Here is a 115,343-nt window from a genome sequence, read left to right on the forward strand (position 1 = left end):
AAGCAAGGCCGGCGGATACAATTCGCGCAGCACATCAAGGCAACGCAAATGCCGCTCGCCATTGGGGTGCAGGCGCAGACCCGCTTCGGCCACGGGGACGTGATGACGGATCGCGGTCATGGTGTCCTGCAAGGCACGGCGCCCCCGGGCGTGCATGTGCACATCGCCGCTGGCCACGGCTGGAATCTGCAACTCAGCCGCCAGAGCCAACAATGCCGCGAGCCGCTGTTGATCGTTCTGCCCGCGATGCAGTTGCACCGTGAGCCACAGGCAGTCCCCGAAGGTTTGTTTCAGCCAGCGCCCTTCTTCCCGGTCATCCACTGAATCCGGCACCCACAACACCAGCAAACCCGGCAGCGCTTCGGCGAAGTCTTCGCGCAGCACCTGATACTGGCCTTTCTGCGTACGCCGCCGAGCCTGGGTGATCAAGCCGCACAAGGCCTGATAACCGGCAAGGTTTTCCACCAGCAGCACCAGTTTCGGGCCGTTGTCGATGCGGATCTCGCTGCCGATGATCAACGGCAACTCAACGGACTTCGCCGCTTGCCAAGCACGGACGGTTCCGGCCAGGGTACATTCGTCGGTGATCGCCAGCGCCTGATAGCCGTGCTTTTTCGCCCGCTGAAACAGTTCCAGCGCGCTCGAGGCTCCGCGCTGGAAACTGAAGTTCGACAGGCAATGCAGTTCGGCGTAATCGGCACTCATGCGAACCAGCCTTGCAGCCACAGCGGACCGCCCTCACCCACCGCCCGCCAGGCCCAGCCCTGCTGACCGGCGCGGTTCTGGATCAGGTAGTAATCACGCCGCACGTCGCCACCGTCCCACCAACCGGATTCGATGCGCTCCGGCCCCATGAGAATCCGCGCCGAACCTTCCGGCACGCTTTGCGGTTCGTTGAGCAGCCAGCCAGGACGCTGCACGCTGGGCAACCCCGTGCAAAGGTGTTTATCGGCAGCGTTCTGCCACGCGCACTCAGGGCGATGATCGGCCTGAAAGCGCAGCCCCTGCACCGCATCATCACCCAGCCGTGCGCGCAGACGTTCGCGCAATTGCTCCCAGGGCAAGGTCTGCTGCGGGCGGTCGTCGAACAGCTCCTGATACTGCGGAACGAAACTCGGCAGGTCTTCGGCGCGCAAGCGAAAACCACGCACCGGTGCTTCGACCTGGACTTGTTCCAGCCGGCCACGGGCCAGTTCAAACAGCATTGCCGCGTCACGTTCGGCACTGAGCAGGCCGACCTTGATCACTGTGTCCGGCAGCCCGGCGTGTTCCAGAAGCAAATCGAAGCGCTGCACACCGCTGTCGCGCCCGCAGAGGAACGCCGACAAATCGCCGGTCAAGCGCCGTAGCGGGAACAGCAAGGCTTGATGGGATTGCACGTCGAAATTCAGTTCGATGCGGATATCGAAACGGTCGGGCGGCAGATAGAACGCCAGCGCCAGAGGGCGTGCGCCGAACAGTGTATCCAAGTGCTTGAGCATCTGCGCTTCGAAACGCCGGGCCAGTGCCTGGCGTGGCAGGCTTTGCACCTGACTGAGATTGCGCAGGCCCATGCGCGACAACGCCGTGGCGACATTCGGCTCCAGCCCGACGCGGTCGACCGGCAATTGCCCAAGATGATGCTGCAAGGCCTCGCTGTCCGGCACCACCAGGCCATCGTAGGCATTGGCCAGCACTCGCGCAGCCACCGGGTTCGGCGCGGCGACGATGCGATGACGAAAGCCCAGGTCTTTCAACTCCTGGCGCAGGCGAGCTTCAAATTGCGGCCAGGTACCGAACAGGCCCAGGCTCGATTCGATCTCGAACACCACGGTACGCGGATAATGCACGCTGACTTGCGCGCTGAAACGATAGGCCCATGCGGCGAGAAACTGCTGCCAGTGCTCAACCTCGGCCACCTCATAATCGGCGGTGGCAAAGCCTTTGCTCATGGCTTGCGCGGCGGTCATCGACATGCCGGGGCGCAGGCCGAGTTTGCGTGCCGCCGGATTTACCGCTTGCAGCACCCGCCGCTGGGCCGGGCCGCTGAGCAGGACCAGCGGCTCTTCAGGGTCGGGCCGCTGACGCAGCACGGCGTCGAGGGCCAATTGCGGAAACAGGATACATACCCAGCGCATGACAATCAGTGCCCCACGGCAAAGGCAATCGGCGTAGCACGCGCCAGGCCGCCACGGCATTTGAGTACGCGTAGCTGCGCCGGTTTGGCATCGATGGCTATGCGTAACGCTGCCGGTGACGGGTTGACCGCTTCGCTCAACGGGCGCCAGGCAAAGGCCAGGGTCTGGCCGGTTTCCGCCGCTACCTGCAAACGCCGCAAGGCTCGGTCATCGGCCTTGTTCGGCCAGCACAGCACCGCGCCGCAACTGCCCGAGCGCAGGCATTGCTCCGCCGCCCACAAGGCATCGCGCTCGCTGGCCTGAATCACCGACAACTGGCGCAGATCGACTCCGGCATTGGCCCAGGCCTGCGGGTACGGCACGAACGGCGGCGCCACCAGCACGATGCGCTCACCCGCCGCGGACAATCGCGCCAGGGTTGGCCAGACCAGCTGCAGCTCGCCGACACCGGGGCCGGCGAGGAGGATTTCGCTCAGCGCCGCTTCCGGCCAGCCGCCGCTGGGCAGCGCTGCGTCCAGTCCCGCATGCCCGGTCGGCTGCGGACTCGCCGCCGGTGGCGCAGGCCGGCCGCGCCAGACCTGGCCGCCATTGAACAGCGTATCCAGTGCAACGACGGCGCCCATCAGCCTTGCCTCACCAGACCACAGAACACGCCTTCGATGGCCAGGTCCTGATCATCACGCACGACAATCGGCTGATACGCCGGGTTGCGTGGTAGCAGGCGCACTTCATCCCCGACCCGCTCGAAGCGCTTGATGGTGACTTCACCGTCCAGACGCGCAACGACGATCTGGCCGTTGAGCGCCTCGGGGTTGCGCCGTACGCCGACCAGATCGCCGTCGAGGATGCCGTCTTCGATCATCGAGTCACCCTGCACCCGCAGCATGTAATCAGGGGTGCGGGAGAACAGCGCCGGGTCGAGCAGCAAACGGTTATGGATATCGGCATCGGCGCCAATCGGTGCGCCGGCAGCCACGCGACCGAGTACGGGAATCTCCAGCAGCTCCGGACGCGGTGGCTGACCGAGCAGGCGAATGCCCCGGGCCTGATGCGGATTGACCTCAATGAAACCGGCTTCGGTGAGCGCCAGCACATGCTTGCGCGCCACGCTGCGCGAGGCAAAACCAAAAGCCTCGCTGATTTCAGCGAGGCTTGGGGGCTGACCGTGCTCGGCGATGCGATCGCGGATAAAGGTCAGAATGGCGGTACGGCGGGGAGTGAGGTTCGTCATGGAGTACATTTGTACTCCTGTAGGAATTTACTGACAAGAACCGCCAGTCGGCGTAGGAGCTGCCGAAGGCTGCGATCTTTTGATCTTGCTTTTCTGATCGTTCCCACGCTCTGCGTGGGAATGCCTCAAGGGACGCTCCGCGTCCAGTGACGCGGAGCGTCACGGGCTGCATTCCCACGCTGAGCGTGGGAACGATCATCGGATAAGGTCAGGAATCCAGTTGCGCCAGGTACTCCCACGGGTAAATCCCGCGTTGATGCCCGTCGCTGAACACCAGTTGCACACCATAACCCTGCGGATTGACCTCGATCAGGCGCACGCGATCATCTACCAGCGGCGTCACGCCGCGCAGGCGAAACGCGCGGCATTGCGAGCACGGGCATTGCCGGCGCAGATCGGCATGCCTGAGCAGCGATTCGCGCCCGCCCGGCCAGCTCAGGCGCAACGTGCGCGCACTCTGCGAGTTGCCCACCGCCAGCGGATTCATTGCAATTGACTCAGAGCGATGCGCACGGCTTTGCGCACTTCCGGGTCGCCGTCGTCCTGCGCTGCCTGCAACGCGGCCACGGCGCCGCGATCGTTCAATTCACCGAGGGCCAGCGCGGCTTCCTTGCGCAGATTGCTGATGCGGTGGCCGAGGGTGTCGATCAGCGCATCCAGCGCCGGGACGAAGCGCAGGCGGCCGAGGCTGCGGGTGGCGCGCAGGCGCACTTGCCAATAGTCATCGCTCAGCGCTTCGACCAAGGCCGGGCCGGCGTCGCTGTGGCCAACCTTGCCCAGCGTGGTCGCAGCTTCTTCGCGCACTTGCCAGGCAGGGTCGCGCAACGCCTGGCGCAACGCCGGCAGCACTTCGGCGTCGCTGGCCAGACCGAGCGCACCGGTCGCGGCGCGGCGCACTTCGGTGTCCGGGTCTTCGCTTGCCAGGCGCGCCAGGGCTGGCAGCGCGTCGAGCTGTTTGAGCCAGCCGAGCACGCCAACCGCTTCGCGACGGACATTGGCATCGGCATCCTCCAGCGCTGCGACGGCGGCCGGCGCGGCCTCGCCGAAGCGCAATTCGCGTAACGCCCGAAATGCGGCGATGCGCACACTGACATCGGCATGGGCGGTCCACGGCAGAATTACCCCTCCCGCTTGCGCAGTCTTGAGCAGACTCAGGCTTTGCGCAGCCGCCGATTGCACGGCGGGCGCCGGATCCGTCAGCGCTTCGCACAAGGCTTGCACGACCACTTCATCCTCCCACGCTTCGAGCAATCGTGCGGCTTCAGCGCGGACGTCCTCGGCGGGATCCTGACGAAGTCGATCAACCAGCCAGAGCAAACCATCCGGTTCCTCCAGATCAGCCAGATCAATCAGGGCAATGCGCCGCACGCCAGCGTCTTCAGCCGTCAGGCGCGGTTGCAGGGCGAGGATGTCTTCGTTGTCGGTCACAGCAAAAATAGAGGTCATAGGGCAAATCGCGGCAAAGGGTTTTCAGGAGGCAGGCCGAGCGGATTGAGGCGCGGCAGCGGTCGGTCGTTGTCGTGGCGCAGCAGGTCGAGGCAGTGGCGCTTGAGGCGAGCGAATTCCGGGCTGGTCACCAGCTCGCTGGTGCGCGGACGCGGAAAGTCCAGAGGCAAGTCTTCGATGATTCGCCCCGGTCGCGCGCTCATCACCAGCAAGCGGTCGGCGAGAAACAGCGCCTCGTCAATGTCGTGGGTGACGAAAACCACCGTGGTGCGGATGCGCGTCCAGATGTCCAGCAGCAGTTCCTGCATGTTCAGACGGGTCAGCGCATCCAGCGCGCCGAACGGCTCGTCCATCAGCAACAGACGCGGGCGATTGACCAGCACCCGGGCGATCTCGACACGTTGCTGCATGCCCCCGGAGAGCTGATCCGGCCAGCGCTCGGCAAAGCCTTCGAGGCCGACCAGTTTGAGGATGTCATCAGCAGCGCGATGTCGCTCAGCCTTGCCCACGCCGCGCATCTTCAGGCCGAAGGCAACGTTGTCGCGCACGGTGCGCCACGGGAACAGCGTGTGATGCTGGAACACCATGCCGCGCTGCGGTGACGGCCCGGCCACTTCGCTGCCGTCGACTTTCAGGCTGCCGGTACTGGCAATCAAGTGTCCGGCCAGAGCGCCGAGCAAGGTCGACTTGCCGCAACCGGACGGGCCGAGGATGCACACGAACTGGCCGGGTTCGATCTGGCAATCGAGACCCTGCACCGCTTCGAAGGCTTCGCCGCCCTGGCCGAGGACGATGGACAACTGGCGGATGTCGATCCGCCCTTCCGGAGTTTGCATCACGCTCATCAGGCTTTGCCTCGCGGTCGATGCCAGGGCGTGAACAAGCCGCCCAGGCGTTTGATCAGCCAACTGCTGCCCATGCCCAACACCCCGATCAGGAGCATGCCGACGACGATGTCGGCGTAGTTCTGAATGGTGTAGGACTCCCAGGTGTAGTAACCGATGCCGAACTGGCCGGAGATCATTTCCGCCGTCACCAGACAGAACCACGAAGTGCCCATGCCGATCGCCAGGCCAGTGATGATGCTCGGCGCAGCGCCCGGCAGAATCACTTCCAGCAGGATCGCCCGGCGCCCGGCCCCAAGGCTTTTCGCCGAGGCGATCAGGCGCGGATCGACGCCTTCGACGCCGTGCACGGTGTTGAGCAGGATCGGGAACAACGCGCCAGTGAAGGTGATGAAAACCATCGACAATTCCGAGGACGGAAACATCAGGATCGCCAGCGGAATCCACGCGACGGCGGGGATCGGACGCAGCACTTCCAGTGGCGGCAGCAGGATGTCTTCGGCCCATTTCGACCGGCCGATGGCCAGGCCCAGAGCTATGCCGATCAGCAGTGCCGCAAGATAACCGGCGAAGACGCGGCCGAGGCTGCTGCTCAAGTGCTGCCAGAGTTTGCCCGAGTCGCCCAGGCCCAGCGCGGCTTCGATTACCGCCAGTGGCGTCGGCACGTTGGCGAAGGTCACCAGGCCGAGGTTCCAGTGATGACTGGCGGCGAGTTGCCAGAAGAGCAGGCAGAGCAGCAGGGAGCTGGTCCTCGGAATCCAGCGCAAACAGGATCGATACACATTAATTTCCATAAACCGAGTCCCTTGTGGGAGCGAGCCTGCTCGCGAAAGCGGTGGGCCAGACCTGTATCAGTCACTGGCCTGACGCCTTCGCGAGCAGGCTCGCTCCCACATTTATGATTGAGGTGTTCAGGGTTAGCGCGCAGCAACAACCTGCGCAGTGGCATCGCTGAAGTCGAACACCTTGCCACCCTGCCCCGCAGCGTATTGCTGGGCCTGGCCCTTGAGCAGAAATGCGCTGAGGCGGCCCTTGGCGTCGCTGGCAAACCACGCCTGTTCAGCGAGCAACTTGATCCCGCTGTCACTGGCCTGCGCATAAACCGCACGAATGTTCTTGCCCTCCTGCTTCAACCCTGCCAGCGCGGTGAACGCCGCTTCAGCCGAGCCATAACGGCGGACTTTTTCCTCGCCACGCACCCAGATTTCCGCGACATGGCTGACGTCGGTGATGGCTTTGCCCGTCGCCGCATCCACACCCGGCAATGGCGTCTGCGCGTAGTTGGCCAGTTGCGCGGTGTAATCGAGGTTCGAAGCCTTGAACGCGGCGCGGATGTACTGGTCGTCGATGAAGCTGTTCAGGTCGAGCCCGCGATCGGCTTTTTTCAGCAGCTTCAGGGTATCGATGGCGGTACCGACGGCCTGGCGATATTCAGGCTTCCAGCTCAGGTCACGGGTCTGTACGCCGAGCGGGCCATGGAACAGGTAGTTGACCTCGGCATCGACGCCGGTGACTTTGGCGATCAGTTCGCTGTACTTCTCCGGTTCGGTGGCGAGCAGTTGGTTGGCTTCGATGCTGGCGCGCAGGTAGGCGACGACGATTTCCGGATACTTTTTGGCGTAGGCCTGATCCACCAGTGCGCCATGGAAAGTCGGCGCGTTGGCCTGAGCGCCGTCGTAGATCTTGCGGGCGAAACCACGGCTCGGGAACAGCTCGGCGAAGGGCACGAAATCGGCGTGGGCGTCGATCTTGCCGGCCTGCAATGCCGAGCCGGCGACTTCCGGTGGCTGGGCGATGATGTTGACATCCTTGAGCGGGTCCCAGCCCTGCTCTGCCACGGCGCGCAGCAACATGCCGTGAGCCGTCGAGGCGAACGGCACCGAAATGGTCTTGCCCTTGAGTTCGCTGAGGCTCTGCACCGACGAAGCGCTCGGCACGACAATGCCGTTGCCGCTGCCCTTGATGCTGCCCGACAGCACGCTGATGAACAGGCTGTGCTTGCCCGCCGTTTCGAACGCCACACCGTTGAACGCACCGGGGAAATCGGCCATGGCACCGAAATCGAGCTTGCCGGCGACCATCTCATTGGTCAGCGGCGCGCCACTGGTGAAATTCTTCCACTGCACGTCGTACTTGGCGTCTTTGTAGGCGCCATCGTGGGGCAGGTATTTTTCCAGCAGACCGAGTTCACGGATCAACAGGCCACCGGCGGCGCAGTTGATGGTGGTGTCCTGAGTGCCGATGGCGATGCGGATGGTTTCGGCCGAGGCCGACAAGGTGAATGAAGCCAGGACCAGCCCAGCGAGTGCTGCACGCAACATGAGTGTTTCCCCTCGAATCATTGGTTTGAAGTTCGTCTCCGCCGCGATCGGGGCGCGGTGGGAAACGAGGGGTGTTTTGCATTCAGCGTCCGGGGTTCACCGGATGGCTATTGGATAATCACAATTGCAACGTGGGAGCGAGCCTGCTCGCGAAGGCGGCGGGTCAGTCACCATCATTGTTGAATGAACGATTGCTTTCGCGAGCAGGCTCGCTCCCACAATGGATTTGGGGTCAACGCAACAAATAGGGGATGTCGACCTTCACCGCCCCCGTCGGGCAATCCTTCTCGCACGGCATGCAGTACCAGCATTCATCGAAAGCCATGTAGGCCTTTTGCGTGGCCGGATTGATCGCCAGCAGGTCCATCGGGCAGACGTCGACACACACGGTGCAGCCCTTTTCGGCGATGCATTTGTCCTCGTCGACCGTGACCGGCGCGTTGGAGCGGAAGAAGATTTCCTGAGCTTGGTAAGCCATGGTTCGGACTCTCTGAAAAATGATGTCTCAAGCGGCGAAGGCGCCGACCCGCAGGCGGTCGTAAGCCTGCATTTCCTCGGCGTCGAGCGGGATGATGTAGGGCTCGACGGCCTTCTTGAAACTGCTCATCTTGCCGTCCTCGCCCTTCTTCAGATGGCAGTGGCAGAACCAATCGACGTCGTTGCGTTGCGGATGATCGACGCGATAGTGGTACAGGCCCCAGCGGCTTTCAGCGCGGAACAACGAAGCGCGGGCGGCCATTTCGGCACAGTCGCGGATCACGCTGGTTTCCATCGCTCGCATCAGTTCGTGAGCGTTGTTGGCTTTCATCTGCTCGAGATCGCGCTCGATGTCGCTGAAGCGTTGCAGGCCGATCTGCATTTTTTTGGTCACTTTCGGCGGTTGCAGGTAGTCGTTGACGAAGCGCCGCAGCTTGTATTCGACCTGCGCCGGCGGCAGACCGTCCTGGCGATCGAGCGGCGCGTAGACCCGGGCTTTCTCCTTGGCGATCTGCTCGCTGTCCAGTGCGGAAAACTCGCGGCCGGCAACAAAGTCCGCGGCGTTGTGCCCGGCGAACCAGCCGTAAGTGAACGCGCCAAGCATGTAATTGTGCGGCACCGCAGCCATGTCGCCGGCCGAGTACAAGCCCTTGACCGAAGTCTCGGCACGCTCGTTGACCCACACGCCTGACGCCGAGTGGCCGCTGCAAAAACCGATTTCCGAAATGTGCATTTCAACCATCTGCGTGCGGTAGTCAGTGCCGCGATTGGCGTGGAACTGGCCACGGCTCGGGCGCTCGTTGCTGTGCAGGATTTCCTCGATGTTCTGGATGGTTTCCTCGGCCAGGTGATCGAGTTTGAGGAACACCGGGCCGTTGCCGCTTTCCAGTTCCTGGTGAAATTCCCACATCATCTGCCCGCTCCAGTAGTCGCACTCGATGAAGCGTTCGCCCTTGTTGTTGGCGGTGTAGCCACCCAGCGGGCCGGTGACGTACGCGCAAGCCGGGCCGTTGTAATCCTTGATCAGCGGGTTGATCTGAAAGCACTCAAGGTTGGCCAGTTCGGCGCCTGCGTGATAGGCCATCGCGTAGCCGTCGCCCGCATTGGTCGGGTTTTCGTAGGTGCCCATCAGGTAGCCCGACGACGGCAGACCGAGGCGCCCGGCCGCGCCGCAGGCGAGAATCACCGCTTTGGCCTTGATCACATGGAAGTCGGCGGTGCGACAATCGAAGCCCATCACGCCGTTGACCGCGCCCTCCTCGTCGGTCAGCAAACGCGTGCAGACCAGGCGATTGGTGATGCTCACCCGCGCACGTTTCAACTGCCGATACAGGACTTTCTTGATGTCGTGCCCTTCTGGCATCGGCAGCACATAGGCGCCCATGTGGTGGACCTTTTTCACCGCGTAGTCACCGGTTTCGTCCTTCTCGAACTTCACGCCCCAGCGGTCGAGTTGTTCGATGGTTTCAAAACTGTGCGTCGCATAGGCGTAGACCGCCGCCTGATTGACGATGCCGTCGTTGGCGATGGTGATTTCCTTGGTGTACTGCTCTGGCGTCGAGTGGCCGGGGATGATCGCGTTGTTCAGGCCGTCCATGCCCATGCTGATCGCGCCGCTGCGTTTGACGTTGGCCTTGTCGACCAGCAACACGCGCAAATCGCGGTTCTTCTCCTTGGCCTTGATCGCTGCCATCGGCCCGGCCGTACCGCCGCCAATCACGACGATGTCGTATTCCTGTTCTAGAACGTTGCGGGTCATGCCTGCTCCCCTTTTTGCCGGTCGATCCGCAGGCGGTACTGGAACGCATCGCCACGGTAATAAAGGTGTTCGAAGTCCAGCGGCTGGCCTTGGGCGTCATGGGTCAGGCGCTCGATGCGCATGATCGGCGAGCCCGCTTCGACGCTGAGTGCCTGGGTCAGGTCGCTGTCGGCCAGCACCGCGTCGATGGCCAGATCGGCGTGGCCGAGGGCGATGCCGCAGTCGTTTTCCAGAATGAGAAAGATGTCACGAGTGACCAGGTCGGCCTTCTCCAGCCGTTCGCCGACCGCTTTGGGCAGGTAGGTGATTTCCAGCGAGATCGGCTCGCGGTTGATCAGGCGCACGCGTTTGATCTGCGCGACGATTTCACCTTCGGCCACCTGCAGACGCTCGGCCACGCGCTTGTCGGCCGGAATGAATTTGAAACTGCGCAGGCGGTTGATCACCTCGTAGCCGCGCCCGGTCATCGACTCGGCGAGGCCTTGCAGGCTACTGACGTTCTGAAAGGTTTTCGGCTTGGCGACGAAGGTGCCCTTGCCATGGATCTTGAAGATCAGACCTTCCTTTTGTAGATCGCCCAAGGCTTGGCGCACGGTGATGCGGCTGACTTTGAACAGCGCACCCAGTTCGCTTTCGGAAGGCATCTGACTGTCTTGCGGGTATTCACCGTCGAGAATCCGCGCACGGAGCACGTCGCGCAGTTGGGTGTGCAGCGGAACGCTACTGAGGGAGAGAACGTTGTCGGGCATCGTGGGATCACTTGTTATAACGAGTTATGACGTGATCTTAGAGACGTTATGACGAGGTTGAGAAATATCGTTTGGGCATAACCTTAGATGCGTGTTGCGCCGGGAGACCTGTGGGATCATGAGCTATTCAGCGTTTGAGGATCTCGTCCATTACCCAGTCGGTCTTGACGGCCTGCTCGGCCACGGCGGGATGCTGTGAATCACCCCGAATATGCGCATTCATCCCCAGCACGTGATGCCACTGAATATGCTCGTGATGAGCGATCTCCAGGCTGATCTGCTCATCGGCATCCAGCTGCACCGGATGCTCGTCAAACACCGAAAACCCGATGCGCCCTGTGCTGCCGATAATCTCGACCCGATCTTCACGCCGGTCCGCAACAAAGTTCCAGCAGCCCATGCCCAGCGCTCCGGAAGCGAACCGCCAGGTGGCGCTGACCGCATCTTCCGCCGCATACAGACCCGCCTGACGCGCGGTGAAACCGGCGACTTCAACGATGTCGCCAAGCAGATACTGAAACAGGTCCAGGCCATGGCTGGCCAGGTCGGCAAAGTAGCCGCCGCCCGCCACCGCCGGGTCGGTGCGCCAATTATCGCGACCCTCAAGATCAGCCGGCGACGGCGCTTTGGTCAGCGTCCAGCTCAGATGGCGGACATCGCCGATGCGACCCTCCTCCAGCCATTGCCGCACCTGAGCGAAGCGCGGCAGCGAGCGGCGGTAATAGGAGACGAACAAGTGCAGACCGGCAGCGGCAAACGCTTGCTGCATCTCGCGGCTTTGCCCGGCGTTGAGTGCCATGGGCTTTTCCACGCAGCAATGCTTGCCGGCGGCGGCGACTTTCAGGCTGTAGGCGTGGTGGCTGTCGGGCGGTGTGGCGATGTACACCGCGTCCACTTCGGGATCGTTGATCAGCGCATCGACATCGGTATAGACGCGGCTGATGCCGTGGCGCGCGGCGTAGTCGGTCACCGCTTCGAGGCGTCGGCCCATCACTGCGACCAGTGCCGAACCGGGCGCCTTGTAAAAGGCCGGTCCGCTCTTGCGTTCAGCGACACTGCCGCAACCGATCATGCCCCAGCGCACCACGTTCATATGCAGTCCTCAGCCGATGCGCAGCGCGCGCAGATCAAGGCGTCCGTCCTTGAGCGGCGGGCACCAGTAGTAGCCGCCGGTGATTGGCCGGCTGATCTGGTACAAGCCATCGGCAATACCGTCCTCCAGGCCGCTCATGCGCCGCAGCTGTGCTTCGAAAGCATCCAGCGAAAAACCGAAAGCGAGGAACATCAAACCGGCGCGATCGCCTTCAATCCACGGCATCGAGCGGCGCACGACGAACGCTTCCGGCGCGAAGCTCTCTTGCGCGGTGCGTTTGACGTGGGCGGAGATCGGCGCGTCGTCGATTTCTTCGTTATCGCTCAAGCGCCGTCCCATGATGTCGTCCTTGGCCCCTGCAGACAGGCGATGAAAACCCTTGAGGTCGTGCTGCCACTGCTGGATCGCGGCGAAGCTGCCACCGACCAGCCCGTCCGCGCCACTGCTCAGCAGCGCGGCGGCGACAGCGGCGTCATCGTGGGGGTTTTCCGTGCCGTCCTCGTACCCGGTAAGGTCGTGGCCGTCCATATGACGGAAGGCTTCCTGCATCTCGACCAGACGCAAGGCCGGGGCCAGCGCGGCTTCGATAGCGTTGCAGCGGTTGAGCAGCTCACCCCGGTCGACACCGTGCAACCAGATCCACAGGGCATGCTGAGTCGACGGGTTATTCACGCCAACGCCGGTCAGCGCCGGGAAGCTGCGCAGGCCAGCGATTTCGACATTCAGCGCCTTGGTCAACGACTCACCAAAGCCAACCACCGCCGACTTGCCATCCACCAGCATCAGCAGGCTGTCGATCGCTTGCGGCAAGGCTTCAACCGACGCCAGGGCGAAAAACAGATGACGTGCTTGCGCAGGAACAGGGGTAGCGAGAATGCCCGGCTGGTAGTAACTCATGTGAACTCCTTGAAAAAGTGCGCGGAGTTTACCTGTAGCCGGATCGTTTGTGTGGGTGGCGAGAGCGTCGTCGTTCAGCGTTCACCGCCTTCGATCAATGCCTTCAAAGCCAGCGCATTGGCCGTGGCGGCGCCGCTGGCGGTGTTGTCGAAGATGCACCAGATGTCTCTGCCGTCAGCCTTCGCGCGCCGCAGGTTCTGAGCAAGCTGTTGCAGATAGGCCGCTTCATAAGCGCTGTGATAAATCCGTGGCGAGCCGTGCAGGCGCCAATACTGCAGGCCTTGCCAGCCACCCGGCGCGGTGTCGCTGCTGATCCGCGAGGGATCGACCACCGCCTGGGCAATCTGCAGCTCCATCAGCATTGCCTCAGCCTCAGTCCACGATTCGTGTCGCGGCTCCAGCACTACACTGCCCGTGAACCGCTCGCGCAGGGCATGAAAAAACGCCTCGGGCACCGGCGCATCGAAGGCAAGTTTCGGTGGCAGTTGCACCAGCAGGCAGCCGAGTCGATCACCCAAGCCCTGGCACTGGCCGAGAAACTCATCGAGCGCGGCCGCGCTGTCCGCCAGCCGCTGTTCATGGGTGATGAGCTTCGGCACTTTCACTGCGAAGCGAAAGTCCGGCGCTACCGAGTCGGCCCAGCGTTCGTAGGTCTGACGCCGATGCGGGCGATAGAACGAGCTATTGATTTCCACACAGTTGAAGCGCGCGGCGTAGCGTTGCAGGTGCGTGCCTTCGGCGGGGAATACCGGCCAATGCTCGCGCCCGAGACTCCAGCCGGCGCAGCCGATGAATATCGCTGGCTCGTTCAAGCGCCCACCGTCATTTCTTGCCCGGCAACACGGCGCCCAGTACCTGCTTGGCGGTCTGCACGATCACCCCGGCTTCGTCCGGGTCGCCCTTGACCAGGGTCGTGGCGAATTTCTTCGCTTGCTCAAGCTTGATGTGCGGCGGCAACGGCGGCACGTTCGGGTCGGTCTTGAACTCGATCAGCACCGGCACTTCCGAGGCGAGCGCTTGCTCCCATGCAGCTGCGACCTCCTCCTCGCGATCAACGAAAATGCCCTTGAGGCCAATGGAGATCGCGAACAGGTGATACGGCACGTCCGGGATGCTCTGCGACGCTTCGAACTTGGGATCGCCCTCCATCACCCGCTGCTCCCAGGTGACTTGATTGAGGTCTTCGTTGTTGAACACCGCGCAGATCCATTTCGGGCTCTGCCATTGCCGCCAGTATTTGGCGACGGTGATCAGCTCGGCCATGTTGTTCATCTGCATCGCGCCGTCGCCGACCAGGGCAATGACCGGGCGTTCAGGGTAAGCAAATTTCGCCGCGATCGCATACGGCACCGCCGCGCCCATCGAGGCCAGGCCACCGGACAACGAGCATTTCATGCCGCGACGGATTTTCAGGTCACGGGCGAACCAGTTGGCGCAAGAGCCGGAATCGCTGGTGATAATGGCTTGCTCGGGCAAACGCGGTGACAACTCGTAGACCACTCGTTGCGGGTTGACCGGATCGGCTTTGGCCATGGCGCGTTTTTCCAGGGTCTTCTCCCAACTGCTGCGCCAGCCTTCGATCTTCTTGCGCCACTTGTTCGAGGTTTTCTGTTCCAGCAAGGGCAGCAACGCGGCAAGGGTTTCCGCTGAATCACCGACCAGATTGACCTCCATCGGATAACGCAGGCTGAGCATGTCCGGCTGCAAGTCGATCTGCACCCCGCGCGCCTGGCCTTCCTTGGGCAGAAACTCGGAATACGGGAAGCCCGAACCGATCATCAGCAAGGTGTCGCACTCGCTCATCAGCTTGTAGCTGGGCTCGGTGCCGAGCAGGCCGATGCTGCCGGTGACCCACTGCAAGTCATCGGGGAGTGCCGCTTTGCCCAGCAAGGCTTTAGCGACACCGGCACCGAGTTTTTCTGCCACGGCGATGACCAGGTCGGTCGCCTCCAGCGCGCCGGCACCGACCAGAATCGCAACTTTCTCGCCACTGTTGAGAACCTCGGCGGCGCGTTGCAGATCGGCTGCATAAGGAACGACTTTCGGCTTGCTGTAGCCGACGCCGGAATGCGCGGTGCCATGGGCGCGCGCCGGTTGTTCGTAAGGCAGATCCTGCAAGTCATTGGGCAGAATCAGCGCGGTGACGCGGCGCTCGCCGACCGCAGTGCGCACCGCGCGATCAAGCAGATGGCGCACTTGCGACGGCGCCGAAGCCTGCTGCACAAACGCACCGGCGACATCCTTGAACATCGACACCAGATCCAGTTCCTGCTGGTAGTGACTGCCCAGCGCCGTGCACGCCTGCTGACCGACAATGGCCAGCACCGGCATGTGGTCCATGCGCGCATCGTAGAGGCCGGTGATCAGGTGCGAAGCGCCAGGGCCGGAGGTGGCGATGCACACGCCCAGCTCGCCGGTGAACTTGGCGTGGGCCGAGGCCATGAACGCGGCCATTTCCTCGTGCCGCGCCTGGACAAATTCGATCTTGCCCTTGGCCCGGCTCATGGCGCCGAACACGCCGTTGATGCCATCCCCCGGATAACCAAAAATTCGCGTGACGCCCCATTCGCTGAGCCGCTCAACCAGAAAATCACCTACTGTCATCGTCATCTTGACCCTCGCCATTTACCGCTGCATGGACATGTAAGGGTCTGGACAGCTCGCTGCGCGATGAAGTTTCGCTGGATTGTCCGGGCATGGCTCAGGCGCCGTGTTTGCGCGGCAATGATTTTTTGAGGCGTGCGCCCTGCTCTGTGGTCGATTGAGAAATGATCGAAGGAGGATGGGCCATGACTGATGTGCAAACCCTGCTGCTTCAACGCAATGACTGGGTGCCGAACAATCCGCGTCTGCCGGTGCTGATCTACCGCAGCGCGATTGCCGTTGAAGGCGACGATCCGGCGGCGCGCTTCGAGCAGACCTTCGGCGCCAATGGCTGGCCGGCGCAGTGGCGCTACGGCATTTATGACTATCACCACTATCACACTGAAGGCCACGAAGTGCTTGGCGTGGCGGCCGGTCAGGCGCGGTTGATGTTGGGCGGGCCTGATGGGCAAGTCGTCGACGTCTACGCCGGGGATGTGCTGTTGCTGCCGGCGGGAACCGGGCACTGTAATCTCGAATCGAGCTCGGATTTTCTGGTGGTCGGTGCTTATCCGCCGGGGCAGCAGGCGGATATTTGCCGGGCCGCGCCGAGTGATGCGCAGTTGGCGCGGATTGCGGGGCTGGCGTTTCCTGAGACAGATCCGGTGCAGGGAGTCGGGGGTGCGGTTGGGCAGTATTGGAGCCGTTAGGCGCGGCGACACTGCCGACGCTTTCGCGAGCAGGTTCGCTCCCACGGGAGATTTGTGCCTGACTCCGAACCTGTTGGAGCTGGCTTGCCAGCGATTAAGGTGGGTCAGCCAATATTGATGCTGGATGTGCCGCCGTCATCGCTGGCAAGCCAGCTCCCACAAGGTAGTGTTCTCAATCCTTTCGAGATACGGTGTCTACCTGTTCTCTCCCAGCATCGACGAGGTCCGTTTCATGAGCAATGCGTCTTACGTTCCGCCCAAGGTCTGGAAACACGAAGCTCCTTCCGGCGGCCATTTCGCCAGCATCAACCGGCCGATCGCCGGGCCGACCCACGATAAGGAACTGCCGGTCGGCAAGCATCCGCTGCAACTGTATTCGCTGGCCACGCCCAACGGTGTCAAAGTCACCATCATGCTCGAAGAGTTGCTCGCACTCGGCCACAGCGAGGCTGAATACGACGCGTGGCTGATCCGCATTGGCGAGGGCGATCAGTTCTCCAGCGGCTTTGTAGAGGTCAACCCGAACTCGAAAATCCCGGCGCTGCTGGATCGCAGCGTCGAGCCGCCGATCCGGGTGTTCGAGTCCGGCTCGATCCTGCTGTATCTCGCGGAAAAGTTCGGCGCCTTGCTGCCCAAGGATCCGGCTGGTCGCACCGAAACCCTCAACTGGCTGTTCTGGCAAATGGGCTCGGCGCCGTACCTGGGCGGCGGTTTCGGGCACTTCTACGCGTATGCGCCGGAGAAGCTCGAATACCCGATCAACCGCTTCACCATGGAAGCCAAACGGCAGCTGGATGTGCTCAACCGCCGTCTCGCTGATAACGCCTATCTGGCCGGCGACGATTACACCATCGCCGACATTGCCGTGTGGCCCTGGTACGGGCAACTGGTGCGCAACAACGTTTACTCGGCGGCGGAGTTTCTCGCGGCACACGAGTACAGCCATGTGCAGCGCTGGGCCGAAGAAATCGCCAAGCGGCCAGCGGTCATGCGTGGGCAGCGAGTGAATCGCACCTGGGGTGATGAAGACAGTCAGGTGCCGGAGCGGCATGGGGCGAAGGATCTGGACTGATTTCAAAAAAACCGCATAACCCTGTGGGAGCGAGCCTGCTCGCGAAAGCGTCGTGTCAGACAACGCATCTGTGGAATGACACACCGCCTTCGCGAGCAGGCTCGCTCCCACATTTGTTTGCGCAAGCGCTCAAATCCAATTGTGAAAAAATCATTAACTAACTGACTCGTACGGGTTTATTCCCCCGGAAACTTCCGACATACTAATGCGAATAATTCTTACATGCACTCGCATTAGTTTCGTTTGGGTAAATCTTGGGGAAGCAGATAGATGTCGTTTCACACCATTCACCGCCGCTCGAACCTTTCACCTAACCTCCTCGCAATCGCCATCGGCATGGCCAGCATCGCTCCTGCGTTGGCTGAAGAAACCGCAGCCACTGCGCCCGCCAATGGCCCGCTGGAACTGCAAGCGACCGAAATCGGCGCCACGCAGATGAGCAGCACCACCGAAGACACGCAGTCCTACACCACCGGCCCGATGCAGACCGCGACCAAGCTGTCGCTGACCATGCGCGAAACGCCGCAGGCGGTGACGGTGATCACTCGCCAGCGCATGGACGACCAGAACATGACCAGCGTCAACGACGTGGTGCGTGGCACGCCGGGGCTGTTTCTCAGCGAGGCCAGCGGCCCGGGGCGGCAGACTTACAAGGCGCGCGGTTTCGACATCGACAACATCATGTACGACGGCCTGCCCAGCTCGTATTCGCCGTACACCCTGGCGGTGCAACCGAACCTGGCGATGTTTGATCGCGTGGAAATCGTCCGTGGCGCGACCGGCCTGGTCACTGGTGCCGGCAACCCGTCGGCGGCGATCAACATGGTGCGCAAACGCCCGACCGCTGATCAGCGCGTGACCCTCACCGGCGCCGCCGGCAGCTGGGATGACTACCGTGGCGAGGTCGATGCCTCCAGCCCGCTGAACGACAGCGGCACCCTGCGTGGCCGGGTGGTGACGTCGTATCAGGGCGCCGACAGTTTCCGCGACAAGGAAGAAAACGATCACGGCCTGTTCTACGCCATCGGTGAAGCCGACCTGAGCGACAGCACCACGGCGACCCTCGGTTTCTCCCGACAGAACGATCAGACCAACTATTTCTGGGGCGGCCTGCCGATCGGCGAAAACGGCCACCACCTCGACCTGCCCCGCTCCACTTACCCTGGCACCGATTGGGAAAACCGCAAGTTGCAGGTCGACACCGTATTCGGTGAAGTCGAACACCGTTTCGACAACGACTGGAAACTGCATGTTGGCGGTTCCACTTCGACAACCGAAGGCGAATTCTCCGGGACGTATTTGTCGCGCTACGACGGCCCGCTGGAAACCACCGCCTACCAATCGCACCACACCGACAAGCAACGCGCCTTCGACGGTTTCGCCAGCGGTCCGTTCGAAGCCTTCGGCCGCACCCACGAATTGGTAGTCGGCGCCAGCAATCGGGTGTACGACGCCACCACCAAGGAATACGCGCCCTACGACACCGGCCTGCCGATCGCCGCGCCCAAGCCTGACTTCGTCCGTAGCGGCAAGTCGCGCAACGTCACCACCCAGGACGCGGTTTACCTGACCACGCGCTTGAGCCTGGCCGATCCGCTGACGCTGATCCTCGGCAGTCGTCTGGACTGGTATGACTACGACGATCGCAGTGCCGACGGTGACTTCAAGGTCACGCGCAACCTGACCCGTTACGCCGGCCTGATCTACAAACTCGACGACCATCACTCGGTCTACGCGAGCTACACCGACATCTTCACCCCGCAAACCCAGAAGGACCTCGGCGGCAAAGTGCTTGAGCCGATCGTCGGTGAAAACTACGAAGTCGGTATCAAGGGCGAATATTTCGACGGCGCGCTGAACGGCAGCGTGGCAGTGTTCCAGATGGACCAGACCAACCGCGCCACTCAGGCAGCGACCCAGCTAGGCTGCCCGGAACTGACCTGCTACGAAACCTCCGGCAAGGTTCGCGCCCAAGGCGTGGACATGGAACTGCAAGGTGCGCTGACCGAGCAATGGCAAGTCGGCGCCGGCTACACCTACACCCGCGCCCACTACATCAAGGACGAAAACCCGGCCAACAATAACCAGAAATTCGACACCGACATGCCCGAGCACCTGTTCAAGGTCTCCACCGTGTATCGCTTCAAAGGCCCGCTGGAAAAACTGCGCGTGGGCGGCAACGTCTACTGGCAGAGCCGCATGTACAACGACATCGCTCTGGCCAACGGCGGCAGCTATCGCCTCGAACAGGGCGGCTACGCGGTCACCGACCTGATGGCCGGTTATGAAGTCAACAAGCACCTCGACCTGCAGGTCAACGCCAACAACATCTTTGACCGCAAGTACTATTCCTCGATCGGCACCGACGTGACCTGGGGCTCGACCGATAACTACGGCACCCCGCGCAGCTACATGATGACGGCCAAGTACAAGTTCTGAGGCGATAGCGCTCAGCAAGCACCACACAGGGCGCCGGGAGTTGTCCCGGCGCCCTTTTTTGCAGGTTCATTAGGCATGTCCAACGTTTACCGATAGTCTCTTGCGACACTTTCGCGAAGCGCCTGCCATGCCCCAGACAGATTTCTCCTCCGACCTCCAGGCTATCGGCAGCATTGACGCTGTGCCGGTGATCCTGAGCATGGTCAAGCACATGACCGGCATGCGCTTCGCCGCCGTAGCGCGGGTCACCGAGAGCAAGTGGATCGCCTGCGCCGTGGATGATTCGATTGACTTCGGCCTGTTGCCCGGCGGCGAACTGGTGCTGGAATCGACGATTTGTCATGAGATCCGTCAGCACCATCAGCCGGTGATCTTCGGCCATGCCAGCCAGCACCCGCTGTTCTCCACGCACCACACGCCGAAAACCTACGGTCTGGAAAGCTACATCTCCATTCCGATCATCAAGGCCGATGGCGAATTCTTCGGCACGCTGTGCGCCATTGATTCGGTGCCGGCGAACCTTGACGACCCGGCCATCGAAAAGACCCTCACCCTCTTCGCCCAACTGATTGCGATGAGCCTGGATACCCAAGGCCATTTGCACGCGACCAAAACCGCGCTGGCCGATGCCAACGAAATGGGCCGTCTGCGCGAGCAGTTCATCGCCGTTCTGGGCCATGACTTGCGCACGCCACTCAGTGCCATCCGCATGAGTGCCGATCTGCTGGACAGCAAAGTCGAGGACAAGCGCTCGCGCACGCTGCTGTCGGCGATTCGCACCAGCTCGGTGCGCATGGGCGTGCTGATCGAAAACATCCTCGACTTCGCTCGGGGTCGGCTCGGCAGTGGCATCCCGGTACAGCGCAAACTGGTCGATGACTTGCAGCAAACGCTGCGCCAGACCCTGGAAGAAATCCAGGTGGCCTACCCGCAGGCGAAGTTTATCGATTCGCTGGAGGTGCCGGCCGGGGTCTATTGCGACCCGCTGCGGATCAGCCAGTTGTTGTCGAATCTGCTGGGCAACGCCGTGACCCACGGCTCCACCGCCGAACCGATCGTGCTCAAAGCCTTTGCCGAGGGCGACGAAATCGTTATTTCGTTGACCAATCAGGGCACGCCGATCCCGCCTGCGCTGATGCCGCTGCTGTTCGAACCGTTTTCCCGTTCCGAAGCAGGCCAGCGTCATGAAGGGTTGGGACTGGGCTTGTACATTGCCGGGCAGATTGCCAATGCGCACAACGGCACCTTGAGCGTGACGTCCGACCGTGAAACGGGCACCTGTTTTGTCGCGCGCTTCCCTGCCCGCTTCAAGTGGGTCTGAGCGCCGCTCTAAGTATTCAGTGGCGTCTGCGGCGTGTCCGAGTTGAGCTGGCGGCGGCGGAACTGCCCCGGTGGCTGGCCATGAATCTGGCGAAACCGCCGGGAGAAATAGGCCTCATCGGCGAACCCGCACAACCGCGCCACTTCGCCCACCGAGCGCGTACTGTTGAGGAGGAAGTTGCGCGCCGCGTGCATGCGCCGCTCCAGCACCAGCTCGGTGAAGGTCTTGCCGATCTCTTTGCGCAGCCAGTGCGTCAGGTAGGTCGGTGACAGATAGGTCGCAGCGGCGACTTTGATCAGGTTGAGATCAGGATCGGCGATGTTCTTCCGCAAATACTCGAACATGCGGCTCAAGGCGTCGCGACGACTGTTCTCGGCGGCATTCTCTTCCGCCAGGCGCTTGAGCGGCTCGGCGTAGAGAAAACACACGCTGCCGATCATCTGCAGCAACAAGCCCTTGAGCATTTCCCGCGTGCCGAACTGACGGTTCTCATCGAGTGCGCGCATCTGTTCGATCAGGCCGCAGACCTGAGCGAAATCCTCATCACCCAAAATGAAATCCAGATGTTCCTGAAAGCGGAACGGCGACAGCTCCGGCGCGAGCAGGATTGACACCTCTTCCAGATCCATCGGGTCGCATTGCAGATGCGGCAAGAGAAACGTCTGGGAAAAATTGATGACGATGAAATTGCTGTCTGCGGGATGCGGAATCACGTGCACGCGGTGCGGCAGGATGAACGCCAGAGTGTTGCGCGGGAATGGCCGCTGGACGCTGCCGATGTGCTGCACGGTGTCGCCACCGAGATTGATCTGGATCTGGAAGTACTCGTGCCGGTGAGGCGCGGTTTCGGCGCGACGACCCTTTTTGTCGCGAATGTAGAAATCGGTCAATTCGCTGCGTTGCTGCATGACGTAAGTCGGGATACGGCTGGGTGAAGACATGGGCAGAAGGTCCTCCGGGCAGTGAGGTGACGCCTGTCATCTTGCAGGGTTGAGCGGTGGTCGGCAATCAGTCATACGATGACGACGGCGCCTGGAGTTTTTTCTGCCGATGGAGTGGCAATGCGCCTGTCCAAAAGCAGAAATAGCCGAAGCTCAACACAAAGTGATTAATTTCAGAAGCTTAGAAAATATTCCTGATCTGAATTATTAAAACTTAACGTATTTATTTTTTTGGACAGGTTCGCCAAACGGGCTTTTGTGAAGAAAAAACGTTCTAACCCATCGGTTGATTTAGAACCGTTGTACGACCACTGTAATGACCAACGCAGCCCAACCTCTTTCAAAAACAATCAAAGGTGCGCACGTCATGATCCTGCTATTTCCCCTCGCCGCCCCGCCCGACCTCCCATTGAAAATCAATCGCACAAAGACGTTCCTGCACGTCTGAAACCCGCGCTGCAACCCGTTCGCTTGCATTGCCCCACACGTTGCGGGCAACGGCATCGGCTGCTCGAAAAATCTCGACTCTTCTAACAATAACGAGGTCTCCGCATGTCCAACTCCCATTCCTCCAGTGCCACGGTGCCGCCGGTGATAGCCGGCGCACGCGATGCCGTTAAGGCGCAGCGTCTGCCTACCCGGCGGCGCTGGTTCATGCTGTCGCTGCTGCTGATCGCGACGATCATCAATTACATCGACCGGGTGAACATCTCGATCGCCGCGCCGTTCATGGCCAAGGACCTGGGCCTGGACAAGATCGAGATGGGCCTGATTTTTTCCGCGTTCGCCTGGACCTATGCCTTGGCGCTGGTGCCGGCCGGATTCATTGCCGATCGGTTTGGCTCGCGCTTCACCTACGGCGTTTCGCTGATCAGCTGGTCGACCGTCACCGTTTGCCAGGGTTTCGCCACGGGGTTTGCCTCGCTGTTCGGCCTGCGCCTGGCGGTCGGCGCCATGGAAGCCCCGGCTTTTCCGGCCAACAGCCGCGCGGTGACGGTGTGGTTCCCGGCGCGGGAACGCGGGATGGCCAGCAGCATTTACGTGTGCGGCCAGTACCTCGGCACGGCGCTGTTCACCGGCGCGCTGCTGTGGCTGGCGACCACCTTTGACTGGCGCCACGTGTTCTACAGCACCGGCGCACTCGGCATCGTCTTCGGTGTGCTGTGGCTGTACCTGTATCGCGATCCGCTGAACTGCAAGAAGGTCAGCCAGGAAGAATTGAAGTACATCGAAACCGGCGGCGGTCTGGTCAAGAGCAGCCAGGAGCGCACCCGCTTCAACTGGCGGCAGATTGCCGAGCTGTTCAGCTATCGGCAGATCTGAGCGATCTGCATCGGCAAGTTCGCCAGCACCTCGGCGCTGTACTTCTTCCTCACCTGGTTCCCGACCTACCTGATCGAAGAACGCAAACTGACCATGATCAAGGCCGGGATCTTCGCCGTGCTGCCCTTCGTCGGTGCCACGGTGGGGATTCTGCTGGCCGGCATCGTTTCCGACCTGCTGATCCGTCGCGGCTACTCGATGTCGTTTGCGCGCAAGTTGCCGCTGGTGGTCGGTTCGATGCTGGGCATGTCGATCGTGCTGGTGAATTTCACTGACTCCAACCTGATCTGCATCGCCGTGCTGACCATCGCGTTCTTCGCCCAAGGCATCGCGTCCTCGTCGTGGGCGGCGGTATCGGAAGTGGCGCCAAAAGAGCTGATCGGCCTCACCGGCGGCATTACCAGCCTGGCGGCGAACATCGGCGGCATCGTCACGCCGATCGTGATCGGCGCCATCGTCCACGCCACCGGCACCTTCGCCTATGCCTTCTGGTTTATTGGCGGCGTCGCGCTGATCGGCACCCTCTCCTATTCGTTACTGCTCGGACGCCTGTATCGCATCGAGCTGAAGGTGCGCTGAGGCAAGAACCCGGATTTGTCCAAACGCAGGCGGCTTTCGTCCAACTTCACCGACGCCAGCCGCCGTACGCTGCCCTTTCAAACAGGATGACCCGCAGGATGAACATGACTGAATACGTCTTTACCCCGGATCTGCCCGTGACCTTGCCGGTACTCGGCACCGAGCAGCGCTTCCCCGTTGGCCGGGTGTTCTGTGTCGGCCGCAACTACCCATGGCCGGACACTCAAGGCCAGTCGCGCCAGCCGCCAGTGTTTTTCATGAAACCGCCGAGCTGCGTGGTCGATGCCGTCGGCGACATCGCCTTCCCGACAGTGTGCGAGGACTTCGTTCACGAAATCGAACTGGTCGTCGCCATCGGTGAAGGCGGCGCCAATATCCCCGAGGATCAAGCGCTCGCCTACGTGTGGGGCTACGCCGCCGGCCTCGACCTGACCCGCCGCGATGTGCAACGCGCAGCCAAGAGCAACGGCCTGCCGTGGGAAGGCGCCAAGGTGTTCGACGGCGCCGCGCCGATGACTGCCGTCGTCCCGGTGAGCCGCAGCGGCCATCCCGAGGGCGAATTGTGGCTGAACGTCAACGGCGAAGAACGCCAGCGCGACAACCTCGACAGCCAGATCTGGTCGGTCAGTGAAGTGATCGCCCGCATCTCGCAATCCGTGGCCCTGCGCGCCGGCGACCTGATCATGACCGGCAGCCCCGCCGGCGTTGACAACCTGCAACCGGGCGATGTGATCAACGCTGGCATTGACGGCATAGGCCAATTGCAAATGCGCGTCGACCCACGGCCCTGATTCCAGCGGATTGAGAAAAAGGAGAACAACAATATGACGACCTCTTTGAAAGTCGCGCTGGTGACCGGTGCCGGCAGTGGCATCGGCCGCGCTGTGGCGCTGGGCCTGATGGCCGATGGTTTCACCCTCGTGCTCGCCGGACGCCGGCCCGAGCCCTTGCAAGCGTTGGCCGAACTGGCGCAGAGCCAGGGTTATCAAGCCTTGGCGGTGCCCACCGACGTGCGTGATCCGGCCAGTGTCGACGTGCTGTTCGCGACCATTGCCGAGGTCTACGGGCGCCTCGATGTGGTCTTCAACAACGCCGGCGTCAACGCCCCCGCCGTGCCGCTGGATGAACTGACCTTCGAGCAGTGGCGCAACGTGATCGACACCAACCTCAACGGTGTCTTTCTCTGCGCTCGCGGCGCGTTCGGGCTGATGCGCAAACAACAGCCGCAGGGCGGACGAATCATCAACAACGGTTCGATTTCCGCACACACACCGCGCCCGTTCAGCAGCGCCTACACCGCGAGCAAACACGCCGTGCTCGGCCTGACCAAATCCCTGGCGCTGGACGGCCGCGAATTCAACATTGCCTGCAGCCAGATCGACATCGGCAATGCCCTGACGGAAATGTCGGTGCGCATGACCAAAGGCGTGCGCCAGGCCAATGGCAGCATCGCCGTCGAGCCGATGGTCGACGTCAAACACGTCGCCGATGCAGTGCGCTACATCGCCGGCCTGCCGCTGTCAGCCAACGTCCTGAACATGACCGTCATGGCCAGCGCCATGCCGTTTGCCGGCCGCGGTTGAGCCGGCCTTTTTATTGCGTAACGAGGTAGCCATGAAGCCAGAAATCCTGCAACTGAGCCCGATCCTGATCCCGGAAATCAACGCGCGTCTGGACGAACTGTTCACCGTACGCCGCTACTTCCAGCAAGCGGACAAACCCGCCTACATAAACGACCACGGCGCCAACATTCGTGGCGTGATCACCGGCGGTCACACCGGCATCAGCCAGGCGCTGATGGCGCAACTGCCGAACCTGGAAGTCGTCGCGGTCAACGGCGTCGGCACCGACGCCGTTGACCTGGCCTACGCCCGCGACCGCGGCATCCGCGTCACCGCCACCATCGGCGCCCTCACCGAAGACGTCGCCGACCTCGCCATCGGCCTGCTCATCTCGGTCTGTCGCGGTTTGTGCACCAGCGACCGCTACGTGCGCTCCGGCCAATGGCCACAAAGCCCGACCCCCCTCGCCCCGCTGCCCTTGGCCCGACAAGTCTCCGGCATGCGCATCGGCATCGTCGGCATGGGCCGCGTCGGCCGCGCCATCGCCACCCGCGCCGCCGCCTTCGGCTGCCCGATCAGCTACACCGACTTGCAACCGATGAGCGACGTCCCCCACACCTTCGTCGCCGACCTCAAACAACTGGCCCGCGACAGCGACGCCCTGATCCTCGCCGCCGCAGCGGACAAGGGCGAAGCGATCATCGACGCGCCAGTGCTGCAAGCGCTGGGCAAGGACGGTTACCTGGTCAACGTCGCCCGGGGCAAACTGGTGAATGAGGCGGATCTGGTGGCCGCGCTTTCAGCTGGTGAAATTGCCGGGGCTGGGCTGGATGTGTTTGTCGATGAACCGAATGTGCCCGAAGCGTTGTTTGCTAATGAACAAGTGGTGCTGCAACCGCATCGGGCCAGCGCAACATTGCAGACTCGCACGCGGATGGGGGAAATGGTGGTGGCGAGTCTGGTTGATACGTTTGCGGGGAAAGTGCCGGTTGGGTGTGTGACCGGGTGAACGGGTTCCGGAGCGCTGTTCGTGATCGCGGCACACACCGCCTTCGCGAGCAGGCTCACTCCTACAGGTTTGATTGCGTACATTCAGTGAGAAATTGGGCGTCTGTCAGGCCGCCTTCGCTGGCAAGCCAGCTCCCACAGGTTTTTGTGGCGTGAACAGGAATTGGTCAACACCCAACGTCCAAGGCAGGCTTGCTCTCAACAGAAAAGCAAAAGCGAAGGCCAGATCAAAAGATCGCAGCCTTAGGCAGCTCCTACAGTTGGATCGCGTTCCGCTCAAGAACAGGTCGACTGTCAGGCCGCCTTCGCGAGCAGGCTCGCTCCCACAGAAAAGCAAAAGCAAACCAAGCAGGCCGTCCCGCCACCCAACACGATGAGCGCAAGCTCGAGTAGCTTTTGATCCTGGAGCCCGTCGGCAGGCTGAGTGGAGGGATTGATCCGGGGGTGGGAGCGCAGCGACCGTCTGGCGCAGCCAGACACAGCGGAAGGAGGTGCAGCGGAGCAAACCGGAGCCGCTGCGCCCGGATCGATCCCGGAGCGAAGGAACCCCGAGCCCCAGCGAGCGGGCCGAACGTCAGGGCGAAGACCTTTTGGTTCCTTTTGGGGCGTTTGCCAAAAGGGACTCGCCGTAAGGGCGAAACCGCCAGCCGCAACACCACCAAAAAAGGATATACACCCAAAAACCCCAAAGCATGGTCGGCCCAAAGGCCGCCAAGTCCCCAAAAAAAGCCCCACAACCGAAAACCAGTGTGGGGCGAAAAAATTGGTTGGTTGCGGCCAACCAAAGGAGCTCTGTCAAAACCCGTCAAGCGCTCAGATCAAATACACTCCTGAGCCGCCCGCTCAAAACTCGAAGGCAACAAATTCGACGCCAGCAAATGCCGTTCATAAATGAACACCTTGCCGCCCTTCCCCGCCTTGTACGCCTCCAGCACGTTATCCGCCGACACCTTGCTCGGTACCACGATCCGATAACTGCGCTGACTCTGCGAAACCGTCGGATTCAACGCACTGCCCTGCAACTTCGGCACCACGCAATCGGCGTACTGCGCCGGCGTCTTGCTGGTCTGCAAGGTCAAGGTCGGATCGTTCGGCGCCGAAGCGCAACCGGCGAGCAACAGGGAAACAAAAGCCATGGCTGGCACGAATAAAGGACGCATGGGGTAAATCCTGAAAATAAGGTTCGGTTCAACCGGCAACGGTTCGACTTCACGGCGCCGCCGTTGCCATTTACGTTTTAAGAATCAGCTCGACGCCACCAGGGCCTTGAGCGACACATCGAATTGCTTCAGCGCATTGAGTTGCAGGTCACGCTGCTGATTGATCTGCGCGGCGATCTGCGGCGCCGCCTGGTTGTGCACCCAGACCGAAGGCAACTCTTGCTCAATCGCCCCCTCGGCCTTGCCGATGTACTGCAGATCGGCGTCGTAGAACCGTGCGGAAAAACGCGCTTCGACCAGACTGTTGCGCTGAGTCAGCAAGCGGTTGAAGGTGTCGAGCTTGACCACCACGTCCGGATGGGCCTGAACCAGCGCATCGAGGTTGTCGTAGACGGTCACCGAGACGAACTGCTGTTGCAGCGAACTCATCAGCCAGTCGAGGGCCAGTTCCGGGTCGGAGCTGCCGACAAACGCGTCGCGGATTCGCGAGTCCAGTGCGTCTTTCGCACCGTTCAGCGCCATGTCGTGGTAGCGCTCCAGGTATTGCAGGTTCTGCAAAGTGTTTTCGCTCAACAACACACCCACGGTCTGCGTGTGCTGCAACGCCGAGGCGCTGGCAGCGATGGGTTGCAGGTGACACGACCGGGCGTCGTTTGCGTAAGCCGGTGCGGTAACTACCCCGCCCATCAGCAGGGCGATCATTGCCAGTCGAGTCAGAATGTTCATCGCGCAATTTCCTTGAGCTGCGTCTTCGATGGAGGCGATTTTCCGCCGATCGCTGGCAAAGCAGAACTTGCGTTTCTTGATGGTCACTATTACTTCCAGCAATAGTTGCGTGCCACGCAGACTGATGCACACTGGACCTGCCAACAAAATGATGAGGGTCTCGCCTTGAGAACGTTCGATCTGATCCGTGACGCCGTACTGCCCGAATATCGCGAGCGCGTGGCCGAATACCTGATGCAATACGAAAGCGTCCTGCTGGACAAAAACAGCCGCGATGCGCAAGTGATCCGCGACACTGCCCAGCAATTGCGCGGTTACCTGCGCGGGCTCAACACCACGCGAGTGCTGGGCATGGCCTATTGGGAAGAGCTCGATCGCCGCGTGGTAGACACCTGGCTAAGCCCGCAAGAGTGACCGCTGGAGCGCCGGTGGTCCGCCCGGCAACGCGCCCCCTGCGAAAAACCTGACCAAACGCTTACAATCGCAGGCCTATTGCCATACAGACAGGCCTGCCCGGAAATGCCGCTCGACCCGCCAACGATGCTGACCATCACGATCGCCCTCGCAGCCGCTGCCGCGCTGTACCTGGCAGTCGAGTGGCGCAGCATCCGTGAGCCTTCGCTACTGTTCTGGAGCGCCGGTTTCGCCACCATCACCATCGGTTCCACCCTGGCGCTGCTGCGCAGCAGCGGTTTTCTGCTGCTCGGCATCTGGTTCGCCAACGGCTTGCTGGTGACCGCGCATTTCTTTTTCCTGCTCGGCGTGGCGCGCTTCACCCAGACCCGACTGTCGCCGGCGTGGTACCTGATTTTCGCGACGTGGCTGATCATGTTGATGTTGCCGGACGGCCCGCTGTGGTCCAAGGCCATGCTGGTGGCCAACTCGCTGCTGGTGGCGATCCTGACACTCAAGGCCAGTTCGCTGCTGCGCCCGCACGGCAAGTCGTTGAGCGTTGGTGCGGTGCAATTGCGCTATGTGCTGCTCGGTCACGGTATCTTTTATGTGGCCAAGGCCCTGACCGTAGTGATCCCCGGCACCCTTATCGATCTGGCGGCGTTTCGTGGCGAGATCATTCAGATCTCGCTGGTCGAAGGCGCGATGGCGATCATGTTGATCGCCCTGTCGATGACCGGCACCGAGCGTTATCGCCGGGAAAAGCAGATCGCCCGCCTCGCCGAGCGCGATCCGCTCACGGCCCTCTACAACCGCCGCGCCCTGGAAAAGCGCACGCCTCGCCTGCTGGCCGGCGTATCCGCGCAAAGGCCGGGTGCATTGCTGTTGATCGATATCGACAACTTCAAACTGGTCAACGACCAGTACGGGCATATTGCCGGTGATCGCTTGCTGATCGCCTTGAGCGAGATGATCCGCGCCCAGCTGCCGCCCCATGCGTTGACGGCGCGGCTGGGTGGCGATGAGTTTCTGATGCTGCTCAACAACGCCTCAGCCGAAGCTATCCTTGAACTGGGCAATGCCTTGCGCGAACAGTTTCTGGCCCTCGCGTCGCACACCTATCCCACGTCCGCTGCGGTGACTTTGAGCATCGGCGCCACACTGTTCGACAAACCGCCGGCCAGTCTGGCGGCGCTGATCGAACTTGGCGACGCCGCGCTCTATGAGTCCAAACGCGGCGGCCGCAACCGCTTGCGCCTGTCCGGCCTCGCCACTCCAGGATGAAACCCGCCATGTCCAGCCACGACACCCCGCTGCAAGACCTCGCCGCCCCCGAAGGCGTTTGTTACGGCTGCGGCGGCCGCAATCCGCAAGGCCTGCACGTGAAAAGTCGTTGGGATGAGGACGGCAACCACGTCATCGCCGAGCATCTGCCCGAAGCGCAATATTGCGGCTGGCCGGATCTGGTTTACGGCGGGCTGATTGCCATGCTCGTCGACTGTCACTCCAACTGGACCGCCATGGCCTGGCACTACCGCGCAGAAAACCGCGAAGCCGGCAGCCTGCCGCGCATCGACTGCGTCACCGGTAACCTCGGGATCAAGTTCATCAAGCCAACGCCGATGGGCGTACCGCTGCTCTTGCGCGCACGGGTCGAAGGTGAAGTCGGGCGCAAGACCCGGGTGATTTGCGAGGTGTATGCAGGGGAAGTGCTGACAGCGGTGGGTGATTCGGTATTTGTGCGGGTGGATACGGGGCAGTTGGCGGATGCAGCGCATGGCCGCTGAGCTTGGCTCGATCTGTAGGAGCTGCCGAAGGCTGCGATCTTTTGATCTTGCTTTGGTCAAAAAAAATCAAAGTCAAAAGATCGCAGCCTTCGGCAGCTCCTACATTTGGATCGCCTGCTCTCAATGCGACAAGGTTGTCCCATTCGCCCGCGCCGCATGCAGCTTTTTATAGCTTTCGATCAAGCGCAAATGCCGGTCCAGCCCTTCCAGCTTCATGCTCGTTGGCGTCAAACCGTAAAAACGCACACTGCCATTCACCGAACCAATCGCCGCATCCATACGCTCGTCACCAAACATCCGGCGGAAATTGGCTTCGTAATCCTCAAGCTCCAGGTCCTCATCCAGCTCCATCTCCAGCACCACATTGACCGCTTGATAGAACAAGCCACGCTCAACGGTGTTGTCGTTGTATTGCAGGAATGCCTCAACCAGATCCTTGGCCTCGTCAAACTTCTGCAGCGCGAGGTAGATCAGCAGGCGCAGTTCCAGAATCGTCAGCTTGCCCCATGGTGTGTTGTCATCGAACTCGATGCCGATCAGCGTGGTGATATCGGTGTAGTCGTCCTGCTCGCTGCGTTCCAGGCCCTGGACCAGATTGCGCAAGCCAACCTTACTGAGGTTGTGCAGATTGAGGATGTCGGCGCGAAATTGCAGGGCTTTGTTGGTGTTGTCCCAGATCAGGTCTTCGACCGGGTAGATCTCCGAGTAATCCGGCACGAGGATGCGGCAGGCGTTGGCGCCGATGTGCTCGTAGACCGCCATGTAGACTTCCTTGCCCATGTCTTCGAGGATGCCGAACAGGGTCGCGGCTTCTTCGGCGTTGGAGTTTTCGCCTTGGCCTGAAAAGTCCCACTCGACGAATTCGAAATCTGGCTTGGCGCTGAAGAAGCGCCACGACACCACACCGCTGGAATCGATGAAGTGCTCGACGAAGTTGTTCGGTTCGGTCACTGCCTGTCCCGAGAACGTCGGCTGCGGCAAGTCGTTGAGGCCTTCAAAGCTGCGGCCCTGGAGCAGTTCGGTCAGGCTGCGTTCCAGCGCGACTTCCAGGCTCGGGTGCGCGCCGAACGAGGCGAAGACGCCGCCAGTGCGCGGGTTCATCAGGGTCACGCACATCACCGGGAATTCACCGCCCAGCGAGGCGTCCTTGACCAGCACCGGGAAGCCCTGCTCTTCCAGGCCCTTGATGCCGGCGAGGATGCTCGGGTATTTCTCCAGTACCTCTTGCGGTACGTCCGGCAGGGCCATTTCGCCTTCGAGAATTTCGCGTTTGACTGCGCGCTCGAAAATTTCCGACAGGCACTGCACCTGCGCTTCGGCCAAGGTGTTGCCAGCGCTCATGCCGTTGCTCAGGTAGAGGTTTTCGATCAGGTTGGACGGGAAGTACACCACTTCACCGTCCGACTGACGCACGAACGGCAGCGAGCAGATGCCGCGCTGGGTGTTGCCGGAGTTGGTGTCGTACAGGTGCGAACCGCGCAGCTCGCCGTCGCGGTTGTAAATGCCGAGGGTGTAGTCGTCGAGAATCTCGCTTGGCAACTCGTCCTGCGGACCCGGCTTGAACCATTTCTCGTCCGGATAATGGACGAATTCGGCGTTGGCGATGTCTTCGCCCCAGAACTGATCGTTGTAGAAGAAGTTGCAGTTCAGGCGCTCGATGAACTCGCCCAGCGCCGAGGCGAGTGCGCCTTCCTTGGTCGCGCCCTTGCCGTTGGTGAAGCACATCGGCGAATGCGCATCGCGAATGTGCAGCGACCAGACGTTGGGCACGATGTTGCGCCACGAAGCGATTTCGATCTTCATGCCGAGGTCGGCGAGGATCTTCGACATGTTGGCGATGGTCTGTTCCAGCGGCAGGTCCTTGCCGGCAATGTAAGTGCCCGCCTGGGAGTCGGACTGCGGCATCAACAAGGCCTGGGCATCGGCGTCGAGGTTGTCGACTTCTTCGATGATGAACTCGGGGCCGGTCTGCACCACTTTCTTCACGGTGCAGCGGTCGATGGAACGCAGGATGCCCTGGCGATCCTTCTCCGAAATATCGGCGGGCAATTCGACCTGAATCTTGAAGATCTGGTTGTAGCGGTTTTCCGGGTCGACGATGTTGTTCTGCGACAGGCGAATGTTCTCTGTCGGGATGTTGCGCGTGTCGCAGTACAGCTTGACGAAGTAAGCCGCGCACAAGGCCGACGACGCCAGGAAGTAGTCGAACGGCCCCGGTGCCGAGCCATCGCCCTTGTAGCGAATGGGCTGATCGGCGATCACCGTGAAGTCGTCGAACTTGGCTTCAAGTCGAAGGTTGTCGAGAAAGTTGACCTTGATTTCCATGCGGGATTACCAGAATACGGCTAAACGAATGGCGGCCATTATCCGGTTTTTGTGCGGGAAGTCTCGCCCTTTCGGGATTCGCCGCTGGCCGGCGGTTCTGGAAATTCCAACGGATTCGCTACACTTTGAAAAAATCCAGGCGATACCAATAACAACAATCTGAACATTGTGCGCTCGCCATTGTTCTAGATTCAGAAGACACCGGATCAAGGACGAGCACATGGCCGTTACTCTCCCTGCGCAGCCAATCCCGACCCCGCAACGCGCCGTGACCCGGCGCCTGGCCATCGCCGTTGGCGCACTGTTTGTTGCGGGTGTCATCGCCGCGATCAGCACCTTGCTTGGCATCGCCAATACCCTTGACGCGAAGGATCTGGAACAGAACCAGTTCTATTCCGTGCGCGCCGTGGAAAACCGCATCACCGCGTCGAAAAACTACATCACCAGTTACGCCTACTGGACCCGCGCCTATGAAGCCTTGAGCGGGCCGATCGACGTCAACTGGGCCTACACCGAACAGAACATGGGCAAGACTCTGTTCACCAGCGACGGCTACGACGGCGTGTTCGTCCTTGATCGCAATCGCACCAAGTACGCGGTGATTCGCGGGCAGATGGTTGAAACCGACGTATCCAGCGTACTGCAAGCGCCCGCCTCGGCGTTGGTCGAGCAGGTGCTGAGCCAGCCTGATCTGACCAAGCCGATCAGCAGTTATTCATTGTTCGAAGGCTGGCCGGCGTTGATCACCGCTGCCGCGATCATTCCCAACGACGAGCGCCCGCTGGATGAACTGAGAAACACCTCGGTGCTGGTGTTCGTCGACAAGCTGACCCCGACCAAACTGCGCAAAATCGGCAGCGGTTATGGCCTGACGAACCTGACCCTGGTCCCGGACGACACCATTGAAAAAGGCCATCCAAGCGTGCCGCTCGACAGCACCGGGTACAGCCTGGTCGCCGACCTGCAACGGCCCGGTCAGCAATTGTTGTGGACGCTGGCGCCGCCGCTCGGCGCGACGTTTCTGGTGCTGATGCTGCTGACGGCATACTTTTTCCGCCACGCCCTGCGCTCTTCGCAATACGTCGACAACAGTATCCATGCCATGCAGGCCTCGAATCAGGCACTCGAGAAAGCCAATCATGCCCTCGAAGCCAGTGAAGAACGCTTTCGCGCCGTGGCCGAAGCGGCGTCGGACTGGATCTGGGAAGTTGATGATCAGTTGGCGCTGACCTATCTGTCGGCGCGCTTCAGCGAAGTCACCGGCTACCCGCAAGCCCTGTGGCTGGGCCAGGACATCGGCGAATTACTGACTTGCGACACCACGCCACTGGAGCTATGGCTGCGCAAACTCAGCGAAGAAAACAGCGCCGGCGATTTGCGCTGCACTTATCGCGATCACTCCGGGCAGCCGCGCCACTGCCGGCTCTCGGCGCGGCCGATTTTCGACAAGGACAGCCTCGTCGGCTATCGCGGCACTGCCAGCGATATCACCGACGAAGTCGCCGCCCATGCGCAGATCCAGCACCTGTCGATGCATGACGCCCTGACCGGTCTGCCCAACCGCAACAAACTGGCGCGCTATCTGGATGAAGTGCTGATATTGAAAGAACACTCGCCACCGCTGTCGCTGCTGATGATCGATCTGGACAACTTCAAACCGATCAACGATTCCCTCGGCCATCCTGCCGGTGACGCGGTGCTCCAGGAAGTCGCCACGCGTCTGCGCGAATGCACCCGCGAGCACGACCTCGTCGCCCGCCTCGGTGGTGATGAATTCGTCGTGGTGCTCAATGGCATGGACAGCCATAACGAGATCGACAAATTCTGCACACGGCTGATCGGCAGCCTGCATCAGCCGATCCTCTACGAACAGCATCCGCTGTATATCGGCGCCAGTGTCGGCATCGCCCTGAGTCGTCGGCACGGTTTCGTCGCCAGCGATCTGATCCGCTACGCCGACATCGCGCTGTATCAGGCCAAGTCCGACGGCAAGAACACCTGGTGCTATTTCGAAGCGCACATGAGCGATCAGATCCAGACGCGTCGGCAAATGGAAGATGACTTGCGCCATGCGCTCAAGCACAACGAATTTGTCCTGCACTATCAGCCGCGCTACAAGGTCGACGGCAAACACATCGTTTCGGTGGAAGCGCTGGTGCGCTGGCAGCATCCGACCCAGGGCTTGGTCGGGCCGGACCTGTTCATTCCGCTGGCCGAGCAGACCGACCTGATCGTCCCGCTGGGGCGCTGGGTGCTGCGCGAAGCCTGCGAAACCGCGCTGGAATGGCCCCATGACATTCTGCTGTCGGTCAACCTCTCGCCTGCCCAGTTCGCCCTCAGCGATGTCGTCGAGGATGTTCGTGAAGTGCTGGTGGATACGCGTTTCCCGGCCAGCCGTCTGGAGCTGGAGATCACCGAGAACGTGATGCTCAACGACACCGATGGCGCGCTGACCACCATGAATCAGCTCAAGGAGCTCGGCGTACGCCTGAACATGGACGACTTCGGCACCGGCTATTCGTCGCTCGGTTATCTGCGCGCCTATCCGTTCGACGGGATCAAGATCGACAAACGCTTCATCGCCTCGATCAGCAGCGGCACCAACGACCGTGCCGTGGTGCAGGCGATCATTGGCTTGGGCAAGGCCATGGGGCTGACGGTGACGGCCGAAGGCGTCGAGACCGAGGAGCAACTGGCGATTCTCGGCAAGGATCAATGCAACGAGGTGCAGGGTTATTTCATGAGTCGGCCGATCGACAAGGCGGCTTTTGCTGATCTGCTACGAGCTTCGCGACTGTCGCTGGTGAGCAAAAAAGGTCGGGTGACGTGAATCTCAGCCATCGCTGGCAACGCGCACTTTGCCGCTGAACACGCGGAAACCGAAGGTGTTGTAGGCCAGCGTGATGGGGATCAGCACGGCGAATCCGACCAGCATGAAGATCTGGCTGGTGGGGCTTGAGGCTGCTTCGCTCAAAGTCAGATCCGGCGGAATGATGAAGGGAAATAGCGCGACCAGCATCACCGCGAAAGCCAGCACAAAAACGCCCAGCGCGGCGAACAGTGGGATGAAGTCGAAGCGGCTGTGAAAGCCTTTGCTGAATATACATCCTAGAGCACAGAGGATGACCCCTGCCGGCAACCACAGCCGAATATCGGCAAGCCGCCGGGCGTATTGCGGTTGCAACGTCGCCGTCCATGCAATCAGCACCAGTAATAACGCCACGGTGACAAGGGACAGCGCGCGGGCCTGGCGGGCCGAGTGCTGCTGCAATTCATCAAGGGTGCGCCAGTACAGCCAGCACGTCCCCAGCCAGACGTACCCGAGCACTAGCACCAGACCACAAAACACGGGGAACGGACTTAGCCAATCGCGGCCATCGCCAATGTACTGACCGCCCTGATGCGCAACGCCTTGCACGAGGGTGCCGAGCACCATGCCCTGGACAAACCCGGTCAGCAGCGAAGCCAGCGCCAAAACGCCGTCGACGATGCGCTTGCGTCGCTCGTTCGGTGCGTAATCGCGAAACTCCAGCGCCATGGCCCGCGCGATCAAGGCGAGGAACATCACGATAAAAGGCACGTACAAGGCCGGCAGCAAGATCGCGTACGCCAGCGGAAACAACGCCAGCAGCCCGCCGCCGCCGAGCACCAGCCAGGTTTCGTTGGCGTCCCACACCGGCAGAATCGACACCGCCATCACCCTGCGCTGCTTGCTGCAAGCCGTGCGCCCCATGAGCATGCCGACGCCCAGATCGGTGCCGTCGAGCAGCACGTAGTTCATCACCGAGAACGCCAATGCGGCAGCGCACAACAGCGTCAGCCAGTCGGTGTCCATGTGTGCGCCTCCTCAGTGCCCGGTTTCGTCGGCAAGGGTGGGCTGCGGCCCCGGTTGATCCTGCTGCGGCGGCTCGCGCAACAGGCGCAGCAACACCCACAGACCGATGCCGAAGATCAGCAGATAAAACAGCAGAATCAACCAGGTCGAGCCGACGACTTGAGCCCTGGACACCGATGACAGACTGTCCGCCGTGCGCATTAATCCGTAAACGGTAAACGGCTGTCGCCCCACTTCGGTGACGACCCAGCCGCTGAGCATCGCCAGGAATCCGGCCGGCGCCAGCAGCACGCACGCGCCCAGCCAGCGGCGCGCCGTGTACAGGCGATTACGTCGGCGCAGGATCAGGCTGACCACACCCTGCCCAAGCATCAACAGCCCCAACCCGACCATCAGCCGGAACGCGAAAAACACCGGCGCCACGGGCGGGATGTCCTCAGGCGGGAACTCATCAAGCGCGGCGATGGTGCTGCTCAGGTCATGCTGCAAATACAGCGAGCCGATTCGCGGAATGGCGATTTCCCAATGGTTGCGGCGCTCTTGCATATCCGGCCATGCGAACAGCCGTAGCGGCTCCCCTGCCCCCGGCGTCGGGCGAGTCCATGAAGCTTCGATTGCCGCGACTTTCTGCGGCTGGGCGTGCAAACTGTGCCGGCCATGCAGGTCCCCGACAACGATCTGCACCGGCATCAGCAGCGCAATCACCCACAGCGCCATTGAAAATTGCAGGCGAGCACGCGGGTTTTCCCGGGCCTTGCGCAATTGCCAGGCGCTGATCCCGGCAATCAGCGTCGCGCTGCCGATGAAAACGGCGAGCAGCATGTGCGCCAAGCGATAGGGAAACGAAGGATTGAAGATGATTGCCCACCAGTCCTCGGCGAGGAAACGCCCGTCCGCGCCAATCGAATAGCCGGCGGGGGTTTGCATCCATGAGTTGGCGGAAAGAATCCAGAACGCGCTGATCAGCGAGCCCACCGCCACCGCACATGTGGCAAAAAAGTGCAGACGCGGGCCGACCTTTTTCAGGCCGAACAGCATGATGCCGAGAAATCCGGCTTCAATGAAAAACGCCGCCATCACCTCATAGAACATCAGCGGACCAAGGACATCGCCGGCCTGCACCGACAGCCGCGACCAGTTGAGGCCGAACTGATACTCCAGAATCAATCCCGACGCCGTGCCCACTGCGACATTCAGCGCAAACACTTTGAGCCAGTAGCGATAGACATCCAGATAAACCTGACGCCCGGTTCTCAACCACAACGCTTCCAGCACCATGAGGAAATTCGCCAGACCGATGCTGAACGCCGCCAGCACGATGTGGAAGCTGATCGTGATTGCGAACTGGGCGCGGGCCGCCATTAGGGCCGAATCGACAGCCTCCATCCATCAGCCGCTGTAGAACACAGCAAGCTTGTTGCCTTCAGGATCGCGCAGATAGGCCACGTAAAAGTCCGGCGTATAGGCTTCGCGCGTGCCCGGCGGTCCTTCATTGCTGCCGCCACTGTCGAGCCCGGCCTTGTGCACCTGATCGACCTTGTGCCGCGAGTCGGCGCGAAATGCCGGCATCATGCCGTTGCCGGGTGTCGCCGGCTCACCATTGAACGGTTGCGAGATGTGCACACTCCCGGGCCCGTTGGACTTGTCGGCGCAATCGGGCAAGTAGAAACAGTAGTGTTCTTCGCGATCATGCCGGTAGCCAAGCGGCGTCAGGATCGCCTTGTAAAAAGCCGCCGAACGCTCGACATCGTTGGCGCCGATAAACAGATAACTGAGCATGGGATGTCCTCCGATGGCAGCTGTCAGCGCTGTGGCTGTTCCTCGTTCAGGGTAAAAACATTGCCAGCGTCGCGCACCAACTGGCGCCATTCGGCACTGGTGATCAGGCCTTGCTCCTCCATCTGATCCGCAGCCTTGAGCAACTCGTCATATTGCTGTTCCGGATCCAGATCGCCCTCGGCCTGCTCCGCCATCCTGCGCCATGCCGCCAGTGATGCCTTCTTTTGCTGATCGAACATACGGGTATCTCCTGAGGGACTTACCCGGTAGAAAAATCAGCGCGACAGAGGTTCAGGGCAGACGACGGATGGACGGTTTCAAGGGGAATTCTTTTGTAGGAGTGAGCCTGCTCGCGATAGCGGTATATCGGTCAAATTACATTTGAATGTTCCTCCGTCATCGCGAGCAGGCTCACTCCCACAGAAAAGCAAAATCAAAAGATCGCAGCCTTCGGCAGCTCCTACAGTTGCATCGCGTACCACCTCAAGAACAGGTCGGCTGTCAGGCCGCCTTCGCGAGCAGGCTCGCTCCCACAAAAGCAAAAGCAAAGCAGCGCAGCTGCCCGCGGCGCAGCCGGCCCACTCAACAATGAGCGCAAGCTCGAGTGCGTTTGATCTTGCTTTTGATCCACCGGCGACGTCGGAAGGCTGAGTGGAGGGATTGATCCGGGCGTGGGAGCGCAGCGACCGTTCGACGAAGTCGAACACAGCGGAAGGAGGTGCAGCGAAGCAAACCGTAGCCGCTGCGCCCGGATCAGTCCCGTAGCGAAGGAACCCGAGCCTGCGAGGGCCGAACGTAGGAGCAAGCCTTTTGGGTTACCTTTTTGGCGTCTGAAAAAGGTGACTCGCCGTAAGGGCGAAACCGCCAGCCGCAACACCGCAAAAAACGGATATTCACCCAAACCAACCAAAGCCTGGTCGGCCCAAAGGCCGCCAAGCCCCAAAAAACCCGCAAATGTCAAAACCGCTCAGCCACCCGCTTATACGGATAATCCGGCTCGCGGTACTTGCCCGGCTTCTGCCGTTTCGGCAACTCGACCTTGTCGCGCTTGACCTCCTCATAGGGGATGCGACTGAGCAGATCAGTGATGATGTTCAGCCGCGCACGACGTTTGTCGTTGGAATCGGCCACCATCCACGGCGCCCAATCGGTGTCGGTATGCTTGAACATCTCGTCCCGCGCCCGTGAGTAGTCATACCAGCGACTGTAGGATTTCAGATCCATTGGTGTCAGTTTCCAGATCTTGCGCCCGTCATTGATTCGCGCTTCGAGCCGGCGGGTCTGTTCCTCCGGACTGACCTCAAGCCAGTACTTGAGCAGGATCACCCCCGAATCAACGATGGCGTTCTCCACCCAAGGAATCGACTTGAGAAACTTGTCGGCCTGCTCCTCGGTGCAAAAGCCCATGACCCGTTCGACACCGGCGCGGTTGTACCAACTGCGGTCGAAAATCACCACCTCGCCGCCCGCCGGCAGATGCGGCAGGTAGCGCTGCACATGCATCTGGCTCTTTTCGCGATCGGTTGGCGCCGGCAGTGCCATCACCCGGAAAACCCGTGGGCTGACGCGTTCGGTGATCGCCTTGATCACCCCGCCCTTGCCTGCACCGTCGCGCCCTTCGAAAACAATACACACCTTGACACCTTTGGCGATGACCCACTCCTGCAGCTTGACCAGTTCAATGTGCAGCTTGCGCAGCTGTTCCAGATAGTCCTTGTTTTTCAAGCGTGGACGTTCGATTGCCTTTGCAGGTTTCTTCTTGTCTTTCGCCATGAACCTGTCCTCGCGCTTCAACAGCCCGCTGAATTTGTTTATTGACCCGAAGGGCCTGAACCGTGAGGTTAGTTCACGCCCGGTTGTTTGCCATTGCCGGGCAAAAAAGCCATGTCGCCATGTGTTTCCTGAGATTGTTCCGACGTCGCACTGTTCATTGCCCGATCCCTGTTTGCTGGAGTTTTTTCGATGCCGTCGTCCAAATCATTGCCCACTGCCCTGCTCGGTCTGGCCCTGGCCTGCCCAGTGATGGCCGAGACCCAAGGTCTGGAGCTGGGGCAAGTGCTGATTTCGGCAGATGAGCGCAGTGGCAGCGATGCAGCGGTCGAAGAAGCGCGGGAACGCCTTGAGCAGGTTCCCGGCGGCGCCAACGTGGTCGACATGCGCAAACCGATTCAGGGCCGCGTTGCCAGCAATCAGGATGTGCTGGCCTATCAGCCGGGGGTGTATGCCCAGTCGGCGGGCAACGAAGGCGTGAAGATTTCCATCCGTGGTTCAGGCATCAACCGCGCACCCGGCGCCCATGCGTCGGGGCTGTACACGATGCTGGATGGCTTGCCCCTCACCGGCCCCGGCGGCACGCCGTATGAATTGCTTGAGCCGATGTGGGTCGACCATGTCGAAGTGCTGCGCGGCGCCAACGGTTTCGATCGCGGCGCGCTGGCGCTGGGCGGCGCTATCGATTACGTCAGCCACACCGGTTACACCGCGCCGAAACTGCAAGTGCGTTACGCCACCGGCAGCCATGGCTATCAGCAGCGCCAGGTCAGCTCCGGGCAAGTGCTTGGCGATTTCGATTACTACGTGTCGCTGACCGATGCCAATGCCGACGGCTATCAGGACCACACCGCCAGCGAGAGCAAAGGCCTGATCGCCAACTTCGGCTACCGCTTCAACCCGAATCTGGAAACCCGCTTCTATTTCCGCTATCGCGAGACTGACAACGACCTCGCCGGTCGCGTGACCAAGCATTCCATCGAACACAGCCCACGGGCAGCCAACCCGGCGTATGTGGCCCGCGATGACAGCCGCAAGCAGCCCGGCAGTACCTTCATCGGCAACAAAACCACGTTCTACCTCGACGACGATTCGAGCATCCAGACCGGCTTCGTCTACCACGACTACCCGATGGATCTGCGCGAAGGCCCCAACAGGCTGAAGGTGGCATATTCCGACGTCAGCGGCACCTTCGACTACAAACGCCGCGACACCCTGTTCGGCATGGAAAGCCGCAGCAATGTCGGCCTGCGCGTGACCAAGCACCTGCCCAACGACGGCGCCAGCGAGTTCGTGCGCATCCCGAGTGGCAACACCGCCAGCTACGCCCCGGGCACGCGGATGCGCAACTTCACTTACCAGGGTTCGGACACCGTCCTGCATTTCGGCAATGACCTGGAAATTGCCGACGACCTCTGGCTGACCACCGGCCTCGCCGCGATCTACACCCGCCGCGAAAGCGCCGTGACCTATCCGCAGGGCGGCGGCAAAACCAGTCTCAGCGACTGGGACTATGCACCGCGCATCGGCCTGCGCTATCAGATCACCCCCGACGTGCAAGTGTTCGGCAACCTAAGCCGCTCCGTCGAAGCACCGCACCCGTGGTCGCTGATCTACAGCTCCAACGTGCGCTTCCCTGCCGGCAACGGCGCCGCCACCGGCACCCAGCGCGACCCGATCGAACTGCAAAACCAGACCGCAACCACTCTGGAACTCGGTGGCCGTGGCGACAGCAAACTGGGCGCATGGAGCCTGGCCTGGTACTACGCGCAAGTTCGTCACGAACTGCTCTCGGTGCTGCCGGACGCCAACGCCGTCACGCCCTACGAACTCAACGCCAGCCCGACCGTGCACCAGGGCATCGAGGCCAGCCTCAACAGCAAACTCTGGACCTCCGCCGACGGCCGCCAGTTGAGCTTGCGCCAGGCCTACACCTTCAGCGACTTCCACTACCGCGACGACGAACGCTTCGGCGACAACCGCCTGCCAGGCCTGCCGATGCATTATTACCAGGGCGAACTGCGTTACGACTGGCCGCAGGGCTTCTTCGCCGCCGTGAATACGCAACTGGTGTCCAAAGTTGCCGTGGACTACGCCAACAGCTACTACGCCGACCCGTACGCCCTGTTCGGCGCCACGCTGGGCTACAACGCGCCGAAGGGCGACTGGCAAGGCTGGGTCGACATGCGCAACCTGACCGGCAAGCGTTATGCGGCAACGGTCACGCCGGGGTATGACGACAAAGGTCTGGATGCCGCGCGGTCGACCCCGGGTGAAGGGATGGGGGTTTATGTTGGGGTTTCGTGGAGTTTGTTGTGAGGCCTGTTGGCTGTAGACGGACAACTCCAGCCAATCTGCACTACGCTGGCTAGCGATATGAGACAGCTTGCGGAAGGTTCGCTCAATGACAGTCTGCTGCCCTGATTGTGGGTTCACCACCGATAACCTTCCGCCCACGCATAAATGCCCTGAGTGCGGAGAGTTTTCCCACGATTGGTTGATTTACGACTGGGAAGAATTTGTTGCGATCAAACGTCGGCACATCAAGTACAACGTCGCGATTCTTGGGGGATTGCTGATCAATGTGCTTCTGGCCCTCGCGCTTCAGTCCAGCAATGCTTTCCAGTGGTTTCTGACGCTATTGGCGATACCGGCGATAATCAGCTGCCTTCGTTGTCGCAGACGATTACGGGCGAGGTCAGCGTATAAAGGCCACGAAGTTGGAGTTTTTTTTCCGTGGTTTAGCGGGTTGGGTGGTCTTTAATGGCTGTGCAATAAGGAGCTCTTGCCAGCTCGACGTCCTCTTGCAGTACGAATCCGAAACGCAACAAGCGGTAGCAAGCCCTTCAAGGAAGATGTAGATGCGCGAACGCAAAGCAGCACGATTATTGGTCATAAGTCCCTCGCAAGAAGTTCTGCTTTTCAGATTCATCCATGAAAACGGCGCCTTGGCCGGCAGAAATTACTGGGCAACCCCAGGCGGCGGCCTTGAGGCCGGTGAGACATTCCATGACGCTGCAATACGTGAGTTGCGTGAGGAAACCGGTATTGAGGTCCTCACGGTTGACGGACCTGTAGCGCACCGTGATTTTTCCATGCTATTACCCAGCGGCGAAACTGTACTCGCGGTCGAACAATATTTCGTCGCGCATACGCCAAGCGAGCGGCTATCCAGAGCTGGCTGGACTCAGGAAGAAACCGAGGTCATGGCCGATCATCGTTGGTGGTCCGCTGAATCGCTACGAGGCACCGACGATCAGATATGGCCCGAGAGGCTGGATGAAATGCTGGTGAATGCAGGCATCTTCGAGTCGGTCAGGTAATCATCGCTCTCCACTGAAAATAACGGACTGACCTCATGGATACTTCCCAAGAAAACCCATTGGAAACATCGCTCCGACTCGCCGCGGACGAACCCGCGCATCGCCCTGAGTTCTATCGAACCCTCCTGGACTCGACCGTCTACATCCTCGGCACCGCCGGTGCGGCGCAAGGCCATGTCAATCTCGAAGCCGGCAGCAACATCAGCATCGCTCATTGGCAGAAGCCCGATGGCACGCCGGTCATTCCGTTCTTCTCCTCACTGCCAACGCTGCAACAATCCATCGACAGCGAGCAGAGCTATGTGGAGATACCCGCCCGATCATTGTTCGAAATCACGCTGGGCGCGCTGCTCTTTCTCAACCCTAAGTCACCGTACGGTAAAGAATTCCTCCCGGATGAAGTGCAACGCCTGCTCTCAGGCGAAATCGGCCGGCCCGCCACGCAGCGTACCGTGGAAAAAGAAACCAACGTCTTGCTTGGACAGCCTTCGGACTACCCATCGACGATGGTCCATTCGCTCTCGCAATTGCTGGCCAAACACGCCAATGTGAAACGCGCATTCCTGGCGCTGATGCACGACCCCTCGATTGATGAAAAACCGCACTTGATCGTCGGCATCGAAGCGGATGGCGATATCGAACAGGTCATGCGCGAAGCCGGCAATGTCGCTGCGGACACAGCCCCCGATGGCGGACCAGTTGATTTTTGCCGCGTGCTGACGGGACAAGCCGGGCTGAGTGATTACTTCCTCAGGGAGACCAAACCGTTCTACGAACGCAAGTCACCGAGCAGGCTGCGTTCGTTATTTGGCTTTGGTTGACACGCCTGCATGCCGCTTGATCAGCAGGCCAGTGGTCGATTCTGATGAGCGTAACCTTGGATTCTCTCAACCCGCCCTCATAACAGTGGGTATCCCCACATCGTCTCGAGAGGAAGCACACACCATGACCACTCAAACCGAAACTGCCATTCTCGCCGGCGGCTGCTTCTGGGGCATGCAGGATCTGTTGCGCCGCTATCCGGGTGTGCTGAAAACCCGCGTCGGCTATACCGGCGGCGATGTGCCGAATGCGACCTATCGCAACCACGGCAACCACGCCGAAGCCATCGAGATTGAATTCGATCCGGCGGTAATCAGCTACCGGCAGATCCTCGAGTTCTTCTTCCAGATCCACGACCCGAGCACGCCCAACCGTCAAGGCAACGATCTTGGCCCGAGCTACCGGTCGGCGATCTACTACCTCAACGACGAGCAGCGTGCCGTCGCCGAAGACACCGCTGCCGATGTCGACGCCTCGAAGCTGTGGCCGGGCCGTGTGGTAACCGAAATCGAACCGGCCGGGCCGTTCTGGGAAGCGGAACCCGAGCATCAGGATTACCTGGAGCGGATTCCGAATGGCTACACTTGCCATTTCATCCGGCCTAACTGGAAACTGCCGAAGCGCGGTTGAAGAAACTGCTGGCGGGGTTCAATGCCCCGCCACCACCGAAGCTTCTACAGAGCGCGGGCCCGACTTGAAACCGTGGGCCCGGGCACCCCAGGCAATGGCGAAGGCGATAGCGACCAGTGCCAGCATGGCCCACGGAAATGAGGCAACGCCCCACTGATCGAGCAGCACGCCGCCGACGACACCGCTGCCAGCGATCGCGCTGTTCCACGCCACTACATTCAACGACAAGGCGACATCCGCTCCGTTGCCCGCCGCGTCAGCCAGCGCCGTTTGCAACAGCGTCGCCGCGCCGCCGAACGTCAAACCCCATACCGCCACGCCGAGATAAATCACCTCTGGGTTGCGTCCGCCAAAACCCAGCGCCACGCAGACCGCGGCAAAGGTCGCCAAACTCAGCAGAACAGTCGAGCGCAGCAGCGGCTCGACCAGCTTCGCCGTCAGCCATATCCCGACCAGCGCGGCGATGCCGAAGATCAACAACACCACATCTACCCGCTCGGCCATGCCCGCCGGCGCCACGAACGGAGCGATATAGGTGTAGAGAATGTTGTGCGCCAGCATCCAGCTGATCACCACTGCAAGCACAGGACGCACGCCCGGGGTAGTCAAGACTTTGCTCAGCGATAGGCGTTGATGGGCCGGCTGCGGCGGGTAGTCGGGCACTTTCACCAGCACCCAGACGATCAGTACCAAGGTCAGCGCCGACATCAGGCCGAATGTAGTGCGCCAACCGACCAGCCCACCGAGCCACGTACCCAGAGGCACGCCCAGCGACAGCGCAATCGGTGTGCCGACCATCGCCAGTGCCAACGCCTTGCCCTGCTGTTCGGGCTCAACCATGCGTCGCGCATAGCCGGCCAACAGACTCCATGCCAAACCCGCTGCAACCCCGGCGAAGAACCGCGCGACCAGCGTAACGCCGTAGTGCGACGACAGCGCGGTAATCGAATTGAACAGCAGGAAACCGACAATCGTCAGCAGCAGCACGTTGCGGCGCCGCCAGCCCCGGGTGGCGATGGTCATCGGGATCACCGCCAGTACGGAACCCAATGCGTACGCGGTAACCATTTGCCCGGCCATGGACGGCGAAATCGCCAGGCCTTCACTGATCAACGGCAACAGGCCCGCCGGCAGGGTTTCGGTGACGATGCAGATGAAGCCAGTCATGGCCAGCGCCAGCAAAGCGCCGATGGGCAGACCTTTTGGCGTAGCCGTTAACGTGATTGAAGGTGTCACTGGAAGCTCCTCGAAAAACCGACTCAGATTTAAGTACCGATCGATCTAGATCCTGAGGGTGCATGCGCAGCGTTGTCAACAATTTCTGTATCGACTAGTCTTTATATTAAATCAATGAGGAGTCAGGTCATGGCGAGAACCGGTCGCCCCCGTCAGTTTGATCGCGACGACGCCGTCGATCAGGCTTTGCAACTGTTCTGGCAACACGGCTACGACGCGACATCGCTGGCCCAATTGAAGGCAGGCCTGGGTGGCGGTATCTCTGCACCTAGCTTCTACGCCGCGTTCGGTTCCAAGGAAGCGTTGTTCGATGAATGCGTGCAGCGTTATTTAACCACCTATGCGCAAGTCACCGAGTGCCTGTGGGACGACAGCCTGCCACCACGCCAGGCGATCGAGACCGCTTTGCGCCAGTCGGCACGCATGCAGTGCGACGACACACACCCCAAGGGCTGCATGGTTACCCTCGGCGTCATGAGCGCACCGAGCCCGGAAACCGCCCATGTGGCGCAAGCCCTGACCCACTCAAGGCAGCGCACCCGTGCCGGCATTCAAGCCTGCGTCGAACGCGCTGTGAATGCCGACGAGCTGGCCAGCGGCACAAGTGCGGCGGCGATGGCGACGGTATTCGACAGTTTCCTGCAGGGCATATCCATCCTCGCCAGAGACAACACCGCGCTGGATAACATTGATGCTGCTATCACTCAGGTCATGCAAACCTGGGACATTGCCGTCACGCGTAAGGCGGATTGATCAAATCACAAATGCACCGGTGCCACCGGCGCCGAACCCGGCTCCGGCACATCGACATTGACCTTCAGTGCAATCAGCAGCGCGGCCAGCAACATCAGAATTCCAGCCGCTACAAACACACCATGGATACCGCTGAAACTGAACACCGAACCGCCGGCGGCGGCGCCTGCGGCAATCGCCGACTGCACGGACGCCACAACCATGCCGCCTGCGCTTTCGGCCTGATCGGGTATCGAGCGCGCCACCCAGTTCGACCATGCGACCGGCACGCCACCAAAGGCCATCCCCCACAGCGCCAAGAGCAACGCCTGCCCGGTGACCGACGCCGGTAACCCGACCAACGCCAGAGCAGCAACGCCCACCAACACTGGCATCAGCACCAACGTTGCCCTTGGATTGCGCTGCAACAGCCAGCCGGCGAACAGCGTGCCGGCAAAGTTCGCCACGCCGAAACCAAGGAGCATCAGTGCCAGCATCTGCGGGCCGACGCCGGTGGTGCTTTCCAGAAATGGCCTGATATAGGTGAACAACGCGAAATGGCCGGTATGCACCAATACACAGCCGAACATGCCGACGGCAATGCCCGGTCGCAGCAACACCTCAAGCACCGTACGCAGGCGTGACGGACGATGCGGCGCCAGACTGGGTAGCGTGAACATCTGAAAGACCAGCGTCACCACGCCCACCGCTGCTGCTGCGAAAAACGCACTGCGCCAGCCAAACTGGCCGCCGAGATAGCTGCCCAACGGCACCGCCACCACGGTACCCACGGCGATCCCGCTGAAGATGATCGACAGCGCACGCGGCAGCAGCGCCGCCGGCACCAGGCGCATCGCCACGGCCGCCGCCATGCTCCAGAATCCGCCCAGAGCTATGCCCAAAAGGATGCGCATGATCAGCAACACTGCGAGGCTGGACGACAACGCCACCAGCAGATTCGAGGCGATCATCAGTGCCGAGAAACCGAGCAAGACCAGCCGCCGATCAAGGCTGCGCGTCAACCCAGGTACGAGCAATCCTGCAAACAGCGCGACCACCGCGGTCACCGTCACCGCTTGCCCGGCCAGCGCTTCGCTGACGCCAAAATCGAGCGCCATCGGCGTCAGCAGGCTGGCCGGCAGATATTCCGCCGTGAGCAGACCAAACACACCCATCGCCAGTGAAAACACCGCCATCCACGCAGGCACCAGCGGCTCCCCGTCAGTTCGCCCATCACCTACACGTTCATTCATTTCAAGACTCCCTCGGACATTTCGAGAGGGCAGTCTATTGGCGGCAAACCGGATGATCTATGATGCGCAGTCTTGAACTTTTGATCGAAACCCCGAACATGAGCAGCACCGATCCCTTTGCACTGTCATCAGACCTGATCACTGAATTGCTGCGCAGCATGCGTCTGCGTGGCGTGCAATATCGGCGGATCCACGCTGGTCCGCCGTATGGCCTGGGTTTCACCGACAAGCCCGGCCATGCGTATTTCCATTTCGTTGCCGCCGGATCGACAGTGTTGCGACTGGAGGACGGCAGCTTGTATGAATTGTCGGCAGGCAATGCGGTATTCATTGCCCATGGTGCTGCGCACCAGTTGCTGTCTCATGCAGGCGCCGAGGTGCAGGACATTGACAGCGCCGTCGCCGCACCGCTCGGCGACACGGTCTGCGCGGTGCAGGTCGGACACAGCGCCGATTTGCCCGATAGCGCCCTGCTCTTTAGTGGCTGTATGGAGTTCGAACTCGGCAGCCTGCAAGGCCTCGGTCGGCTGATGCCGGGTCTTATGCTGATCGACGCCGGTGGCCAGCGCTATCCGGGACTCATGCCGATTCTCGCGACCATGGAACGCGAAGTCAGCGCAGCGCGCATTGGCTTTGCCGGCATTCTCGCGCGCCTTGCGGACGTAGTGGCAGCAATGATTGTTCGCGGCTGGGTCGAATGCGCTTGCGGCAATGCCTCCGGTCTCGTCGCCGCCCTGCGCGACCCTCGCCTGGCGCAGGCCTTGCTGGCCCTGCACCAACAACCGGGGCGCGACTGGAGCGTCGCCGAACTCGCAACGCTGTGCAACACCTCACGCTCGGTCTTCGCCGAACGCTTCCAGACCACCCTCGGCACCCCGCCGCTGCGCTACGCCACCGAACTGCGCATGCGCCTGGCCAGTCAGTGGCTGACGCTGGAAAGACTGCCAATCGAAGAAGTGGCGCAGCGCTTGGGCTACACCTCCCAAGCGGCGTTCAGTCGTGCGTTCAAGCGGATAACGGGAAGCTCACCGGGAGCGAGTCGGCGCCAGCGCGCACTATAAGAATTGCATTAACAGAGCGGCAATGAATCCGAGCCGCCCTCACCGCTGGATTTTGTCCAGCCCCGCGCCCACCCGCTCAGCAGCCTGCAAATCCCCACGCGCCTCCAACTCCTGCGCCACTTGCCGCAACTGCTCAACCGTCAATCCCACATTCAGACTGATCTTCAAATGCGACTCCAGTTGCGACTCCACCCCAGCCATTGCCGCCAGCGCACCGACAGTCGCCAGTTCCCGATCCGTCCATGCCAGGTTGTCGCGGGCGAAGATGTCACCGAACAAGTGCACTTTCAGGAACTGATCGATCGCCGGGGCGAATTCGAAAAGGGGGCCGGACACTGGCGCACCGACCAGACGAGTCTGATTGTCGGTGCCGAGTTCAGTGAGCGCATATCCCGACGGAACCGGACCCGGCTCGCGTCCCGGCACGTCTTCGATGCCCCGAGCAGCGCGTTCCTGCAAAACCTTCATCAGCAATGACAAGGCGTTGAGGCTGCGCGGGAAGCCCGCGTAGGCGTACAGCTGCACCAGAATTTCCTTGGTCTCGCTGATGCTCAGCCCTGCATCGAGACCACGATTGAGTGCGTGGTGCAAACGCGGCATGTCGCCGATTGCAGCGTTGGCGGCAATCGGGGCGATCGCCAGTTGTCTAAGCGTCAGAGGCTGTTCTTTCATGATCGGTTTCTCCGGTGATCGGGAAGGATTGGCGCAGAGAGGATTGACGCAGGCTGCACTGGCGAGGACCGCGCAGCCGAGGGCGACGATGCGCAGAAGACGCCCTTGATTTAACGATTTCTGGTTCATCAATGACTCTCCTCACTCATGCAGAGTGAACGTCACCCGCACATCGCCGCGCCCCAAGACTTCGGCCAAGTCCTGCGGGCGTTCGATGCGGCCAAGACGCGAATAGCGGTAGGACGAATCGAAGGTTTTGTAGAAGACCACCAACGTATCGTCGCCATACAAAAGGAAATCGCCGTTGTGGATCGTGCTCGGCCGGAAGGGCTGGGTGGGCAATGGCGGCTGCACGGTGGCGTATTTTTCATTGCCGTGCAGGTCGGTCATTTCCAGGCTCAGCGGCAATCGCGTGAGCAATTGCCGCGTACTCGGGTTGTCATCCAGAGCAATGGCAAAACGCTGTTCTCCGACGGTCATCCACATCCTGCTGGCCTCCATAGCGGTCGGTGCAGACAGAGCAACGGGCAGCCATGCCATCAGTACGAATCCCTTCCAGCCGTTGGCAAAAAACCGCATCGCTTTGCTCCGTCGCGTTGAAAGTTACTTCAGGTTGCTCTTGAAGAACTGCGTCAGCTTGGCAAAAGGAATCAGCTCGACCCGGTCGTACAGATCGACATGGCCGGCATTCGGCACGATCACCAGTTCTTTCGGCTGCCCCGCCAACCGGAACGCCTCTTCGCTGAACTCACGGGAGTGCGCGTCGGCACCGGCAATAAACAACATCGGGCGCGGCGAGATGCTCTCGATATCGACGAACGGATAGAAGTTCATGAACTTGGTGTTGCTGCTCAGCGTCGGCCGCGTGGTCTGTTGCGGCGTCGAGCTGGCCGGGGTGAATTCGCCGCGTGGGGTGCGGTAGAAATCGAAGAATTCACGCTGGATCGGATGGGTGTCGGCCTTCAGTTCGAGCACGGTGCCGCCGGTGTATTCGACCTTGCCGCCAGTAAACTCGGCGTAACGCTGCTCGGCCGCTTGCGCAATGATCTGCTTGCGCTGCGCAAGGCTTTGCGAGTGCTTGAGGCCATCACGGTTGGCTGCGCCCATGTCGTACATGCTGACCGTGGCGATGGCTTTCATGCGTGGGTCGATTTTCGCCGCGCTGATCACGAAGCTGCCGCTGCCGCAGATGCCCAACACGCCGATGCGCTCGCGGTCGATGAATGGCCGTGTGCCGAGGTAATCGACGGCCGCGCTGAAGTCTTCGGCATACATGTCCGGCAACACCGCGTTGCGCGGCGCGCCCTCGCTTTCGCCCCAGAACGACAGATCCAGCGACAGGGTGACAAAGCCCTGCTCCGCCAGTTTCTGTGCGTACAGATTGGAGCTCTGCTCCTTTACCGCGCCCATCGGATGACCAACGATAATCGCCGCGCTGCGCGCTGCCGGGTCGAGTCCTTTAGGGACAAACAGGTTGCCGACCACGGTGAGTTGATATTGATTTTTGAAGCTGACCTTTTGCACGGTCACCTTGTCGCTCTTGAAGAAATTGTCGGCACCGCGGGACATGTCAGCTCCGAATGCAGTAAATGAACTCAGGAGAAACCCGAGCAGTATGAACAGTCGTTTCATGGGGGCGTCCTTGATCGAGAAGCCAGGCGTGGCCGGGATGAAGGTATTGTTGCGCACGCTCGAGACTTTGATTAGCTAATGAGTGCTTAATGCGGTTATAAACACTGCTAATCAATAAATCTGAGCATTGCCCCATGGCCAAACCCAATTTCAACGACCTGCTCGCCTTCGTCACCGTGGCCCGCACAGGCAGTTTCACCCGCGCGGCGGTGCAACTGGGCGTGACGCAATCGGCGGTGAGCCAGGTAGTCTCGGCGCTGGAAGCGCGTCTGAAAATTCGCCTGCTGACCCGCACCACACGCAGCGTGTCACTGACGGCGGCCGGCGAACGTTTGCTGCACACCGTGGGTCATCGTTTCGATGAGATCGAAGCCGAACTGGACGCGCTGACCGAGTTGCGCGACAAGCCTGCCGGTACGGTGCGCATCACCTGCGGCGACAACATCATCAAGACCACTCTGCTGCCCAAGCTGACGCCACTATTGCTTCAATACCCGGACATCAAGGTCGAGTTCGATATCAACTACGGTTTCCGCGACATCGTTGCCGACCGCTTCGATGCCGGCGTGCGTTTCAGCGATACCGTCGCCCAGGACATGATCGCCGTACCGATCGGCCCGCCGCTGCGCATGGCCGTGGTCGCTTCGCCCGGCTACTTTGCCCGGCATCCCGCCCCGCAACATCCGCGCGAGCTGGCGGCGCACCGCTGCATCGACATTCGCTTTCCGACCTACGACGGTGTCGATGCCTGGGAATTCGAGCGTCAGGGCAAAAAGCTGAAAGTGCGGGTCGACGGCCAACTGGTGTTCAACTCCACCGTGCACATCGCCGACGCCGCTGTGAACGGTCTAGGGATTGCCTACCTGCCTGAAGACGAGTTCGGTGCGCATCTGGCTGAAGGGCGTTTGGTCAGAGTGCTGGAGGACTGGTGCGAACCGTTCGGTGGCTTCCACCTCTACTACCCCAGCCGCCGCCAACCATCGCCGGCGTTTTCACTGGTGGTGGATGCGTTGCGCGTGGATCCAGCCCCGTGGTAGGAGCGGGCCTGCTCGCGATAGCGTCGGCACATCCAACAGGGTAAGTGCCTGATCCAGCGCTTTCGCGAGCAGGCTCGCTCCCACAGGTTTTTGCGTCAGCTCCCGGAAATCATCGATTCACAAATCCATTGTGGGAGCGAGCCTGCTCGCGAAGGCGTCAGACCAGGCACATCATCTCTGCATGCCAGCCCCGCGACCCCCTCACAACTTCGACACGTCCCCGGTCGCCTCGGCAATCGTCGCCAACGTTTCCTCCATGCTGGCGATGTCTTCTTGCAGCTTTTGAAACACCAGATCCAACGACTCGGGGGCGTCCACGGTCTGATGGCCACGCAGCGACTCGACGCTAGCGCTCTCCACGTGCTGGAGAATGTCGACACTTTCTCGCAGTGCCAACAGCTGATCGAAGATAGCGGCAATCTGCGCCTGGCTGCGGGTGCTCATTATTTCCACCCGAGCCTGGCAATGATTTCACGGCGATACGGCGTGTCGATCTGCGCCGGCACCTGTTCGATATAGTCGCGCGCTTGTTCGTGCGCCGCGCCGCTCAACCCGGCCAGATAAGAAACTGCGTCGTCGACATTCGGCACCAGGCCTTCAATGTTCTTGAATCTGCCGGGCAGCGCCGTCCAGATCACCGCATCGAGTTGCCGAGGAATTGCCCATTCAGCAAGCACGCCCATCGCCGAGGTACCGACGGTGAAACTGCCGATGCCATCCTCCCTGCCCTCCGGCACGCCTTCTCGAACACGCAGGAGTTCGCGGGCCTGATCGAGATCGGTCACGTCCAGGACCGACCACAGCACTTTGCACGGCGGCGCGTTCGCGCTTATGGCTGTAGTCAACTCGCCAGTGTCACTGACGCGAACGAAGTCGATCGGTACCTGCGGCCCGTCGGCAAACCACTCGCTCGCCAGCGGCAAGCCGTCCGGTTTCCAGATCAGTGAGCCCCATCCCAGACATGCAATGACCATAAATCAGACCCTTCTGAAGAAACGATGAACACAGAAAAGAACAGCCTGCTCAGCCTTTGGTTTTTCGCGGGTCGGCTGCGCGCGGAAAGGTGCGTTCTTCCTGGATCGTCCCGTCCTCTTTATGGATTTTCAGCGAGGCGGTTTTGTCCTGCAGATAGTCGCTGGCAATCTGCGTGATCTCGGCTTTGGTCGACGCCGTTTTCGACGCACGCTGCGCGCCCTCTTTGACCAGTTCCCAGCGCTGCTGGTTTTTGTTGATGTGGTAGTTATCCATTCCTTCACCTCTGACGTGAATATGTGACCGGTAATGGATTGACCTTGGCCGGTTCAGAGAGTTTGAAAGAATTGAGCCCGACTCAATACGCGAACTCATGCCCCAACTCGCTCTCCATCCACGCCAGAAAACGCCTGACCCGTGGGAAGCTCGAATGCGCTTTGGGGAATACCAGATGGTGCGCAGCCACCGCAGCACTCAGAGATTCAGGCGCTACTTCAACCAGCGTGCCCGCCGCCAGATACTTCTGCGCCAGCAATGTGCTTTCCAGGGCGAAACCCAAGCCATGACTCGCGGCTTCCAGCGACATGTATGAACGATCGAAGCTCAATGCATAAGGCCGTTCCGGACGCGCCAGACCATGCTGGGCAAACCATTGCGGCCATTTGAGCAGGGTGGCTTCCGACAAAATCAGATCGCACTCCAGCAGATCCGCCGCGCCGCGTACCGGGCGTTGCGCGAGCAGTTTCGGTGAGGTCAGCACCGCGAACGTCTCGTTCCTGACCGTGCGCACCTCATAACTGGGCCAGTTCGGCAGACCGTGGCGGATATCGACGTCGATCTTGTCGCGACTGAAGTGCAGCGATTCATAGGAGCACGACAGGTTGATCTGTATGTCAGGGTGACTGGCGCGAAACGCTTCCAGGCGCGGCATCAGCCAGAGCAGACCGAAGCTTGGCGACGAGTGCAAGCGCAGGCAATCGAGGCTGACATCGCTGGCCGCACGCTCGGTGGCGACGGCGAGACTGTGCAAAATCCCGGAGACTTCCTTGAGGTACTGCTCGCCGACCGGCGTCAGCGAGACGCCCCGAGCAGCGCGAACGAATAATTGCCGGCCGATCATCCCTTCCAGTTTCGCCAGTTGATGGCTGACTGCCGAGGGGGTCAGGTCCAGCACTTCTGCTGCCCTGGCGACGTTGCCGAAGCGCGCGGTTTGTTCGAAGGCCTGAATTGCTTTCAGCGGTGGCAGGATGATCGATGCCTCAGTGTCAGAGCGCATGGGGACTCCGTGGTGATTTCTTGTGATGTACGGACCGGTTTCATTCAAGCATTTGCGAAACGGCCTGACGAGTGCTGAATTTTTTTCAGCATTGAGTGACTTCCGCGTTATTGCTAACGCTCGCCCCGAAGGACAAGCTGAGTCATCGGTTACTTACACACCGACCCAATAAAAACAATTCGAGGGAATCCTCCATGCTTCTTCAAGGCAAAGTCGCAATCATTACCGGTGCCGCATCTGCCCGTGGCATTGGCCGCGCTACCGCCAGCACATTTGCGCAACACGGCGCTCGCGTGGTCATCCTCGATCTGGATGCATCCGCAGCACGTGACGCCGCCGCAGCACTGGGCGAAGGTCATCTGGGCCTGGCGGCCAACGTGGCCGACGAAGCGCAGGTTCAGCAAGCCGTCGCCGCCATCATCGGGCACTTCGGGCGCATCGATATTCTCGTCAACAACGCCGGCATCACCCAGCCACTGAAGACTCTGGATATTCGCCCTTCGGACTACGACAAGGTGCTGGACGTCAGCCTGCGCGGCACTTTGCTCATGTCCCAGGCGGTGATTCCGCTGATGCGCCAACAGTCTTCCGGCAGCATCGTCTGCATGTCGTCTGTGTCGGCCCAGCGCGGCGGCGGCATCTTCGGCGGCCCGCATTACAGCGCGGCCAAGGCCGGTGTGCTGGGGTTGGGCAAGGCCATGGCGCGGGAATTGGGGCCGGACAATATCCGCGTCAACTCCATCGCTCCCGGCCTGATTCACACCGACATCACCGGCGGCCTGATGCAGGATGAACGCCGCCACGCCATCATCGAAGGCATTCCGCTGGGGCGCCTGGGTCAAGCGCAGGACGTCGCCAACGCCGCGCTGTTTCTGGCCAGCGACCTGTCCGCTTATCTGACCGGCATCACCCTCGATGTGAACGGCGGCATGCTGATTCACTGAGTAACTCTGGGCGGGCCTGCGTGGCCCGTGCGGTTCTGGATCGATGACGCAGCCGGGCCTGATGGCCTGGCGGTCAATAAAAACAAGAGATCAGACCATCATGACTACCCTGTCGCTCGAAGCGGTTTCGACCGTGCGTTCTTCTGCCTATCGCAAAACGGCATGGCGGCTGATGCCGTTCCTGATGCTGTGCTACCTGTGCGCCTATCTGGACCGGGTCAACGTCGGTTTCGCCAAGCTGCAAATGATGAACGATCTGGCCCTCAGCGAAACGGTCTACGGACTGGGCGCCGGGGTGTTTTTCATCGGCTATTTCCTTTGCGAAGTGCCCAGCAACATCATCCTGCACAAGGTCGGCGCGCGAGTGTGGATTGCGCGGATCATGATCACTTGGGGCATCGTCTCGGCCCTGTTCGCCTTCGTCGAAACCGCCTGGCAGTTCTACGCGCTGCGCTTTCTGCTGGGGATCGCCGAAGCCGGTCTGGCGCCGGGTCTGCTGCTCTACCTCACCTACTGGTTTCCGTCCTATCGGCGGGCGCGCATGACCGTGTTGTGGTTTATCGCCATTCCGCTGTCAGGCATGGTCGGTGGCCCGCTGTCGGGCTGGATCATGAACCACTTTGCCGGTGTGCACGGCTGGGCCGGCTGGCAGTGGATGTTCGTTCTCGAGGCGGTGCCCACCGTGGTCGTCGGCCTGCTGGTGCTGAGTTATCTGAAGGACGGCGTGCATCAGGCAACCTGGCTCAATGACGAGGAAAAAGCCTTGATCACTCGCGAGCTGGCCGAAGACGACCAGCAAAAGGTCACCCATGCCTCGATCGGCGAGTTCATCCGTGATCGGCGCTTGTGGTTGCTGGCGGCGATCTACTTCTGTGTGGTCATGGGCCAATACGCGATCACCTTCTGGCTGCCGACACTGGTGCGTAATGCAGGGGTTTCCGACCCGCTGCACATCGGTTTCCTGACCAGCCTGCCCTATCTGTGCGCCATCGCCGCGATGCTGCTGGTCGGCCGCAGTGGCGACAAACATCGCGAGCGCCGCTGGCACCTGATCGTGCCGATGATCGCCGGTGCGATCGGCTTGAGCCTGGCAGCGCTGATGGGCGGCAATCCGACCTTGTCGATCCTCAGCCTGTGCCTGGCCGCCTCCGGCATTCTCTCCGCCACCTCGTTGTTCTGGATGCTGCCCACCACGCTGCTTGGCGGGGTGTCTGCGGCGGCCGGCATCGCCGCGGTCAACAGCTTCGCCAACCTTGCCGGGTTCTGCTCGCCTTATCTGATCGGCTGGATCACCACCCTGACCGGTTCCAGTGCCATCGGCATGTACCTCATCACCGGCGTGCTGTTCCTCGGCGCGAGCCTGGTCCTGCGTATTCCCGCCGCTTTGGTCAATCGTTGAGTCAACGGAGTTTCATCATGACGACTAATCTTGCACACGCTGCATCGCTGAGCCTGACCCAGCGCGCGCACAACATTCGCCGCCATGCACTGCGCATGGGCCAGGTTCAGGGCCAGGGCTATGTGGGCCAGGCCCTCGGCGCGGCTGACCTGCTGGCGGTGTCTTACTTTCATGCGATGAACCATCGCCCGACAGATCCCGAATGGGAGCAGCGCGATCGCTTCTATCTCTCCATCGGCCACTACGCCATCGCGCTGTACGCAGCGCTGATCGAAGCCGAGATCATTCCGCTCGACGAGCTGGAAACCTACGGTTCGGATGACAGCCGCCTGCCGATGTCGGGCATGGCCGCCTATACCCCGGGGATGGAAATCACCGGCGGCTCGCTGGGTCAGGGCCTGGGTATCGCGGTCGGTGCCTGCCTGGGCCTCAAGCGCAAAGGCTCGGCCTCGTTCGTTTACAACCTGCTGTCCGATGGCGAACTCAATGAAGGCTCGACCTGGGAAGCGGTGATGTCGGCTTCGCACTGGCAGCTCGACAATCTGATCGCCATCGTCGACGTCAACAACCAGCAGGCCGACGGTTACTCCAGCGAGATTCTCTCGTTCGAACCCATCGTCGATCGCTGGCAAGCCTTTGGCTGGTTCACCCAGCGCGTCGACGGCAATGACCTCGACGCCCTGGTCGCTGCATTCGATGCCGCGCGCAATCACCCCGGCGGGCAACCGCGCGTGATCATCTGCGACACGAAAATGGGCAAAGGCGTGCCGTTTCTGGAGAACCGGGAAAAGACCCACTTCATTCGCGTCGAAGAGCACGAATGGGACCTGGCACTGAGCAACCTTGAAGAAGGAAAAGACCAATGAGCAACGCCGCCAACACTGCGCCTTCGACTGCTACTGGCGCGCCGGTGAAAAAGCGCCTGACCACCTCGGCGATGATTGCCTCGATTGCCTCCGAGGGCCAGGCGACCCGCTCGGCACCGTTCGGCCATGCGCTCGCAGCGCTGGCAGACCAGCGCGCGGACATCGTCGGTCTCTCGGCTGACCTGTCCAAGTACACCGACCTGCACATTTTCGCCAAGGCGCACCCGGAGCGTTTCTATCAGATGGGCATGGCCGAACAGTTGCTGATGAGCGCGGCCGCCGGCATGGCGCGTGAGGGTTTCGTGCCCTTCGCCACCACCTACGCGGTGTTCGCATCGCGGCGTGCTTACGACTTCATCTGCATGGCCATCGCCGAGGAAAACCTCAACGTCAAAATCGTCTGCGGTTTGCCCGGCCTCACCACGGGTTACGGGCCGAGCCATCAGGCCACCGATGATCTGGCTATTTTCCGCGCCATGCCCAATCTGATGATCGTCGACCCTTGCGATGCGCTGGAAATCGAACAGGCCGTGCCCGCCATCGCCGCTCACCAAGGCCCGGTCTATATGCGTTTGCTGCGCGGCAATGTGCCGTTGGTGCTGGACGAGTACGGTTATAAATTCGAGATCGGCAAGGCCAAGACCCTGCGCACGGGCAACGACGTGCTGATCATCTCCACCGGGCTGATGACCATGCGCTCGCTGGAAGCGGCCAAGCAATTGCAGGCCGACGGCATTGATGTGGCCGTGCTGCACGTGCCGACCATCAAGCCGCTGGATGAACAAACCATTCTCGCCGAAGCGCGCAAATCCGGGCGTCTGGTGGTCACAGCCGAGAACAGCTCGATCATCGGCGGTTTGGGTGAGGCGGTTGCCGGGTTGTTGTTGCGCAATGGCGTGACGCCCACCTTCAGACAGATCGCGTTGCCCGACGCCTTCCTCGACGCCGGCGCCCTGCCGACGCTGCATGATCGCTACGGCATCTCGACGCCGGCTGTGTGCGCGCAGATCAAAGCCTGGCTGTAACTTCACCGAGGGCGGCGCCTCCATCCGAGGCGCTCGTTCATTCGCAACCAGGAGGCAGAACGTGAAAGCACATGAACTGCTGGATCCCGACTTCAAAAGCTTTTTAACCCCCGGCGCTGAAGACTGGACATTGGAAACGCTGCCCGCGATCAGGGAGCGTGTCCATGCGACATTCAAATCCCGAGAACAAGCGCGCGGTGAAAGCCTATGGATAAAGTCCCACGACGGTGAGGATTTGCGCCTGTGTCTTTACCGGCCCGCCGCCGCAGCACCGGACGGTAATTTTGCGGTGATCCTGTACATCCACGGTGGAGGCTTCGTCCTTGGTTGCCCCGAAATGGCCGATGACTATCTGGCTAACCTCGCCGAAGCACTTCAGGCGATCATCGTCGCTGTCGATTACCGTCTCGCGCCAGAGCACCCCTTCCCTATTCCCCTGGAAGATTGCTACACCGCCCTCGGCTGGGTTTTCGCCCACCGGCAAACGCTCAACATCGACGCCGACAACGTGATCGTCATGGGCCACAGTGCCGGCGCCGGGCTGGCAGCAGCGCTGGCCATTGTGGCGCGGGATCGCGGCGAGTATTCCATCGCCAGCCAGGTGCTGGTTTATCCGATGCTCGATTACCGTTCGGGCAGCGCAGCCTCGCCTCAGCAGAACAGCACGACCGGAGTGATTGGCTGGCCGGCGCAAGCCAACCAATTCTGTTGGGAGTGCCTGCGCACTGACCAAGCGCTGGATGATCTGCCAATCGGCTGGTTTTCGCCGGCCCTGCAAGACGATCTGCGTGACTTGCCCCCGACGTTTCTGGCCGTCGGGGCGCTGGATCTGTTTCTGGAAGAGGACGTTGCATTTGCCCTGCGCCTGTCCCGCGCCGGGGTTGCCGTCGAACTGCATGTCTACCCTGGGGCGCCACATATGTTTGATCAATGCCCCGGTAGCGTTAGCGATCAGTCTGCACTGGATATCGTCCGATCACTTCGGCGATCGATAGCTAGCGCATTAACTGCTGAGGGGTAGAAAGAACCGCTGAAACGGTACAACAGGATTTCTTATACAAAGCCTTTCTCCCCTTCTACGCTTTTTGATTAACACCTTCGCAGACAGGCAGCTGCGGAGGATGGCCTGCGCTTTGAGAAATTCAATATCGCTTAGCCATCACCCTCGGCGATTCCGTCCGGACCTTTTCCAGCGTTCCTTTGGATAATGTCGAAAACGACACATTTTGTTGCACCCAAAAAGCGCTTGGATCCAACGTCCCGACAAACGGTAACGACCTGATTAGAACAGCTTTTCAAAGAGATAAACGTGGGCAAATGGCCCATTCATACACTCGTCAAAAATCAGGCAGCCCCATCTGACACTCCCTATCTATGGTTTTAAAACCATCCGTGGACGTCCGCCCCACCCATTTACAGGGAGTAGTAATGGACAACATCGTCATTGCCGACAAAGCCAATTCTCAGCTCACTGCCCAGAACTGGGGCAATGTTCAGCTCAGTCAGCCTTCAGTTGTACAAATGCCGGTTCGGCCCGATCAACTGGCGTCGACCAGTCGCAGCGGTCAGGATTTGATCGTCAATCTGAAGTCTGGCGAGCAAATCAAAATCTCCAATTTCTTTGTCACCAGCCCTGACGGCGTGCCCAATGACATTGTCTTTCAGGGTGACGACGCGACGCTGTGGCAGGCGCGCTACAGCGCCGAGCCGTTCAACGGCTTTACCTTTGACGAAATCAATTCGCTGGACGAGCTGATCGCTGGCGTCGGTGTGGTGGATGGCGCAACGCCGGCCTGGGCGATTGCCGGGCTTGGCCTGTTGGGCGCGGGTGGTGCGGCGGCCGCTGCGGGCGGAAGTGGCGGCGGCGGCGGCGGAGGTGGTGGCGGTGGAGACGCGACGCCTCCTGCGCCCGCGACCGGATTAACCTTGTCGGCCGATGGCCGGGTGCTGAGTGGTTTTGGCGAAGCTGGCAGTGTCGTTCAGGTACGCGATGCAGCCGGCAACATTTTGGGTTCCGGAACCGTTGGCGCCGATGGCAGTTTCCAGGTCGACCTGGGTACGCCACAGAACAATGGCCAGCCGCTCGACGTCACGCTCACCGACCCTGCGGGCAACGTTTCGACGCCGGGTACGGTCACTGCGCCGGATACCACCGCGCCCACCGCGCCAGGCAATCTCAGCGTGAGCGCCGATGGCACGCAACTCGGCGGCACCGGTGAAGTCGGCTCGACCATCCAGGTGCGCGCCGCCGATGGCAGCCTGCTCGGCAGCGCCGTGGTTGCAGCCGATGGCACCTTCAGCGTCGCCCTCAGCCCCGCGCAAACCGGCGGTCAGCCGCTGACAGTGAATGCCACCGATGCCGCAGGCAACACCTCGACCGGCGCAACGATCAGCGCGCCGGAGATCGTCGAACCGACGACGCCAGGCAATCTTGGTTTGAGCAGCGACGGCAGCCAACTGACCGGCACCGCCCGGGCCGGCACCACGATCGAAGTCCGCGCCGCCAATGGCGAATTGCTCGGGCGCGCGGCGGTGGCCGCTGACGGCACTTTCCTGCTGACGCTGATTCGTGCGCAGGCCAACGGTGAAACCCTCAGTGTCGTGGCAGTCAACAGCGCCGGTGCGCAATCGCCGGCCGTCACCTTCAATGCGCCGGACATCACTGGCCCCGCCGCTGCAACAGATCTAGCCGTGAGCAGCGATGGCCTCTCGGTGACCGGCCGTGGCGAACCCGGCAGCACAGTCAGCGTCACCAATGCGCAAGGTACGCTGCTGGGGACAGCGCAGGTGGCAGCCGATGGCTCGTTCACCGTCCAACTCAACGCCGCGCAAATCGATGGTGAGGCGCTGAGCGTGCTGGTCACCGACGCCGCCGGCAACCCGTCGCCAGCAACGACCGTTATCGCCCTGGACCTCGATGGCCTGACTCAGCCAAGCGACGTTGTCCTGAGTGTGGACGGCCTGCTGATGAAAGGACGCGGCCAGGTCGGTTCAACGATCACGGTTCGCGATGCGAACGGCAATGTACTCGGCTCGGCAGTCGTTGCTGCGGATGGCACGTTCACGGTGCAATTGAGCAGCCCGCAAAACAATGGCGAAGCGTTGCAGATCAGTGCCAGCGATGCGGCTGGCAATACCTCTGCCCCATTAAGCTATGTAACGCCTGACACGCAAGGCCCGGCGCCGCTGACGGGCGTTACGCTCGACGGCCAAGGGCAGACGCTGACCGGCACAGGCGAAATCGGCGCTTCGATTACCGTGCGCGATCCGGCCGGCAACATCATCGGCACCGGTACCGTGGGTGCCGATGGCAACTTCACGGTAAACCTCTCGACTCCACAGACCGATGCGCAACAGCTGCAAGTGATCCAGACCGACGCGGACGGCAATCCTTCGGCGCCGGTCAACGTGATCGCACCCGATCTGACCACGCCGGTTGCCGTGACCGATGTAAGCATTTCCGCCAATGGTGCCGTGGTCTCCGGCGCGGGTCAGATCGGCGCCACCGTTACTGTCACTGACACCAATGGGACCGTGCTGGGAACAGCTGTCGTCGGCAGCAACGGCCGGTTCGAAGTCACCTTGTCCTCGCCACAAACCAATGGCCAGAACCTCAGCGTTGTGCAGACCGATGGCTCGCCTTCAGGCTCGCCGGCAGTTCCAGTTGAAGCGCCGGATATCCAGGCCCCCACTGCCCCTTCCAATCTGTCGCTGAATACAGGCGGCACTGAACTGAGCGGCACCGGCGAACCCGGTGCCACGGTGTCGGTCAAGGATTCGGCGGGCAATGTGTTGGGCACCGCGATCGTCGACGGCACCGGCGCCTTTACAGTGCCGCTGAACAGCCCGCAGATCGAAGGCCAGCAACTGCAAGTCAGCCAATCGGATGGCGTGAACGTTTCGCCCAACACGCCGCTGACCGCAGCGGACACCACCGCGCCGCTGGCACCAGACAACGTCGTTCTGGCCAACAATGGCGTGACATTGACCGGCACCGGGCAAGCCGGCAGCACCGTAACCGTCAGCGCACCGGACGGCACGGTGCTCGGCACTACGGTGGTCGCCAGCGACGGCAATTTCAGCGTCAACCTGAGTCCTGCTCAGCTCGACGGTCAGGTTTTGAGCGTGATCCAGACCGATGCGAGCGCCCTGCCCTCGCCGGCCACGCCGGTCACCGCACCGGACATCACCGCACCGCCTGCACCGACCGGGCTGATCGTCGATCCTTCAGGTGCCACCGTCACCGGCACCACGCAGCCCAATAACACGGTGCAGGTGCTGGATGCCGACGGCAACGTCATCGGCACCGCGACCGCTGACGGCACGGGCGCCTTCACGGTCAACCTCGATACGGCGCAGACCAATGGCGAAGCCTTGCAAGTCGTGGTGTCGGACGGCGCCAACAGTTCGTTGCCAGGCACCGTTGCCGCGCCGGACAGCACGCCGCCGACGCCGGTCAGCGATCTCGCGCTCAACCCGGCCGGCACGCAGGTGTCCGGACTTGCCGAACCGGGCACCACGGTCACCGTCAGCATTGCCGGCGGTGGCGCTGTGCTGGGCACCGCGACGGCTGATGCGGATGGCCGCTTTGTCGTGACCCTCAGCCCACCGGCCGAGCCTGGCGGCAATCTGGAAGTCATCAGCACGGATGGCGGCGGTAATGATTCGCCCGTCGTGCCGCTGGCAGGACTGGACGGTACCCAGGTCGCGACACCGACCGATCTGGCCTTGAGTGCCGACGGATTCACCCTGACCGGCGCCGGAACGCCCGGTTGCACCGTGACGGTGACCAGCAGCAGCGGCGCTGTGCTCGGCTCCGGGCTGATCAACAGCTTCGGCCGCTTCACCCTGTTGCTCAATAGCAAACAGATCAACGCGCAAGTTCTCCAGGTGACGGCCACCAGTCCCGACGGTGACGTGTCGATTCCGGGCACGGTGACGGCGGTCGATGGCACGGCGCCGGACGCTGTGACCGATCTGGCGCTGAGTGCCAACGGCACGACACTCACTGGACGCGGAGAGGCCGGGGCGACGGTCACTGTCACCGACGCCACAGGTACCGTGCTCGGTACTGCACTGGTCGCCAGCAATGGCACGTTCAGCCTGACGCTGACGCCGGCACAACTTAATGGCCAGGCGCTTACCGCGATCCAGAGCGACGCCGCCGGCAACCTTTCGCAACCCGCCGGCATCATTGCCAGCGATCTGCAACCGCCAGCCGCAGCGACTGGCGTTACGATCAATGACGTCGGCACCGTGGTCAAAGGCCAGGGCGAAGCCGGCAGCACCGTGACCGTGCGCGATGCCGCCGGCAATGTTCTGGCCACCGGCGTAGTCGATCAGAGCGGTAACTTCCAGGTCACCCTGCCCAACGCGCAGAACACCGGCGAAACCCTGGAGGTCACTCTGACCGACGCAAATGGCAACGCCTCGACTTCCACTGGCGTGATCACCATCGACGGCACCCCGCCCGCCGCTGTGCAGAATCCACTGATCAGCGCCGATGGCAGCACCCTCAGCGGCACAGGTGAGGCTGGCGCAACAGTCAATGTCACCACCGCCAACGGCACCCTGCTGGGCAGCGCCGTGGTGGGCGCGGACGGCTCGTTCAGCGTCACCCTGGCGCCAGCGCCGACCAATGGTGAAGCGCTCGCGATCAATCAGACCGACCCTGCCGGCAATGTTTCACCGTCGACCAGCGTCACCGCACCCGACATCAGCCCGCCGGCGGCACTGACCCAAGTCGCGGTGAATGCCGACGGCGTCATCGTTACCGGCCACGGCGAACCCGGCGCCACCGTGTCTGTACGCAGCGCCGACGGCACCTTGCTCGGCACCGCGCAGGTCGGCAGTGGCGGCGCGTTCACGGTCACCCTCAACGCAGCACAACTGAATGCCGAAGTGCTGACCGTCACTCAGGAAGATCCGCCGGGCAACGTATCGGCGGCGGTTGAAGTCATCGCCGCGGATTTGACCGCGCCGGCGATTCCGAGCGCATTGACCCTCAATGCTGCTGGCGTGCAACTGGCCGGTAACGCCGAGGCCGGCAGTACCGTGACCGTGCGCGACAGCCAGGGCAACCTCCTCGGCACCACCACGGCGGCCGCGAACGGCACTTTCCAGATTACCCTCAACAGCCCGCAAACCAATGGCCAGTCGCTGAACGTGACAGCCATCGACGCGGCAGGCAATCCGTCAGCCCCGGCAATCGTCAATGCGGTCGATAGCACGGCGCCGTTGGTAGCGAGCGATCTGGCGGTCAGCGCCAATGGTGCCACCCTGACCGGCATCGGCGAGATCGGCGCCAGCGTGGAAGTTCGCGATGCCGGCGGTGTTTTGCTGGGTACTGCGACCGTTGCCAGCAACGGCAATTTCAGCGTCACGTTGTCCCCGGCGGCGGTGGCTGGATCGAATCTTTCCGTGGTGCAGATCGATGCTGCCGGCAACACCGGACCGGCAGCGCCGGTGACTGCACCGGGCAATCTGGCGGAAAGTGCACCGACCAATCTGGCCCTCAGCGCCGACGGTCTGACCCTCACCGGCTCGGCCACCGCCGGCAGCACCGTGAGCATTCGCAATGCCTCGGGCGTGTTACTCGGCAGCGCGCTGGTGGCGGCCAATGGCACTTTCAGCGTTACCCTCAACGCCGCGCAACTCAACGGCGAACCGCTGTCTGCCGTGGCAACCTCGAGCACCGGCATTAATTCGTCGCCGACCGATTACACCGCTGCCGATATCGCCGCGCCAACGCCGCTCAGCGAACTGAGTCTGGCACCGAACGGCACGGCCCTGACCGGGCGCGGTGAAGCCGGCGCCACAGTGACCGTGCTCGGCACCGGCGGAGTGGTTCTCGGCAGCGCCGTGGTGGCGGCCAATGGCACGTTCAGCGTCACCCTCAGTCCGGCGCAGACTTCGGGGCAGACCCTGAGCCTGAGCCAGGCCGACGCCGCCGGCAACGAATCCAACAGCGTCAACCTGATCGCCCCGGATCTGATCGCGCCCAATGCGCCGGCGGCGCTGGTGGCAAGTGCTGACGGCACCCTGCTGTCGGGTACCGGTGAGGCCGGCACCACGGCCAACGTGTACAACGCCGCCGGAGCGCTGGTCGGGACCGGCACCGTGAGCATCGACGGCACGTTTGCGATCACCCTGACCACGCCGCAAGCCAATGGCCAGACGCTGACCGTGTCGCTGACGGATGCGGCGGGCAACACCTCGGCAGCCACGCCGTTCACTTCGGTCGACAGCACACCGCCAGCGGCCGTTTCGCAACTGAGCATTGGCGGCGACGGCGCAAGCCTGACCGGGCGCGGCGAACCCGGCGCGCAAGTCCGGGTCATCGACAGCGACGGCAACGTGCTTGGCACCGCCGTGGTCAGCGCGACCGGTACCTTCACCCTGCCACTGAACCCGGCGTTGACCAACGCCGAAGTGATCACCGTGGTCCAGGCCGACGCGGCGGGCAACGACTCGCCTGCGGTGAGCCTGACGACACCGGACTTCACCCCGCCTGATCCACTGGACAACGTCGATATCAACTCGTCCGGCGCGCTGGTCATCGGTACAGGCGAACCCGGCGCGACCGTGACCGTGCGCGATGCCAACGGTACTTTGCTCGGCACCAGCGTGGTACTCGGCGACGGCACCTTCAGCGTCACCCTCAATCCTCCGCAGATCAATGAACAGATCCTCAGCGTGCAGCAGGCCGATCCACCCGGCAACGTCAGCGCCCCGGTGACGGTCACCGCACCGGATCTGACCCCGCCAGCGACGCCGGCCGATCTGCAACTGAATGCCGATGGCGACACCCTCACCGGGACCGGCGAAGTCGGCGCCATTGTCCGCGTGACATCCGCAGACGGTACCGAGCTGGGCACCGGCACCGTGGGCAGCGATGGCCGTTTCCAGATCACCGTGACTCCGGTGCAGACCAATGGCCAAGCGCTGTTCGTGGTGTTGGCGGATGCAGCCGGCAATGCCTCGCCTGCCGGCACGCTGAGCGCACCGGACAGCACGCCTCCTGCCGCACTGACCGATGTCGAGATCGACGCCAGCGGCAGCCTCATCACCGGCTCCGGTGCGGCGGGCTCGCAGGTAGTCGTCACCAACGCAGTGGGCACCATCGTTGGCACCGGCACCGTCGCGGCCGATGGCAGTTTCAGCGTCACCCTCGACCAGCCTCTGCTCAACGGTGAAGCCTTATCGGTGATCCAGCGTGATGCGGCGGGCAACCCTTCGCCGATCGTGCCCGTCACTGCGCCGGACATCACCCTGCCCGCTGCGCCCACCGACCTCGTTCTTACGCCTGATGGCCTGACACTGACCGGCAGCGGTGAAGCCGGCGCCACGGTGCGCGTGCTCAGCGCGACTGGCACGGTACTGGGCTCGGCAACCGTGACCGACAATGGCTCGTTCAGCGTGACCCTCAATCCGCCGCAGGTGAATGGCGAGCTGTTGAGCGTCAATCAGACCGATCTGGCGTCCAACACATCGCCGACAGCGCCCGTGCAAGCGGGCGATATCACCGATCCACTGGAGGTGGCCGACCTCAATGTCAGCCAGGACGGCTTGACCGTGACCGGTACTGGCGAGCCCGGAGCGACCGTCACCGTGCGAGACGGCGCGGTGGTGCTCGGCACGGCGACGGTGGCGGCAGATGGCAGTTTCAGCGTCACGTTGTCGGCTGCGCAACTCGATGGTCGCGCGCTCTCGGTAGTGCAAGCCGACGCACAAAACAACGAGTCCCAGCCCGTTCTGGTCGACGCGCCGGACAGCACTGCACCTATCGCACCAACGGTGACATCGCTGACCGGCGCTGGCACCTTGCTCGCCGGGACCGCCGAAGCCGGCAGCACCGTGACTGTGCTGTCCGCCACCGGCACCGTGCTCGGCACAGCGGTGGCATTGGGCGACGGCACCTACACCGTCACGCTGAATCCGGCCCAGGCCAACGGTCAGTTGTTGTCGGTGATCGCGACGGACGAAGCGCAGAACGCATCGCCAGTGCTGCTCTACCCGGCGGCAGATACCACGGCTCCGGATGCCGTCACCGGTCTGACCATCAGCGGCGATCTGAGCCAGCTCGCCGGTCGTGGCGAAGCCGGTGCGAGTGTCGAAGTAACCGATGCGCTAGGCAATATCGTCGGCACCGGCACAGTGACCGCCAACGGCACGTTCCTGATCGATCTGGACCCCGGCATCACCGCCGGCCAGGTGCTGACAGTGAATCAAACAGACGTCGCGACTAATGTGTCCGCAGACGCCGACCTGACTGTTCCGGCAGTGCCAGCCCCGGCTGCGCCGGACAATCTTGTACTGACAGCCGACGGCGTGACGCTGACCGGCACGGCGGCGATCGGCACCACCATCAATGTCTACGCGCCGGACAACAGCCTGATCGGCACCGGCGTCACTGGCCCGGATGGCACGTTCAGCGTGTTGCTGACGCCTGCGCAAACCAACGGAGAAAGTCTTGAGGTCACCGCCAACACTGCGCTGGGTGGCGCCTCGCTGCCGACTGAAATCACCGCAGGCGACACCTCGGCGCCGGCGGCACTCAGCGATCTTGCAGTCAATGCCAGCGGCACATTGGTCACCGGTCGCGGCGAAGTCGGCGCATCGGTGACCATCACCGGCGCTGGCGGCGTCGTGCTGGGCAATGCGACGATTGGCGCCAATGGCACCTTCAGCGCACAGCTCAATACGCCGCAGGTCAACGGTCAGGTGCTCAATGCGACACAGACCGATGCGGCCAACAACACCTCATCCGGGCTTAACGTAACGGCGCCCGATATCACTCCCCCGACCGCTCCGACGGCGCTGGTCATTAGCGGTGCCGGTCTGGTGCTCGGCGGGCTCGGTGAAGCCGGCGCCACCGTCACTGTTCGCGGTGCGGGTGGCACGGTGCTGGGCACGGCGACGGTGGCGGGCAATGGCTCGTTCTCGGTGACCTTGTCATCGGCGCAACTCAACGGCCAGCAACTGAGCGTCACGCAGAGTGATGCGGCGGGCAACGTTTCGCCGGTTACCAACCTCAGCGTCGCCGATACCACTGCGCCAGCGCCGCTGAGCAATGTCAGCCTGAACGGCACCGGCCTGGCTGTCAGCGGCACGGGTGAAGCCGGCGCGACCGTCAGCGTGACCAACGCAGCCGGTACCGTCCTCGGCACCGCCGTGGTCAATGCTGGCGGCACCTTCACCGTGCAACTGTCCAGCGCGCAACTGAACGGCCAACAGCTCAATGTCCAACAGACCGACCCGACGGGCAATCTGTCGCAGGTCTTCAATCTGACGGCCCCTGACGTGCAGGCGCCGATCGCGGCCAGCGGTCTGACGCTCGCTGCCAACGGTCTGACCCTCAGCGGTACGGGCGAAGCCGGTGCGACGGTCAACGTCTACGGCCCGGGCGGTGCGCTGATCGGCACCACCACCGTGGGCAGTGGCGGCACGTTCAGCTTCAACCTGAACACCGCACAACTCGACGGGCAGCTGTTGACCGTGCGTCTGGTCGACCCGGCCGGTAATCTGTCGCCCAATGCCAGCCTGACAGCGCCAGACATTACCGCTCCCGGCGCGCCGACCGGCGTCAGCGTCAATGGCAGCGGCACCGTACTCACTGGTGTCGGTGTGCCCGGTTCGACCATCAGCGTGCGAGGCGTCGGCGGCGTGGTGCTCGGAACCGCGACGGTCGCCGCTAACGGCAGTTTCTCGGTGACATTGGCCTCGGCGCAGATCAACAGCCAGGTGCTCAGCGTCACCCAGGCGGATCCGAGCGGCAACGTATCGGCTGCGGCGACCGCGACGGCGCCAGACCTGACACCGCCCGCTGCCGCCACGGCGCTGCTGGTCGGCGCCGACGGCCTGACCGTCACCGGTACCGGCGAAGTCGGCGCAACCGTGACCATCAAGTCGGCCAGCGGCGCCGTTCTCGGCACCGGCACGGTCAACAACCTCGGCGTGTTTACCGTCACCCTGAGCAGTGCGCAGATCAACGGTGAAAACCTCACCGTCAACCTCAGCGACGCACGCGGCAACGTTTCGGTGGCCGCCAACGTCATTGCGCCGGACGTCGACGTCAACGCGCCAGTGATCGCCAGCGATAACCTCGCCGTCGGCACCGTCACGCTGGCCCCGGTCACCGCCTCGCAGACCTTCAACGACTCGTTCACCACGCTGCTGGCCGGATTCTCGAAAACCTTCACTTTCACCGTCGCCGGCGGCACGCGTCTTGATCCGACCCTGACGCTGACCACCAGCAGTCTGATTTCGCTGATCGATGGCGTGGTCTATACCCTGCAAGTCAAGGATGCCAGCGGCAACTGGGTGACTCTGGATGTCAACGGCAGCAGCGGCCTGCTGGATCTGATTGCCCTGACCGGTCAGGGTGTGCGGGTCGACATCGGTAACCTGCTGTCAGGCGATTATCGACTGACGGTTTCGAGCACCGGCATCGGCGTGCTGACCACGGTCAATACCCAGCTGCAACTGGACGTCAGCAGCCTGACCCAGTTCAACGGCATTGCCGGGCCAGCGGTGACTGGCAACGTCATCACCAACGTCGGCGTCGATGGCACGGCCGATCAGACCGGCCCGGACAACGGCGCGCAGTTGCAGATCTTCAAGAACGGCGCCTGGGTCAGCGCCGGTGCCGGCACCACGGTGCAAGGGTTGTACGGCACGCTGACCATCGACGCCAACGGCAACTACAGCTACAAACCGAACGGCAGCGTCGGCAGCGTCGGCAAAGTCGACGTGTTCAACTATCAACTGGTGCACCCGAACGGCTTGAGCGACACCGCCAATCTGTACGTGCGCATCGACAGCCCGCAAGCCAGCGAAGTGTGGAATGACGCCAACCTCGGCAGCCCGGCGCTGGTGGTGGATGCCACAGCGGACATCGCCTCGACCGACGTCACCCTGATCAACCGCGAAGTGACCACCAACTCCGCCCTCGGCACCTTCAATGTGCTGCTGGGCGGCGGCAGCGGTAACTACAACACCGTGGTCGCGGCCGATACCGTCAGTGACCTGACCGTGGTGGTCAATTCGAGCAACCTGTTGGCGCTGCTCGGTTCGATGACGGTGGGCCTGTACAAACTCAACACGGCGACCAACCAGTACGTGCTGGTCAAGAGTTACGGCGGCAACGCGCTGGTCAATCTCGGCGGCGGCAACTACGGGATCAAGTTCGACGACCAGACCGCCGGCAGTTATCAGGTGCGGGTGGCAGTGGGCGGCCTCGGCCTGCTGACCAGCGTCAACACCAGCCTGATCAACGTCGCGACCTACAACAATCAGTTTGTGGTCGGCAGCTACACGCCGGTATCGGGCAATCTGCTCACCGACACCGCTGGCGGCGGCGCCGATGTGTTGGGCTCGGTGTACACCTTGCTCAGCGTGCTGGTCGCCGGCAGTTACGTAGCGCCGGGGTACAACGGCGTCTCGCTGGTCGGTAACTACGGCACCCTGGTGGTCCAGGCCAACGGCAACTACACCTACACGCTCAAGGCCGGGCTGACCGATGCGGTGATCGGCCAGGAAGACACCTTCACCTACCAACTTACCCACCCCAACGGCACCGTGGATACCGCGACGCTGACCATCGACCTGAACAAGGCCGGCGCATTTGCCAGCACCGCGTTCTCGGCCCTGGCCAGTGATGACCTCGGTCTGGCCCATGCCACTGGCAGCGACTTGATCCAGGGCACCGAGGGCAACGACACCCTCGACGGCTCGCACGGTGGCGCCGTGACCCTGCAAGGTGGCGGTGGCGACGACACGCTGATCATCGCCGATCAGCAATTCACCTCGGTGGACGGCGGCAGCGGCACCGACACCCTGCTCTGGGCCGGTGGCGACGTGTCGATCAACCTCGGCGATCTGCAGAGCAAGATCCACAACGTCGAGATCCTCGATCTCAACCATTCCAGTGCGGTTGCGCTGACACTGAATCTCAGCGATCTGCTGGCGATCACGTCCTCGGACAACAACACCCTGCTGATCAAGGGTGACGACAGGGACAGCGTGCACATGACCGATGGCTGGGTCGCCGATGGCACGCAACAGGCCGACGGCATCGACTATGTTCAATACACGGCACAGGAGGATCCGAGCCACCACTTGTGGGTACAGAACGGCATTCAAGTGGTTTGAAACAAGACATCAAACGTTGGTCTCTCAACAGTAAGGGAAGTCTGTGGAGTCAGTTTTTCGCCAGAAATGGCCGGTGGTCCTGTTGACCATCGGCCTCTACCCCGCTTTCACCGTCGGCGTTCGCGCCGACGACAACCTCGACAGCAGCTTGCGCAGCATCAGCCCGTCGCAACTGCAACAACCGGCAGGCAATGAAAGCCGTCAGCGCCCTGCCCCTGCTCTGAAAGCGTCCGCCGATGCGGACGCGTTGGGGCTGGAACAAGCGGTCAGGCTCGCCGTGGACTGGCACCCACGCATCGGCGAGGCCATCGGCACCCTGTTCCAGCAAGGCGAAGGGGTCAACGTCGCCGAATCCGGCTATTACCCGCAGGTCACCGGCGGCATCAAGGGTGGTTACACCAGCGGTTACGGCAGCGATGCCGGCAGCCAGTCGGTGAACATTTCCCTGAAACAGATGCTGTATGACTTCGGCAAGGTTTCCAGTTCGGTCGACGCCGCCCGCGCCCGGGTGGCGCGCAGTCAGGCCGGGATTCTGCTGGCGATCGACGACATCGCCCGCGACACCGCCAGGGCCTACATCGAGGTGCAGCGTTATCAGCGTCTGCTCGAGGTTGCCCGCGAGCAGATTCAGGGCATCGGCGGCATCGTCGACCTGGCCAAGCAACGCAGCGACATGGGCGCCAGCACCCGCTCCGATATGGTCCAGGCGCAGTCCCGCGCAGAAGGCGCGACGGCGACGTTGCAGGAATTCAAGGCGCAATACGCACGCTGGCAAGCGACGCTGACCAGCTTGCTTGGACGGCGCACGCCGCCGGCGGTCAGCGACGCCGCCGCGCCTACGCTAACCCAGGCCTGCGACGCCTCGCAGATCTCCGACACCCTGCCCGCCGTTCTCCAAGCCGCCGCGCAACGCACCCAGGCACAGGCCGAGCTGGCCCAGGCCAAAGCCGAGGCCTACCCGACCCTGTCGCTGCAACCGTCGGTCAACCAATACCTGGACGACCACTACGACGATCAGAACTCGCGCGCTGATCGCACCCAGGCGGGGATCTTCCTCAACCTCGAAGTGCCGATCTATCAGGGCGGCGCGATCAGTGCGCGCAGCCGCGCCGCCGGGCATGCGCTGACCGCAGCGGATTCGGCCGAAGACTCCGCCCGTCTGCAAGCGCGCCAGGGTCTGGCCGAAGCCCAGGCGCAAACCTCGGGTCTGAACCGGCGGCTGCGCTCGCTGGAATTTCGCCAGACCAGCATCACCGAGGCGCGCATGTTGTATGGCCGCCAGTACCTGGAACTGGGCACGCGACCGCTGCTCGACCTGCTTAACGCCGAGCAGGAAATCCATCAGTCGCGCTTCGATCTGGTCAACACCCAGGCTGATCTGCAACGCCTGCAGATCGACTGCTTCTACAACAGCGGTGCGATTCGCCGGGTCTTCGGCATCGACCACAGCGCCATCCAGAATGTCGAGATCCTGCCATGACCGATGCCAGCATCACTGTTCCCGAACCCGCTGCTGCCGAAGCTCGCGAAGATTATTCACCGTGGCTGGAAGCGGTGCTCAAGGTCGCCCGCCACTATCGCCTCGACGTCTCGCCGGAAAGCGTGCGCCTGGCCTCGGTGCACAGCGAAGGCCGCGTCGAAGAAGTGGTTCGGCACATGGCGCGTCAGGCCGGTTTGAGCGTGAAATTCGCGGTATTCGACAACAAGAGCCTGAGCCGCCGGCGTACGCCGCTGGTGGTGCAACTGCGCGACGGTCAGGTCGGCGTGCTTGAAAGCATCGGCGAAACCGGCGAGCTGGGCATCTGCTTCAGTGGCGATCAAGGTTTGCAGAGTCGCATGGAGGCTGGCGGGCTCACCGAGCAGGCGCTGCGCACGGTGATTCTGCGTCCGACGCAACCAGTGGCGGACGTGCGCACCAACGATTACATCAAGCCCTACGACGAGCACTGGTTCCGCCGCATCGTCCTCACCGATCTGCGGCCTTACAGCCAAGTGATGATCGCCTCGCTGGTGGCCAACCTGCTGGGCATGGCCGGGGTACTGTTTTCCATGCAAGTGTACGACCGGGTGATTCCGGCCGAGTCGCTGCCGACCCTGTACGTGTTGTTCGGCGGGGTGATGCTGGCGCTGCTGTTCGATTTCGTCATGCGCATTCTGCGTCTGCGCATCACCGATGTACTGGGCAAGCGCGCCGACTTGCGCGTCTCCGATCTGGTCTTTGGCCACGCCTTGCGTCTGCGCAATTCCGCGCGGCCGAAATCCACCGGTTCATTCATTTCGCAATTGCGCGAGCTGGAGCAGATCCGCGACCTGATCACCTCCAGCACTGCCACGGCACTGGCGGACATGCCGTTTTTCCTGCTGTTCCTGCTGGTGTTCTATTTGATCGGCGGGCCACTGGTGCTGATCCCGCTGGTGGCGCTGGTGTTCATGTTGCTGCCCGGGATCATTGCGCAACCGCGTCTGGCCCGACTCGCCAATGCCTCGATGCGTGAAGCGGCGCTGCGCAACGCCATGCTGGTAGAAAGTATTCAGGGCCTCGACGACATCAAGGCATTGCAGGCCGAGCAGCGTTTCCAGCAACAGTGGAACCAGTACAACGCCGCCTCCGCAGACAGCAGCCTGCGCCTGCGCACCTTGACCAACAGCCTGGTGGCGTGGACGCAGAACGTGCAGGGCGGAGTGTTCGCAGTGGTCATCGTGTTCGGCGCGCCGATGGTGATTGCCGGCGACCTGACCACCGGCAGTCTGGTCGCGGCGTCGATTCTGTCGTCGCGGATGATGGGGCCGATGGCGCAACTGACCCACGTGCTCACCCGATGGCAGCAGGCCAAGGTCGCGCTCGAAGGTTTGAACCGGATCATGCAGATGCCGGTGGATCATCCCGAAGGCAGTCAGCGCGTGCACCTGCCGGCAATTCGCGGCGACTACCGCCTGCGTCAGGCCAGTTTTCGCTACAGCGAGGAATCGACCCCGGCGCTCAACAACATCGATTTAAGCATCCGCCCCGGCGAACGCATCGCCCTGCTCGGCCGCAACGGCGCTGGCAAGTCGACGTTGCTGCAAGCACTGGGCGGCGCGATGGATCTGAGCAGCGGTGAAACCACTCTGGACGGCATCGCCCTGGCGCATCTGGATCCGGCCGACCTGCGCCGCGATGTCGGCCTGCTGTCGCAACAGGCGCGACTGTTTCATGGCACCTTGCGCGACAACATCACCCTCGGCGCCGGTCAGGCCAGCGATCAGGAAATCATCGCCGCGCTGACTGTCACTGGCGCGCTGGATTTCGTTCGGCAGCTGCCCAAAGGCATGGATCATCTGGTACTTGAGGGCGGCCTGGGTTTGTCCGGCGGTCAGCGTCAGAGCCTGTTGCTGTCGCGCTTGTTGATCCGTCAGCCACAAGTGCTGTTGCTCGACGAACCGACGGCCGCGCTCGATGACGTCACCGAGCGTTTGTTGCTGGAAAAACTCGCGACCTGGACCCAGGGCCGAACGCTGGTGGTCGCCACGCACCGGGTCAGTGTGTTGCAACTGGTCGAGCGGATCATCGTGCTCGACAACGGACGGATCGTCATCGATGACCATCGCGACGCGGCATTGGCGCGGCTGCGCGCACCGGGCAAAGGAGTGGCGGTATGAAGCCGATGATGACCGACGTGCCGGACCCGATGTCCTACCTCGATGGCCGCGATGAGCGCGCACTTGCCGGTGGCGCAAAGGTGATCTGGGGTTGCGCGCTGATGCTCGCCTGCTTCATTGCCTGGGCCGCGTGGTTCGAGATCGTCGAAGTCTCGACCGGCACCGGCAAAGTGGTGCCCAGCTCGCGCGAGCAGGTGATTCAGTCGATGGAGGGCGGCATTCTCGAGCAGCTCAATGTCAGCGAAGGTGCTTTGGTCGAGCGCGGGCAGATCCTCGCGCAATTGGACCCGGTGAAGAACCAGTCCAACGTCGGCGAAAGCGCGGCCAAGTACCGCGCGGCGCTGGCCAGCGTCAACCGCTTGCAGGCCGAAGTCAGCGAAAAGCCCCTGACGTTCGAAGCATCGCTGCAGGAGTTTCCCGATCTGATCCGCGCCGAAACCGAGCTCTACCAGACCCGGCGCAAAGGTCTGGCGGAAACCCTCGACGGTATTCAGAGCTCGCTGAAACTGGTGCGCAGCGAACTCGCGATCACTGAAAATCTGGCGAAGATCGGCGCCTCGAGCCGGGTCGAAGTGCTGCGCCTGACCCGTCAGCGTTCGGAGCTGGAATTGAAAGCCACCGAAGCCCGCTCCGATTACATGGTCCGCGCCCGCGAAGACCTGGCCAAGGCCAACGCCGAAGCGCAGATGCTCGAAGCGGTGATCCGTGGTCGCACCGATTCACTGTCGCGCCTGACCCTGCGCTCGCCGGTGCGCGGCATCGTCAAGGATATCGAGGTCAGCACGATTGGCGGCGTCATTGCGCCTAACGGCCAGGTCATGCAGATCGTGCCGCTCGATGAACAACTGCTGATCGAGACGCGCATCTCGCCGCGCGACATCGCCTTCATTCACCCGGGCCAGGCGGCGAAAGTGAAAATCACCGCCTATGACTATTCGATCTACGGCAGCCTCGACGGCGAAGTGGTGACGATCTCGCCGGACACGATTCAGGACGAAGCCAAGCCGGAGATCTTCTACTACCGCGTGTTCATCCGTACCGCTTCGGATGAACTGCGCAACAAGGCCGGCAAACGCTTCGCCATCGTGCCCGGGATGATCGCCACGGTGGACATCCGTACCGGCGAAAAAACCGTGCTCGACTACCTGATCAAACCGCTCAACCGCGCCCGCGAAGCGATGCGCGAACGCTGATCAGCGGCTGGCCAGTTTGGTCGCCGGTGGCGCTGTCGGGGTGATGCTGGCCTGATAGCGCGACCACTCGCGATTGATCTCCGCGTACGGCAAAAAAATGCTTACGCGCGGTTGATCGAGCAAGTCTTTACGTTTGAGGCGGCTGACATCGTCACGGGTGAGAAACGCCACGTTGATGCCAACCACTTTGCCATCGGCGGAAAACACCGGCCCGCCGGACATGCCTTTGGCCAGCGCGCCATTATGGGTGCCGTAGAGCACGTTGCCCTCTTTGACGTCGAGGCGAACCATCGCCGGCAGCGCCTGGCCGGTGCCCTTGACCGACATGTACAGCGAATTGAAGCCCACCGAAGTCAGCTCCTCGCCCGGCTTGTAGCCGCGCCACGCCGGCACGCTATTGGCCTTGTGACGGAAGAACTGCACATCTGCCTGCCCCTGGAAAACCGTGCCCGACAAGTAAGGAATGTGCTTCACCGTCACGGCGAAGTCTTCATTCCATTGCACAGCCGAACCCATCAGCACGTAAGGCAAAGGCGCGCCGGAGTGAACGACAAAGGCTTGGTCTAAAACAGGATCCTGAACAAAAGCGACTGGCATTCCATTGCACCCGCTGAGCAGCAACGACGCTGCGACAAGTGACTTGAGGGGGCGCATTTTCGGTACATCTTGAAGTGAGGAAAGGTGCTGCAATATGTCATTGCGCCATCACCTTAAGCAATAGGCTCAGCCTACCGCTTGTCGGCGTGCGATATAGTGAGTTAATGATTGGATCCAAGCAATATCCAGGCAATGCACGCAATCTACAGCGAATGAACGCAAATGATCGCGATTGTCTTCAACCAGGCCGGGTGATCCCATGCTGACGAAGCTTGCGGTACAGCGTATTGCGGCTGATCCCCAGACGACGGGCAACTCGCGCGACATGCCAGTGTTCAGCTTCGATCATGCTGAGCAGAGTTTGCCGTTCGGATACGCCCAGTGGATCGTCAACAGGTTGGTCGTCACTTGCGGGCAGTAACTCGTGCACGTCCTCCAGCGTGACCCGGCCTTCCACTGCCAACGCCACTAACGTACGCAAACAGGTGCGCAGTTGCCGGACGTTGCCCGGCCAGGGCTGCGCCAGCAAGCGTTCTCGAACTCCCGCTTGCAGCCGCACAGTGGCGCCCGCCGCTTCTTCGCGCAGCAGCAGGTCAAGCAGACGGCCCTTGTCGGAACGCTCGCGCAGCGGCGGCAGTTCCACGGCGAAACCGCCAATGCGATAGAACAGGTCCTCGCGCAGGCGTCCGTCGGCCACGCAGGCTGGCAGATTCTGGTGACTGGCGCTGATCAGGCGTACATCAAGCGGTCGCGGCGTTGCGCTGCCCAGCGGCACAACCTGGCGCTCTTCGAGCACGCGCAGCAGACGGGTCTGTAGCGCGAGGGGCATGTCGCCGATTTCGTCGAGAAACAGAATGCCGCCATGGGCCTGCTCAAGCTTGCCGACCATGCCGTCCTTGCGCGCGCCGGTGAAGCTGCCGCCGCGATAGCCGAACAGCTCGCTTTCAATCAGCGTCTCTGGGATCGCCGCGCAGTTGATCGCGACAAACGGCTGGCCGGCGCGCGAGCTGGCGCGATGCAGCGCTGCCGCAAAGGCCTCCTTGCCGGTGCCGGTTTCACCCTGCAGAAACACCGGCACGTCACGCTCCAGTACACGCAACGCGCGAGCGAATCCGCGTTGCAGGCGCGGGTCTTCCAGGCACACGCGCTCATCCTTGATTGGCGGGACAGGCGCAAGGGTCAACGGCGCGGAGCGGATCGGTTCGCGCAACTGGCCGTAGAACAAGCGCCCGTCGGCCAAGCGCATCGGCCAGCAGACGTGCGCCTGAGCACTGGCCTGATCGAGCAACTGCTCCATCGGCGTTTCCAGCAACATGGTCAACGACTGCCCGACCATTTGCTCGCGGCTCAGGCCCAACAGATCCAGCGCCGCCGCATTCACCGAACAGATCCGCGCACTCTCGTCGAAGCTGAGCAGGCCTTCACCCAGCAGCCCGACAAACCCGGCGTCGGGATGAAACCGCAGCAAATAGCGTTGCGGATCGTGGCCGAGGAAAAAACAGCTCTCGATCAACCTGGCCGACAGATTGGTCAGGGCCATGGCCTTGAAGCGTTGCTCAAGGCTGCTTTCCTCGCGCACGGAGGAAAGGTTGAGCACCGCGAGCAACCCACCGCTGGCGTCGAATATCGGGCTGGCCGAACAGGTCAGGCCGACGTGCTGACCACGGAAATGCTCGTCGCGGCGAATGGTCACGTGCTGGCGCTCGACCAGGCAGGTGCCGACACCGTTGGTGCCCTCGTGCTCCTCGCTCCAGACCGAGCCGAGCCACAGCCCGGAGCGCTGGAACTCGCCGCGTTCGGCTTCGTTGAACACGCTGTCGATCGCCACGCCGCGCGCATCGGTGAGCAGCACGACATGGCCGTCACGTCCCAGTTGCTGGTGCAGGCTGTTCATCTGCCAGTGCGCCACGGAAATGATGTGTTCCAGCGGCGCACGGTGTTCGCGCAAACGCGCCTGTTCGAGCACGTCCGGCGCGCGGCGGCTGGCCGGATCAAGCTGGTATTGATCCAGGCAGCGCCGCCACGAACGGGTGATCGCCAGGTCTGCCGCCGCGCTGTGGCTGGCAACAGAGCCCTGCACGGCTTGCAGTACCTGGCGCGCGTGGGCGTTGATCGAGGCCGGTTTCATTGTTGTTGTTCTCCGCTTCGGTGAAGACACGGGTGTGTCCGCAGCTTAGATGAAAAGCTCGTTGCGGGGGAATTTCGCGCCGAGTGACACAGTGTCATCCGCGATTCTCGAATTTGTGACATGTCGCCTGCGCCAAGCCTTGTCGGCCTTTGCATCAAACGCTCTGGCCCGCGCCTTTCAATGAGATGGCCCAAGCCTTGCTCTGATGCCATGGCTTACCAAAACAACAAGATCGGGAGTGGCCCCATGAACATCGCTATTGAAACCCCTTTGCAAACGCCAACAGCGCAACTCGCCGCTTGGGTCGAACGCCTCGGCGAACGTCTGGCGCAACGAGATGTGGACGGCACGCTGGAGCTGTTTGCCGAAGAATGCCACTGGCGTGACCTGCTGCTGTTCAGCTGGAACCTCGTCACCCTGGAAGGCAAACCGGCGATTCGCGACATGCTCGAAACACGCCTTGAGCAGACCCGGCCCGAACGCTGGCAACTCGAAGGTGAAGCCACGCTCTGCGACGGCGTGCTCGAAGGCTGGATGAGCCTGGAAACCGACACGGCGCGCGGCAAAGGCTACGTGCGCCTGAAGGACGGTCTGTGCTGGACGCTGCTGACCACCATGCGCGAACTCAAAGGCTTCGAAGAACCCAGCGGCCGCCGCCGGCCGATGGGTGCGAGCCATGGCCACGCCCACGCTGACAAGCGCAACTGGCTGGAACGCCGCCGCGATGAAGAAGCGGCGCTGGGCATCACCACGCAACCGTACTGCCTGATCGTCGGCGGCGGTCAGGGCGGGCTCGGCCTCGGCGCAAGGCTCAAACGCATGGGCGTACCGACGCTGATCATCGACAAAGCCGAACGCCCCGGCGATCAATGGCGCGGCCGCTACAAGTCACTGTGCCTGCACGACCCGGTCTGGTACGACCACATGCCCTACCTGCCCTTCCCCGACCACTGGCCGGTGTTCACCCCGAAAGACCAGATCGGCGACTGGCTGGAGATGTACACCAAGGTCATGGAACTCAACTACTGGCCGCGCACTGAATGCCTCGGCGCTACGTTTGACGAAGAGACTGGCCGCTGGACCGTGGAGGTCCTGCGCAACGGCGAGCCCGTCACCCTGCAACCGACGCAACTGATCCTCGCCACCGGCATGTCTGGCGTACCGAATGTGCCGGTGTATCCCGGCGCCGAAAACTTCCAGGGCCAGCAACATCACTCCAGCCGTCACCCCGGCGGCGATGCGTGGAAAGGCAAGCGCGCAGTGGTCATCGGCGCGAACAATTCAGCCCACGACATCTGCGCCGATCTGGTGGAAAACGGCACCGAGGTGACCATGGTGCAACGTTCGAGCACGCACATCGTGCGTTCAGACAGCCTGATGGAACTGGTTTTCGGCGGGCTTTATTCCGAAGAGGCGCTCGAGTCGGGTCTGACCACGGACAAGGCCGACCTGCTGTTCGCCTCGATTCCGTACAAGGTCATGCCACAGTTTCATCGGCCGATCTTCGACGCGATCAAGGAGCGCGACGAGGACTTCTATGAACGCCTGAGCCGGGCGGGTTTCATGCTCGATTTCGGCGATGACGAATCGGGTTTGTTCATGAAATACGTACGCCGTGGCTCGGGTTACTACATCGACGTCGGCGCCTCGGAACTGATCGCCAACGGCACGATCAAGCTCAAGAGCGCGCCGGGCCTCGGTGTCGAACGCATCGAAGCGGATGCGGTGGTGCTCACCGATGGCAGCCGCTTGCCGGCCGATCTCATCGTTTATGCGACGGGTTATGGCTCGATGAACGGCTGGGCCGCGAAGCTGATTTCTCAGCAAGTCGCCGACAAGGTCGGGCGCTGCTGGGGCCTGGGTTCCGGTACCACCAACGACCCCGGCCCGTATGAAGGTGAACTGCGCAACATGTGGAAGCCGACCCAGCAGCAGAACCTCTGGTTCCACGGCGGCAACCTGCATCAGTCACGGCACTATTCGCTGTATCTGGCGTTGCAGTTGAAGGCCCGTTTCGAAGGCCTCGACACCGATGTCTATCGCCTTGCACAGCGGCATCATCTGGGCTGATTCCTCCAGTGGTCGTTCGTCGGTGCGCAGGCCAAGCGCACCGGCGAACTGGAAAGTGCGTGCTAGGGTGTCTAGCCCAAGCACGTTTCAATCCAGGAAAAATGAGGAGGATTCATGCCACTTCATCCCATTCTGTTCATGGGTGGCTCCGGCGCCATCGGCCACCAGACGGCCCGCGCATTGCGCGCGGCGCATCCCGACGTCCCCTTGCTGATCGGCGGACGCGACCTCGCCAAGGCTGAGCAAACCGCCGAGCAAATCGGCAATGCCCAGGGTGTGGTCATCGATGCTCGCGCAGAAGATCTGGGGCTGGGTGATCGCCCGATCAGCGCCATCGTCCTGTTCTACATGGACCACGCCCTCGCCGGGCTGCGCTTTGCGCAAAAGCGCAAGGTGCCGCACCTGAGCATCTCTTCCGGCGTGTTCGAAATCGCCCCGCAGATCGCCAGTTTCATCCACTCGCCCGACGCGTCGCCCATTGTCCTCGGCTATGAATGGATGGTCGGTGCCACGACCGTGGCAACGCTGCACCTCACCAAGGCGTTCGCCCGCGTAAATGACATCCGCATTCATGCACTGGTCGACGAACAGGACGGCGGCGGCCCGACCGTGGCCGTCGATTTCGAGCACCTGAACAAAATGCTGCCCGCCGCGCTGACCCGCCGCGACGGCAAATTCATCTGGCGCGAAGGCGACGACGCCAAGGTCAGCTTCCTCGCCGTCGACGGCACGACCCTGCAGGGCGCCGGCTTTTCCTCCATCGACGTCACCGGCCTGGCCGCCGCCACCGACGCCCCGAACGTCGAGTTCAACCTCGCCAGCGGCGTCAGCTCGACCCGGCGTCAGGGCCAGCCGATGTCGACGGAAATACTCATTGAACTTGAAGGCACGGATCACGAGGGCCAGCCATTGCGCACACGCCACGCCGTGGTTCACCGATCAGGCGCAGCGGCGTTGACCGGGCTCAGCGTGGCCATGCTGCTGGAGCGACTGGTTGGGCTGGATGGGCAAGCGCCGGTAAGGCCGGGGCTGTATTTTCCGTATCAATTGCTGGAGGCGCAGGTGTTTTTGCAGCGGTTGAAAGAGGACGGTGGGGAGTTGATCGAACTACTTGAGTGAGACCGCGCACAGGTCGCTCGACACTTGAACTGCTCGTTTGAGAGAGTACCGGTCCTGCCCGCCACTGCTCGCAAGGATTGATTGCCATGGATTGCATCCCCACGCTTTACACCCACCGCCTGATCCTCACCCCGCTGCAACTGAGTGATGCAGCGGCGGTGCAACGATTGTTTCCGCAATGGGAGGTCGTGCGCTATCTCGACAGCCGCGTTCCGTGGCCGTATCCGGACGACGGCGCGCTTGTTTACGTCCGCGATGTCGCGCTGCCCGCGATGGCTGCCGCAAAGGAATGGCACTGGATGATCCGCACCCGCGTTCAGCCCGAGAGCTGCATCGGCAGTATCAGCCTGTTTGATCAACCGGGTAACCATCGAGGCTTCTGGCTCGCCCCTCAGTTTCAGGGCAACGGCTACATGCGCGAGGCCTGCAAGGTGATCAATGCCTTCTGGTTCGACACCTTGATGCGCCCATTGATGCAGGTGCCCAAGGCCGCCGCCAACCAAGCCTCGCGCAAGATTTCCGAAGATGAAGGCATGCGGATGGTTGAAACACGGGACGGCCAGTTTGTGGCGGGGCCGATGCCTGTGGAGGTGTGGGAGATCACGCGCAGCGAATGGCTTGCCGAAGAAACAAACCGGTCAATTGATTGTTAGAGCCGATCAAGTGCTCAATCTTGCGTATATGCTGCTGTCTGCAAAATCAGGACAAGTACTCCCCAAACGTTCGAGACAGTAGAAATGATCTCCGATCCAGGAACACCAACGCTTGATCAACTGAAAGTATTTCTGACGGTTGTAGAAGTGGGCAGTTTTGCCGCTGCGGCCAGAAAACTGCATCGCGCGACATCGGTGGTGAGTTACTCCATTTCCAATCTGGAGATGCAGCTCGGGGTTTCACTGTTTGACCGCAAAACCACGCGCAAACCGCAACTGACGGAGGCAGGTCGAACGGTCCTGGCTGAAGCACGCACTATTACCAACGGCGTAAATGGGCTGCGCGCAAAAGTCTCCGGTTTGCTGCATGGGCTTGAAGCAGAAGTTCACCTCGCGCTCGATGTAATGCTCCCTGCCGAGCGAGTAGTCGATGCGTTAAGGACCTTCAGGGAAGAATTTCCTACCGTCACTCTGCACTTGCACATGGAAGCCTTGGGGGCAGTGACCCAACTGGTGATGGAGAAGAAAGCTGGAGTCGGCATCAGCGGTCCGCTGGACATTGGCCTGGACGGCATCGAGCGCATCGGCGTGGGCAGTGTTCAATTGATACCGGTCGCCGCGCCTGCACACCCGCTTGCAACCGAGTGTTCCAAATCCCCTGGCGCTGCCAGAGAGTTTGTTCAATTGGTGCTATCGGATCGTTCAACGCTTACGGGTGACAAGGACTTTGCCGTCGTGAGCACTCGCACTTGGCGACTGGCGGATCTGGGCGCCAAACACATGCTTCTCAAAGAGGGCATCGGATGGGGGAATATGCCGGTGCCCATGGTTCAGTCTGACCTGGACGAAGGACGCCTGGTCGAGCTTGATATGCCCGACTGTAAAGGCGGCACCTATGCCTTCGATGCGATTTATCGAACCGACTCGCCGCCCGGCCCGGCTGGGCAGTGGCTGATCAAGCGGTTCGGCGAACAGCTCTTGCCGACGTAAGCAATTCAGGGAAAAGAGCAAAAATCCGACAACCTGAGCAAGGCTGCCGGAGAGATGCATGTCAAAAAGCAGGAAAGTTGAATTGTCGAAAGCGACTGACAACAACTGTTTATCCTCTTTTGATCCCCGGAGGCGCCATGACCGCATTTCGAAAATCCGACTTCCCTTTGAGCGAGGTTCGCCAGCATCTGGAAACCGGCCCCATCGTCCTGGTGACCTCCGCCTGGCAAGGTGAAACCAACATAATGACCATGGGTTGGCACATGATGATGCAGTTCTCCCCCGCCCTGTTTGGCTGCTACATCTGGAGTGCAAACCACAGCTACGAGCTGATCCACAACAGCCAGCAGTGCGTCATCAACGTGCCCACCGTCGAATTGGTGGACCAGGTTGTTGCCGTCGGCAACAGCAGCGGTGGCGCCATCGACAAGTTTGCCCAATTTGACCTCACAGCCGCCCCCGCAGAACGGGTAAAGGCCCCGTTGATCAAAGAGTGCTACGCCAATTTCGAGTGCAAGCTGTTCGACTCCAATCTTATCGGCGAGTACGGTCTGTTCGTGTGGGAAGTGGTCAAGGCGCATGTGGCTACGTCGGTGAAAAACCCCAAAACCCTGCATTACCGCGGGCAGGGGAAATTTATGGTGGCGGGCGAAACCCTGGATTTGCGCGATCAATTCCGCCCACAGAATCTGTAATACGACACCAATAAAAAAGCCGGAATGTTCATTCCGGCTTATGCGTCAGCGCTCGGGATATAACACCATGCCCGCGTGGTACAGCACGTTATCTCGAAACTCTCCGTCTGCGGTAAAGCCAGTATCGTCCACATACTCGATGTGGTCGCCTTCCAGCCAGTAGCGCCCTTGATAAGCGCTTTTTTGCCGACCGCGAGCCTCGTCATATCGCCCTCCTGGCAGCAACTCATGGCGAATATGACCGTCGGCTGTCACCCACATGCCAACGTACTTGCCCTGATCGCCGGCTGAATTTGCCGTGGCGTGTTCTTGCGCATCAGGGGCTACGCGAATTTCGACATCGGACATTTTAGAACTCCTGTTTTCAGATCAGAGTTTCCTGCCGTTCAGCAGGACTTGAAGCAAGAGTAAAAAGTCGCGACGCGGTGCCGTTATGCAATTCCTGCACAGGTTTTGCCCAATGCTCCAGGCGCTCGCAGAAACGGCTAAGCGAAGGACTACGCGAACTTCTGCAAAGGAGAGAAGGCCCGCGCATCTTTCAGCGCCCGTGCCCACCAGGCCAGCTGGATCAACAACTGCGCCATCGAAACCCGTGCTTGCGCAAAGTGCTCCAGTCCGAAGCCTTGTTCGAGACGCTCGGCAATCTCAGCGATCACATAACCACCAACAGGCATGGCCTGCAGCTTCAACAACTCGCATCCAAGCTCGTCGACCTCATCCTCCCCGCCCGTCGTGGTGCCATAACCAACAAATGAACAAGGTCGTCCCTGGAGGTGTTCAGGCCAGCGCGCCATCAAGACTAACGCAGCGTTGCCATACTGGCCGATCTTGACGAAGCGGAACGCGAAGCATCTGCCAGTTCTGCACCGCAGGGCGTGGTCAGAATCAGCTGTAATGTGGGTATCGGCCGCCAGCTTTTTCTTCCCATCATCAACTTGTTCATGAATCAACATCCTGGGGTCAGCGTCGAACTTTTCCTCACCGATGAGGTGGTCGATCTCATCGAAGCACGTGCGGATATCGCCATACGCACCGGAGCGCTCAAGAACTCCAACCTTGTGGCGAAACGACTCGGGCAATCCAGAGGGCTGATCGTAGGATCTCCTGACTACCTGGCGGCCAAGGGCACTCCGCTGGTGCCTCAAGACCTTGCCGATCACAACTGTCTGGGTTTCACCTTTTCGCCTCCCGCCATGGAGTGGGCCTTGCTCGACGAGAGCGGCGAGCAACGTATGTACCCGGTAAAAGGCAATCTGCGCGTCAGCGATGGCGACGCCTTGCGTGAGTTGACGGTGCTGGGCGCAGGGCTAGCCAAGCTGGGGTTCTGCCAGGTTGCAGATGACCTGGCTGCCGGAAGGTTGGTTTGCGTCCTGCAACCATTCGTGCCTGCAAGCGTCACGGAGATTCATGCGATTTACGTCGGCCAAGGCGGACATCTGCCCGCACGCGTAAGAGCCCTGATGGATTTCCTCGCCACCCATTTGCATGTTCATTGAACCGCAACGCGGGCAAAGGGCCGTTCCTTCAATGCATAGGCCAGCACAAGAGCCGCGGGCAAAGCAGCGCCCAGTAGGCACAGCCCTTCCCAGCCGACATACCGAATACCGAAACTTGCAACTGCGGAGCCAATAGCGCCGCCAACAAAGTTGATACTGATAAACACCGCGGTAATCCGTGAATTGGCTGCGGGGGCCAGTTTGTAGATGACCGATTGATGGGTGATCTGCAAGCCCATTACGCCAACGTTCAAGGCCATTGCGGCAGCGATAATTATCCAGAGCCCTGTCGCCGCAAAGCTCAGCACTGCCCAGGCCAGTATCATCAACGAGGCCAACCCGAATGCCAGCGCGTGCCGGTAGCCATGATCACAGAGCCGGCCAACCACACCGGGAATCAACGCGCCAGTCACTCCCGTGAGCCCGATCAGTCCGATGCTCGAAGTCGAAAAATCGAACGGCGGTTGCGACAACAGTATTGGTAATCCAGTCCACAACATGCTGAAGCTGGCCATTCCCAGCGCACCGTAAAGCGCCCGGCGAGCAAGCGCTGGATACTCGAGGATGAGTTGCCACAACGAGCGCATCAACTGCTCATAACGCACGGGCTGGCCTCGGCGCTCGGGCTCGGTTGGCAAGGTGATTCTGAGCAGCATGAGCAGGATCAGCGCCGCGCACCCGGCGCTGGCGTACACCAAGCGCCACCCTGCCGCGTTGCCGATACCGCCGGAGACCAGCCACGACAGCGGTATCGCGAGCAAGGCCCCGGTCATCACCACGCCGATCACTTGACCGCGCCGATGCTCAGCTGCGATGGACGCTACGTACGGCACAATCAACATGGCAGCGGATGCCGTGACTCCACTGATCAACACTGCGGCGCAGAACAACAAGAAATTCGGGCTGGCCGCAGCCACAAACAGCGCTAGTGCGTTGATGGTAAACATCCGGCTCAGAAGCGCTCTTCTTTCGAGGACGTCACCGAGCGGGACGACCAGCACAATGCCCAGCGTGTAGCCAAGTTGAGCGCAACTCACCAGCAGGCCGGACGTGGCGAGCGGAATATCAAATGTCTCCGTTACCAACGACAGGATCGGCTGCAGATAATAGAGATTAGCGATCATGGACCCCGCTGCGAATGCGCAAAGCCACATGAAAGGTCGGGACGGGGACGACGAATTCATACAAATACTCCTCGGTAAATGCCGTTCAAAATTGGGCGAGTCAACTCACTCGCCCAGTTTTTCCCGCACCGCGTCGTCCCCGTTAACTCACTCCTCTCAGGTGTTTGCCTGATTCTGTAGCGTCCATGCCATCAGTGCGGGCTTCGCCTGTCAGGCCGTCGGGAAGTCCGCGCCACGGGCGGTAGATTCCCATGCGCTGAACTCGCGACCCATGGCGGCAAGCTTCGCCTGCGCTGCCTCATAGGCTTCATTGCCCAACAGCAGGCGCGCCGGCGGCGCTGCGCAGGTAACCGCGGCGTAGATTGCCGCTGCCGCCCTGGCTGGGTCGCCAGCTTGATTGCCAACAGATTGCTGGTATGCGCGCATCGCAGCGCCGGCGGTTGCCTGGTAATCCTCGGCCACCGTTTGCGCGGCGCCCGAAGACCCCGCCCATTGGGTTCTGAAGGCGCTGGGCTGAACGGTCATCACGCCGATACCCAGTGGCGCAACTTCGGCGCGCAGACTTTCCGACAGGCCCTCAACGGCGAACTTCGTCGCGCAGTAATGGCCGACCGCTTCGAACCCGACCAGACCGCCTACCGATGTGAGGTTGACGATCATGCCGGTGCGCCGCTTGCGCATGCCTGGCAGTACCGCACGAATCATATTGGCCGTGCCGAAATAGTTGACCTCGAACATCCGCCGAACAGCTTCATCGTCGCTGTCTTCTACCGATGAGAAATAGCCAACGCCGGCGTTATTGATCAGCACGTCCACGCGCCCGAAGCGATGCTCGGCCGCCTGTACGACCTGCATCGCCTGCGCCGGATCGGTCACGTCCAGAGGCAGAATCAAAGCGTCGCCGAGGGCGGCCAGATCCTCGATCTGCTGTGTGTTGCGCGCCGTGACCACCACACGCTCACCCTCATTCAGCAGCGCCGTGGCGATGTGGCGACCGAACCCGGTGGAACAGCCTGTAACCAACCAAACCTTAGTCTCGTTCATTGCAGTACTCCTCTTGATAGCGGCGGTTCAGGATTCGGCTGAACCGCGTTCGAGACCAACGTACCGAATCCGCCCCGCCGCTGTTATCCGATTAGTCCGCGACATTTGCCTGATCCTGCTCACCAACACACGTCGCTGACCACAGTGGAAGGTCACTTCGATTTCTGCTGCATTTCTATTTTTTCGAACCTGATCATCGAAACTTGTCGGCTATTGCGCAAAGCCGCGCGGTGACATCATCTGCTCCACAACGGCGCTTCATGGTGAAGCGCTGAAATCAGCGGAATCCACGTCATGTCCCACGCAGCCACAATTTCCAGCGTCACTGCCTCAACGTCTTCCAACCTCAACAGCAGCGTTTCCTTGATCGGGCGGATTCTTCTGAGCGCGATCTTCATTCTTTCGGGCCTGTCGAAAATCGCGGCACCGGCCATGGTGATTGGCTACATCGGCTCTGTCGGGTTGCCTTTTCCCGAACTGGCGTTGGGCGTGGCGATTGCTGTCGAGGTTCTCGGCGGCGTAGCGTTGATCGCCGGTTATCGCACACGTACCACCGCAGCGCTGTTGGCGATTTTCAGCGTACTGACCGCACTGATTTTCCATAACGCCCTGGCGGACCAGAATCAGTTCATTCACTTCTTCAAGAATATCGCCATGGCCGGTGGGCTCTTGCAGATCGTTTCTTTCGGCGCAGGGCGTTTCAGCCTCGATGCACGTCGCCACTAATCGAATCGCCGGCGCGTCCATTTCTTCCGACGAGCCTTGACCATCACAACGGAGAGAATCATGAAAGCGATCCAAGTCGCGCAGTACGGCCAGGCAGAAGCGCTGGAGCTCAAAGAACTTGCGGATCTGAAACCCAATGACGATCAGGTGTTAATCAATGTTGCCGGTAGTGGGATCAATCCAATCGATTGGAAAATCCTCTCCGGTGCCATGCAGCAATTCATTCCTCTGCCACTGCCCTACACGCCTGGCGTGGAAGTCTCAGGCACAGTCACCGCGGTGGGCAGGAATGTCAGAGACTTTGTCGTTGGCGACAAGGTGTTCGGGTTTATCGGGATTACCGGCGGATATGCGACCCAGGCCCTCTCAACGCCAGATCGTCTGGCCCACACGCCGACAACACTATCGTTGCAAGAAGCCGGCGGCGTGCCGGCGGCAGCGCTGACCGCTTGGCAAGCTCTGCATGAACACGCCGGGATTCAGGCAGGTCAAAAAGTCCTCATTCACGGCGGCTCAGGTGGCGTGGGCAGCTTCGCAATCCAGCTCGCCCGCCTTGCCGGTGCATATGTGATAGCGACCAGCTCTGCGAAGAACCACGACTATCTGCGTTCACTTGGCGCCGATGAGGTGATTGACTACACCACGGCTAAATTCGAAGACAGCGTTGCTGACCTCGATGCGGTCATTGATCTGGTCGGCGGCGAAACTCAGAACCGCTCATGGAGTGTGATCAAGCGCGGGGGCGTTCTGGTTTCCCCCGTAAGCGCACCCTCTGCACAGAAGGCAAACGAGCACGGTGTGAGTGGCAAAAATTTCGCCACCCGCTCCGATGGCAGCCAATTGGCCGAGATCGCCGCGCTGTTCACATCCGGCAAGCTCAGCCTTGAGGCTCAAGTGGTACCGCTGACAGAAGTTGTCGACGCGGTAAAACGAAGCTGGGCCGGGCACACTCGGGGAAAAATCGTGCTCGATGTCAGCGCTCAGGCCGAATCCTGAACCAGATCGCATACATCGCCGGCAGAAACACCAGCGTGATGATGGTGCCAACAAACGTGCCGCCGATCAGCGTGTACGCCAGCGTGCCCCAGAACACCGAGTGGGTCAGCGGAATGAATGCGAGAATCGCCGCCAGCGCGGTCAACAACACCGGCCGCGCCCGTTGCACTGTCGCTTCAACCACGGCATGGAACGGCGCCAGCCCTTCCTGCTCGTTGTGATGGATCTGCCCGATCAGAATCAGCGTGTTGCGCATCAGAATCCCCGACAGCGCAATCAACCCGACCAGCGCATTAATGCCGAACGGCTGGTTGAAGATCAGCAGCGTCGGCACCACACCAATCAAGCCTAACGGCGAGGTGAGGAAGACCATGATCATCGCCGAGATCGAGCGTACCTGGACGATGATGATGAGCAGCGTCATGGCGATCATGATCGGCAGCAACGGCAGAATCGCTTTGCCGGCCTTGCCGGATTCTTCGATGGCGCCCGCCTGCTCAATCCGGTAGCCGGAAGGCAGGTTTTCGATGATCGGCTGCAACTGCTGGATGATCGCGCCGGAAACGTCAGGTGGCTGCAAACCTTCGGCGATGTCGCCACGGACGGTGATGGTCGGCGTGCGATCGCGGCGGCGCAGGATCGGGTCTTCCATGCGCACTTCGACCTGGCCGATCTGCGACAGCGGGATGCGCTGCCCCGCCGCACCGACCAGGGTGAAGCCTTCGATCTGTGCCGGGTCCAGGCGGATATTGCCCGCCGCACGGCCAACGACCTGCACGGAACGAACGTCCTCGCGCACCGCCGTGATCGGCACGCCGCTGAGCAGAAATTGCAACTGCTGGGCGACCGCGCTGGAGGTAAGCCCCACCGCCTGCAAGCGGTCCTGATCCAGGTTGAAATGCAAGGTCGGCGTCAGCGGCCCCCAGTCAGTGTTGACGGTTCTCATCATCGGGCTGTCCTGCATCACTGCCCTGACCCGCTCGGCGATGTCGCGCAATCTCGCCGGATCAGGCCCCATTACCCGGTAGGCCACCGGGAATGGCGAATACGGGCCAAATACGATCTGCGTCGCCCGAACCCGCGCCTCTGGAGCAAGCCCTTCGGCGACCGCTTCGCGCAAACGCAACTTCAGAGTTTCACGGGCGTCCTGGCTGTCGGTCAGCACGACGATTTTGGCGAACGATGGGTCCGGCAATTCCGGCGCCATTGCCAGGAAAAACCGTGGTGCACCTTGGCCGATATAGGCGGTGACGATTTTTGCCTCTTCCTGCTTGTGCAGCCAGGCTTCGACTTTGGCCGCCGCGGCGCTGGTCTGCTCGATGGACGTGCCGTAGGGCATCTGCACTTCGATCATCACTTCGGGGCGGTCCGAGGTCGGAAAGAACTGCTTCTTCACCAGCCCCATGCCTGGAATCGCAACGGCAAACAGCGCTACCACCGCACCGGCCACCAGCCATTTGCGCGTGATCACCCATGCCAGAACACGCCGGAAACGGTTATAGCGCGGCGTGTCGTAGATTGCCGCGTGCCCGCCTTCGACTTTCTTGATGTCCGGCAACAGCTTCACGCCCAGGTACGGCGTGAAAGCCACGGCGACGACCCACGACGCAATGAGCGCGATGCCGACAATCCAGAACATGTTGCTGGTGTATTCGCCCGCCGTTGATTGCGCGAATCCGTTGGGCAGAAAGCCAATCGCCGTCACCATCGTACCGGCCAACATTGGCGCTGCCGTATGACTCCAGGCATAGGCCGAGGCCTTGATGCGGTCGTAGCCCTCCTCCATCTTCACCACCATCATTTCAATGGCGATGATCGCGTCATCGACCAGCAAGCCGAGCGCCAGAATCAGCGAGCCGAGGGTGATCCGGTCAAAGTTCTTGCCGGTCGCCGCCATCACCACAAACACGATCGCCAGGGTCAACGGCACCGCCGCTGCGACGACCACGCCGACGCGCCAGCCCATGCTGAGAAAGCACACCAGCATGACCACCAGCAGCGCGACAAAGAACTTGACCATGAACTCGCCAACGGCCGAGTCGATATTCACTGCCTGATCGGTAACTTTCGAGAGGGTCATGCCCAACGGCATTTCCCCGTTGATCCTGACTGTTTCGGCATCCAGCGCCTTGCCCAGATCGAGACCGTTCCAGCCCTCGCGCATGATCACGCCGAGCAATAACGCTTCTTCGCCGTTGTTGCGCACCAGGAAGGTTGCCGGGTCTTCGTAGCCGCGCTCGACCGTGGCCACGTCAGACAGCTTGAGTGTTCGGCCTTGAGCGACAACCGGGGTGTCACGGATTTTCTGCAACGTGTCGAACGCGCCATCGACGCGCAAAAACACCTCTGGCCCTTTGGTTTCGACCGATCCGGCGGGGGTCAGCACGTTCTGATTGTTCAGCGCGGCGAAGATGTCCTGCGGCGACAAGCCCAGCGTCGCCAGCCGATCATGGGAAAACGAAACGAATATCCGCTCGGCCTGCTCGCCGATGATGTTGACCTTTTTCACCCCCGGCACGTGCAACAGGCGCTGGCGTAAAGTTTCCGCGTCGCGCACCAGCAAGCGCTGCGGCTCGCCCCTGGCTTTCAAGGCGAACAGCGCGAAGGTCACGTCGGAGAACTCGTCGTTGATCATCGGCCCGATGACACCGGTCGGCAGCCTGATCGCTTCATCATCGAGCTTCTTGCGCGCCTGGTAGAACTCTTCCTGCACCTGCGATGGTGGTGTGCTATCGAGCAACGAAACCATGGTGAATACCAGTCCCGGTCGCGTGTAGGTTTCCGTGCGGTCGTACCACTTCAATTCCTGCAGACGCTTTTCGAGGGGTTCGGCGACCTGATCCTGCATCTCCTGCGCGGTCGCCCCTGGCCACGCCGTAATCACCGTGAGCTGCTTGACCGTGAACGGCGGATCTTCTGCCCGGCCCAATTTGAAGAACGACAGGACGCCGGCAACGGCGATCAGAAAAATCAGAAACACCGTGATCGCCCGTTGGCGAACGGCGATAGCAGAAAGGTTGAACCGGCCCTCACTCATGGACGACTCCCGGCAATCTGGCCATCGTCGCGGGCAAGCAAGCGCACTTCTTCGCCATCACGCAGCAGATGCGCGCCCAGCGCGACAATCGGTTCACCGACGTTGAGCTGGCCAGCGACACGGGCCGAGTCGTCGCTCAAGCCCAGCACCTCGACCGGGCGCCAGCTCACTGTCGCCGGTGTGCCGGCGATGACCCACACGCCGGGGCCTTTGCCCGGGTCGTAGATCGCGGCGACGGGCACCTTAAGCGCCTGTTTTGGTGCAGAACCTTGGGCGATATCAAGGGTGACTGTCGAACCGATCGGCGCATTGGCCAGTTTGCCTTCGAGCACATAGCGCGCCTCAAACGTACGAGTGGTACTGTCGGCCGAATCGGAAAGCAGACGCAGTTTCGCGCTCACGGCAGCCGACGTATCGCCATACAGTTTTGCCTGAGCGGTTGAGCCCGGCGCGGGGCGCAAGGTCTCGGGCAGATGGACGATGGCCTCCCGCTGACCGGCCCGCGCCAGCCGCACCACCGGTTGTCCCGGGCTGACGACTTGCCCGGGTTCGGCGAGGGTTTCCACCACCACGCCATCAGCGTCCGCCAGCAAAACCGCGTAACCCGAGGCGTTGCGCGCGACGTCCGCTTGCGCCACAGCGGCATTGAGTTGCGCCCTGGCGGTGTCAGCGGCGGCTTTGAACTGATCGTAGGCCGATGCCGAAATAGCGCCGGCGGCGACAAGTTTGCGATTGCGCGCTTCGTCACCGGCAGTCTGTATGGCTCGGGCGCGAGCGGCGCTCACCGCTTCTTGCTGGGCTCGCGCCTGCAGGCCGAGGTCGATGGGGTCGAGGCGCATCAGTGGCTGGCCGCGCTTGACCGTCTGACCGGTATCAACCAGACGCTCGAGCACCTTGCCCGAAACGCGAAAGCCCAGATCGCCTTGGGTGCGCGCAGCGACAACGCCGGTGAATGATCGAGATCCATTTTCTGCCGGTTGCACCGTTGCCGATCTGACAATCGGCGCCAAGGTACGTGGATCTTTTGCGCTGGAGGAATCCCCGCACGCCGTCAGGGCCAAGGGCAACAAACATACCGCGAGGGGGAAAGGTCGGAGCCGGCGCATGGAGTTCCTTCACTGAAAATAGGATGATCATCATATTCTCAGTCTTGTGACCAATATCGTCAACAGTCACAGAGTCACCGGCCCGATGTTCAGCGCTGAATCAGAACCGATAGCTGACAGAAGTACCGAGCCCGCTGGCGCTGTTCTTGTATTTCGCGCTGTACGAACCCTGGTACGCAGCACTGAAATAACCAAACTGCGGCGGCCATATTGCCCTAGTGACCGTGCCAGCCAAGAGTCACAATCAGAACAGCGGAAATGTCGTTGCGTCAGGAACAGGATGGGGTTGGGGCGACTGATCCGAGTATTCGGATCAGCAGAGGGTCAAGGCATCAAGCTGCGCAAGATGAGGTTCGAAGTCAGCGTGGGCGCCACTTCGATGAAATCCAGATTGTGTTGCAGCATCAGTGGATTGACGAAGGGCCGCAGCGCCAAGTGGATCGACTCGACCGTCTCGTCCAGCGGCGTCCTGCGCTCGAACTCACCGGCCTCGCGACCATCGCGGACAATGTCGGTGATAAAGCGCTTGATCTGCGCATCGTAACGCTGCGCACTTGGCCAGTTCTCACCCGCTGCAAACGCGGCAATGTCATAGAGTTTGCGATCGTTGAAGAACAGGTTCACGCCCGTAGCGATCACGGTTTTCACCAAACGACGGAAACGCTCGGTAGGGGTCAGGTTTTCTTCGTCGATCGCCTGCTCGACCGCCGCAACGATCTGCCCCAGACAGTTCGCGCAGATCGCTTCGCCAATCGCCTGTTTGGAATCGAAGAATTTGTAGATGTACGCCTTGGAGAAACCGATGGCCTTGGCCAGATCGGACACCGTGGTCTTGGCGTAGCCGTACTGGCTGAAATGCTCGTTGGCCGCCGCGACAATCTGATCACGAATGTCGTGATCGACGGGACCACGCGGGCCGGGGAAGGATGGGGAAACTGAGGACTGATTCATGTCGGCAGCTTACTCACCCGCCCGCCGACTGACAACGTGTGACTCATTCTGAAAACCACCACCCATCCACTGTGGGAGCGAGCCTGCTCGCGAATACGCCCGCCCAAACAACACCAATTCCCCAAGCTGCTGCACTACCCGGCCTTACTGATCGCGGAAAAATTGATACGAGAAAAGCCGTGCAGCAACATCCCGACAATGATCAACGCCCCCGCGCGCAACCACGTTTCCCACCCCTGCTGACTGAGCAGCACCAGACACGACACGATCGCAAGCACCGGGACAAAGGTCGGCACGCGAAAGTGATCCTCCTCCACCCTGTCACGACGAAGAACCAGCACCGCCACATTGGTACTCAGAAAAACGAACAGCAACAGCAACACCACCGTCTCTGCCAGCGTTGCCAGCGTGCCTGTGAGTGTCAGGGCAATAGCGACCAAGGTCGTTGCGACAATGGCAGCCCACGGAGTTTTGCGTTGAGGCAGCACCGCACCCAAAACACCCGGCAACAGCCCCAAGTTGGCCATGCCATAAGTCAATCGACTGGCCATGATCATGGTTAACAACGCACCGTTGGCCACAGCGATCAGCGCAATAAAGGAGAACAGCGCCGGCGGGATTGCGAGGGTCGATGCGCGGACAACTTCGAGCAAAGGCGCCGACGTTGCCACCAACTTCTCGGTAGGCAACACCGAAGAAGCTGCCACGCCAACCGCCATGTAAACCACGCCAGCGGTGAGCAAAGCGGCGAACAAGGCGCGCGGGTAAACCTTGCGCACGTCTTTGATTTCCTCGGCCAGATTGGCCGAAGTTTCGAACCCGACGAAGGAATAGAACGCCAACAACGCCGCCCCCAACACCGCCAGCACGGGACTGACGCCCGGCTTGAACGTGAGCGTCCGTCCGAGGTCCGCATCGCCTGTGCGGAAATACCAGACAGCGGCGACGATCACCAGAATCAGCCCGGACAGTTCAATCACGGTCATCACCAGATTCGCCCCAAGCGACTCCTTGATCCCCCGCGCGTTGAGCAGGCCGATAGCCAGAAGAAACACCAGCGCTGCAATCTGCGGCGATACGTCGACGAAGGCGTTCAGGTAATCACCGGCAAACGCCAGCGACAAACCCGCAGCGCTGGTGACCGCAGCCGCCAGCATGCAGAAACCGACGAGGAAGGAAATGAGCGGCGACTTGAACGCCTTTTCCGCGAACACCGAAGCGGCGCCGGCGTGGGGATATTTGGTCACCAGCTCCGCGTAGGAACCTGCCGTCAACATGGCGAAGAACAACGCGATCAGCAGCGGCACCCAAATCGCGCCGCCCACCTCCCCCGCGATCGTTCCGGCGAGTGCGTAAACACCCGCGCCAAGTACATCGCCGAGAATGAACAGAAACAGCATCGGGAAAGTGATAGCCCGGCGCAGAGCAGGTTTATGAGTGGGAGCCGTCACGGTCATTCCTTGGTTCAGGTGTGGAGGAGCTGGAGGGTTGTCACCTCAAACAATGGAAATGGCGCCGAAAGCAAAGTTCAAAATGTGTGATGGGGCTTGTCGGCACGACGCTATAAACATTGCCAACTCGACACCTGTGGGAGCGAGCCTGCTCGCGAAGACCCCAGCCCGATCAACACAAAACCTCAGCCAAAACCAATTCCCTAAACACCCCGTTTAAAACCGATATCCAGACTATTCCAGCAAGCTACAACGCCTTGCGCCATTGCCTACGACTACGCCAGAATCCGCCGGCTTGTGCGCCTCGGGCCGTGGTTCTATCGTTGGCCGGTCACTGAAAACAGTGATCGGGTTTGGTAGCCCGCTTTCCACATGGCGCATAACGTCATCCTATGCAGATGCTTTCGCATCGGTTTTATGGTGGCCATGCGCAGGGCGTTTTCGAGCGCGCCGGTTTTTCCATGTGGGCCGGTCTACCAACCTTCGTATGGCCACCACCCTTCGTTTGGTAGCGAGAGTGATGGCTCCCTTGGTCACATATGGAGCTTCACCATGTTCAAAGTCACGCCAAACCCGCCACAGTCAGACGAAACCTCCCCCTACGAATCCCTCGACTCAAAAAAACTCCACGAAGCCGCCGACCGCGCCCTCGACCACTACCTCAAACCCACCGACACCCTCAAAACCACGCCCTACCAGACCAGCAGCATGTTCCTCGCCAACCCGAAAATCGCCACCGAAGAACTGCTGGTCAACGCCAGCGAATCACTGGGCTCGGCCTCGGTGATGTTGAGTGATGTGATCGGGATGGTTGAAGGATCTGCTCGCAAGACACTGCAAGGTATCGCGCAAGTGGTGATGCTCGGCGAGCTGGCGGTTAATCAGGCGTTGGATAACGTCGTGCCGGTCGAGTAATTCTGCGGATGCAGGCGTTCGCTAATGCCTCGCCCTCATCGCTCGCGCCTCGATAGCCCAGCCTTGCGCTGGGCTTTTTGCGCGTCAGTGGCAGTGGTAGTCGTTGGTTTTATGGTTGCGATGGCAACCCTTTGCATCAGTGCCACCGCTGTGCGCAAAGGGTCTTATGCGCTCAGGCCAATCCAGCCATGGAAGCCGACATACAGGCCAACGCCAATGATCAGCACGCTGGACAGGTAAGGAGCGCGGCGCGCCACGGTTCCCAGCCACGGCCAGCGATTGGAAGCCTGTCTGGCACCGATGGCCGCAGCGGCACCGACAGTGACCAGAGTCAGCGCCAGGCCGATGCTGAAACACAGAACGAGCATGCCGCCGAGCGCGACTTCTTTGACTTGCAGGCACAGCAACAGGACAGTGATGGCAGCCGGACAAGGAATCAGGCCGCCAGTCAGCCCGAACATGACGATCTGACCCGTGGTCACTTCGCGGTTGGTGAAGCGTTTACGGATGTCGTTGGCATGAGCACGTTCGTGCGCATCCTGATAGCCATCAATCGACAGCTCCAGGCCTTCCAATTCGGAATGCGCATGCCCATGACCATGCTCCTGGAACGTCAGATCGTAATCATGCGAATGCCCAGCATGCCCAAGGCTCAAGCGAGCGCTGAATTCATGCGGCTCCGGAATATCGGCCGTCGATTGCAAAAACCCTTCATGCTCGACGAAAGCGAACGATTGGCTGCTGCCGTCCGGACGCGTCGTGGTCAAGCGAACATCCGAGGCTGCCCAGGCGTGTCCGCTCAAGGTCTTCAGGCGCCAGTGCGGTGGCATGCCTTCCTCGAAGATCGACAGTTCAACACGGCCATGGCCGGTATCTATTCGGTGCGTTTCATCATGATGACCATGGTCGTGTTCGCCGTGATGGTGATCATCGCTTTGCTCGAACTTGAACATCTGCTCACCGCGCCAGGTACGCCACAGCATCCACAGGGCAATCGCGATGATCAGTGCAGAGGAAGCAAGCTGGAAATACGGCTCAGTGGTTTCAGCGTCCAGACCTTTGCCCAGGTACATGCCGCCGATGGCGACCAGCCACACCACGGCGGTGTGCGAAAGCGTTGCGGCCAACCCCAACAAAACAGCCTGTTTGACCGAGCCACGGATGGCCACGATGAAGGCTGCCATCATGGTTTTCGAATGACCTGGCTCCAGGCCATGCAAGGCGCCGAGCAGAATCGCGCTCGGGAAATACAGCCAGGCGTGAGCCCCGCCTTGCTGCAACAGTTCAGCGAAATCGGGCATGTCAGACCTAAAGGTACTTGGTGATTTGTTTGAAGGCTTCCAGCGGTGCGCGCTCGCCATTGCCTAGCGCCGAAACGGTATCTTCGAGGCAGTGGTCGATGTGATCCTGGATGAGCGTGCGTTTGGCCTGGCAAATCGCTTTCTCAACCGCATGAAGCTGCTGGGCGATATCCACGCACTGACGCCCTTCTTCGATCATGGTGATGATGCCGCGCAAATGCCCGTCCGCCCGTTTGAGGCGTTTGATGATCGCCTCATGACTTTGGTGGGTGTGGGGATGGCTGTGGTCGTGTTCGTGTTCACTCATGAGTTGAGTCTCAGGGCTCGATGAATTACGCTGGCATCGTATCCCCCCAGGGGGGATTAGGCAAATCGCTTGAACGCCCGGTCAACGAGTTGAAACCTTTAACGCCATGTACAGCAAAATACTGACAACGACGCTAGTAATCGCGCTTGCTCCTGCCATGTTCATGGCCTGGGCCGGGCATACCTATTCGTTGTCAGTCACCTCGGGGCAGCCAGCCTGGGAGATCGCTCAGGACGTCCATCATGCTCACGGCGAAGAGTCGTCATCCAGCCACGACCGGCGATTACCTGAGCGTCAAATAGTAGTCCTGAACATATGGAGAACGAGGCCGCAAATGCGGCCTCGTTTTTTCTGCGCGAAGAAAAGTGCTGGATTCAAATTCCACAAATGTCCGTGCGCAGCCGCCAGGCGTCTTTCGCCGGCGGCATACCGAACAAGCGGGCGTAGTCCCGACTGAACTGCGAGGGACTTTCGTAACCGACTGCATATCCCGCCTCTGCGGCATCGACCGCTTCGGTGACCATCAGCCGGCGTGCTTCCTGTAGCCGCAACTGGTTGCGAAACTCCAGCGGGCTCATCGAGGTGATCGCCTTGAAATGCGTGTGAAACGAAGAACGACTCATGCCGGCGATTTCGACGAGTTTATCTATCCGACACGCTTCGTTGTAGTGGCTGCGCAGCCAGGCAATGGCCTTGGCGATCTGGTTCAAGCGGCTGTCTGCTTGTGCCATCTGCCTGATGATGCTGTTGCCGTTTTCGGTTAGAAGGCGATAAAGCATTTCGCGAATCACCAGCGGAGCGAGCGCTTCGATATCCCGTGGCCTGTCGAGCAACCCGGCCAGCCGAACCGCAGCATCCAGCAGTTCTGGAGTCGTATCGTTGAGCGTAATGCCTGCCGGCGGTGCACTGACGCTCTCTTCTCTTAGCGGATGGCGCAACGCAAGTTCACTCAACACAGTGGTATCGAGATCCAGCGCCAGGCACAGATAGGGAACAGCCTGACTCGCCTCGATGACCGAGCCCATCACCGGAAGGTCTACCGATGCAATCAGGTACTTGGCCGGATCGTAAACATAGACGGTAGTACCCAGCATCGCTTGTTTACGTCCCTGAGCGACAAGGCAGAGTGTTGGCTCGTACACCACCGGCATAGGCATCGTAGGCGTAGCCGAACGAATCAGGCTGACACCCGGAATCGCGGTGCTGTGAATGCCGTCATCCCGGACGTGACGACCAATGATATCGACAAGCTTTGAAAGGGAATTCAAACACAGCTCCATAACGTGGGGATGCGGCGGTTAAACATCTGGCCTATCGGATGATCAAGCAAGAAATCAGGACGATCCTGCAACAGCCCTCCTCCGCTCGTAAGTCACACTTCAGATGAAGCCCAGAGAAACTGCCGTCCACTCCAGGTCCCGCGCCGATTCTTTGCCAATGCCCCATATAGAACAACGGCGTCCTGAAACGCAACTAGCGGCTTACAGATAACAACAACGGCCCATCCAACTCGGGACAGATTAAGGAGCACAGGAAATGACGTTTGTTCAACGCCTCTCTACAGCGCTAGCACTAGTCTTCACCACACTCATTGCAGGGCCGGCGCCCGCCGTGGCCAGCGAACCGACTACGGAACGCAATCGCCAATTCGTTGCGCAAGCGTTCAACCAGTGGGCTCAAGGCGGCCGGACGTTCTTCACAGATGTGCTGGCTCCCGATGTGATCTGGACAATCAAGGGGACGAGCCCTTCGGCGGGTACTTATCGGGGCCGAGATGACTTCCTGAAACGCGCAGTCCAACCCTTCGCAAAACGGCTCGCCTCGCCCGTTCGCCCGACGGTGACGGATATCTGGGCTGAAGGCGATGACGTCGTTGTGCACTGGGACGCCACCGCCACCGCAACCGATGGCGCGCCTTATCGCAACAGCTACGTATGGATCATGCGCATGCGAAATCTGCAGGCAGTTGAAGTCATTGCCTTTCTCGATTTGGTGCCTTACGACGACGTTATCAGGCGAATTCCGCTTGAAGCGGGCGATGTTGAATAGATAAGCCCGCCAGGATCGACTGGAGGATCTGCTCGCGAGACGCTGCGAGATACTACGTAGGTGGGCATGTCTTCGAATGTCGGCTTTCGGCCAAAAGCGGCCCTTGGACAACCTGATGGCGAAACAGTAGCTTATGCAGCGAGACTGACAAGAAACACTCGGCAGCGGGACTTACTTCCCATACCGTGTTTCACTTGAAGGATGTTAAGAAATGGGACCGAAAACCGAAGAACTGATCTGCGTTCTTGATCAGCTTGCAGCAATGCTTGAGAGCGATGGAGATACTCACTGGAGCCTGTGGATGCGTAAGGCAAGAGCACGCTTAATGGAGTCTGATTACTCCGGAATTGAGTACCTACAGTCAGCCTATGGCGGAATGGGCTCATTCAATGATCTCATTCTTGGTCAAAGCCATGACAATGGCGTTCTTTGCTGGAAGCCGGGCCATGTTGAGCTAAACGAAAGGTTCGACGGATTACGCAATGAAGCCGCGAAGCTCTCCGATTTCATAAAGCGAAATATATAGAGGGGCGCGGTTATCAAACTACGTTATTCAAAGGGGTCAGGCCGGCCACCGGCGCATGTCACTTTGATCAGCTCCGTAGACTCAGTATCGGGCAATCTGGTGTTTGCCTACACGGAAGTCGGGGAGCACAGAGTGCATTACACATCACATGCCGAGCTGTTGTGCATGCTCAACATCCTTTTGCGTCAGCGCGTGCCCTTTGCTGTCGGAGGCATGCTCCCGGGACCTGCCGACGAAGTCGAGATGTTAATAGCGAACGAAGTACTTGAAGGCCCCTACATAGAACTGTCCTGGTCCGGCCCCCAGCAATGGACTCTGCGCGAAATCGACTCCACCACTGCTGAATGGCAGCCAGTGCCTGATGCTCAAAGTATGGCGAATGTGTCATTCGATCCGAAGTCCCTGGAACGCTCTGGCTGAATTGGCTAAGAAATTAATACAAGATCGGGCAGTTCTTCGCTACTGGCCGCAATCGCCTGCGGTCGCGACAGACAGCATTGGGTCGATGTCTGCCCTTCGCGACGGGCAGACATCGGCCAAAAGGAGTCAGTCAGATGCGTCTAGGAAATTAGGGGCGTTTCACCTAGCCACCGGAGACCAAATGCCAGTTGGCTAGGGATGAAGGATCATAAATGGCGCTATGTTGGCTCAATATCGTCAATTAGCCCTACAGGTAAGCCATTTTCTCCAGTAGAGCTGTAATGAGCCACGATGTACGTTTTATATCTGTTAACAAAGGTATCAGGCACATCGTTATCAACCAGTATAATTTGGCACGGTACTTCTTTCGCTTCAGCTCGATTGGCGACTGACAAAAGGTATTCGTACATATTCTGATACTTTAGCGGATCAGAAATTCCTTCGCGTGCATCATCAGCAGCATCTGTTTGATCTTGGTACTTCTGCTTGGTTGTTTTCCCCAAATACTTGCCAACGGTATCTATCATTAGAAGTCGAGGGTGGTTTACTTCCGAATCTATCGCAGATTCAAGAATGCTAATTAGTAAGCCTACAGAAGCAATGGTCCTAAGACCTCCAGAAGTGATGTTGAGATATTCTCTATCCCTGATTACCGGTGCAAAGCTTCTGGCACTCACGCTGATGCCTTCCTGTCTTTTTATATTAACTTTTTTCAGGTAGCTTTTGAGGTAATCAGACAGCTCCGAAAGTATCTCTGCAACGCTCGGCGCGCTCTGCTTCAGCTCTGCCAGTCTCTCATCTAGCTGCCTAATGACGAGCAATACGTTTTCATATGCGTCGTGAATTTTTCGCTGCTGGTTGCGAACCTTAATACTATTTACTAGATGATTCCGAGACTCTTGCCGGGATGCCAGCTCTCTAACCAAAGAGTCTCGCTGAGTGAGATACGGTGTGACCATCGCCTCATTTTCAGTGTCGAGCATCTCTCTTGCTTTAATAATGTCTGAACTAATTGCAGTATAGTCTTTGGATAGTTCTCGAGACTTGAAGGAAAGCTCATCTATAAGGATCTGTATGCTCTTCTTCTTTTTCTGGATTGAACTTAGCTCGGCAGATAAAGAGCTTGCCTCATAGGTTTGGAACGCCTCATCATTGGAAGCAACATTAATAGGTGTGTCGCAAATAGGACACGGATTGGCCGAATGGTTCACTTCGCCTATTCTTGACTGGGCATGCAAGATTCCATTAATCTTAGCAATATCATTTTCGTAGTCATTTTTTAGGCGAGAATAGCTTTCTATTTGCGCTCTTGTTTTGCTTATCGATAAGGCAGTGGATTTTTCATTTAACGACAGCTCGTTGAATATTGCCTTTAGTTCTGAATGATTTGATGAGTTGGCTACCATCGTGCGGTTAAGTCGTTCCAATTCGACCTGGAGATCTGCTATAACCTTGTCAATCTCATCGATAGCGTCGTCAATTGAGGTTCTGCTGTCGTAATCGGTTTCGCGAAGAAACTCCGAGACCGAATTGTATTTACTTAGAATAGCCTTGCTTTCTTTGGTGCGCGAAGCGATCTCAACTTCAAGTTCAGCTATGCTCGAGTCCAATACGTTGAACATGTACTTTAGGACTTCGCGATTGCGTGTAGCAAATACTGGATTATTTAATTCCAGAAAGCTTTTGCTGCCCACGTCGTCCTGATTTACATATACATATTTAAAAATATTCCTAAAGCTTAATCGCTTTACATCAGAGTCAGCCTTTGAGGGGGAAACTTTTATTTTTACTTTTGGGAAACCCAAGCTATCCAGCAAGAAATCTGAGAAGAACCCATCTGGCGCGTGGGGATCAGTAAATACAGGGGAATATTTCTTTGGAAAGAACTGCGAACATTTATCGACTTCGCACGGATAGACTTCGACATACTCTTTAGGTCTGTATATGTCGCGTTTAATGGTCATCTTTACGCCGTTGATTTCAAGCTCAAGCGCTGCATATTCAACCGAAGATTTAACCTCATCAGCTAGTTCGATATTACTAGCGCCGAGCAAATAGTTTATAAACTCAAGGACACTAGACTTGCCTGTGTCTGAATCTCCATAAATTATATTGATGCCCGGATAAAATGGAATTGTGTAATTCTTACGGTAACCAATAAGGTTAAGACTGGCAATGCTTATATTAGGCTTCAATTTCAAATCCCTTTGAAAATACTATTTAAATAAGAGTTCAGCTTGTTGACAGACTGAGTCTGTAAAGAGGTTAAGCCTTCAGCAACATCCAGAGTGGCCTTAAAGTAGCTTTTGTCATACTCGTTATCTTTGGATCTGCTAGGGGGCTCCCCTGTACCACCTGAGTTAAAATCGATCAGCTCCTCAGCAAACCTGATGCCGACTGGGCTGAGATAGTACTTAAGTGATTTGGGATCTGTGAAATTATCGCATTCAAGCATGCCGCGAGCAGCCATATGCTTAAGCAAAAACTTCAGCTTTGACCGGTCAAACAAAACATCCACATTGCTAGAAAGGCTTTCTATCGTGAATACATACTGAGATTTTATTGGCGATAATTTCTTTCCGGCCAACACTAGCATCGGATTTATTTTGGATGGGTTTTTCACCAAGTACAAAAAAATCTGTAACTTGTCGAATTCGAGCACTGCATTACCTTTAACTGAAAAGCTCAGCTTATAAAGAATCAGTGCAACAATTGAAAGGTTAAGGGGGAAGTCATCATCAATTAACAGGTACGGAAGATTATGACTCATGACTCACCGTCCCCTTTTGTCGCCAGGTCTGAAAGTTTCGTGTTGCAAGACCATACTACTGAAGTATCCGCAGAGTTAGCTAATTGATGAATCATGCCTTTTTTGTGAATCCCATCCAGTTCGGCGAGAATGGTTTTAAGATACCCGTTGTCTTCTGACATGATTCGAGCGTGCACGCGCTGCACAAATTGATCAGGCGTAGTTTTATTTGCAATGTGATGCTCGAACTCTTGCTTGTATACCTCTTTTACTTTGCCATAAAGCTCACTCAGCAGCTTTTTGTGACGGTCACTTGTGAAGACCTTTCGGGCCTCTTCGGCGTTAAAAAAGTAACCCTTAGCGTTTCCAGTTATGGCTTCATGAACATCTGCGATCACCAATTTAAGTACGAAAAGATGATCATCGTATTGTCGGTTATCCTGGAATTCTTTAATTACCAAAGGTGGTTTGCATATGGACTCAAATTCCAGAATATATTTCACCACAGCTTTGTACACGGTTTCGTCGCAACTCTTGGGCTTACAAATTCCGATATGATCTTCGTCGACTGCGGTAGAGTCTTTCTTTAAAGCCTCAATTGCCAATGCGCTCTTTTTGTCGACAAAAATATCGTGCGCTCCATATATGTATTTTGTTGGCGGAGGTGGTGTTGCAGAATTTACCCAGGCGCTGCTTAGGTCATATACAGCATCACTCAACACGCTTAAGTCGGCGAGTTGTACGTTAGATGATAAAAATGACCCGATATTCGCGATTTTTGCACCTGTATGCGGTACTGCCAAGGAGACAAACCCTTTTACAGGTGTAGTCTGGTTTTCTTCGAGGTGACCTAGGATGCATGCCTTGGCGACTAGCCCTCCCATGCTATGTGCGACAATCATTACTTGTTCATAACTATCTAGGTTTACTTCAAACTCAGTGCGTAATAATTCTGCAATTTCAGAGATGGGTAGGTTTTTTCTCACACTCTTTCGAGATTTAAATAATCTTTGAAAAATGCTCTTGTTTGCACCGTAAGTTGTCGTGAAGGTAGTAAAATAGTTGAAGCAACCAATGTCAAAATGATCTGAAATGTTGCGGTCGGCAGCCAGCAAGCTCGGAAAAGAAGTTTTTTCGTCGTAGGACCAGGTTTCTTGGCCGCCTTTCAATCCGTGTACAAAAATCACGGCGTTAGCGTTATTGTCTCTTTTGGTCCAAGTGATCATGCTCATCGAATGTCCCTTTCTCGCGGTATTTTTACCGCCTGTACTCTCAAATTCGGATCGGCCACGGGTGTGGTTCACTGTCCCTAAGGCATTTAGTTCCGCAGATGACGGCGTTCACACATCACCTAGACGTGTCAAGCATAAGCCTAATGTGCGTCAAAGCGCCATCAGTGCAGCTGCACTGATCCGGAATCTTTCTCAGGGGGCGTAGGATCAGATCCGTGCGGACAACTTACGTAGTGGCCAACTGGTTCCGGGCACTGATCCGATATCGCCAAGGCCCCCCTTGGTCGAACGCCTCCTAATGGCCGACTGCTGCCGCAACTGCCCGCCAGCAAAAGAGCAGCGGCCGATTGTCACCTCTCCCCTCAGACACGGTATTTTTCAAGGCGTCGCTGGAGAATACCTTCTCCAGTGTCCGGATCTCAGTGGCGACCAAGTCTCTCATTTTGTCAGTAGAACAGGACCTAGTTTAAGAATTCTGCCTTACAGATTCGCAGTTAAATTGCTCTATGCGGAAAAGTGCACTACAAAGGAAGGAGAAGTATCCGAGGATGATCATGCGACCGGGGTGGCTCTGAAATTGATTATTCTCGAATATAAAACAATATAAGAGTCATAGGAATGGATTACAGCTACGATGGGCTGCATGCAGCAATTCGCGATCATGGCTATGTTTCTTTAAACGCTAGACCTTCCATATCAGTTTCACAGGCTATGCAGGAACTCGCCTTGTATATGGGAGGTGCGGTTGTAGCCGGGCGAGGTAGAAGGGTTTTAGAAACTTTGAAGACGCTGAGAGCGGATGAGGCTCCTTTAAACTCGTTAAGTCGTTTTTCTGGAGCAGGTGCTCAGCCTTGGCATATTGACGGATCACATCTGCCGATACCACCACGGTATTTGATTTTAGGCTGTCACTCGATTAACGGAGGCGGAGCGCCCCCAACGCAGCTATTGAGAGTCAAAGATGCAGGGTTTCCACTCCTTGCAAGTCGGCGCGAAAATTTCACAGTAAAGAATGGACGTTCAAGCTTTTATTCCACGATAGCCAGTACGGATCGAGCGTGGATCCGTTTCGATCCGGCTTGTATGACCGCACACACAGAACATGGGCGTACTATATTGGAGGCATTAGAGTCACCTCAAGTTCAACCGTGTTTGACTCTAGAGTGGACAGCCGGTGTAATTCTAGTAGTTGACAACTGGACTGTACTTCACCGCAGGGGTAATGCCTCTGGCATCGGTCATCGCACCCTTTTACGCATCTCACTGAAGGATTGGATATGAATACAACTAGACGTGGAGCGACACGAACGATTCCGCCCGCACTTTCAGATGATGCGCTGTATGGCAAAGCAGCGCTCTACGCCAGGCGTGCGCTTGAGGCTAAGGAAGTTGACGCGGAGGATGCCTACCAACTCTGGGCAACTTTGGCACTTGAATTGCTTGGTAAGTTCGCACTGGCAAGGGTTCATCCAAGTCTGGTCGTAGACCCGAAAAATTCTAATAGCATGCTGGAAGCGTGCGGTATATCTACCGCTACGGCTGTTCGAACCATTGATGCCAATGAGGTGTTCCTGCGCCTTAAACATGTCGTTCCGGGATTCAACTCTTTAGCTTATAACTCATGCAAAGATTTGGCCGATCGCCGCAATGCCGAGCTTCATTCAGGGCACGCTGCATATATCGGGATCAGTTTGGAAGTGTGGGAGGGGAAGCTGTGGCACGCAGTGCGGTTAATTTTGCAGGCAGCTAACAAAGATCTTGAAGACTTTATTGGCGGTGCGGCTGCAGAGAAGGAAGAACTCATTAACCATCTGTCTCATCTCAAGTGTCAGTCTGCATTGCAAAAAATTGAGCATGCGCGAGACAACTTTAGCAAAGACGCCGATGGCAAAAAACGGGCTCCAAAAACATTGGAAGATCAAAGATCTCAATCCGGGGAGCGCTCTTGGTGGCATCTTTATCGCCTAACAAGTGGAAGGTACGCTCGGTATTGGACTCGCCAATGTCCCGCTTGCCAATGCACTGCAGTGTTGGGCGGGGACAAAGACTATGAAGAGCTGACGGATGATCAGGAGGAAGTGAGTCCTGGTTATGAAGAAGTTGAGACAACTTATTCTCCAGTTGAATTCATTTGTGATCAATGCAATTTGCACCTTGTGGGCACTGATGAGCTTTCAGCTGCCGGTTTGAGTGAGGAAATTGTTGAAGTGGACGAGCGTGAGATTAGTTACGAACCGGACTATGGAAACGACTGACGCTTACCTCCCTCGCCTAGTGATTGCGGGTTGGAGCGGTCATCCTTGAACGGCTGCTTTTGGCCGAGGCTGTGTAAAAACGTTTTTCAGCGCGATTGGAGCCCAGTGTTGGACTGAAAATCGCGTTTCTACGCAAAATCCAGATCGGCTGAACAGCCGATAATTTTCAGATTTCGCATAGACGCGCAAACTTCAATTTTGACGAAACGTTTTTACACACTCTGGACCGGTTGCTGCCGGATACAACTGGCAACTATTGGCCGATTGCAGGCTGTCATGAAGAGTTATTACTGGCCGATAGCGGGCAGTGGTGACCGCCTGCTTTCGATTGATTGGGCTATAAAGAATATCTCTTAATAGGCCAAAATCGCCCGGTGAAAGGACTGTAGGCCATTAGTTATGTCAATGTGCCTCTGACCCTAGTCTCCCGATTTCTGCATGGAGAAGGGTTGCTTCCTGACTAATGGCTGTCGAGTTGATAGCTCACTTAGAACATGCTTCGAAAGAACATACCATTCGCGAACAAATTCACAAAGCGTATCAACGCCGTAATTAAAGACATTGCCGTCTTGATCTTGAACGCAATGAGTTCTGACAAACAAAAGCTGATCTTTCAAATACTCCCAACTGCCCTGAGAGTCTTTATAGTGAATTAGAGCATTGCGTGGAGCAACCGCTAGATGAATCCAGCGGTCATATGATTCAGTCACATATTTCAGTAGAGGCTCGCTGCCTGAATTCAGTTGGGCGAAATTCATAAAGCCCCCTCCTTTACCATACTTGCCCCAGGTTGTGTGTGAAGATATTCCAGAAAATAGAATTGCAAAACTCTTACTAGCTTGTCTAGGGCGGACTTGATTGATATTAGGATTGATGTAGCATATACGGAACCCATGGAACTCTGCAAATGTAGGGATGGCCCAGTTTTGGGTTTCTCGCTCGAACTCCAAGTTCCAGAAAAATCATCAATCCCCATTTCAATCATCCAATCGAGATAATGATTGAGGTGCATGGCAGGTGATAAAAAAGATGATCTAGTAGCGCCTACTTCATCAAGTAATTTTTCGAATGTATCATGGCGCTCATCGAAACTTATGGCTGCTGTTTCTTCCAGCTCATTTAATCGATCTGCCAAGGTCGGCCCTGCATAACTTTCCTGATGCCATGGTGCGGAAGCAGAGATACACATCTGCGCTACTAGATGCTCAGACACCAAATCTTCGAGATCAAGCTTGCATAGAGACAGTTTTTGAAGGTACTCAGACGGCATTTTCGACCTGATTAAGTGCAAAGATCCTGAGTTTACCACCGCTTGCGGTTTTGAGCAGCCAGGGGCGATGTGGGTTTGAAAAAAAGCCTTTTAGTTAAGCAAGAGTTAATTAGGCAGCCGCCTTGCTACTCACGGCTGCAAACTCTTGAACTAATAGGCGGCAATCTCGTGAACTGCGACTAAATTTTTCCAGTCCGCAACTGAGACTGTAAATTAATGTGAGATATCAAATTCGCTCCAATCAGGAATAGTGCCGTTGTGCAAAATGGTTTTTATTAAGTCGGCGCAGATCGAGAATGCTTGAGTCAAGATAACTCGTGCGTCAACCTTCAAGCCGCAAATCTTTCGTGAATCTTTGGGTTGCTGACCGTTGTGTACCATTGAGCTTCTATAATGGTAGGTGGCTTTCACAATGTCACGAATTCGATTGCGTTCGTTCGCATCACCACCAAGCATTCTAGTTGTGCGTGTGGTGACCTTATGAGTAACTTCATTTGTTTCGTTCCCGCCGGTCAAAGACTCTAATGCAATCGCGAGGTCGATTGCTATATCTCCCAAGCTACCTCTGCGAAGCGCGAGATTGAAACGTTCCAAAGCTACCCGAATCTGTAATTTTGTTTTTGCGTCTAATCGATGAAACTCGGAAAGCATTGCTGGGATTTTTACCGCGTCTTTAGAATCGCGACATTGCCCTGTGAGTGGGACAACTTCAATTGATCGGGTTCCCCACGCGCTTAAAAAGTCACCATAGAATTTCAGGTCAGGATCTTCATACTCCATCCATATGGCTGTTCCTATAACAGGGCTCGGCCCAGCCAATGTCATAATCAATGAAATGTCATGGAACTCCTTTTTTAGCGCAGCAATAGCATCCCTGTCATGTGCTAACTCGTCCCAGTGTTTCTGGCCAATCTCGTACTTTTGAACGGCATGCTGCAACTTAAGTGTTCCTACCAGCGCTCCACCAGGTGCGTCACTGACTATACGTGGAACTGTCCAGCTGCGTTTAATACCTCTGTCCGCACCCGGAGTAAAAAACTTTTTTTGCGCACTTTCAGGTAGTTGAGCTATGGGTAATAGCTGAATTGCCTCAGTCAATTGCAATGGCTCGTGAATTGAAAGCCCCCAAAGAGTCTCAATTAGCAAGACATTGCTATTGTCTGCCGCTATGACTCGTTGTAGCCAAGTGATGGCTTCTGAGGTGCATCCACTTGCTTTTGCTCGATGCAGCAAGGCCTCAAGGCAATTAGCTGGATAGATCCCTTTTCGTCCAGATTCTGTTTTGAGGATATAATTGACTGCCCCAGGAAATCTCTGGTCACTCGTCAATATTGGTTCCATTTTCCTCTTGAGATTATTGAGCAGCATGATGGCGGGCTTAACAATTTGTATATCATTGGATGCCAGTGCGCTCGTCAGTGGTACAGTTCCATAGGGTGTTTGCACGCTACTATTCATTGCTATATCTAGAGCGTAGCTCAACTTGTCCACCTGTTTTCCTAAGTGGCTGTCCTGCATCCTGCCCCGTGATTCGCTTTCAGTTCCTTGCAGTGTAGTGCTATTTGGCATTAGCTATTCCTAGTCTGATCAGCTTCCGAACGGGTAGGTTAGGTAAACGAAGTTTAATCCGTCGGTTTGGTTAACTTGACGGAGATTGCAAACGGCGATTAGGCGAGTTTAGGACAGGCAGCCCCCTGACTACTAGGGTGTCAGTGACCGACTATCAAAGCAGCGCGGTGGTCGGATCCAATTATTTTCATATCGAGATATCATCTGAGGGTCGCCATACCGTCAGACCATCTGCTGGTGCCGGAGATACGCGTAATCGCTTTTGACAGTGCCTAGCCCAACGCTTGACTACTGATGGGGCTGTACCTGCACGATTATCCGTGATGATCGACAGTCGCTGAAAGACACGTTCGGGGTTGAAGGCACATAGCTGACGGATCCCGCTGATGGCGGGTAGTACTGCGACTTCGGCACAGCAATGCACGTTGAAGGCGCTCACCATGATGCCGCGTAATTGGCATTTTGCTTGGATCCCGTGCTGCGAGGAAGCAACCGACGCTATCCAGATTCTGTAGCCAGATCGTGACTCCTGAGGGCATAGCCTAGTAGGTTGATTCCGTGAAACTTGCGAATGTCCGCTTTTGGCCGATTGCTGCCAGTCGCCATGGGCGCTCTGCTGCCAAGCCATGCATTCGCCTCACGAAACAGCGTTAGACACCTGCACTCTCCGCACTCTCCCCTTCCCCCCGCAAAAAATCCACAAACGCCCTCAGCGGCGAAGGCATGTGGCGGCGGCCGTGGTAATACAGAAACGGGCCGTCGAAGGTCTGCCACCAGTCCTCGAGAATCGGCACCAGTCGACCATCGGAGAGCGGCTCGCGCAGGAAGTCCTCGAAGGTATAGACGATGCCCAGTCCATTGATGGCAGAGCGAATTTTCAGATCGTGCGACGACGTCAGCAGTTGCCCCTGAGGCGGGATACGTACGATACGGCCGTCTCGATGGAACTCGAATACGCCGACTTTCCCACTATCGAACCGATGGCCAAGCAGGTCATGGCCCGGCAGTTCTTCGGGGTGAGTGGGCGTACCGCGTTCAGCCAGATAGCGCGGGGCGGCGGCTGCAACGAAGCGTTGGCGACGCGGGCCGATGGGGACGGCGATCATGTCTTTGGCCAGGCTCTCTTCATAGCGCACGCCGGCGTCATACCCGCCAGCGTTGACGTCGACGAAGGTGTTGTCCATGACGACTTCGACACTGACCCCTGGATAAAGGCGCAGAAAACGCGCCAGCAGGTCGGGCAACAGAAAACGTGCCACCGGCACTGGCACATTGAGCTTCAGCGTGCCGACCGGGCGCTGAGCGTCGTCGTCCAGATCGTTGAAAGCGGCGTCGATTTCCTGCAAGGCCGGGCGCAGGCGCTCGAGCAATCGCTCGCCGGCCGCCGTCGGCGTGACGCTGCGCGTGGTTCGATTGAGCAGGCGCACGCCCAGGTCGCTTTCCAGCCGACGCAGGCAGTCGCTCAGCGACGAGGCGGACAAACCGCGCTTTTGCGCGGCAGCACGAAATCCCCCCGCCTCGACCACCGCAGCAAATATCGACACATCGGTAAGGTTTGGTTTACGCATGGACGCTTCCTCCGCAAGCGGCTGACTGTACGCCATGCCGTACGGGCCATCCACCAATGCCTGACTTATCCTCGCGCATTCGTACACCGATACTGCTCACTCGCCCCCGCCAACCGGGAACCTGTCACGCGAATGAGATTTCTCCGATGAGCCATTCACCCGCTACGCCGAGCAATACCGCGACCCAACGCCTTCTCAAGGCCGCCCGAATGCTGTTCGCCATTTCCGCGCTGGCCGGCACACTGGCTGCGCAGGCGACTTCCCGAACGGAGCCGAAGCCGGACTGGTCAACCCACGATATGCCCAGCCAGAAAGGCCGCATCGTGCTGGTGACCGGAGGGACCAGCGGCATGGGCTATGAAGACGCGCTGGCCCTGACGCGCGCCGGTGCCGAGGTGATCATCGCCGCACGCAACGCCGAGCGCGGCCGCGAAGCGATCACGAAGATCAAGCAAGCCGTGCCCGAGGCGCGCGTGCAATTCGAAACGCTGGACCTTGCCAATCTGCAATCGGTGCGCGACCTCGCCAACCGTCTGCAAGGGCGCCTGCCGAGGCTCGACGTGCTGATCAACAATGCTGCGATCATGTCGCCGCCTGTTCGAGGCGTTTCCGCCGATGGCTACGAGATGCAACTGGCGACCAACTACCTGGGGCATTTCGCCCTTACCGGCCTGCTGATGCCCCTGCTACGCAAAAGCGACGATGGTCGGGTGGTCAGCCTGTCGAGCATTGCCGCCGGGCGCGCAAGCCTGAACTTCGATGACCTGCAGGCTGAGCGCAGTTACGACCCTTTCGCCAGCTACAGCCAATCGAAACTGGCGGTTCTAAAGTGGAGTATTGAGCTGCAGCAGCGCAGCGATGCCGCCGGTTGGGGGATACGCAGCATCGCCGCGCACCCCGGCGTTGCCGTGACGGAGCTGATCGCCCGGGGGCCTGGCCTGGACAGTGAATTCGGCAAACAATGGGCTGTAGAGCGGGACCTGTATCATTCCGCAGCGCAGGGCGCGCTGCCGACGCTGTATGCGGCGACGGCGCTGGAGGCGGTCGGCGGCGCCTACTACGGCCCCACCGGTGATAACGAGAAGCGCGGGCCGCTGGGCTTCGCCAAGATGCCGCCGGCCGCTGCCGATCGCTCGAATTCGGCCACACTGTGGCAACTCTCCGAGCGACTGACCGGCGTCACCTACCGCTGACCGCCCGGCACGGGGCAGGCCCCGTGCCATTGCCCCGCCACTCCCACAGGAGCGCAACATGGATACGTCTCTTCTCGCCCACCGCGCCGGCGCCATCATCAATGCCGAGGCTCACGAGCTGCGCCCTGCGCTCAACGGTTTTCTGCTGTTCGTTTGCCTGTTCGCCGGCTATTTCATGCTCCGTCCGATCCGCGAATCGATGGGCATCACTGCCGGCGTCGAGAACTTGCAGTGGCTGTTCACCGCGACCTTCCTGGTCATGCTGGCGGCCGTTCCGCTGTTCGCCTGGCTCAGCGCACGCGTGCCGCGCCTGCATTTCGTCGACTGGGTATACGGATTCTTCTGCACCAATCTGCTGTTGTTCGCCGCCTTGTTCCTGGGCGAGGAAAGCCCTTGGCTGGCGCGCGTGTTTTATGTGTGGATATCGGTCTACAACCTGTTTGTCGTATCGGTCGCCTGGAGCCTGATGGCCGATGTATTCGACAGTGCCCAGGCCAAACGTCTGTTCGCGTTCATCGCGGCGGGCGCCAGCGTCGGCGGCCTGAGTGGCCCTGCGCTGAGCGCCTTGCTGATCGGTCCGCTGGGTGAGTCCGGCCTGATGCTGCTGGCCGCTGTTCTGCTGGCCGCTGCGATGTGGTTCAAGCGCCAGCTGATGCGCTGGCGTGAACGGGGTGGCGCAGGACGCCCCGATGCC

At 60.0% G+C, this 115,343-nt stretch carries 97 protein-coding genes and 1 pseudogene (2 of these 98 cut by a window edge); 43 read left to right on the top strand and 55 right to left on the bottom strand.

Annotated features, from left to right (window positions below; genetic code table 11):
- From AB4N47_RS11650 to AB4N47_RS11725, 16 genes are all read right to left on the bottom strand, one after another.
- Positions 1-705, bottom strand: partial view of an error-prone DNA polymerase gene (locus tag AB4N47_RS11650; RefSeq protein ID WP_341637698.1) — the beginning only. Its footprint begins 2,373 nt before the window's first position; only the first 705 of its 3,078 coding nucleotides appear in the window; it begins with the start codon at positions 703-705; its stop codon lies off the left edge, out of view.
- Entirely contained in the window at positions 702-2,117 is a 1,416-nt protein-coding gene (locus AB4N47_RS11655) for a Y-family DNA polymerase (protein WP_341637699.1), read from the bottom strand. The genes AB4N47_RS11650 and AB4N47_RS11655 overlap by 4 nt, the downstream gene beginning before the upstream one ends.
- Positions 2,118-2,122: 5 nt before the next feature.
- Positions 2,123-2,740: a translesion DNA synthesis-associated protein ImuA gene (gene imuA / locus AB4N47_RS11660; protein WP_024012713.1), complete on the bottom strand. Its 618-nt coding sequence runs from the start codon at positions 2,738-2,740 to the stop codon at positions 2,123-2,125.
- Positions 2,740-3,357 carry a transcriptional repressor LexA gene (gene lexA / locus AB4N47_RS11665; RefSeq protein WP_341637700.1) on the bottom strand — a complete coding sequence of 206 codons (618 nt, stop codon included), beginning with the start codon at positions 3,355-3,357 and terminating at the stop codon, positions 2,740-2,742. Before lexA ends, imuA begins: the two co-directional genes overlap by 1 nt.
- 199 nt (positions 3,358-3,556) lie before the next feature.
- On the bottom strand, positions 3,557-3,835 hold the full coding sequence (locus AB4N47_RS11670; RefSeq protein ID WP_341637701.1) for a DUF971 domain-containing protein: 279 nt from the start codon (positions 3,833-3,835) through the stop codon (positions 3,557-3,559).
- Entirely contained in the window at positions 3,832-4,794 is a 963-nt protein-coding gene (locus AB4N47_RS11675; protein WP_341637702.1) for a HEAT repeat domain-containing protein, read from the bottom strand. Before AB4N47_RS11675 ends, AB4N47_RS11670 begins: the two co-directional genes overlap by 4 nt.
- Positions 4,791-5,639: an ABC transporter ATP-binding protein gene (locus AB4N47_RS11680; protein ID WP_341637703.1), complete on the bottom strand. Its 849-nt coding sequence runs from the start codon at positions 5,637-5,639 to the stop codon at positions 4,791-4,793. The genes AB4N47_RS11675 and AB4N47_RS11680 overlap by 4 nt, the downstream gene beginning before the upstream one ends.
- Positions 5,639-6,433, bottom strand: a complete 795-nt coding sequence (locus AB4N47_RS11685; RefSeq protein ID WP_341637704.1) for an ABC transporter permease — start codon at positions 6,431-6,433, stop codon at positions 5,639-5,641. Before AB4N47_RS11685 ends, AB4N47_RS11680 begins: the two co-directional genes overlap by 1 nt.
- 123 nt (positions 6,434-6,556) lie before the next feature.
- Positions 6,557-7,981 carry an ABC transporter substrate-binding protein gene (locus tag AB4N47_RS11690; protein WP_341637705.1) on the bottom strand — a complete coding sequence of 475 codons (1,425 nt, stop codon included), beginning with the start codon at positions 7,979-7,981 and terminating at the stop codon, positions 6,557-6,559.
- Positions 7,982-8,192: 211 nt separating this feature from the next.
- Positions 8,193-8,438 (bottom strand): 4Fe-4S dicluster domain-containing protein, encoded by a 246-nt coding sequence (locus AB4N47_RS11695; RefSeq protein WP_003225615.1) that lies wholly within the window; start codon positions 8,436-8,438, stop codon positions 8,193-8,195.
- A gap of 27 nt (positions 8,439-8,465) precedes the next feature.
- Positions 8,466-10,196, bottom strand: coding sequence for a fumarate reductase/succinate dehydrogenase flavoprotein subunit (locus tag AB4N47_RS11700; protein ID WP_341637706.1), 1,731 nt, complete (start codon positions 10,194-10,196; stop codon positions 8,466-8,468).
- Positions 10,193-10,945 (bottom strand): GntR family transcriptional regulator, encoded by a 753-nt coding sequence (locus AB4N47_RS11705; RefSeq protein WP_341637707.1) that lies wholly within the window; start codon positions 10,943-10,945, stop codon positions 10,193-10,195. Before AB4N47_RS11705 ends, AB4N47_RS11700 begins: the two co-directional genes overlap by 4 nt.
- 127 nt (positions 10,946-11,072) lie before the next feature.
- Positions 11,073-12,038 carry a Gfo/Idh/MocA family protein gene (locus AB4N47_RS11710; RefSeq protein ID WP_460154544.1) on the bottom strand — a complete coding sequence of 322 codons (966 nt, stop codon included), beginning with the start codon at positions 12,036-12,038 and terminating at the stop codon, positions 11,073-11,075.
- A gap of 9 nt (positions 12,039-12,047) precedes the next feature.
- Positions 12,048-12,935, bottom strand: a complete 888-nt coding sequence (locus tag AB4N47_RS11715; protein ID WP_071172020.1) for a Dyp-type peroxidase — start codon at positions 12,933-12,935, stop codon at positions 12,048-12,050.
- A 74-nt stretch (positions 12,936-13,009) separates the two neighbouring features.
- The gene (locus AB4N47_RS11720; protein ID WP_341637708.1) at positions 13,010-13,747 is read right to left on the bottom strand and encodes a DUF72 domain-containing protein; all 738 of its coding nucleotides are present in this window, start codon (positions 13,745-13,747) and stop codon (positions 13,010-13,012) included.
- A gap of 10 nt (positions 13,748-13,757) precedes the next feature.
- A complete protein-coding gene (locus AB4N47_RS11725) occupies positions 13,758-15,545 on the bottom strand; it encodes a thiamine pyrophosphate-requiring protein (RefSeq protein WP_341637709.1) in 1,788 nt (595 codons plus the stop codon).
- Between the two features lie 179 nt (positions 15,546-15,724).
- Between AB4N47_RS11725 and AB4N47_RS11730 the strand changes: the two genes are divergently transcribed.
- The 4 genes from AB4N47_RS11730 (at position 15,725) to AB4N47_RS11745 (ending at position 21,060) form a co-directional block, all read left to right on the top strand.
- Complete coding sequence (locus AB4N47_RS11730) at positions 15,725-16,228, top strand: cupin (RefSeq protein ID WP_341637710.1); 504 nt, start codon at positions 15,725-15,727, stop codon at positions 16,226-16,228.
- Positions 16,229-16,460: 232 nt separating this feature from the next.
- Positions 16,461-17,300 (top strand): glutathione-dependent disulfide-bond oxidoreductase, encoded by an 840-nt coding sequence (gene yghU, locus AB4N47_RS11735; protein WP_341637711.1) that lies wholly within the window; start codon positions 16,461-16,463, stop codon positions 17,298-17,300.
- A gap of 270 nt (positions 17,301-17,570) precedes the next feature.
- Positions 17,571-19,739, top strand: a complete 2,169-nt coding sequence (locus tag AB4N47_RS11740) for a TonB-dependent siderophore receptor (protein ID WP_341637712.1) — start codon at positions 17,571-17,573, stop codon at positions 19,737-19,739.
- 127 nt (positions 19,740-19,866) lie between these two features.
- Positions 19,867-21,060 (top strand): GAF domain-containing sensor histidine kinase, encoded by a 1,194-nt coding sequence (locus AB4N47_RS11745; protein WP_341637713.1) that lies wholly within the window; start codon positions 19,867-19,869, stop codon positions 21,058-21,060.
- Positions 21,061-21,068: 8 nt separating this feature from the next.
- Here the strand turns inward: AB4N47_RS11745 and AB4N47_RS11750 are convergent, their stop codons facing one another.
- Positions 21,069-22,001, bottom strand: coding sequence for a helix-turn-helix transcriptional regulator (locus AB4N47_RS11750; RefSeq protein ID WP_341637714.1), 933 nt, complete (start codon positions 21,999-22,001; stop codon positions 21,069-21,071).
- Between the two features lie 552 nt (positions 22,002-22,553).
- On the opposite strand from AB4N47_RS11750, the pseudogene AB4N47_RS11755 reads away from it, so the two are divergent.
- The 4 genes and pseudogenes from AB4N47_RS11755 to AB4N47_RS11770 all read left to right on the top strand — a co-directional run bounded on the left by AB4N47_RS11755 (position 22,554) and on the right by AB4N47_RS11770 (position 26,474).
- Positions 22,554-23,903 (top strand): annotated as a pseudogene (locus AB4N47_RS11755) (MFS transporter).
- Between the two features lie 98 nt (positions 23,904-24,001).
- A complete protein-coding gene (locus AB4N47_RS11760; protein ID WP_341637715.1) occupies positions 24,002-24,694 on the top strand; it encodes a fumarylacetoacetate hydrolase family protein in 693 nt (230 codons plus the stop codon).
- Positions 24,695-24,727: 33 nt separating this feature from the next.
- The gene (locus AB4N47_RS11765; RefSeq protein ID WP_122880747.1) at positions 24,728-25,486 is read left to right on the top strand and encodes an SDR family oxidoreductase; all 759 of its coding nucleotides are present in this window, start codon (positions 24,728-24,730) and stop codon (positions 25,484-25,486) included.
- Positions 25,487-25,517: 31 nt separating this feature from the next.
- Positions 25,518-26,474: a 2-hydroxyacid dehydrogenase gene (locus tag AB4N47_RS11770; RefSeq protein WP_341637716.1), complete on the top strand. Its 957-nt coding sequence runs from the start codon at positions 25,518-25,520 to the stop codon at positions 26,472-26,474.
- Positions 26,475-27,291: 817 nt separating this feature from the next.
- On the opposite strand, the gene AB4N47_RS11775 is transcribed toward AB4N47_RS11770, so the two are convergent.
- Together AB4N47_RS11775 and AB4N47_RS11780 are read right to left on the bottom strand one after the other, a co-directional pair.
- The gene (locus AB4N47_RS11775) at positions 27,292-27,633 is read right to left on the bottom strand and encodes a YajG family lipoprotein (RefSeq protein WP_071172017.1); all 342 of its coding nucleotides are present in this window, start codon (positions 27,631-27,633) and stop codon (positions 27,292-27,294) included.
- A gap of 84 nt (positions 27,634-27,717) precedes the next feature.
- A complete protein-coding gene (locus AB4N47_RS11780; RefSeq protein WP_341637717.1) occupies positions 27,718-28,359 on the bottom strand; it encodes an ATPase in 642 nt (213 codons plus the stop codon).
- Between the two features lie 165 nt (positions 28,360-28,524).
- Between AB4N47_RS11780 and AB4N47_RS11785 the strand changes: the two genes are divergently transcribed.
- From AB4N47_RS11785 to AB4N47_RS11795, 3 genes are all read left to right on the top strand, one after another.
- Positions 28,525-28,773 carry a hypothetical protein gene (locus AB4N47_RS11785; RefSeq protein WP_341637718.1) on the top strand — a complete coding sequence of 83 codons (249 nt, stop codon included), beginning with the start codon at positions 28,525-28,527 and terminating at the stop codon, positions 28,771-28,773.
- A gap of 105 nt (positions 28,774-28,878) precedes the next feature.
- Positions 28,879-30,036: a GGDEF domain-containing protein gene (locus tag AB4N47_RS11790; RefSeq protein ID WP_341637719.1), complete on the top strand. Its 1,158-nt coding sequence runs from the start codon at positions 28,879-28,881 to the stop codon at positions 30,034-30,036.
- A gap of 8 nt (positions 30,037-30,044) precedes the next feature.
- Positions 30,045-30,539, top strand: coding sequence for a PaaI family thioesterase (locus AB4N47_RS11795; RefSeq protein ID WP_122610560.1), 495 nt, complete (start codon positions 30,045-30,047; stop codon positions 30,537-30,539).
- Between the two features lie 120 nt (positions 30,540-30,659).
- Here AB4N47_RS11795 and AB4N47_RS11800 read toward each other — a convergent pair whose 3' ends face one another.
- A complete protein-coding gene (locus tag AB4N47_RS11800) occupies positions 30,660-32,864 on the bottom strand; it encodes an OsmC domain/YcaO domain-containing protein (RefSeq protein WP_341637720.1) in 2,205 nt (734 codons plus the stop codon).
- Between the two features lie 220 nt (positions 32,865-33,084).
- Here AB4N47_RS11800 and AB4N47_RS11805 point away from each other — a divergent pair, with 220 nt between their 5' ends.
- Positions 33,085-35,694 (top strand): bifunctional diguanylate cyclase/phosphodiesterase, encoded by a 2,610-nt coding sequence (locus tag AB4N47_RS11805; RefSeq protein ID WP_460154545.1) that lies wholly within the window; start codon positions 33,085-33,087, stop codon positions 35,692-35,694.
- Between the two features lie 3 nt (positions 35,695-35,697).
- Here the strand turns inward: AB4N47_RS11805 and cydB are convergent, their stop codons facing one another.
- From cydB to ppk2, 5 genes are all read right to left on the bottom strand, one after another.
- Complete coding sequence (cydB, locus tag AB4N47_RS11810; protein ID WP_341637722.1) at positions 35,698-36,699, bottom strand: cytochrome d ubiquinol oxidase subunit II; 1,002 nt, start codon at positions 36,697-36,699, stop codon at positions 35,698-35,700.
- A 12-nt stretch (positions 36,700-36,711) separates the two neighbouring features.
- Complete coding sequence (locus tag AB4N47_RS11815; RefSeq protein WP_341637723.1) at positions 36,712-38,061, bottom strand: cytochrome ubiquinol oxidase subunit I; 1,350 nt, start codon at positions 38,059-38,061, stop codon at positions 36,712-36,714.
- A gap of 27 nt (positions 38,062-38,088) precedes the next feature.
- Positions 38,089-38,478, bottom strand: a complete 390-nt coding sequence (locus AB4N47_RS11820) for a VOC family protein (protein ID WP_341637724.1) — start codon at positions 38,476-38,478, stop codon at positions 38,089-38,091.
- Between the two features lie 23 nt (positions 38,479-38,501).
- Complete coding sequence (locus AB4N47_RS11825) at positions 38,502-38,717, bottom strand: hypothetical protein (protein ID WP_016774424.1); 216 nt, start codon at positions 38,715-38,717, stop codon at positions 38,502-38,504.
- 718 nt (positions 38,718-39,435) lie between these two features.
- Complete coding sequence (gene ppk2, locus AB4N47_RS11830; RefSeq protein WP_341637725.1) at positions 39,436-40,251, bottom strand: polyphosphate kinase 2; 816 nt, start codon at positions 40,249-40,251, stop codon at positions 39,436-39,438.
- A 189-nt stretch (positions 40,252-40,440) separates the two neighbouring features.
- Here ppk2 and AB4N47_RS11835 point away from each other — a divergent pair, with 189 nt between their 5' ends.
- The 4 genes from AB4N47_RS11835 to msrA all read left to right on the top strand — a co-directional run bounded on the left by AB4N47_RS11835 (position 40,441) and on the right by msrA (position 45,023).
- A complete protein-coding gene (locus AB4N47_RS11835; protein ID WP_341637726.1) occupies positions 40,441-42,567 on the top strand; it encodes a TonB-dependent receptor family protein in 2,127 nt (708 codons plus the stop codon).
- Positions 42,568-43,109: 542 nt separating this feature from the next.
- Positions 43,110-43,571: an NUDIX hydrolase gene (locus tag AB4N47_RS11840; RefSeq protein ID WP_122507041.1), complete on the top strand. Its 462-nt coding sequence runs from the start codon at positions 43,110-43,112 to the stop codon at positions 43,569-43,571.
- 35 nt (positions 43,572-43,606) lie between these two features.
- A complete protein-coding gene (gene sseB, locus AB4N47_RS11845) occupies positions 43,607-44,392 on the top strand; it encodes an enhanced serine sensitivity protein SseB (protein ID WP_341637727.1) in 786 nt (261 codons plus the stop codon).
- 124 nt (positions 44,393-44,516) lie between these two features.
- Positions 44,517-45,023, top strand: coding sequence for a peptide-methionine (S)-S-oxide reductase MsrA (msrA, locus tag AB4N47_RS11850; protein ID WP_016774420.1), 507 nt, complete (start codon positions 44,517-44,519; stop codon positions 45,021-45,023).
- 18 nt (positions 45,024-45,041) lie between these two features.
- Here the strand turns inward: msrA and AB4N47_RS11855 are convergent, their stop codons facing one another.
- Entirely contained in the window at positions 45,042-46,259 is a 1,218-nt protein-coding gene (locus AB4N47_RS11855; protein WP_016774419.1) for an MFS transporter, read from the bottom strand.
- A 129-nt stretch (positions 46,260-46,388) separates the two neighbouring features.
- On the opposite strand from AB4N47_RS11855, the gene AB4N47_RS11860 reads away from it, so the two are divergent.
- Entirely contained in the window at positions 46,389-47,012 is a 624-nt protein-coding gene (locus AB4N47_RS11860; protein ID WP_016774418.1) for a TetR/AcrR family transcriptional regulator, read from the top strand.
- Positions 47,013-47,017: 5 nt separating this feature from the next.
- Here AB4N47_RS11860 and AB4N47_RS11865 read toward each other — a convergent pair whose 3' ends face one another.
- A complete protein-coding gene (locus AB4N47_RS11865; RefSeq protein WP_341637728.1) occupies positions 47,018-48,244 on the bottom strand; it encodes an MFS transporter in 1,227 nt (408 codons plus the stop codon).
- A gap of 62 nt (positions 48,245-48,306) precedes the next feature.
- Here AB4N47_RS11865 and AB4N47_RS11870 point away from each other — a divergent pair, with 62 nt between their 5' ends.
- Positions 48,307-49,305 carry a cupin domain-containing protein gene (locus tag AB4N47_RS11870; protein ID WP_460154546.1) on the top strand — a complete coding sequence of 333 codons (999 nt, stop codon included), beginning with the start codon at positions 48,307-48,309 and terminating at the stop codon, positions 49,303-49,305.
- A gap of 39 nt (positions 49,306-49,344) precedes the next feature.
- Here AB4N47_RS11870 and AB4N47_RS11875 read toward each other — a convergent pair whose 3' ends face one another.
- From AB4N47_RS11875 to AB4N47_RS11885, 3 genes are all read right to left on the bottom strand, one after another.
- On the bottom strand, positions 49,345-49,977 hold the full coding sequence (locus AB4N47_RS11875; RefSeq protein WP_341637730.1) for a carboxymuconolactone decarboxylase family protein: 633 nt from the start codon (positions 49,975-49,977) through the stop codon (positions 49,345-49,347).
- Between the two features lie 141 nt (positions 49,978-50,118).
- Positions 50,119-50,457 carry a cyclophilin-like fold protein gene (locus tag AB4N47_RS11880; protein WP_341637731.1) on the bottom strand — a complete coding sequence of 113 codons (339 nt, stop codon included), beginning with the start codon at positions 50,455-50,457 and terminating at the stop codon, positions 50,119-50,121.
- 123 nt (positions 50,458-50,580) lie between these two features.
- Entirely contained in the window at positions 50,581-51,609 is a 1,029-nt protein-coding gene (locus AB4N47_RS11885) for an alpha/beta hydrolase (RefSeq protein WP_460154547.1), read from the bottom strand.
- Positions 51,610-51,743: 134 nt separating this feature from the next.
- Between AB4N47_RS11885 and AB4N47_RS11890 the strand changes: the two genes are divergently transcribed.
- Positions 51,744-52,646: a LysR family transcriptional regulator gene (locus tag AB4N47_RS11890; protein WP_341637732.1), complete on the top strand. Its 903-nt coding sequence runs from the start codon at positions 51,744-51,746 to the stop codon at positions 52,644-52,646.
- Between the two features lie 201 nt (positions 52,647-52,847).
- Here AB4N47_RS11890 and AB4N47_RS11895 read toward each other — a convergent pair whose 3' ends face one another.
- The 4 genes from AB4N47_RS11895 to AB4N47_RS11910 all read right to left on the bottom strand — a co-directional run bounded on the left by AB4N47_RS11895 (position 52,848) and on the right by AB4N47_RS11910 (position 54,894).
- Positions 52,848-53,090 (bottom strand): hypothetical protein, encoded by a 243-nt coding sequence (locus tag AB4N47_RS11895; RefSeq protein WP_016774412.1) that lies wholly within the window; start codon positions 53,088-53,090, stop codon positions 52,848-52,850.
- A complete protein-coding gene (locus AB4N47_RS11900; protein WP_341637733.1) occupies positions 53,090-53,620 on the bottom strand; it encodes a hypothetical protein in 531 nt (176 codons plus the stop codon). Before AB4N47_RS11900 ends, AB4N47_RS11895 begins: the two co-directional genes overlap by 1 nt.
- A gap of 49 nt (positions 53,621-53,669) precedes the next feature.
- Complete coding sequence (locus tag AB4N47_RS11905; protein ID WP_341637734.1) at positions 53,670-53,894, bottom strand: DUF2188 domain-containing protein; 225 nt, start codon at positions 53,892-53,894, stop codon at positions 53,670-53,672.
- An 82-nt stretch (positions 53,895-53,976) separates the two neighbouring features.
- On the bottom strand, positions 53,977-54,894 hold the full coding sequence (locus AB4N47_RS11910) for a LysR substrate-binding domain-containing protein (RefSeq protein WP_024012668.1): 918 nt from the start codon (positions 54,892-54,894) through the stop codon (positions 53,977-53,979).
- Positions 54,895-55,088: 194 nt separating this feature from the next.
- Here AB4N47_RS11910 and AB4N47_RS11915 point away from each other — a divergent pair, with 194 nt between their 5' ends.
- The 9 genes from AB4N47_RS11915 (at position 55,089) to AB4N47_RS11955 (ending at position 77,112) form a co-directional block, all read left to right on the top strand.
- Complete coding sequence (locus AB4N47_RS11915) at positions 55,089-55,838, top strand: SDR family NAD(P)-dependent oxidoreductase (protein WP_341637735.1); 750 nt, start codon at positions 55,089-55,091, stop codon at positions 55,836-55,838.
- A gap of 100 nt (positions 55,839-55,938) precedes the next feature.
- The gene (locus AB4N47_RS11920; protein WP_073474915.1) at positions 55,939-57,237 is read left to right on the top strand and encodes an MFS transporter; all 1,299 of its coding nucleotides are present in this window, start codon (positions 55,939-55,941) and stop codon (positions 57,235-57,237) included.
- A 17-nt stretch (positions 57,238-57,254) separates the two neighbouring features.
- The gene (locus AB4N47_RS11925; RefSeq protein WP_095179688.1) at positions 57,255-58,103 is read left to right on the top strand and encodes a transketolase; all 849 of its coding nucleotides are present in this window, start codon (positions 57,255-57,257) and stop codon (positions 58,101-58,103) included.
- Positions 58,100-59,128, top strand: coding sequence for a transketolase family protein (locus AB4N47_RS11930; protein WP_071171997.1), 1,029 nt, complete (start codon positions 58,100-58,102; stop codon positions 59,126-59,128). Before AB4N47_RS11925 ends, AB4N47_RS11930 begins: the two co-directional genes overlap by 4 nt.
- A gap of 61 nt (positions 59,129-59,189) precedes the next feature.
- Positions 59,190-60,149, top strand: coding sequence for an alpha/beta hydrolase (locus AB4N47_RS11935; RefSeq protein ID WP_341637736.1), 960 nt, complete (start codon positions 59,190-59,192; stop codon positions 60,147-60,149).
- 407 nt (positions 60,150-60,556) lie between these two features.
- The gene (locus tag AB4N47_RS11940) at positions 60,557-72,280 is read left to right on the top strand and encodes a BapA/Bap/LapF family large adhesin (RefSeq protein ID WP_460154548.1); all 11,724 of its coding nucleotides are present in this window, start codon (positions 60,557-60,559) and stop codon (positions 72,278-72,280) included.
- Between the two features lie 43 nt (positions 72,281-72,323).
- The gene (locus tag AB4N47_RS11945; RefSeq protein ID WP_341637738.1) at positions 72,324-73,760 is read left to right on the top strand and encodes a TolC family outer membrane protein; all 1,437 of its coding nucleotides are present in this window, start codon (positions 72,324-72,326) and stop codon (positions 73,758-73,760) included.
- Positions 73,757-75,919: a type I secretion system permease/ATPase gene (locus AB4N47_RS11950; RefSeq protein WP_460154549.1), complete on the top strand. Its 2,163-nt coding sequence runs from the start codon at positions 73,757-73,759 to the stop codon at positions 75,917-75,919. Before AB4N47_RS11945 ends, AB4N47_RS11950 begins: the two co-directional genes overlap by 4 nt.
- Positions 75,920-75,924: 5 nt before the next feature.
- Positions 75,925-77,112 (top strand): HlyD family type I secretion periplasmic adaptor subunit, encoded by a 1,188-nt coding sequence (locus AB4N47_RS11955; protein WP_445941205.1) that lies wholly within the window; start codon positions 75,925-75,927, stop codon positions 77,110-77,112.
- On the opposite strand, the gene AB4N47_RS11960 is transcribed toward AB4N47_RS11955, so the two are convergent.
- Entirely contained in the window at positions 77,113-77,709 is a 597-nt protein-coding gene (locus AB4N47_RS11960; protein ID WP_122750270.1) for a trypsin-like peptidase domain-containing protein, read from the bottom strand.
- 238 nt (positions 77,710-77,947) lie between these two features.
- Positions 77,948-79,837: a sigma-54-dependent Fis family transcriptional regulator gene (locus tag AB4N47_RS11965; RefSeq protein WP_186569025.1), complete on the bottom strand. Its 1,890-nt coding sequence runs from the start codon at positions 79,835-79,837 to the stop codon at positions 77,948-77,950.
- Between the two features lie 246 nt (positions 79,838-80,083).
- Between AB4N47_RS11965 and AB4N47_RS11970 the strand changes: the two genes are divergently transcribed.
- From AB4N47_RS11970 to AB4N47_RS11990, 5 genes are all read left to right on the top strand, one after another.
- Complete coding sequence (locus AB4N47_RS11970; RefSeq protein ID WP_341637740.1) at positions 80,084-81,907, top strand: NAD(P)/FAD-dependent oxidoreductase; 1,824 nt, start codon at positions 80,084-80,086, stop codon at positions 81,905-81,907.
- A gap of 114 nt (positions 81,908-82,021) precedes the next feature.
- Complete coding sequence (locus AB4N47_RS11975) at positions 82,022-83,026, top strand: Rossmann-fold NAD(P)-binding domain-containing protein (RefSeq protein WP_341637741.1); 1,005 nt, start codon at positions 82,022-82,024, stop codon at positions 83,024-83,026.
- Between the two features lie 86 nt (positions 83,027-83,112).
- Positions 83,113-83,679 (top strand): GNAT family N-acetyltransferase, encoded by a 567-nt coding sequence (locus AB4N47_RS11980; protein WP_341637742.1) that lies wholly within the window; start codon positions 83,113-83,115, stop codon positions 83,677-83,679.
- 84 nt (positions 83,680-83,763) lie between these two features.
- The gene (locus AB4N47_RS11985) at positions 83,764-84,669 is read left to right on the top strand and encodes a LysR family transcriptional regulator (protein WP_024012654.1); all 906 of its coding nucleotides are present in this window, start codon (positions 83,764-83,766) and stop codon (positions 84,667-84,669) included.
- A 137-nt stretch (positions 84,670-84,806) separates the two neighbouring features.
- Positions 84,807-85,364 carry a flavin reductase family protein gene (locus AB4N47_RS11990; RefSeq protein ID WP_056785061.1) on the top strand — a complete coding sequence of 186 codons (558 nt, stop codon included), beginning with the start codon at positions 84,807-84,809 and terminating at the stop codon, positions 85,362-85,364.
- 45 nt (positions 85,365-85,409) lie between these two features.
- Here the strand turns inward: AB4N47_RS11990 and AB4N47_RS11995 are convergent, their stop codons facing one another.
- Positions 85,410-85,625 (bottom strand): Atu4866 domain-containing protein, encoded by a 216-nt coding sequence (locus AB4N47_RS11995; protein WP_056786820.1) that lies wholly within the window; start codon positions 85,623-85,625, stop codon positions 85,410-85,412.
- A 236-nt stretch (positions 85,626-85,861) separates the two neighbouring features.
- Positions 85,862-86,317, bottom strand: coding sequence for a hypothetical protein (locus tag AB4N47_RS12000; protein ID WP_460154550.1), 456 nt, complete (start codon positions 86,315-86,317; stop codon positions 85,862-85,864).
- On the opposite strand from AB4N47_RS12000, the gene AB4N47_RS12005 reads away from it, so the two are divergent.
- Positions 86,261-86,860 carry a LysR substrate-binding domain-containing protein gene (locus AB4N47_RS12005; protein WP_341637743.1) on the top strand — a complete coding sequence of 200 codons (600 nt, stop codon included), beginning with the start codon at positions 86,261-86,263 and terminating at the stop codon, positions 86,858-86,860. The genes AB4N47_RS12000 and AB4N47_RS12005 overlap by 57 nt on opposite strands.
- On the opposite strand, the gene AB4N47_RS12010 is transcribed toward AB4N47_RS12005, so the two are convergent.
- Both AB4N47_RS12010 and AB4N47_RS12015 read right to left on the bottom strand, forming a co-directional pair.
- Positions 86,854-88,044 carry an MFS transporter gene (locus AB4N47_RS12010; protein ID WP_341637744.1) on the bottom strand — a complete coding sequence of 397 codons (1,191 nt, stop codon included), beginning with the start codon at positions 88,042-88,044 and terminating at the stop codon, positions 86,854-86,856. The two genes, AB4N47_RS12005 and AB4N47_RS12010, sit on opposite strands and share 7 nt — an antisense overlap.
- A gap of 150 nt (positions 88,045-88,194) precedes the next feature.
- On the bottom strand, positions 88,195-89,028 hold the full coding sequence (locus AB4N47_RS12015) for an oxidoreductase (protein WP_016774388.1): 834 nt from the start codon (positions 89,026-89,028) through the stop codon (positions 88,195-88,197).
- A gap of 294 nt (positions 89,029-89,322) precedes the next feature.
- Here AB4N47_RS12015 and AB4N47_RS12020 point away from each other — a divergent pair, with 294 nt between their 5' ends.
- Both AB4N47_RS12020 and AB4N47_RS12025 read left to right on the top strand, forming a co-directional pair.
- On the top strand, positions 89,323-89,754 hold the full coding sequence (locus tag AB4N47_RS12020; protein WP_341637745.1) for a DoxX family protein: 432 nt from the start codon (positions 89,323-89,325) through the stop codon (positions 89,752-89,754).
- Between the two features lie 60 nt (positions 89,755-89,814).
- Entirely contained in the window at positions 89,815-90,750 is a 936-nt protein-coding gene (locus tag AB4N47_RS12025) for an NADP-dependent oxidoreductase (protein WP_341637746.1), read from the top strand.
- On the opposite strand, the gene AB4N47_RS12030 is transcribed toward AB4N47_RS12025, so the two are convergent.
- The 4 genes from AB4N47_RS12030 to AB4N47_RS12045 all read right to left on the bottom strand — a co-directional run bounded on the left by AB4N47_RS12030 (position 90,728) and on the right by AB4N47_RS12045 (position 97,244).
- Positions 90,728-93,787 carry an efflux RND transporter permease subunit gene (locus AB4N47_RS12030; RefSeq protein WP_341637747.1) on the bottom strand — a complete coding sequence of 1,020 codons (3,060 nt, stop codon included), beginning with the start codon at positions 93,785-93,787 and terminating at the stop codon, positions 90,728-90,730. The genes AB4N47_RS12025 and AB4N47_RS12030 overlap by 23 nt on opposite strands.
- On the bottom strand, positions 93,784-94,893 hold the full coding sequence (locus AB4N47_RS12035; RefSeq protein WP_341637748.1) for an efflux RND transporter periplasmic adaptor subunit: 1,110 nt from the start codon (positions 94,891-94,893) through the stop codon (positions 93,784-93,786). Before AB4N47_RS12035 ends, AB4N47_RS12030 begins: the two co-directional genes overlap by 4 nt.
- A 324-nt stretch (positions 94,894-95,217) precedes the next feature.
- Complete coding sequence (locus tag AB4N47_RS12040) at positions 95,218-95,844, bottom strand: TetR/AcrR family transcriptional regulator (RefSeq protein WP_160768953.1); 627 nt, start codon at positions 95,842-95,844, stop codon at positions 95,218-95,220.
- Between the two features lie 134 nt (positions 95,845-95,978).
- Positions 95,979-97,244 (bottom strand): APC family permease, encoded by a 1,266-nt coding sequence (locus tag AB4N47_RS12045; protein ID WP_460154551.1) that lies wholly within the window; start codon positions 97,242-97,244, stop codon positions 95,979-95,981.
- Between the two features lie 603 nt (positions 97,245-97,847).
- Here AB4N47_RS12045 and AB4N47_RS12050 point away from each other — a divergent pair.
- Positions 97,848-98,210 (top strand): DUF6124 family protein, encoded by a 363-nt coding sequence (locus AB4N47_RS12050; protein WP_341637750.1) that lies wholly within the window; start codon positions 97,848-97,850, stop codon positions 98,208-98,210.
- Between the two features lie 84 nt (positions 98,211-98,294).
- Here AB4N47_RS12050 and AB4N47_RS12055 read toward each other — a convergent pair whose 3' ends face one another.
- From AB4N47_RS12055 to AB4N47_RS12070, 4 genes are all read right to left on the bottom strand, one after another.
- The gene (locus AB4N47_RS12055; protein WP_125916459.1) at positions 98,295-98,396 is read right to left on the bottom strand and encodes a YHYH domain-containing protein; all 102 of its coding nucleotides are present in this window, start codon (positions 98,394-98,396) and stop codon (positions 98,295-98,297) included.
- Complete coding sequence (locus AB4N47_RS12060) at positions 98,375-99,511, bottom strand: nickel/cobalt efflux protein RcnA (RefSeq protein WP_341637751.1); 1,137 nt, start codon at positions 99,509-99,511, stop codon at positions 98,375-98,377. Before AB4N47_RS12060 ends, AB4N47_RS12055 begins: the two co-directional genes overlap by 22 nt.
- A gap of 7 nt (positions 99,512-99,518) precedes the next feature.
- Positions 99,519-99,818 (bottom strand): metal-sensing transcriptional repressor, encoded by a 300-nt coding sequence (locus AB4N47_RS12065; RefSeq protein ID WP_016774379.1) that lies wholly within the window; start codon positions 99,816-99,818, stop codon positions 99,519-99,521.
- Positions 99,819-100,192: 374 nt separating this feature from the next.
- Complete coding sequence (locus AB4N47_RS12070; protein WP_341637752.1) at positions 100,193-101,086, bottom strand: AraC family transcriptional regulator; 894 nt, start codon at positions 101,084-101,086, stop codon at positions 100,193-100,195.
- Positions 101,087-101,354: 268 nt separating this feature from the next.
- On the opposite strand from AB4N47_RS12070, the gene AB4N47_RS12075 reads away from it, so the two are divergent.
- From AB4N47_RS12075 to AB4N47_RS12085, 3 genes are all read left to right on the top strand, one after another.
- Positions 101,355-101,867 (top strand): nuclear transport factor 2 family protein, encoded by a 513-nt coding sequence (locus tag AB4N47_RS12075; protein WP_341637753.1) that lies wholly within the window; start codon positions 101,355-101,357, stop codon positions 101,865-101,867.
- 211 nt (positions 101,868-102,078) lie between these two features.
- Positions 102,079-102,393 carry a DUF6966 domain-containing protein gene (locus tag AB4N47_RS12080; protein ID WP_125926804.1) on the top strand — a complete coding sequence of 105 codons (315 nt, stop codon included), beginning with the start codon at positions 102,079-102,081 and terminating at the stop codon, positions 102,391-102,393.
- Between the two features lie 165 nt (positions 102,394-102,558).
- Positions 102,559-102,813 carry a hypothetical protein gene (locus AB4N47_RS12085; protein WP_223631564.1) on the top strand — a complete coding sequence of 85 codons (255 nt, stop codon included), beginning with the start codon at positions 102,559-102,561 and terminating at the stop codon, positions 102,811-102,813.
- Between the two features lie 218 nt (positions 102,814-103,031).
- Here AB4N47_RS12085 and AB4N47_RS12090 read toward each other — a convergent pair whose 3' ends face one another.
- The 3 genes from AB4N47_RS12090 to AB4N47_RS12100 are packed head-to-tail and all read right to left on the bottom strand — an operon-like array spanning position 103,032 to position 106,794.
- Positions 103,032-105,008 carry an AAA family ATPase gene (locus AB4N47_RS12090; RefSeq protein ID WP_223631563.1) on the bottom strand — a complete coding sequence of 659 codons (1,977 nt, stop codon included), beginning with the start codon at positions 105,006-105,008 and terminating at the stop codon, positions 103,032-103,034.
- Between the two features lie 2 nt (positions 105,009-105,010).
- Complete coding sequence (locus AB4N47_RS12095; RefSeq protein WP_223631562.1) at positions 105,011-105,583, bottom strand: ABC-three component system middle component 4; 573 nt, start codon at positions 105,581-105,583, stop codon at positions 105,011-105,013.
- Positions 105,580-106,794 (bottom strand): ABC-three component system protein, encoded by a 1,215-nt coding sequence (locus tag AB4N47_RS12100; RefSeq protein ID WP_223631561.1) that lies wholly within the window; start codon positions 106,792-106,794, stop codon positions 105,580-105,582. Before AB4N47_RS12100 ends, AB4N47_RS12095 begins: the two co-directional genes overlap by 4 nt.
- Positions 106,795-108,071: 1,277 nt before the next feature.
- Here AB4N47_RS12100 and AB4N47_RS12105 point away from each other — a divergent pair.
- Positions 108,072-109,049, top strand: coding sequence for a hypothetical protein (locus AB4N47_RS12105; RefSeq protein ID WP_151553288.1), 978 nt, complete (start codon positions 108,072-108,074; stop codon positions 109,047-109,049).
- Between the two features lie 419 nt (positions 109,050-109,468).
- Here the strand turns inward: AB4N47_RS12105 and AB4N47_RS12110 are convergent, their stop codons facing one another.
- The 4 genes from AB4N47_RS12110 to AB4N47_RS12125 form a co-directional block, all read right to left on the bottom strand.
- Positions 109,469-109,807 carry a hypothetical protein gene (locus AB4N47_RS12110; RefSeq protein WP_460154552.1) on the bottom strand — a complete coding sequence of 113 codons (339 nt, stop codon included), beginning with the start codon at positions 109,805-109,807 and terminating at the stop codon, positions 109,469-109,471.
- Positions 109,804-110,319, bottom strand: coding sequence for a hypothetical protein (locus tag AB4N47_RS12115; RefSeq protein WP_460154553.1), 516 nt, complete (start codon positions 110,317-110,319; stop codon positions 109,804-109,806). The genes AB4N47_RS12110 and AB4N47_RS12115 overlap by 4 nt, the downstream gene beginning before the upstream one ends.
- Before the next feature lie 213 nt (positions 110,320-110,532).
- On the bottom strand, positions 110,533-111,888 hold the full coding sequence (locus AB4N47_RS12120; RefSeq protein WP_223631559.1) for a HEPN domain-containing protein: 1,356 nt from the start codon (positions 111,886-111,888) through the stop codon (positions 110,533-110,535).
- A 650-nt stretch (positions 111,889-112,538) separates the two neighbouring features.
- Positions 112,539-113,456 carry a LysR family transcriptional regulator gene (locus tag AB4N47_RS12125; protein WP_341637755.1) on the bottom strand — a complete coding sequence of 306 codons (918 nt, stop codon included), beginning with the start codon at positions 113,454-113,456 and terminating at the stop codon, positions 112,539-112,541.
- Positions 113,457-113,602: 146 nt separating this feature from the next.
- Between AB4N47_RS12125 and AB4N47_RS12130 the strand changes: the two genes are divergently transcribed.
- Together AB4N47_RS12130 and AB4N47_RS12135 are read left to right on the top strand one after the other, a co-directional pair.
- On the top strand, positions 113,603-114,649 hold the full coding sequence (locus AB4N47_RS12130) for an SDR family oxidoreductase (protein ID WP_341637756.1): 1,047 nt from the start codon (positions 113,603-113,605) through the stop codon (positions 114,647-114,649).
- Positions 114,650-114,707: 58 nt separating this feature from the next.
- On the top strand, positions 114,708-115,343 hold the 5' portion of the coding sequence (locus tag AB4N47_RS12135) for an NTP/NDP exchange transporter (RefSeq protein ID WP_460154554.1). Its footprint extends 675 nt past the window's final position; the window shows 636 of its 1,311 coding nt (coding positions 1-636); the start codon lies at positions 114,708-114,710; its stop codon lies off the right edge, out of view.

The organism is Pseudomonas sp. S3_G06, from assembly GCF_054667565.1.

Excerpts from the sequence above, each read along its gene's own strand:
- AB4N47_RS11655 (WP_341637699.1), bottom strand. The coding sequence starts at position 2,117 with ATGCGCTGGGTATGTATCCTGTTTCCGCAATTGGCCCTCGACGCCGTG.
- imuA (WP_024012713.1), bottom strand. The coding sequence starts at position 2,740 with ATGGGCGCCGTCGTTGCACTGGATACGCTGTTCAATGGCGGCCAGGTC.
- lexA (WP_341637700.1), bottom strand. The coding sequence starts at position 3,357 with ATGTACTCCATGACGAACCTCACTCCCCGCCGTACCGCCATTCTGACC.
- AB4N47_RS11670 (WP_341637701.1), bottom strand. The coding sequence starts at position 3,835 with ATGAATCCGCTGGCGGTGGGCAACTCGCAGAGTGCGCGCACGTTGCGC.
- AB4N47_RS11675 (WP_341637702.1), bottom strand. The coding sequence starts at position 4,794 with ATGACCTCTATTTTTGCTGTGACCGACAACGAAGACATCCTCGCCCTG.
- AB4N47_RS11680 (WP_341637703.1), bottom strand. The coding sequence starts at position 5,639 with ATGAGCGTGATGCAAACTCCGGAAGGGCGGATCGACATCCGCCAGTTG.
- AB4N47_RS11685 (WP_341637704.1), bottom strand. The coding sequence starts at position 6,433 with ATGGAAATTAATGTGTATCGATCCTGTTTGCGCTGGATTCCGAGGACC.
- AB4N47_RS11690 (WP_341637705.1), bottom strand. The coding sequence starts at position 7,981 with ATGATTCGAGGGGAAACACTCATGTTGCGTGCAGCACTCGCTGGGCTG.
- AB4N47_RS11695 (WP_003225615.1), bottom strand. The coding sequence starts at position 8,438 with ATGGCTTACCAAGCTCAGGAAATCTTCTTCCGCTCCAACGCGCCGGTC.
- AB4N47_RS11700 (WP_341637706.1), bottom strand. The coding sequence starts at position 10,196 with ATGACCCGCAACGTTCTAGAACAGGAATACGACATCGTCGTGATTGGC.
- AB4N47_RS11705 (WP_341637707.1), bottom strand. The coding sequence starts at position 10,945 with ATGCCCGACAACGTTCTCTCCCTCAGTAGCGTTCCGCTGCACACCCAA.
- AB4N47_RS11710 (WP_460154544.1), bottom strand. The coding sequence starts at position 12,038 with ATGAACGTGGTGCGCTGGGGCATGATCGGTTGCGGCAGTGTCGCTGAA.
- AB4N47_RS11715 (WP_071172020.1), bottom strand. The coding sequence starts at position 12,935 with ATGAGTTACTACCAGCCGGGCATTCTCGCTACCCCTGTTCCTGCGCAA.
- AB4N47_RS11725 (WP_341637709.1), bottom strand. The coding sequence starts at position 15,545 with ATGACGATGACAGTAGGTGATTTTCTGGTTGAGCGGCTCAGCGAATGG.
- AB4N47_RS11730 (WP_341637710.1), top strand. The coding sequence starts at position 15,725 with ATGACTGATGTGCAAACCCTGCTGCTTCAACGCAATGACTGGGTGCCG.
- yghU (WP_341637711.1), top strand. The coding sequence starts at position 16,461 with ATGAGCAATGCGTCTTACGTTCCGCCCAAGGTCTGGAAACACGAAGCT.
- AB4N47_RS11740 (WP_341637712.1), top strand. The coding sequence starts at position 17,571 with ATGTCGTTTCACACCATTCACCGCCGCTCGAACCTTTCACCTAACCTC.
- AB4N47_RS11745 (WP_341637713.1), top strand. The coding sequence starts at position 19,867 with ATGCCCCAGACAGATTTCTCCTCCGACCTCCAGGCTATCGGCAGCATT.
- AB4N47_RS11750 (WP_341637714.1), bottom strand. The coding sequence starts at position 22,001 with ATGTCTTCACCCAGCCGTATCCCGACTTACGTCATGCAGCAACGCAGC.
- AB4N47_RS11760 (WP_341637715.1), top strand. The coding sequence starts at position 24,002 with ATGAACATGACTGAATACGTCTTTACCCCGGATCTGCCCGTGACCTTG.
- AB4N47_RS11765 (WP_122880747.1), top strand. The coding sequence starts at position 24,728 with ATGACGACCTCTTTGAAAGTCGCGCTGGTGACCGGTGCCGGCAGTGGC.
- AB4N47_RS11770 (WP_341637716.1), top strand. The coding sequence starts at position 25,518 with ATGAAGCCAGAAATCCTGCAACTGAGCCCGATCCTGATCCCGGAAATC.
- AB4N47_RS11775 (WP_071172017.1), bottom strand. The coding sequence starts at position 27,633 with ATGCGTCCTTTATTCGTGCCAGCCATGGCTTTTGTTTCCCTGTTGCTC.
- AB4N47_RS11780 (WP_341637717.1), bottom strand. The coding sequence starts at position 28,359 with ATGAACATTCTGACTCGACTGGCAATGATCGCCCTGCTGATGGGCGGG.
- AB4N47_RS11790 (WP_341637719.1), top strand. The coding sequence starts at position 28,879 with ATGCCGCTCGACCCGCCAACGATGCTGACCATCACGATCGCCCTCGCA.
- AB4N47_RS11795 (WP_122610560.1), top strand. The coding sequence starts at position 30,045 with ATGTCCAGCCACGACACCCCGCTGCAAGACCTCGCCGCCCCCGAAGGC.
- AB4N47_RS11800 (WP_341637720.1), bottom strand. The coding sequence starts at position 32,864 with ATGGAAATCAAGGTCAACTTTCTCGACAACCTTCGACTTGAAGCCAAG.
- AB4N47_RS11805 (WP_460154545.1), top strand. The coding sequence starts at position 33,085 with ATGGCCGTTACTCTCCCTGCGCAGCCAATCCCGACCCCGCAACGCGCC.
- cydB (WP_341637722.1), bottom strand. The coding sequence starts at position 36,699 with ATGGACACCGACTGGCTGACGCTGTTGTGCGCTGCCGCATTGGCGTTC.
- AB4N47_RS11815 (WP_341637723.1), bottom strand. The coding sequence starts at position 38,061 with ATGGCGGCCCGCGCCCAGTTCGCAATCACGATCAGCTTCCACATCGTG.
- AB4N47_RS11820 (WP_341637724.1), bottom strand. The coding sequence starts at position 38,478 with ATGCTCAGTTATCTGTTTATCGGCGCCAACGATGTCGAGCGTTCGGCG.
- AB4N47_RS11825 (WP_016774424.1), bottom strand. The coding sequence starts at position 38,717 with ATGTTCGATCAGCAAAAGAAGGCATCACTGGCGGCATGGCGCAGGATG.
- ppk2 (WP_341637725.1), bottom strand. The coding sequence starts at position 40,251 with ATGGCGAAAGACAAGAAGAAACCTGCAAAGGCAATCGAACGTCCACGC.
- AB4N47_RS11835 (WP_341637726.1), top strand. The coding sequence starts at position 40,441 with ATGCCGTCGTCCAAATCATTGCCCACTGCCCTGCTCGGTCTGGCCCTG.
- AB4N47_RS11840 (WP_122507041.1), top strand. The coding sequence starts at position 43,110 with ATGCGCGAACGCAAAGCAGCACGATTATTGGTCATAAGTCCCTCGCAA.
- sseB (WP_341637727.1), top strand. The coding sequence starts at position 43,607 with ATGGATACTTCCCAAGAAAACCCATTGGAAACATCGCTCCGACTCGCC.
- msrA (WP_016774420.1), top strand. The coding sequence starts at position 44,517 with ATGACCACTCAAACCGAAACTGCCATTCTCGCCGGCGGCTGCTTCTGG.
- AB4N47_RS11860 (WP_016774418.1), top strand. The coding sequence starts at position 46,389 with ATGGCGAGAACCGGTCGCCCCCGTCAGTTTGATCGCGACGACGCCGTC.
- AB4N47_RS11865 (WP_341637728.1), bottom strand. The coding sequence starts at position 48,244 with ATGAATGAACGTGTAGGTGATGGGCGAACTGACGGGGAGCCGCTGGTG.
- AB4N47_RS11870 (WP_460154546.1), top strand. The coding sequence starts at position 48,307 with ATGCGCAGTCTTGAACTTTTGATCGAAACCCCGAACATGAGCAGCACC.
- AB4N47_RS11875 (WP_341637730.1), bottom strand. The coding sequence starts at position 49,977 with ATGAAAGAACAGCCTCTGACGCTTAGACAACTGGCGATCGCCCCGATT.
- AB4N47_RS11880 (WP_341637731.1), bottom strand. The coding sequence starts at position 50,457 with ATGACCGTCGGAGAACAGCGTTTTGCCATTGCTCTGGATGACAACCCG.
- AB4N47_RS11885 (WP_460154547.1), bottom strand. The coding sequence starts at position 51,609 with ATGAAACGACTGTTCATACTGCTCGGGTTTCTCCTGAGTTCATTTACT.
- AB4N47_RS11890 (WP_341637732.1), top strand. The coding sequence starts at position 51,744 with ATGGCCAAACCCAATTTCAACGACCTGCTCGCCTTCGTCACCGTGGCC.
- AB4N47_RS11895 (WP_016774412.1), bottom strand. The coding sequence starts at position 53,090 with ATGAGCACCCGCAGCCAGGCGCAGATTGCCGCTATCTTCGATCAGCTG.
- AB4N47_RS11900 (WP_341637733.1), bottom strand. The coding sequence starts at position 53,620 with ATGGTCATTGCATGTCTGGGATGGGGCTCACTGATCTGGAAACCGGAC.
- AB4N47_RS11905 (WP_341637734.1), bottom strand. The coding sequence starts at position 53,894 with ATGGATAACTACCACATCAACAAAAACCAGCAGCGCTGGGAACTGGTC.
- AB4N47_RS11910 (WP_024012668.1), bottom strand. The coding sequence starts at position 54,894 with ATGCGCTCTGACACTGAGGCATCGATCATCCTGCCACCGCTGAAAGCA.
- AB4N47_RS11915 (WP_341637735.1), top strand. The coding sequence starts at position 55,089 with ATGCTTCTTCAAGGCAAAGTCGCAATCATTACCGGTGCCGCATCTGCC.
- AB4N47_RS11920 (WP_073474915.1), top strand. The coding sequence starts at position 55,939 with ATGACTACCCTGTCGCTCGAAGCGGTTTCGACCGTGCGTTCTTCTGCC.
- AB4N47_RS11925 (WP_095179688.1), top strand. The coding sequence starts at position 57,255 with ATGACGACTAATCTTGCACACGCTGCATCGCTGAGCCTGACCCAGCGC.
- AB4N47_RS11930 (WP_071171997.1), top strand. The coding sequence starts at position 58,100 with ATGAGCAACGCCGCCAACACTGCGCCTTCGACTGCTACTGGCGCGCCG.
- AB4N47_RS11940 (WP_460154548.1), top strand. The coding sequence starts at position 60,557 with ATGGACAACATCGTCATTGCCGACAAAGCCAATTCTCAGCTCACTGCC.
- AB4N47_RS11950 (WP_460154549.1), top strand. The coding sequence starts at position 73,757 with ATGACCGATGCCAGCATCACTGTTCCCGAACCCGCTGCTGCCGAAGCT.
- AB4N47_RS11955 (WP_445941205.1), top strand. The coding sequence starts at position 75,925 with ATGATGACCGACGTGCCGGACCCGATGTCCTACCTCGATGGCCGCGAT.
- AB4N47_RS11960 (WP_122750270.1), bottom strand. The coding sequence starts at position 77,709 with ATGCCAGTCGCTTTTGTTCAGGATCCTGTTTTAGACCAAGCCTTTGTC.
- AB4N47_RS11965 (WP_186569025.1), bottom strand. The coding sequence starts at position 79,837 with ATGAAACCGGCCTCGATCAACGCCCACGCGCGCCAGGTACTGCAAGCC.
- AB4N47_RS11970 (WP_341637740.1), top strand. The coding sequence starts at position 80,084 with ATGAACATCGCTATTGAAACCCCTTTGCAAACGCCAACAGCGCAACTC.
- AB4N47_RS11975 (WP_341637741.1), top strand. The coding sequence starts at position 82,022 with ATGCCACTTCATCCCATTCTGTTCATGGGTGGCTCCGGCGCCATCGGC.
- AB4N47_RS11980 (WP_341637742.1), top strand. The coding sequence starts at position 83,113 with ATGGATTGCATCCCCACGCTTTACACCCACCGCCTGATCCTCACCCCG.
- AB4N47_RS11985 (WP_024012654.1), top strand. The coding sequence starts at position 83,764 with ATGATCTCCGATCCAGGAACACCAACGCTTGATCAACTGAAAGTATTT.
- AB4N47_RS11990 (WP_056785061.1), top strand. The coding sequence starts at position 84,807 with ATGACCGCATTTCGAAAATCCGACTTCCCTTTGAGCGAGGTTCGCCAG.
- AB4N47_RS11995 (WP_056786820.1), bottom strand. The coding sequence starts at position 85,625 with ATGTGGGTGACAGCCGACGGTCATATTCGCCATGAGTTGCTGCCAGGA.
- AB4N47_RS12000 (WP_460154550.1), bottom strand. The coding sequence starts at position 86,317 with ATGTTGATTCATGAACAAGTTGATGATGGGAAGAAAAAGCTGGCGGCC.
- AB4N47_RS12010 (WP_341637744.1), bottom strand. The coding sequence starts at position 88,044 with ATGAATTCGTCGTCCCCGTCCCGACCTTTCATGTGGCTTTGCGCATTC.
- AB4N47_RS12015 (WP_016774388.1), bottom strand. The coding sequence starts at position 89,028 with ATGAACGAGACTAAGGTTTGGTTGGTTACAGGCTGTTCCACCGGGTTC.
- AB4N47_RS12020 (WP_341637745.1), top strand. The coding sequence starts at position 89,323 with ATGTCCCACGCAGCCACAATTTCCAGCGTCACTGCCTCAACGTCTTCC.
- AB4N47_RS12025 (WP_341637746.1), top strand. The coding sequence starts at position 89,815 with ATGAAAGCGATCCAAGTCGCGCAGTACGGCCAGGCAGAAGCGCTGGAG.
- AB4N47_RS12030 (WP_341637747.1), bottom strand. The coding sequence starts at position 93,787 with ATGAGTGAGGGCCGGTTCAACCTTTCTGCTATCGCCGTTCGCCAACGG.
- AB4N47_RS12035 (WP_341637748.1), bottom strand. The coding sequence starts at position 94,893 with ATGCGCCGGCTCCGACCTTTCCCCCTCGCGGTATGTTTGTTGCCCTTG.
- AB4N47_RS12040 (WP_160768953.1), bottom strand. The coding sequence starts at position 95,844 with ATGAATCAGTCCTCAGTTTCCCCATCCTTCCCCGGCCCGCGTGGTCCC.
- AB4N47_RS12045 (WP_460154551.1), bottom strand. The coding sequence starts at position 97,244 with ATGCTGTTTCTGTTCATTCTCGGCGATGTACTTGGCGCGGGTGTTTAC.
- AB4N47_RS12050 (WP_341637750.1), top strand. The coding sequence starts at position 97,848 with ATGTTCAAAGTCACGCCAAACCCGCCACAGTCAGACGAAACCTCCCCC.
- AB4N47_RS12060 (WP_341637751.1), bottom strand. The coding sequence starts at position 99,511 with ATGCCCGATTTCGCTGAACTGTTGCAGCAAGGCGGGGCTCACGCCTGG.
- AB4N47_RS12065 (WP_016774379.1), bottom strand. The coding sequence starts at position 99,818 with ATGAGTGAACACGAACACGACCACAGCCATCCCCACACCCACCAAAGT.
- AB4N47_RS12075 (WP_341637753.1), top strand. The coding sequence starts at position 101,355 with ATGACGTTTGTTCAACGCCTCTCTACAGCGCTAGCACTAGTCTTCACC.
- AB4N47_RS12080 (WP_125926804.1), top strand. The coding sequence starts at position 102,079 with ATGGGACCGAAAACCGAAGAACTGATCTGCGTTCTTGATCAGCTTGCA.
- AB4N47_RS12085 (WP_223631564.1), top strand. The coding sequence starts at position 102,559 with ATGCTCAACATCCTTTTGCGTCAGCGCGTGCCCTTTGCTGTCGGAGGC.
- AB4N47_RS12095 (WP_223631562.1), bottom strand. The coding sequence starts at position 105,583 with ATGAGTCATAATCTTCCGTACCTGTTAATTGATGATGACTTCCCCCTT.
- AB4N47_RS12100 (WP_223631561.1), bottom strand. The coding sequence starts at position 106,794 with ATGAGCATGATCACTTGGACCAAAAGAGACAATAACGCTAACGCCGTG.
- AB4N47_RS12105 (WP_151553288.1), top strand. The coding sequence starts at position 108,072 with ATGAATACAACTAGACGTGGAGCGACACGAACGATTCCGCCCGCACTT.
- AB4N47_RS12110 (WP_460154552.1), bottom strand. The coding sequence starts at position 109,807 with ATGAATTTCGCCCAACTGAATTCAGGCAGCGAGCCTCTACTGAAATAT.
- AB4N47_RS12115 (WP_460154553.1), bottom strand. The coding sequence starts at position 110,319 with ATGCCGTCTGAGTACCTTCAAAAACTGTCTCTATGCAAGCTTGATCTC.
- AB4N47_RS12120 (WP_223631559.1), bottom strand. The coding sequence starts at position 111,888 with ATGCCAAATAGCACTACACTGCAAGGAACTGAAAGCGAATCACGGGGC.
- AB4N47_RS12125 (WP_341637755.1), bottom strand. The coding sequence starts at position 113,456 with ATGCGTAAACCAAACCTTACCGATGTGTCGATATTTGCTGCGGTGGTC.
- AB4N47_RS12130 (WP_341637756.1), top strand. The coding sequence starts at position 113,603 with ATGAGCCATTCACCCGCTACGCCGAGCAATACCGCGACCCAACGCCTT.